Genomic DNA, 80,810 nt, shown 5'->3' on the forward strand with positions numbered 1-80,810 from the left:
CCACAACCCCCCCCCCCTTGTCTCTTGTTTTCCCGGGGGGGGGGCCGGGGCCCCCCCCCCCCCCCGCGCGGGGTGTGGGGGCTCCGCCCCCACAAATAATGACGAAACGAGAAAGGCCCATGCTCTGTATGAGCATGGGCCTCTGACGAGTGGAGTGGAGCTAAGGGGAATCGAACCCCTGACCTTCTCGATGCGAACGAGACGCGCTACCAACTGCGCTATAGCCCCGTGCGATTCCCGGGGGAACCGCGCTGGAACACTGTATCAGGCATGCACCCGAGAAACCGAATCGCACGGTTGAGCTGGGATTTATTCGCCTGCGGCGCGGCGGTAGTCGCCGGCGCCGTGGCGGTCGCGCAGGGCGCGGGCGGTGGCCGGATCGAAGGTCTCCAGGTGTTCGAACATGGGGTCTTCGTCGTCGGCTTCGAGCAGGGTGGAGCGGCGGCGGAGGGCGCGGGCGGTCTCGCGGTCGATCGTGCGGCGGCGGGCGCGGGCCTCGGCTTCGCGGGAGTCTTCTTCTTCGGCGGGCAGGTCGTCGCCGTGCTGCTGGGCGCGGGTGTGGCGGGCGGCGCGGCGGCGGCGGATGTCCTCTTCGATCCGGACCTGCTTGCGTAGGTAGCCGAGGTAGGTGCCGAGCACGACGGCGCACAGGCCCGACAGCCACCAGCAGACGGGGCTGAGCACCATGCCCATGGCGCCGGTGGCGATGGTGCCCAGCAGGAGGCCGAGGACGGCGCGCTGGCGGAAGGTGTAGCGAGCGGCGCGGGCGATGGCGTCGGCTTCCGGGTCGAATCCACCGCGGCCGCGCCGGTTCGGGACGAAATCCGGGTCTTCGGTGTCGTATTCGAAATCCTCGAGACGGGCGGGCACCCGGGCAGACGGCATGGCAGCCGTCTCCGGTTCGGCGTGCGCTTCTGCCACGTCGTCATCATCGGCCGAATCCGCGCTGTCCGCAGCGGTTCCGGCGGTTATGTCGGCCTCGGTGTCGAATTCTTCCGCGCTCTGGTCGAATTCGGCTTCCTCGTAGACCAATTCCGCGTCGTCGGCCTCGATCGGCTCGTCGCCGGATTCCATCGCGGTTTCGGCGGTTTCGGCGGTCGCGCTCGGACCTGCCTCGAGTTCTGGGGTGGCACCGGCCAAATCGTCCTCAGGGTCGGTGACTTGTTCGGCCGGGTTCATCCGGTGCTCCGCATCATCGCTGGGAAAGGACTTTCTGTGCGCACGGCTCGGTCGGTCGGGGTCGGCTTTCGCGCGCCGTTTGGCGCCGCCGCGATGCAGCACTCTGGTGGCCAGTTTCGAGCCGCCGCGGTGCAGCACTCTGGTGGCCAGGGCCGCGTCGGTGGTCTGCCGGATTCTGGGGTGCCGGTCGGCGAGAATCGGAAACAGCACGAAGACCCACAGCACCACCAACCCGATCCACAGAATCGAATTCGGCATCTTCCCTTTTCACACCTCCCGTCCCGGCTGGTTCCGTTGGCGCAGGGCGCACCACTGACGTCCGTAGGTTAATTCGGGGACGCATCAACATCCGGCAGGCGCGCCGTGCACATCCGCCACATCTGTCACAAGAATCGCCAGTTTCGCGCGTTTCTCACCGATATCGGCGCATCGCGGGGATATCTTGTGCGGTTACCGAGGCTGCGAGTTCTGTTTCAGGGCAGGAAGACCCGGCCGTCGCGCACCAGCCGATCGACCACCGTGCCCATGACTTCCTCGACCGTCATACCGACCAGCATGTGGTCGCGCCAGGCGCCGTCGACGTCGAGATATTTGCGCAGCAGACCCTCTTCCCGGAATCCGGCATTGCGCAATACGGCCTGGCTGGCCAGGTTCTCGGGCCGCACGGTGGCTTCCACCCGGTGCAGGCCGACCGGCCCGAAGCAGTGATCGAGCCCGAGCCCGAGTGCCGCCGTCGCCACGCCCTGGCCGCTGAGCTCCTTGGTGACCCAGTAGCCGATCCAGGCCGAGCGCAGGGCCCCGCGCACGATATTGCCGACCGTGAGCTGCCCGCTGAAGGTGCCGTCGACCTCGATCACCAGCGGGATCATCGCCCCGCGGCGCGCTTCGGCCTTCAGGCTGGACCACAGCGACGGCCAGTTCGACGCGTGATTGCGCGCCTCCCAGGCGCCTCGGCCGGTCGGCTCCCAGGGCTCGAGATGATCGCGGTCGCGCAACCGGATCCGGCTCCAGGCCGCCGCGTCCCGCAATCGCACCGGCCGCAGGGTCACCAGGCCGGCCGCGCACCGCACCGGGCCCAATCGCGCGGGCCACCCCGGATGCTGCGTGACCCGGAAAACGTTCATCGACTCCATCAGCTCCCCGACTTATCAGCCGCGCTGTGCGAGAAACGCGACCCGGACCTCGTCACCGGTCCTGATTTCGGTGTCGTCCGGGTCGATCATGATCAAACTGTTCGCCTCGGCCAGGGTGGCGAGCAGGTGCGAGGAGGACCCGGCCGCGCCGCCGAGCGGCTGCACGAGGTAATCGCCGGTGGTCTCGTCGCGCATCAGCTGCGCGCGCAGGTACCCCTTGCGTCCCGCCATCGAGGAGATGGGCGTGATCGTGCGAGCCCGGATGATGCGGCGCATGGGGTGCCTGCGCCCCAGCGCGATCCGGATCAGCGGTCGTACCATGACCTCGAAAACTACCAGCGCGCCAACCGGATTGGACGGTAGTAGGAAGGTCGGGACCTCGTCGCGGCCGAGCCGGCCGAAACCCTGCACGGAACCGGGGTGCATCGCCACCCGATCGATCTCCAGTTCGCCGAGGCCCTCGAGCGCCTCCCGGACCTGCTCGGAGGCCCAGCCGCCGACCGCGCCCGCGATCACCACGACCTCCGAGCGCACCAGCTGACCTTCGACCACGTCGCGCAGCTGACTCGGATCGGTGCTGACGATGCCGACCCGGTTGACATCGGCGCCCGCGTCGCGCGCGGCCGCGGCCAGCGCGTAGGAGTTCACGTCGTAGACCTGGCCCGGGCCGGGCGTGCGATCGATGTCGATGAGCTCGCCGCCCACCGAGATGACCGACAGCCGCGGCCGCGGATGCACCAGCACCTTGTCCTGACCGACCGCGGCGAGCAGACCCACCTGCGCGGGCCCGATGATGGTGCCCGCCCGCACCGCGACGTCGCCGGGCTGCACGTCGTCACCGATCCGGCGCACGTAGTCACCCGAGCGCACCGTCTCGTAGACCTTGATCCGGGCCCGGCCGCCGTCGGTGAAGTCCAGGGGCAGAACGGCATCCGCGAGGGTCGGCAGCGGGGCGCCGGTGTCCACGCGCACGGTCTGGCGTGGTTGCAGCCGGATCGGCTGGCGCGAACCCGCGACCACCTCGCCGACCACCGGCAGCGTCAGGTCGACGAGTTCGCCGTCCTCGCTGCGAATGTCGGTGCCGGCGGCCGCGACGTCGACGCTGCGCACCGCGTAGCCGTCGATCGCGGCCTGGTCGAAGCCGGGCAGCGGCCGCTCGGTGACCACGTCTTCGGCGCACAGCAGGCCTTGGGCCTCGGAGATCGCGACCCGGACCGGCCGGGGTGCGACCGCCGCCGCGGTCACCTTGATCTGCTGATCCTCAACCGAGCGCATCGAGCCCTTCCCTGATCTGGCGTCCCACTGGCGATTCCGCCGCGCACCACTGATGGTGTCACCGCCGTCCTCGGGAAAGCAGTGCGGCGCGCGGACAGGTGAACTCTCATTCGTACCCGACCCACGCGCCGACAGCGAAACCGACGAGCACTAGCGCGTCGTCCCGGCCAAATGCCAGGATCGGCTCCTAGTCGTAGGGCGTCAGCTGCGGATCCCAGTCCGCACTCAGCCTTTCCTCCAGCCACTCGCGCAGCGCGGGGCCGTATTCCTCACGTTCCAAAGCGAAATCGACCGCGGCGCGCAGGTAACCGCCCGGGTTGCCCAGATCGTGGCGCGACCCGCGGTGCACCACGACATGCACCGGATGCCCCTCGGCGATGAGCAGCGCGATGGCGTCGGTGAGTTGCAGTTCACCGCCGGCGCCCGGCTCGATCCGGCGCAGCGCGTCGAAGATGGCGCGGTCCAAGAGGTATCGGCCGGCGGCCGCGTAGGTGGAGGGCGCGTCCTCGAGGGCGGGCTTCTCCACCATTCCGTTGACGCGCAGCACGTTCGGATTCACCGCGTCCGGCACGGTCGCCACGTCGAAGACGCCGTAGGCGCTGACCTGATCCTTGGGTACATCGATCGCGCATAAGACGCTGCCGCCGCGTTTACGCCGCACCCGGCTCATGACGTCGAGCACACCGCAGGGCTGCACCAGGTCGTCGGGCAGCAGGACCGCGATGGCGTCCTCGTCGTCGTCGAGCACGCTCTCGGCCTGCGCGACCGCGTGCCCGAGGCCCAGCGGCTCCTCCTGGATCACCGAGACCACGTCCAGCAGGCCGGGCGCCTTGCGCACCTTCTCCAGCAGCTGGAACTTGCCCCGCTCGGCGAGCGTGCTCTCCAGCACGAGGTCCTCGACGAAGTGCGCGACCACGCCGTCCTTGCCGGGTGAGGTCACGATCACCAGGCGTTCGGCGCCGGAGTCGGCGGCTTCGACGGCGACCAGTTCGATGCCCGGGGTGTCCACCACCGGCAGCAATTCCTTGGGCACCGTCTTGGTGGCGGGCAGGAACCGCGTCCCCAGTCCGGCCGCGGGCACCACGGCCGTGCGGAAGCACGACACCACGCCGTCTGCGGATTGTGCCGTATTCGCTGTCATGGGCATACCCTATCCATCCATCACATCGCCCCAGCGCCGTTGGGCGGCGGTGGGGCATTCGCCGGTGAGCATATGGTGATCATCATGGAGATGCCCGATAAGGCAGATAAACATGCATGGCGCTCCGAAATTCTCAGGCACCGGAGTTCCCAATCCCCGGCGGACCATGCCGAGGAGGCTCGCCTACTCGCGGAAACCGCAGGCAAACTGGGGGTTTCCGGCTGGGTCTGCGCGTACGTACCGGTGGGTGGCGAGCCGGGCTCGCTGGAGCTGCTCGACGCTTTGTGCGTCGGCGGCGCACGCGTTCTGCTCCCGGTCACCGGGCCGCCCGGGCCGCTGGAATGGGCCGAGTACACCGGCCCGGACAGCTTGCGCCCCGCGCGTTTCGGTCTGCTGGAGCCGACGGGCGAGGTGCTGGGGCCCGAGGCCGTCGGCCTGGCCGAGCTGATCCTGGTGCCCGCGCTCGCGGTGGATCTGCGCGGTGTCCGGCTCGGGCGTGGCGCTGGATATTACGACCGGACGCTGGCCGCGGCCCGCCCCGAAGCTCGCCGGACGGCCGTGGTGCGCGACGACGAACTCGTCGCTTTTCTGCCCGAGGAGCCGCATGACCTGCGCATGGGCTGGGCGCTGACACCCCGGGGCGGGTTGCGGCGACTGGGTACCGTGGAATGAATCCAGGATTGGCGGTGTTGGCACTGTCGCCTGTAGAGTGCCAATTCGACGAGACCAGCGGAGGATCCTGTGCCAACTTATTCGTACGCGTGCACCCAGTGTGACAACCGCTTCGACATCGTTCAGTCCTTCAGCGACGACGCGCTGACCGTGTGCCCCGAGTGCTCGGGCAAGCTGCGCAAGCTGTTCAACTCGGTCGGCATCGTCTTCAAGGGCAGCGGTTTCTACCGCACCGACAGCCGCGGCGGCTCGGCCACCGCGAGCGAGCCCGCGAAGTCGGACAACGGGTCGAGCACCAAGAGCACGGAATCGGCACCGTCGAGCGGCACCAGCTCCGGCACCGGTTCCACCAGCACCTCGTCCACCAGCACCGCGGCCGCCGCCAGCTGAGTTATCCACAGCTCGCCGGTTCTCCACAGGCAGGGCTTTTCCCGGGCGTGGCGCGCTACCCGCGACCCTAGGCTCCGGCCATGACTTCGCGCACCGCTCTCGGCCGGGACAACCCGTTGCGCACGGTTCTCGACCACCGGCCGCCCTGGGCCGACCTGCTGCTGGTCCGCAGACTGCTCGCCGCCGCACTCACCGTGCTGGCGGCGGTGCTGTTTCTGCGCGGCGATCCGGACACCCACTCCGCGCCCGTGGTCGTGGCCGCACACGATCTACCGCCCGGCCGCCTCTTGGCCGCCGGTGATCTCCGCACCGTCACCCAGGCCGCCGGTTCCCTCCCCGCCGGCGCGGCCCGCGACACCGCGCCCTTGCTCGGCGCCACGCTGACCGGCGCGATGCGGGCCGGTGAGGTCTTCACCGATCTGCGCGTCCTCGGCCCGCGGCTGGCGGCCGCCGCCGCCGGCGCCCCGGATGCCCGCATCGTCCCGATCCGTCTCGCCGACAACGCCGTCGCCGAGATCCTGCACGCCGGTGATCGGGTGGACGTGGTGGGCGCCGAGGAGGGCGGCGACCGGCCGGCCCGCACGCTGGCCCGCGATGCCGCCGTGGTGCTCGTCTCCCGCCCGGCCGATCGGCGGGGGCAGGCGGAGCCGGTGGTGCTCGTCGCGCTGGGCGCCGAGCCCGCGCTGGCCGTCGCCGCGGCCTCCCTGCGCACCGCTCTCACTGTCGTTTTTCATTGAATCCGTTAGCATCGGCTCTTTGCTCGCGGCTCCGCGCAGCCGAACAGCTAAATCCGAACAGGAGAGACTCGGCCATGCTCAAGGGATTCAAAGACTTCATCTTCCGCGGCAACGTCCTCGATCTGGCTGTCGCGGTCGTCATCGGCACCGCCTTCACCGCGATTGTGAGCGCTTTCACCGACGGCATCGTCAAACCGCTGCTCGCGGTCTTCGGCGGCACCAATGAACTCGGCTGGGGTTTCGAGATCGTGTCCGGCAAGCCCGCCACCTTCATCCAGCTCGGCAGCATCGTGGGTGCGGTCATCGACTTCCTGCTGATCGCGGCGGTGCTCTACTTCGTCCTGGTGACTCCGGCGAACCGGATCATGGCGCGCTTCGGCTCCAAGCAGGCCGCCGCCACCGAGATCGCGCTGCTGACCGAGATCCGCGACCTGCTGGCCGCCGAGCGCGCCACCGACACCGGCACCGGCACCGGCACCGAAGCCGTGGTCCCCGCGACGTCCGCAAGCCCCAGCACCGGCACCACCACGATCCGCGAGGTCTGACCACACAAAAGAACGGGCCCGCCGCGAAAGCGACGGGCCCGTTCGGGTTTTGTGACTGGCGAACCAGATCAGCCGAGGCTGAAGGGCTGGCCCCAGAGCACCACGTACGACATCACGTTGTCGGTCTCGACCTTGACGCGCACGAAGGCACGAGCCTGCGCGTAGCCGCCACAGCCACTCAGGCCGATGGTCGAATCCGCCCAGGACACCGAGCCGTTGGTGCCCTTGAACCGGTTGTTGGTGGAGTGATCCTCGTTGCCGTAATCGTCGGCGACCTCACGGTCGAGGACGTAGAACGAGGTCGCCTGGCCGGGGCCGAGCGTCAGGCTGCCGCCACCGCCACCGCTGGGCGAGACGTCGACCTGGTCGCCGCTACCGGCGGCCTCGACGCTGGCGTCGGCCGAGACACCGCCACCGGCGATGTTGACCTGGCAACCCACGACGTAGCCCGGGTAGATCTTGCCGCCGACGGCGCCGGAGCCCGAGAGCTCGACGACCGCGGTGCCGGAGACCCACGAGTTACGGTGCAGCGGAGTGGAACCCAGGGACGGGTTGATGTTGGCCGATTCACCGACCAGCTTGACGGTCACCACGGTGCCGTCGGACAGGGTCTTGGTCATTTCGCCACCCGGCAGCGCCACGAAAGTATCAGCGTTGGCAGCTCCGGTGGAGAAGAGGCCCATGGCGATGGTGGCGGCGGCACCTACACCGGCAACCTTCGCCAGGTTCTTACGGTTGATCATGTTTTTTCCCTCAGGGGTTTGAAGTTTGTTCGGCGAGAAGAGATTTCGACGATTCGAAGACGGGCGATCAGCCGATGCTGAACGGCTGGCCGTACAGGGTGGTCTTCGAGTAGTGGTCGCCGATGATCTCGACCACGGTGTAGGAACGCGCCTGGGCGTAGCCGGCGCAGCCCTGGATCTGCATCTCGACGTCCTGGTATTCCACCGAGTAGACGCCCGCCTTCGGGATGTCCTTCAGCTCGACCATGACGAACTTGACCTCGCCGGGACCCAGGTCCAGGCTGAAGCCGCCGGACACGGAGCCGCTCTGCAGGCCGACACTGAAGCCGCCGTTGAGGCCGATCGCGTCGTCGCCGATGGAGACCTGGCAGCCGATGATGTAACCGGTGTTGATCTGCGACAGGCCGTGCGTCGAGGAGTTGTTGGTGCCCGGGTCGTTCTTCGGACCGTTCCACGGTCCGGCAGTGCCTTCCGGCGTAGCGGTGACGTCGGCGGTCGCGTTGCCCGAGACCCAGACGACACGGCCGGCGCCGTTGGCAGCCAGCGAAGGCGAAACGACGGCGTGCTCACCAGTTCGGGTAATGGTCACACCCGAGCCGACCTTCTGACCGTCCGGCAACGGTACGAAGACATCGGCATTGGCGGCACCGGTCGAAAACAGACCCATGGCAACGGCTGCGGCGGCGGTAACGGCGCCCGCGGCACCGGCACTGCGACGCAAACCGTTGGTGCGGTTCTCGCTCATACTTCCCCTCATCAGGTTCTAACAGTCAACCTCGACCATCGAGGCTGGATGGCACTCTCAGGCCCAGCTCAGTTTGTCGCCCCTTTGTTGCCGGTATGTAACCGGCCGTAATTTCGGCGCAACGGCCTCAGCTGGCAACGGAACCGAGCCCTGGTTCCGCCGGGTCGGCAACGTTCGTGACGTACCCGGGCCTGTGTGGTCCATTGTTGGGTGGCTCTCGGCGAAGATTAAACCGTAGGTAACTGTGTGGCAACGCGGGCTTTGGTAAAGAACAATGTGATGTAGATCACATAGTCAATCATAGCCATATCGCTTGACGTGCATAGATACAGCAGGGAAGGGTCCCCGAACGAATTGATAGACGGTACGCGGCGCACCAAGGCCATTCGCGGATACGAGTCAGATCCGTAACGAAATGCGTTGGATCACAGCCGAAAAACAAAAACGGTGAGGGTGACACGGCTATTTATTCGCCGGTAATACGGAGTGTGGCCGTAGATAAAGCTCAACCGTGGTGCGGAGGCACCTGGGAGCGCAGCCAATCATCGGCCGAAGCCGGACCGTCGGAATCGTCACCGCGTTCGTCGCGGGTGGTGTCGGGCAGGGCGTCGCCGAAGATCTCGGCCAGACGCGCGGCGTCTCTCGCCCGGCGGTGCGCCGGGCGAGAGTCGTCGGAAGAACCTGTGGCGCTGATTATTCGGCCAGTCCGGAGAGCTCGCCGATCGCCTTGCTGGCGAGCGGACCGAGGGTTGCCATGCCATCGCGGACCGCGGCGCGGGTGCCGGGCAGGTTCACCACCAGCGTGCTGCCGGAGATGCCGGCCAGACCGCGCGACAGACCCGCGTCCAGCGAGCCGGCCACCCGGCCCGAGGCGCGCAGCGCCTCGGTGATGCCGAGCAGTTCCCGGTCCAGCACCTGGGAGGTGGCCTCGGGGGTGACATCGCGCGGCGACATACCGGTGCCGCCGACCGAGATCACCAGGTCGACGCCGCCGATCACCGCGGTGTTCAACGCATTACGGATCTCCACCTCGTCGGCCTGGACCGACACCGATGCGTCGACTAGGAAACCCGCCTCGGTGAGCAGCTCGGTGACCAGCGGTCCGAGTGAATCCACACCTCCATGCGCCGTTCGATCGTCGACGACCACCACCAGTGCACGCCCCGCCACAGGAGCATCGATTTCCATGCTGCTAACCGTAGCGCCTGCCGCCCCCGGCTCGACGGCTGAGTTGGCAACAGCACTGAGGTGCGAACCAGACATCAACATTTCCTTCCGGCCCTACGCGGGCGCGCCGCTGAGCGTGACCTCGACGGTCTTCGAATTGTTGCCCTGCTCATCGGTATAGGTGACCTTCACCTTGTCCCCGGGCTGGTACGAGCGGACCGCGGCGATGAGCGAGTTGCCGGAGTCGATGGGCCGGTCGTCGATCTTGGTGATGACCGCGCCCGCGGGGATGCCGGCCTTGGCGGCCGGGCCGTCCGGGGTGGACTCCAGGACCAGCGCGCGGTCGCCCTCCGGGCGCAGCTTGATGCCGATCTGCGCGTAGGTGGCGTGCCCGGTCTTGACCAGCTGGTCGGCGACCCGGCGGGCCTGATCGACCGGGATGGCGAAGCCGAGGCCGATGGAACCGGTCTGCTGGCCGCTCGTCTCGCCGGCGCCGAGGCTGGCGATGGCGGTGTTGATGCCGATCAGCTTGCCGCTCGAATCCACCAGCGCGCCACCGGAGTTGCCGGGATTGATGGCGGCGTCGGTCTGGATCGCGTCGATCACCGGGTTCGGCGTGTTCGGGCTCTGCGCGCCTTCGCCGCTGGTGGACACCGGCCGGTTCAGCGCGGACACGATGCCCGTGGTGACGGTGCCGGCCAGGCCCAGCGGGGAACCGATGGCGATGGCCGGCTGCCCGACCTGCACGTCCCCGGAGTCGCCGAATTCGATCGGGGTCAGGCCGGTCTTCTCGGCCTTGATCACCGCGAGGTCCGAGACCGGGTCGGTGCCGACGATGGTGGCGGGCGCGGTGCTGCCGTCGTTGAAGACGACCTGCATCTTGGCGCTCGTCCCGGCGCCGGCGGCCACGTGGTTGTTGGTCAGGATCAGGCCGTCGGAGGAGAGGATCACGCCCGAGCCCTCACCCTCGGCGCGGTCGCTGGCGACCTTGATCATCACCACGCTGGGCAGCACCTTCTGCGCCACCGCCTGCGTGGAGCCGGCGGGCGCGTTGGCCACGTCCTTGGCCTTGTTCGGGCGCGGTGCGTCCAGCGCGTTGGTGACCGATGTGCCGGAGGCGTCGCGATCGGTGACGGCCGCCCCGACCACGCCGCCGATGCCGCCGCTCACCAGGGCCAGCGCCACCGCGCCCGCCAACAGGCCGGTCCGGATCGGCTTGCGCGCCGGCGGCTGCGGTGGCGCGCCGTACGGGGCGCCGGGGTGCGGCGGGTAGGACGGAGCCGCATATCCGGGCATCGCGTATTCCGGGCCGGATTCCGGGCCCGGGAATGGGTGGCCCTGGTAATGCGGCGTCGAATGCGGGCCGGTGGAATATGGCCCGGTAGAATACGGCCCGGCCTGCGAATAGGTCGGGGCGGGGTTGTCCCAGACGGCCTGACCCGAATTCTCAGGATGCGCGGCGGGCATCTGCTCGGTCGGATGCGGACCACCGGTGGCCGCCTGCGGGCCCGTCTTTTCCGGGCCACCTCGGCGTTCTTGGAATTCCTCGGTCATGGCTTCTCGTTTCTCCCTAGCGTCTGCGACCTACCTTGGCGGCGACGGATAAGAGCGGACTGAGATCCTGCTTTGACCCTGCTTTCAGTTTTCCGGGCGGGTGGCCGCGGCGTCGTCCATTTCGGGCAGCACGCCGGGCGCAACGCCCTCACCAGGTAACACAATACGGATCAGGGCGCCGCCCCGGTCGGAAGTGTCGATGGTGATGGTGCCGCCGTGTTTGGTCACCACCTGTTTGACGATGGCCAAACCGAGGCCGGACCCGGGCATGGAGCGCGCCGCGGTGGTCCGGTAGAAGCGCTCGAAAACCAGTTCGCGCTCACCCACCGGAATTCCGTGACCGGCGTCGTCGACGGACAGTTCGAGTAATCCGCGACCGGTCTCGCGCATCGCGACATGCACCTGCGCGCCGGCCGGACTCCATTTCGCGGCGTTGTCGAGGACATTGAGCACGGCCCGTTCCAGGCCCGCCTCGTAGCCGTAGATGAACCACGGGCGCAGCTCGGCCACGAACTCGATGGAGCCGCGGCGGCGCCGTGCGCGTTCCAGGGCGCGCTCGGTGACCTCGCCGAGGTCGATCCGGTCGTAGACGGTCTCGGGGGCGTCCTCGCGGGCCAGATCGACCAGGTCGCCGACGAGCTGGGACAGCTCCTCGATCTGGGCGACCACGTCGGCGCGCAGCTCGGCCATGTCCTCCTCGGGAATGCTCGGCGCACCCGGGCGGCTGGAGGCGATCAGCAACTCCATGTTGGTGCGCAGCGAGGTGAGCGGCGTCTTGAGTTCGTGCCCGGCGTCGGCGACCAGGCGGCGCTGCCGGTCCCGGGACTCCGCGAGGGCGCGCAGCATGGTGTTGAAACTCTCGGTGAGCCGGGCCAATTCGTCGTCGCCGGTGACCGGAATCGGGGTCAGGTCGTCGGTGCGGGCGATCCGCTCGGTGGCCGAGGTGAGCCGGCCGATCGGCCGTAAACCGGTGCGGCCCACCGCGGTGCCGGCCGCGGCGGCCAGCACGACCCCGCAGCCGCCGACCACGAACAGCAGCCAGGCCAGCCGGTCGAGCACCTCCCGGGTGGGCTCCAGACGCTGCGAAATGATCAGCGTCGCGCCGGAATTCGTCGGCATGGCCAGCACCCGCTGGTTGTGCACGGTGCGCAGCGAGGAGTGGATCTTGCCGTCGGCGACCGCGAGTTCCTGACTGCCGACCGGCGGAATCGTCTGCTGCGGCGGCATATACGGCTTGTGGTCGGCGAAAATCAGTGCCACGCCGACATCATTGGAGAACAGCCCGGCCAGCACGATGGACTGGAAGCCGAGATTCTCGAAGTTGTTGGTGATCATCGTCTCGGCGCGCGCCTTCAGCTGCGAGTCGACGTCGTTATAGAGCGAGCGCTCGACCATCGCGTACGCCGCGATGGAGGTGACCGCGACCGCGATCGCCACCACCGAGGCGGCGAGCAACGTCACCCGCCAGCGCAGCGACACCGATCGGGTCAGCGGCATCGGCGGCCGCATATCCGAGTCGTGCGGGCGCGGACCGAGCGTGGCGACCACCGGCCGCCGGGGAATACTTCGTGCCATGTCTCCCGGCCTACGGAGGGGTCTCGCGCAGCACGTAGCCGACGCCGCGCACGGTGTGGATCAGCCGCGGCTCCCCCTCGGCCTCGGTCTTGCGACGCAGGTAGCCGATGTAGACCTCGAGCGCGTTGCCCGAGGTCGGGAAGTCGTAGCCCCACACCTCCTCGAGGATGCGGCTGCGGGTCAGCACCCGGCGCGGGTTGGCCATCAGCATCTCGAGCAGGGAGAACTCGGTGCGGGTCAGGCTGATCGAGCGGTTCTCCCGCCACACCTCCCGGGTCACCGGGTCCAGCGACAGGTCGGCGAACCGCATCGCCTCGGAGGCTTCCTCGGTGTCGGTGGCGCGGCGGCGCAGCAGGGCGCGCAGGCGGGCCAGCAACTCTTCCAGCGCGAACGGCTTGGGCAGATAGTCGTCGGCGCCCGCGTCCAGGCCCGAGACCCGCTCGGAGACCGAATCGCGGGCTGTCAGAACCAGAATCGGCAGGTCGTCGCCGGTGCTGCGCAGACGGCGGCAAACCTCCAGGCCATCCATGCGCGGCATCATCACGTCGAGGACGAGGGCATCGGGCCGCTGCGCGGTGACCTTCTCCAAGGCGTCGACACCGTCCACCGCGAGGTCGACGGTATAGCCGTTGAAGGTCAGTGACCGGCGCAGCGATTCCCGGACGGCGCGATCGTCGTCGACTACCAGAATGCGCATGCGACCAGTTTGGCCCTAACGACTGAGAGTGCACTGAGAGGGGCGGTCGCGACACGCCGGAGCGCATTGGACATCATCCAGCAACATTCGAATTCGGAGCTGAACTGCGCCCCGTTCGAATTCCATGCGCGAGTCCGAACGCCCCGCTACCGGAGAGCGAAAAGCGCTCTCCCCGTGCGCGATTGCTGGAAGATGTGGGCTCTCGGTTTCAATTGCCGCTTGTCACCGGACACGGTATGTTTCACGTGCCATTTAGCAAGACCTCTGGTTGGTTATGGACAGGCACCGGTGCCGAGCGCAAGCCGGGGGACATATCGAGAGAGCTGAGGATAGAGGCGGGATGGAAGCTGCACCGCGATCCTGGCAGGCGATTTTCTCCAATTGGTCGGTAGCCCGCAAGGTCGCCATCGCGCTGCTCCCACCCGTGATCCTGGCCATGTCCTTCGCAGTGCTGCGGGTCGACAATCACCTCGACGGCATGGAACAGGTGCGCCTGGCCAGCGAATACAACGCGGCCGTGCATCAGATCATCGAATTCGCCGGTGCCGCGACCGAAGTCGCGGCCGCGGCGGTCAATACCATCGGCGGCGACGCCGGCGACCCCAGGATCGGCAAGGCCAACACCCGGTTCGACCGGGCGGTCGCCGACCTGGAACAGGTGATGCGCCTGCCCAAAACCAGCCCCGATCTGATTCGGGATATGAACCTGGCGATCACCGGGGCCAAGGCGCTGCGCGAGAAATCGCGCGCTACCCCGCCGCCCGAGCTGGCCGCGCAACTGGACACCGTGCTGGGCTATGTGGACAAGGCCATGGCCTCCTCCGACGGCGTCGCCTCGGCCTACAACGGCGTGCAGCGCTACATGCTGCAGGTCACCGCCATCATGGTCGCGCGCCGGGCCTTCGCCCAGCAGCAGATGATCATCGGGATGATGACCTCGGGCAAGAACACCGCCCAGCAGCAGGAACAGCTGGCCGCCAAGATGCTGACCACAGCCGGGATGGAGGTGGCGCTGATCCAGGTCTACGCGCAGGCCATGCCCACCGACGCACCGTTCAACGAGCCGCTGCTGGCCGGCGCGACGGCCCGGATGATCGCCGTCGCGGACCCGTCCCGGGCGGCGGACCTGGTCGAGTCGATGCGCACCAGCATCGCCACCTACGACCTGACCGCGACCGACCGGGCGCGGCAGGTCGAACGGGTGCTCGGCGCCGCGCTGACCGATGCGCGCAACAGTGCGATGCGCGACACCTCGATCATCATCGGCACCCTGCTGGCCGGCCTGGCGCTGGCGCTGTGGGTGGCGCAGGCGCTGGTCATGTCGATCCGGCGACTACGCCACGACGTGCTCGACACCGCGCACGTCCGGCTCCCCGAGGAGCTGGCCCTGGTCTACTCCGGCGGCACGCCCCCGCCGATCACCCCGGTCGGGGTCACCGGCCGCGACGAGATCGGCCAGCTGGCCCGCGCCGTCGACGAAATGCACGAGCAGGCCCTGAATCTCGCGGCCCTGCGGCTGCAGATCGGCAAGATGTTCGAGACGCTGTCGCGGCGCAGCCAGTCGCTGGTCGAGCAGCAGCTGACGCTGATCGAGGAACTCGAGCGCAACGAAGAGGACCCGGCCCGGCTGCAGAGCATGTTCCGGCTCGATCACCTCGCCACCCGGATGCGCCGCAACGGCGACAACCTGCTGGTGCTGGCCGGCACGCCGCTACGCCGCGGGCACCTGGAACCGGTCGGCCTGGCCGACATGCTGTGGAGCGCGATCTCGCAGGTCGAGGACTATCAGCGCGCCGAGATCGGTTCCGTGCCCACCGGCATCGTGCCGGGCGCGGCCGCGGTCGACATCGAGCACCTGCTCGCCGAGCTGCTCGACAACGCGCTGCGGTACTCCCCGCCGGACCGCCGGGTCGGGGTCGGGGTGGCCCGCACCGTGGACAGCGGCTACCTGATCGAGATCACCGACCGCGGGCTCGGCATGTCCGACGAGGACCTGGAGGCCGCCAACAACCGCCTGGCCTCGGGCGGCGCGGTCAACTTCGAAACTGCCCGCCGCATGGGCCTTTTCGTGGTCAGTAATCTCTCGGCCCGGCACGGCATCGCGGCCAGCCTGCGCCGGACCGCCTCCACGAACGACGGCACCGGCATCACCGCGGCGGTGCATCTGCCGGCCCGGCTGGTCTCGCTGCCCGAGTCCGATCATCCGACCGCGCCCGTGGTGCCGCTGCCGCAGGCCGGGTCGCTGCCGCACCTGCAACCGGTCCCCGATCCGGAACCCTTCGAGCCCCCGCCGCCCCAGCTGACCGCCTCCGGTCTGCCGCGCCGGCTGCCGATCGTGCCGGACCCCGAACCCGAGCCCACCCCGGAACCCGCGCCGGAGATCTCGACCGGTTACGAGAGCCGTTTCTCCCTCGACACCGTGCCGCGTCATATCGAACCGGTCGCCGATCCGGCCCCGACCGCGCAACTGCGCCCGGTCACCGACGACTCCGAGAGCACGTTCGGCCCACCGATTTTCGAGCCGGTGCCCACCGAACCGGACGACGGCGGCGGCGCGGCCCCGATCTACCAGCGCATGGTCTCGGAATGGCTGGTGGACTCCGCGGCCTCGGATTCCTCGGGCACGCAGTGGAGTTCGCCCGCCGACTCCGGCTGGCAGGCCGCGGCCGAGGCCAGCACGCCCGCCTCCTCCGGGCGGACCCGCGGCGGCCTGCCGATCCGGCGGCCGGGCGCCCAGCTGGTTCCCGGCAGCGTCGACCCGAGCATCGATTCCGGCATCCGGAACCCCGAAGAGATCCGCGAGAACCTGACCCGGCATCTGAACGGCGTCTTCAGCGGACGGCGCGCCGCCGATGCCAACAACGAACATGGGGAATTTGTATGAGTGAATCCAACAACGCCAATCTCAACTGGCTGGTCGCCCGGTTCGCTCGCGAAGTACCCGGTGTCTCGCACGCGGTGCTGGTCTCGGCGGACGGGTTACTCCAGGCGACCAGCGACAATCTCCCCGAGGAACGCGCCGAGCAGCTCGCCGCCATCACCGCCGGACTGGCCAGCCTGGCCGCCGGGGCGGTGCAGCTGTTCGACGGCGGCAAGGTGATGCAGTCGATCGTGGACATGCAGCGCGGCTACCTGCTGGTGATGAGCGTCGGCACCGCCTCGCACCTGGCGGTGCTGGCCACCAAGCAGCACGACATCGGCCGGATCGGCTATGAGATGGCCCTGCTCGTCGACCGGGTCGGCACGGTCATCCAGGCCACTGCTCGATCTACTGTGTGAGTGCGGCTGTGCCCAACCCTGTCGACCCGTACGCCACCGGCGAGTCGCCGCGCAGGCCCGGCCGGGTCCGGCCCTACGCCCTCACCGGCGGACGCACCGCGTCCGCCGTCGATCTGCCGTTGGAGGCCGTGATCGAGACGGTCTCGTTTCCGTCCTACCCGAACTGGCCGGTCGGCGACGTCCGGATGAAGATTCTGCACCTGGGCACCGAGCGACTGTCCGTGGCCGAGATCGCCGGCCGACTGGATCGTCCGCTCGGCCTGGTCCGGGTGATGATCGGTGACCTGGTGGTCTCCGGTTCCCTGCGCGTGCATTCGACCTTGACCGACGACGCGAGTTACGACGAGCGCCGTGCCCTGATGGAGAGGACCCTGCGTGGAATCCGCGCCCTTTAAGACTTTCGGGCTCGACGAAGCCCGCACCGCGTCGACCAAGATCGTCATCGCGGGCGGATTCGGCGCCGGCAAGACGACTTTCGTCGGCGCGGTCTCCGAGATCGTGCCGCTGCGCACCGAGGCCCTGGTGACCGACGCCTCCGACGGCGTGGACGATCTGGAGGCCACCCCGGACAAGACCACCACCACGGTGGCCATGGACTTCGGCCGGATCATCCTGCCCAACAACATGGTGCTCTACCTGTTCGGTACGCCGGGACAGCGCCGGTTCTGGTTCATGTGGGACGACCTGGTGCGCGGCGCGATCGGCGCGGTCGTGCTGGTGGACACCCGCCGGATCGAGGACAGTTTCGCCCCGGTCGACTACTTCGAGTCCCGCAAGCTGCCGTTCCTGGTGGCGATCAACCGGTTCCCCGGTGCGCCGCGGTTCCCGCTGAACGAGGTGCGCGAGGCGCTGTCCATCCGGGAGGGCGTGCCGATCATCGATATCGACGCCCGCAGCGCCGAGGAGGTACGCCGGACGCTGGCCGCGATCACCGAGTACGCGCTGATGCGGTTGACGGCCCAGGAATTCGAGCGGACCGGCCGGCATGTCTGAGATCGACTACTTCGCCATGGGCAGCTGGATGCTGGTCCTGGCCTTCGCGGTGTCGGCGCTCGGGACGCTGATCGGCCTGATCTGCATCCGGCACGCGGGAACACCGGAGAGCACCGGCCGGACCGGCCTGGCCTGGTTGACCGTGGGCGCGGCCTCGATCGGCGGGGTCGGCTTCTGGCTGGCGAGTCTGGTGCTGCTGCTCGGCTTCTCGGTGTCGGACAGCCCGGTGCGCTATCAGCTCGGCCCGATCGTCGCGGCGCTGGCGCCGGCCACGCTGGGCTGCCTGCTCGGCCTGGTGATCGCCGGCAACCGGTCGCATCTCACGCGGTCGCTGGCCGGTGGCGCGGTCGCGGCGCTGGGCCTGGTGACCACGGTGATGCTCGGTGTGAACGCGGTGCGGGTGCGCGGCCGGGTCACCGTCGAGTCGCTGCCGCTGTCCTTCGTCGGTGTGATCGCGGTGGTCGGGTTCGTCGGCGCGCTCTGGCTGACGCTGACCTACCGGGACTCGGTGCGGGCCCGGGTGGGCGCCGCGCTGATCGCCGGGGCGACGGTGACCGGTTCGCAGGTGCTGGCCATGTCCGCGATCGAGGTCGACATCGAGCCGGGTGTGCCGGTGCCCAACGGGATCGAGCTGTTCGACTTCGCCTACCCGGCGTTCGTGGGCGGCCTGCTGGTGCTGGCGATCCCGATCGCCGCGGTGCTGCTGGCGCCGCTGCGCCGGCCGTTCGAGTCCACCCTGGGCGAGGAGCCGGGCCTGGCCCAGCCGAGCTGATTCGACGCGAAGCGACGCGTCCGGATGTCGGCGCCACTTACAGTGGGAGACATGCGGTTCGGCTTGGACTACGCGGGCGGGCGGCCGGGCGGCGCCGCTATCCGGGCGGCCGGGTTCGATTTCGTGGTGCGCTATCTCAGCGCGGGCGGGCCTTCCCTGCCCGGCAAACTGCTCACCCCCGCCGAGGCGGACGACCTTCGGGCCCATGGCGTTTCGATCGCGGCGAACTGGGAGACCTGGGCCGACCGGATGCTCGACGGCTACGACGCGGGCGCGCGCGACGCCGAGGCCGGGCTGGCGCAGGTGCTGCGCTGCGGTGGGCGCGCGGACCGGCCCATCTACTTCTCCGTCGACTTCGATGCCACACCGCAGCAGCAGGTTCCGATCAACGCCTATCTCGACGGTGCGGCGACTGTGCTCGACCGCGCGAATATCGGTATCTACGGCGGGTATTGGCCGCTGAGCCGGGCGCTGGACAGCGGGCACGCGGTCTGGGCCTGGCAGACCGCCGCCTGGTCGGGCGGAAATGTGGAGTCGCGCCGCAATATTCACCAGACATTGCGCCAGCCCATGGTGGGTGGCGTGGTCTGCGATGTGAACGAGGCCGAGACCGCCGATTTCGGGCAGTGGGATTTCGTACAGGAGGAGCCGGACGTGACGCCGGAACAAGAGGCAGTGCTGCGAGACATCCAGGTGCAGTTACGCGGGCCCGGACTGGCGGGGTGGCCGCAGCTGGGCACCGACGCCGAGGGGCGGAACCGGACGCTGGTGGACGGGATGGCCGCGGCGCTGGACCGCATCGACGAATTGGAAAGCGATTCCGAGGCGCTGCGGGCCCAGGTCGCGGAATTGGTGGCGGAGGTGCGGCGCTTGGAGGGGCCGCGCTGGCCCTGGCCGCTATCGCTGATCGAGGGGCCGGCCACTGCCGTGGGGAGCCGACTGGGCCAAAATTGGCGATGAGCGGGTTCTCTCAGTTTCCCGAGAGAACCCGCCCTCCCGGATGAATGTACCGGTGAGACGACACGATTTCATCACTGCATTAGGACTTTTACGGTCACCAAAAACCAACTACCAGTACGCATTTCCCCCCATGGTTATCTGCCCGCTAGCTGGGCTTTCGGAAAAGCTCCAGGTTGCTTCCACGTCATTATTTGCTGACGGATAACCGTTTCGCGAGGTAGGTCTAGAGCCTGCTCGGATCGAGCAGGCCGAGCCGCACCGCCTTGACCACACGGCGCGGCACTCGGTACGTCGTTCCACCCACCGTGACCTCCACCAGGTCCGGTGCGGTGGCCTTCCACTGCGACCGGCGACTGCGTGTGTTCGAACGCGACATCCGCCGCTTCGGGACCGCCATCTCAGCTCTCCTTACCGGCGCGCGGCGTACGGCGGCCGTATTTGCGCTCGAACTTCTCCACCCGGCCCTGGGCGTCCAGCACGCGGCTGGTCCCGGTCCAGAACGGATGCGAATCCGAGGTCACGTCCACCACCAGCAGCGGGTAGGTGTTGCCGTCCTCCCACTGCACGGTGCGCGCGCTGGTGGCGGTCGACCGGGTCAGGAACCGCTTGCCGGTGCTCTGGTCCTCGAAGACGACGGGGTGGTAGTCGGGATGAATTCCGTGCCTCACTTGCTTTCTCCTCTCTGTGATTCGGCCTGCGCGGGATCCAATTCCGGATCCGCGCACGGGTCTTCGTGCCACGTGCCGAACGGGTCGGTCCACTGCGCCACCCGCTCGGGCGCGCGTTCCACCAGGCGCAACTCGTCGTCCTCGACCAGCGCCCAGTGCAGGGCGTGCCGGATGTCGGCGGGATCGGCGTCGTGCGCCAGGATCACCAGCGAGATGTCGCGGTCGCCGAAGGTCTCGTCCCAGCGCAGCGCCGCCAGCGCGCGCCGGGCCGGATCAGCCTGCGCCACTTCCTCGGCCGGCAACGCGGCCAGCCAGCGCCCGGCACCGCCGACCCGCAGGCCGCCGCCCGCGGACTCCAGCCACACCACCTCCTCGGGCTGGGTGGCCAGCCACATCCGCCCGCGTGCGGTGACCACGCCGTCGAACAGCACGTCCAGGGCCTCGTGCAGGCGTTCCGGATGGAACGGCCGGCGCGCCGCGAACTCGACGAGGGTGACGCCGTGCTCGGTGTGCAGCGGCGGCAGCCCGCGCAGCAGCGGGGCGTGCGCGTCGAAGATCCGGCCGCGCCGCGAACCGGCGGGGATCCGGCCCAGCAGTGTCTCGATCTCGGCCGCCCGCACGGTCGCGAGGTCCGCGCTCCAGCAGGTGGGGGCATCGGGCACCAGCCGGGTCAGCACCTCGGCGAGCCGGGCCTGCGCCATGGCGTCGACGGCGGGGCCGAGCGCCACCAGGGCGTCGGCGAAGTCGACCTGGCCCACGGCCACCTGCGCGACCGTGCGCTCGTCGTCGGCGGCGGCCAGGCCGCGCTCGGCGAGGGTCTCCTCGCCGGTGGCGTCGGCCAGCCAGGTCTGGGTGTCCAGGCAGGTCAGCACGGCTTCGACGCGCACGTCGCGGCCCGCGGGCCCGTCCACCCGGCCCACGATCCCGGCCACCACCACGTCCGCGATGGCCTGGCAGACCGCCTCGGCCTCGAACGCCGGATCCAGCGCGAGCACGATGCGGCGCACCGAATCCCGCGCGGCCAACCGGCACAGCAGCGGCAGCAGATCGGCGCGCAGCGTGCAGGACACGCAGCCGTGCGCCAGCTCCAGGACCTCGGTGCGCACCTGCCCGTCCTGCCGGACCGCGCGCCGCACGATGCCCTCACGCAGCGCACTCAGCTCGTGCCGGACCACGACCGTGCCCGGGCTCTCGCCCAGCTCCGCGGCGAGATGATCCACGCCCTCGGTGGCCCGGCCCGCGAAGCCCGCGATCAGCACGACCGGCGTGCGTTCGAGAACAGCCACCGGAACTCCTTTCGACAATGATTTCCATTAACCGAAGAGCAACGGTACAGTCTGGAACAGTCGTTGTCGAAAATGATTGTCATCATCACCTACCGGAGGGAGCCCGCATGTCGGCCCACTGCCAGGTCACCGGGCGCAAGCCCGGCTTCGGCAAGTCCGTGTCGCACTCACACAAGCGGACGAACCGGCGCTGGAACCCCAACATCCAGCGCAAGACCTACTACCTGCCCAGCGAAGACCGGCGCATCACGCTGACCGTCTCCACCAAGGGCATCAAGACCATCGACCGCGACGGCATCGAGGCGGTCGTCGCCCGCCTGCGCGCCGCCGGCGACAAGATCTGAGGAGCGCCCCATGGCAGCCAAATCGACCGAACTGCGGCCGATCGTCAAACTGAAGTCCACCGCCGACACCGGCTACACCTACGTCACCCGGAAGAACCGGCGCAACGACCCGGACCGGATGGTGCTGCGGAAATACGACCCCGTCGTGCGCAAACACGTCGACTTCCGCGAGGAACGCTGAGATGGCCAAGAAATCCAAGATCGCGCGCAACGAACAGCGCCGAGAAGTGGTGGCGCGCTACGCCGCTCGCCGCGCCGAGCTCAAAGAACTGATCCGGCGGCCGGGCACGCCCGAAGACCAGCGCGCCGCCGCCCAGGCCGCGTTACAACGCCTGCCGCGTGACGCCAGTCCGGTACGATTGCGCAATCGGGACGCCGCGGATGGGCGTCCGCGCGGTCACCTCCGCAAGTTCGGACTCTCCCGTGTGCGCGTGCGTGAGATGGCCCACCGCGGCGAGCTCCCCGGTGTGAGCAAGTCGAGCTGGTAACCCACCGATCCTGCGGAAGGAGCCCTGAAATGGCAGTCAAACGAGCACCGTCGAAGAAGGCGCGTGCCGACCAGGCCCGTCGTCCGAAGAAGAACCCGCTCATCGCCGCGGGCATCGAAACCGTCGACTACAAAGACGTGAACCTGTTGCGCACCTTCATCTCCGATCGCGGCAAGATCCGGAGCCGCCGCGTCACCGGGCTGACCCCGCAGCAGCAGCGGCAGGTCGCCGTGGCGGTGAAGAACGCGCGCGAGATGGCGCTGCTTCCGTTCACCAGCCGCTAGGCCGGACAACGACGAAGCGGGCCCGGATCGGCTCCGGGGCCCGCTTCGATAGTCCCGCGCCTACGGGATCTTCAGTTCCTGCCCCGGCTGGATCGAATCCGGGTTGTCGATGCCGCTGGCATCGGCGATCTCCTGATAGCGGTTGCCGTCGCCGAGGAAACGCTCGGAGATTGCCCACATGGTGTCGCCGGGCTCGACCGTGTAGGTCTGGCCGCCCTGCGGCGCCGGTGCCGGCGCGGCCGCCGGCTCCTCCGCCGCCAGCGGGGAGTCGGTGTGGGTCTCGGTGGACCAGACCGCGGCACCGTCGGCGCCGTAGAGCACCACGTTGCGATCCGCTTGCAGGGTCAGGCGATCCACGCTCTTGCCGTTGGTCTCGGTGGACCAGGCGGCCGACCCGTCACCCTTGTACACCACGAAATTGCCGTCCTGCTGCAGCACCGCCCGCTGCACGTCCTGACCGTGAGTCTGGGCTGCCCACACCACATTTCCGCCCGGCTCGGACAGCACCAGGTTGCCGTCCGGCTGCAAGGTGAGGGTGTACGCACCGTTGGTCAGGGACTGACCGAGTCCCAGTTCTTCGCCTACCCGCAGGGTGTCGCCCACGATGTTCCTTTCGCCGAGGTGAGAGCGCATCTCATAGCGACGCCCGCCCACTCGGGGCGCGCCGCGAGCCGAATCTACTGCGGATGCGCTGTGCAACCCGGGATTCGGGCACCGCGATTTGCTGTTGATTAACCGTTGCGTCGCCCCGGCGGCGGTTCCGCGCTCGATTAGGGTGGGTGCCATGCATCGGATGCCGGGCGCCCGCCCCCTCGTCGCCGTCGTCGCGCTGGCCCTCGGCCTCACCGGCTGCGGTAGCTCCGACAGCGCTGGCGGGCAAGCGGATTCCAGCGCCCCGAGCACGTCCGCGGCGAGCGCGCCCACCGAGACCGACCGGCCGAGCCAGGGCAAGACGTTCACCGCCGACCCCACCATCGTTGGCGCACATCCGATTCCGTTCACCGGCTGGACTCGCGTGGGCGCGGACAAGATCGCGGTGCACTTCCAGGCCGGCAACCCCGCCTGCTACGGCGTGGACGCGACCACCACCGAGACCGCGAAGACGGTGACCGTCGAGGTCCGCTCGGGCACCCTGGCCGACGCCGTCGGGCGGATGTGCACGATGGAGATCGTGTTCGGGACCTTGGAGATTCCCCTGACCTCGCCGCTGGGCGACCGGAAAGTGCTGAGCGCCGGCTAGATCGGCTCGGCGATCGCGTCGGACAACGCCGCGAATTCGGCATAGCTGCCCGGATGCGCTGGGCCCCACGTCTTCTGGGCCATCACGCGCAGCGGCATGGTGATCGACCCGGCGATCTGATCCGGTGTCTGCACGGTCGGGTCGTCACACCAGACATGCAGGCTCGCCCCGAGATTCGCGGCGTTCTGCGCGGGCGTGAGCCGCGTCCCGTCGACGAAGACCGCCGGATCCCACAGCTCGTAGCCGAGCACGGGCGGCTGGTTGGCGATCAGGCCCGCCGGGCCGCCCGCCACGTAGTAGGTCGGCAGGAACGCGGCGTTCTTCACCTGATGCCCGGCGGCGACGAGATCCTGTGGGGTGCGCGCGATTCCGAAGAACGGCAGCGGCAGCTGCGGGATGCCCGCGCGACTCCAGTAGTCGACGACGACATCGCTGTCGACGGTGAGCGTGCCCGCGCCGGTGTGCAGGCCGTCGTTCCAGATACGCGGCCGCTTGCCGTGCTCGCGCACGATCGCGGCACCCCAGTTGATCAAGCCGAGGAAGGCGTCGACCGGCTCGGCGTGCCCGCCGTAGGTCGCGCGGGCATACGCCCCCAGCTGCGGATAATCCTCGTAGCCTGCCACTTTCATGCCGTTGAGCAAGAACTCGTCCGCGCCCAGGTGCCAGTAGCGGCCGGAGAACAGCGGCAGGAACTCCTCGAGGATGTCGCGCATCAGGTCATAGCTGCGCGGATCGGAGATGTCGATCGCGGCGTCCGAGACCGCCCCGGCGGCGCTGCGCAGCTTCAGATCCGGGTGCGCGGCGAGAATGCCGTTCATGTGGCCCGGGAAATCGACCTCGGGCACGATCTCGACCTGATGCGCGGCGGCGTAGGCGATCAACTCCCGGATGTCCTGCTTCGAATAGTGCTCCGGGGCCGTGATTTCCGGGTGCCGGGTGCTCTCCAGCCGGAAGCCGAAGCTGTCCGAGAGATGCAGGTGCAGCAGATTCAGCTTGAGCATGCCCATCCGCCGGATCTGCGCCCGCAGCATCGGCACCGGCATGAACTCCCGGCCCACATCCAGCATCAGGCCGCGCTCGGCGTAATCCGGCCAATCCGTCACCGTGCCACCGGGGACGGCCGCGGCCCGGCGCAGCAATTGCAGCGCGGAGCGGGTCGCGTAGAACGCGCCCGCCGGGCCCGCTCCCGACAGCTCCAGGGCCGCCGAGACCTCGATTCGATAGGCCTCGGGTGTATCCGGCGCCGCCGGGACCGGGCCGGTGCGCAGCACGATATCGCCGGGCGCACCGGCTGAACCCGGTTGCGCGACAACGGCCTGGCCGGTGGCCGCGCCCAGTTCCGCCGCGAAGCCGGTCGCGATGTCGCGCAGCGAGTTCTCGGCGTAGTGCACCCGGGCCTGCGCGCCCAGCGTGAACCCCGGCCCGCCCGGCGCCCAGCTCCGCAGCGCCGGTACCGCCTGCGGCGCAACAGGCTCCGCGCCGGACGGCCCGGTGCCGCCCACGGTGAGCACCGACAGCAGCAACGCGCCTGCCACCGCGAACCGGGCGGCTGGGTTCTTGATCATCGGGCCAGCCTACGAAATTCGCTGGTCCCTGAATAGCGAACGCCACGCCGGACCCCGGTCCGGCGTGGCGTTTCGACAGGTGCGCTCAGTGCGCGAAGTGGCGGGACCCCGTGAGGTAGAGCGTGATGCCCTGCTCCCGGCACAGCTCGATGGTGTCCTTGTCGCGGATGGAGCCGCCCGGGTGCACGATCGCCCGCACGCCGGCCGCGACCAGGATCTGCGGTCCGTCCGAGAACGGGAAGAAGGCATCCGAGGCCGCGACCGAGCCCTTGGCCCGGTCCCCCGCGCGCTCCACGGCCAGCTTGCAGGAGTCGACGCGGTTGACCTGCCCCATGCCCACGCCGACGGCCGCGCCGTCGTTGGCGAGCAGAATGGCGTTGGACTTCACCGCGCGGCAAGCGCGCCAAGCGAATTCGAGATCGCGCAGGGTCGCCTCGTCGGCGGGCGCACCGGCGGCCAGGGTCCAGTTGGCCGCGCTGTCACCCTCGGCGTCCAGGATGTCGCGCTGCTGCAGCAGCGCGCCGCCGCTGATCGGGCGCAGCTCCGCACCGCGACGCTGGGCCGGCTGGGCGATGAGCACCCGCACGTTCTTCTTGCGCTGCAACACCTCCACCGCGCCGTTGGCGTAGCCCGGGGCCACGATCACCTCGGTGAAGATCTCGGCGACCTGCTCGGCCATCTCCACCGACACCTCGCGGTTGGCCGCGATCACGCCGCCGTACGCGGAGACCGGGTCGGTGGCGTGCGCCTTGCGATGCGCCTCGGCGATATCCGCGCCGATCGCGACGCCACACGGGTTGGCGTGCTTGATGACCGCCACGGCGGGCGCGTCGAAGTCGTAGGCGGCGCGCCAGGCGGCGTCGGCATCGGTGTAGTTGTTGTACGACATCTCCTTGCCGTGCAACTGTTCGGCCTGCGCCAGGCCCGCGGCCCCGCCCTCGCTGCGGTAGAGCGCGGCGGCCTGGTGCGGGTTCTCGCCGTAGCGCAGCACGTCCTCGCGGGTCCAGGTGCCGCCGACCCAGGCCGGGAACTGCTGTGCCGCTTCGGGTTCCGGCGTCGCGGCCGGGACGGCAACGTTGGTCATCCAGCTGGCAACGGCCACGTCGTAACTCGCGGTGTGCTGGAAAGCCTTGGCCGCCAAGGCGGTCCGCTCCGGCAGGGTGAAACCACCGGCGCCGACGGCGGCCAGCACCTGGTCGTAATCGGCGCTGGCGACGACCACCGCGACCGACGGATGATTCTTGGCGGCGGCACGCACCATGGACGGGCCGCCGATGTCGATCTGCTCGACGCACTCGTCGATGGACGCGCCGCTCGCGACGGTCTCGGTGAACGGATACAGGTTCACCACCACCAGCTCGAACGCCGGAACGCCCAGCTCCACGAGCTGCTCGAGATGATCCGGCTTGCGGGTGTCGGCGAGGATGCCCGCGTGCACCCGCGGATGCAGGGTCTTGACCCGGCCCTCCAGGGTCTCGGGGAACCCGGTCAGCTCTTCCACCTTCGTCACCGGAATGCCGGCCGCGGCGATCTTGCCCGCCGTCGAACCGGTCGACACCAGCTCGATCCCGGCGGCGTGCAGACCGGTCGCGAGCTCGACGAGCCCGGCCTTGTCGTAGACGCTGACCAGCGCCCGCTTGATCGGGCGGCGGTCACCCACCTCGTTGGCCGCGTCTCCTACCGTCCCCGTGGGATCACTCATGAGGAATAACTGCCTTTCGTCCGTCGGAGACAATGCCTCGCGTGGCGACGGCGGCGACAACCTCCGCCAGCAACCGTCGCTCGACAACCTTGATGCGCTCGTGCAGGCTCGCCTCGTCGTCCCCGGGCAGCACCGCGACCGCCTCCTGGGCCAGGATCGGGCCGGTGTCCACCCCCGAATCGACCAGGTGCACCGTCGAACCGGTGACCCGCACCCCGTAGGCGAGCGCGTCGCGCACGCCGTGCGCGCCCGGGAACGCGGGCAGCAGCGCGGGATGGGTATTGAGGATCCGGCCGCCGTACCGGGCCAGGAAGACGGGGCCGAGGATCTTCATGAAGCCGGCCGAGACCACCAGGTCGGGCTGGAACTCGGCGACCGCCTCGGTCAGCGCGACATCCCAGGCGGACCGGTCGGGAAAGTCTTTCAGGGCCACCCGGAAGTGCGGGACGCCCGCGGCGTCGGCGTGCTCGGTGGCGGCGCACGGCCGGTCCACCCCGACCGCGACGATCTTCGCGGGGAACCCGGCGACGCTCGCCGCGTCGAGCAGTGCGCGCAGCAGCGACCCGGTGCCCGAGGCGAGCACGACGACGGTGGCCGGTGCCGCGGTGGGCATCCACGGGGCAGTCGAGGACGTCAGGGTTCTGCTCCTGCGATCGGGCACCAGCCACCGGCGAATCAGCGCCGGGGCGGTGTAGCTCGTGCGAATCGGTGCGACGGCGAAGGATCGGCCCGCCGCCGACATAGAGCCTAGTGGGGTGGGTCAGCTCACTGTCGACCGGTTGCCGGGTGTGCGCGACGAGAGCGTCCGGGCCTCACCGGCTCCGGAAGTACGGCCGCGGATCCGGGTCCGGGTCGGACTCGTGGGTGTCGACCACTTCCGCGTCGACGATGTCGGGCGGCGGTGCGGTGGTCGCGGATTCGCCGGTCGCCGTGACCGCGGGCACGTCGTCCTCCTCGACGAGTTCGCCCTCGACCTCGACCTCCAGCTCGGGGCCGTCGTAGTCGGTGTAGTCCTCGTCGTAGTCGTCGTCCTCGTGGTACTCGGCGTCGGGATCGTCGTCGTAGTAGCCGTCGGGGTCATCGTCGTCGTAGGCGTGCTCGTCGTACTCGCCGTGTTCTTCGAAATAGCTGTGGTCGTCGTCCTCCGGTGCGGCGGCCGCCTCGGTGAACGCGGGCGCCGTACCGACCGGCACCACGAACCAGCGCGCGAACATCAGGCCGACATACCCGGCGATCGCCAGCCAGCCGAAGCTCAGCAGTCCGAACAGCGGCAGGTCCAGCCCGATCGCACCGAAACTGCCGAGCACGCCGCCGCCGATCGCGCCGAGCAGGGTCAGCGCCATGCTGACCAGCGCGGCCGAGACCAGTGTCGCCCACGGCGAGGTGGCTTGATCGGGCGAGGTGCGGCCGCAGTCCAGGCCGTTGAGCACGCCGAGGGCAGCCGGAACCAGCAGGAATACCAGCCACCAGGCCGCGGCCGGGCCCTCGGGCAGCGCCGCGAGCACCGGCACCGCCGGGATCGGGCCGCCGGTCACCGTGAACAGGCCGATCGACGCCTCACCGAAATGCGCGCTCGCGCCGAACAGCACGCCGAGCGCACCGATGACCACGTTCGGCAGGTAGGCCAGCGACAGCACGGTCAGGCCGAGCACGCCCGCGAAGTTGCCGGCCGCCTGGTAGGTGTCGCCGATGCGGGACCAGTGCAGCAGGAACGAGAGCAGGGTCACCACGGTGCCCGCGGCCAGCAGCCGCAGCACGGTGCGGCGCGCGGCGTAGCCGGCGGCCACCGTCCACTCCGGCAGCTCCAGGCGCGAAACCAGCTGGTGGCCGGTCCGAGTGGCGATGCCGCCCGCCGCGGCGAGCAGTTGCAGGCCGATCACCCAGGCGAACGCGGCGAGCGTGTTCGGCGGTTGCAGCGCGACCACGCCGGAGGCGTCCTCGGCGACGGCCGAGCAGACCGCGGTCACCAGCAGCGGGCCCGCCACCGCGGCGCCCGCCAGCCAGGCCAGATCGGCGCGGGAACTGTCCGGTTCGACCGCGCGGGCGCACTCGCGCCAGGTCAGCCACAGGACCAGCCCGGTCGGCAGCAGCGGCAGCAGGCCGAGGGAAGTGGTGCCGATCACCAGCGGAACCTGATGCGCCGCAAGCCAGGTCGCGGCGATGGCGCCGGCGGTGCCGGTCAGGTCGCTGCGCGCGGTCAGCAGCGTGAGCAGCACGAGCACGGTGATCACGGTCAGCGCCAGCGCCGCGGGGCGGGCGGCCACCAGCAGCAGGGCCCGGCCGCGCTCCGGGGTCAGGGCGAGAAAGGCGACGTCGTCACCGGTGTCGGCCGGCGCACGGCCCTTCTTGGTCGAACGGGTACTGCCGCTCTCCTGGGCATCACGGGAGCCGCCGGTCCACCGCTCGAGGCTATTTCTGGAAGAACTCATGACAATTCAGCGTCTCAGCTTTCCGTCGCGGACGGGGCCAGGCGCGCCGCGAGCACCCACCCTGGTTCGGGGTGGGTGCTCGCGTAGCACTACTCGCGTCGGGGAGCCCGTGCGCCCCAACGCCACTCATCGTTTACTGCTGCTGGTCGTCCGTGGGACGGAAGGCGCGGGTGGCCTTGTTGGCCGGATCCTCGCCCTGCTCGCCGCCGAACGGCTGGCCGGCCTGACCCGGCTGCTGGCCGTAGCTCGGCGTGCCGCCGTACTGGCCCGCCTGCGGGGCGCTGAAGTGCTGCGTCGCGCTGTCGTCGGGACGCGGCTGGCCGGCCTGGCCGTAGGGCGAACCCTGCTGCGGCGCACCGTATCCGGGCTGCTGGCCGTAGGACTGCTGCTGCTGACCGTAACCGGCCTGCTGCTGGCCCGGCTGGCTCTGCTGGCCGTAGGACTGCTGCTGGCCGTAGCCGGCCTGCTGCTGGTACTGGCCGCCGGTGTTGCTGCCGTAGCCGGACTGGCCGAAGGACTGACCGCCCTGCTGACCGCCGAAGGACTGCTGACCGTACGGCTGCCCCGGCTGGCCCTGGCCGCCGAAGGACTGCTGGCCGTAACCGCCCTGGCCGGCGGGGTATCCGCCCTGGCCCGGCGCGGACGCCGGCTTGGGCGCCGGCAGCTTCACCAGGCCCAGGCCGAAGAGCACCACGGCGGCGGCGAGGCCGGCCTGCACCAGACCCAGGAACAGCAGCACCCAGGCGCCGATGCCGGTGTCCAGCCCCTCGGGGAGGCTGAAGGCCTGCACCGCGACGCCGAGGAAACCGGCCACCGCGGCAGCGCCGGAGATGGCCTTCCAGTTCTGCTCGGGCAGCAGCGAGAGCCCGGCGAGCAGGCCGCTGAACAGCAGCAGGCCGAGCGGGCCCGCGAGGCCGATCTGGAAGCCGCTCACGCTCTCGTCGGCGACGGAGGCGTAGGGCAGGAAGCCGAGCAGGAAGTTCACAGCACCGAGCGCGGCGACACCGACGAGCAGGAAGAACGGAAGTCCCTTGCCCTCGGACCCGGACGCACTCGCACCTGAACCGCCACTGCTGGCCGGCTGGCCGAGATTGCTTGGTGCGGAAGGCGTTGCGGGTGTGTTGTACCCGGAGCCCCCGGTCGGGTATGACATGTCGTCGTCTCCTACGTCGATCGTTTCGTGCGTTTCGTGCTTAACACGTCTGGAACCTCTCTTGACGCTACTGCACTCGTCCGCCGAGGTCACCCTCAACCAACCGGACGCCTTGCTGAAACGCCAAATACAAAGGCCGCCCTCAGGTTCTGTGGGCGGCCTTCGTACTATTCGGGCGAATCAGGCGGTGATGCTCGCCTTTTCCAGAATTTCGCGGGCCAGAGCGGCGGTCGCGGACGGGGTCTTGCCGACCTTCACGCCCGCGGCCTCCAGCGCCTCCTGCTTGGCCTGGGCGGTGCCGCCGCCGGAGGAGACGATGGCGCCGGCGTGGCCCATGGTCTTGCCCTCGGGCGCGGTGAAGCCCGCCACGTAGCCGACGACCGGCTTGGTGACATTGGCCTTGATGTAGGCCGCGGCCCGCTCCTCGGCGTCGCCGCCGATCTCGCCGATCATGACGATGAGCTTGGTCTCGGGGTCCTTCTCGAACGCCTCGATGGCGTCGATGTGGGTGGTGCCGATGACCGGGTCGCCGCCGATGCCGATGGCGGTCGAGAAGCCGAAATCGCGCAGCTCGTACATCATCTGGTAGGTCAGGGTGCCGGACTTGGAGACCAGGCCGATCGGGCCCTTGCCGGTGATGTTGGCCGGGGTGATGCCGACCAGCGCCTCACCCGGGGTGATGATGCCGGGGCAGTTCGGGCCGATGATGCGGGTCTTGTTGCCCTTCTCCACGTTGTAGGCCCACGCGTACGCGGTGTCCTGCACCGGGATGCCCTCGGTGATGACCACGAGCAGCGGGATCTCCGCGTCGATGGCCTCCAGGATGGCGTCCTTGGAGAACTTCGGCGGCACGAAGGCGATCGACACGTCGGCGCCGGTCTCCTTGATCGCCTCGGCGACGGTCGCGAACACCGGCAGCTCGACGGCGTTGCCGTCCTTGTCGGTGTGCGAGACCGTGGTGCCGGCCTTGCGGGCGTTCACGCCGCCGACGACCTGGGTGCCCGCCTTCAGCATCAGCGCGGTGTGCTTGGTGCCCTCGCCGCCGGTGATGCCCTGGACGATGACCTTGGAGTCCTTGTTCAGGAAAATAGACATATCTGTTTTGTCCTTACTCGGCCGTCGTTAGCGGGCGGCAGCCAGTTCGGCGGCCTTGTCGGCGCCTTCGTCCATTGTCTGCGCAAGCGTGATGAGCGGGTGTGCTGCCTCGGCGAGAATCTGACGACCCTCGTCCACCTTGTTGCCGTCGAGACGGACGACCAGCGGCTTGTTCGCCTCCGCGCCGAGGATCTCCAGCGCCTTCACGATGCCGTTGGCGACCGCGTCACAGGCGGTGATGCCACCGAAAACGTTCACGAACACGCTCTTGACCTGCTCGTCACCCAGGATGACGTCCAGTCCCGCGGCCATCACCTCGGCCGAGGCGCCGCCGCCGATGTCGAGGAAGTTGGCGGGCTTGACGCCGCCGTGGTTCTCGCCGGCGTAGGCGACGACGTCCAGGGTCGACATGACCAGACCGGCGCCGTTGCCGATGATGCCGACCTCACCGTCGAGCTTGACGTAGTTGAGGTCGTTCTCCTTGGCCTTGAGCTCGAGCGGTTCGGTCGCGTCCAGATCGGCGAACTCCGCGTGGCCCGGCTGCCGGAAGTCGGCGTTCTCGTCCAGGGTGACCTTGCCGTCCAGGGCCAGGATCTCGCCCTCGGGGGTGCGCACCAGCGGGTTGACCTCGACCAGGGTCGCGTCTTCGCCGATGAAGACCTCCCACAGCTTCTGGATGGTCACGGCCGCGGCGTCGAGCACCTCGGCGGGCAGGTGGCCCTGCTCGGCGATGGAACGCGCGAACGCGAGATCGACGCCCTTGACGGCGTCGACAGGAATCTTGGCGAGGCGCTCGGGGGTCTTCTCGGCGACCTCTTCGATCTCCATGCCGCCTTCCACCGAGCACATGGCCAGGTAGGTGCGGTTGGAACGATCCAGCAGGAAGGAGATGTAGTACTCCTCCGCGATGTCCTTGGCCTCGGCGACCAGGACCTTCTTGGTGATGTGGCCCTTGATATCCAGACCGAGGATGTTCGACGCGTGTTCGAACGCATCCGCCGGGGTGGCGGCGTACTTCACGCCACCGGCCTTACCGCGGCCGCCGACCTTCACCTGGGACTTGATCATCACCGGCTTGCCGATTTCCTCGGCGATGGCGCGGGCGTCCTCGGCAGTATCCGTGACGCGGCCCTCGGACGAAGGCACTCCGTGCTTAACGAAGAGCTCCTTCGCCTGATATTCGAAGAGATCCATGTACTCACCGTCTCGTCTGCGTTGCTATGACAACGTCTTTGTTGGCGGCCCGAACGTCGGAAGCGGGTCGGGTCGGACTCTAACCAGTCACATGGAGGGCCAATCGGCCACGTTCATCGTAAGTGGCGCAGGTCACGGGCAGATACGCGGCGCGGAAAAACCGCTGGCCAACACTACTGACGAGTAGCTTGTTGACGCCGCGCCAGGTAAACCGGGACATCCCGCCCATCACGGGCAAAGTACTACGCAGCGTCGTCGGGTAGCCTCACCAGAGTGCCCCGCACGGCGTGAGAAATTCCGCACCGTTACCGTGATCAATCTCACATGTTTGGCTCGATCGCGCGCAACGCTTGCGGACCCTGCAATCGTTTCGTTACCGTCAATGCGGTCGATGTCACAACTCGGTCACAACCAGGAGGACGGCAAGCTTGACGCACAGCAGCACTCCACAGGTTCACCGTTCCCTGTGGGCGCCAGTTTCTCCTCGTAGCACCCGCTTTTCGCGCTTCATGATGTGGCATCTCCGATGAATCATCGCTCCACCCTCAATTCCGATAATCGCGCTCGCTCGGGTCATCGTTATCGCGACGACAACGAACCCGCCGCCACCGCCGATCAGGGCAGACGAGCCTTCCCGTCGTCCAACAGCCGGTACGCCGCAGCGGCACCCGCCGCCGCGCCCGCGCCCCAGCAGTACGACGACTACGCCGCCTACGACAACGGCGGCTACGACAACAACGGCTGGGCCACCAACAACGAGTGGGCGCAGGCGGATTCGTGGTCCGACGGCGGCGCCTGGGCGGCCAACGACAACTGGTCGGCCGAAGAGGGCACCTGGTCCCCCGACGTCGACAACAACTGGGCTCCCGAAGCCGAGCAGCCCTGGGCACCCGCCGCCGACGAGTGGACCCCGGATTCCAGCGGCGCCTGGGCGCCCGAGTCCACCGAGATCCCCGCGCTGCCCAAGGCGCGGCGCGGTGGCGCGCACCGGATGCCCGCACCGCCGGCCGCCCTCAAGGGCCGCGCCGCGGTCGTCGCCGTGGCCGCGGGTGCGGTCGTCGCCGCCGGCCAGTGCGCCATGGCCTCCCCCAAAGAGGCTTCGCAGACCATCGATTACGAAGCGTCGGGCCAGATCCACGAGATCGCCGCGCAGTCGGTCAGCCTGGAGGAGCCCGGCGCCTCGGCCGTCGCACCGCAGGTCTTGAACGTCTCCTCCCCCGCGAACTTCGGTCAGTTCTCCGACATCCTGGAGAAGGGCCGCAAGTACGCCGAGGATCTCGCCGCGGCCGAGGCCGCCAAGCTGCGGCCGCTGTTCGTGAAGTTCACCTCGGGTAACTACACCTCCGGCTACGGCGCCCGCTGGGGTGTGCAGCATCTCGGCATCGACGTCGCCGGGCCGATCGGCACGCCGATCTACGCGGTCGCCGACGGCACCGTGCTCGAGGCGGGCCCCGCCGCCGGCTTCGGCATGTGGGTGCGCCTGCTGCACGACGACGGCACCGTCACCATCTACGGCCACATCGACACCGCCACGGTGTCGCAGGGGACCCGCGTGATGGCCGGCGACCAGATCGCCACCATGGGCAACCGCGGCTTCTCCACCGGCCCGCACTGCCACTTCGAGGTCTGGCTGAACGGCGTCGACAAGGTCGACCCGGTGCCGTGGCTCGCCACCCGGGGCATCGGCCTCGGTGTCCAGCGCGATTGACGCCGCCGCCCTGAATCGCCGTCGCTCCAACTGATTTCGCGGCGGCGCGGGTAGCGTTGCCGGGATGACGGCGATGTCGTGGGGCCACCTTGCCGAGCGGGTACTGGCAGTCGCCGGCTCCGGCCGCTATCTCCTCGGCGTCGCGGGCCCGCCCGGAGCCGGGAAATCGACATTCGCGACAGGTTTGCGGGACGCCCTCAATGTCCGCGAGGGGTACCCGGTCGCGGAGATCGCGCCGATGGACGGTTACCACCTGCGCAATGCCGAACTGCGGGCGGCGGGCAAGCTGGCGCGCAAGGGCGAGCCGGACACCTTCGACGCGGCGGGCTTCGTGGAAAACCTGCGCCGCCTGCGTGATACCCCGCTCGGCACGGCGGTCCCGTGGCCGACCTTCGATCGCAGATCCGACGAACCCACCCCGGGCGGCCTCGTTTTCACCGAGCAGCGCATCGTCGTCACCGAGGGCAACTATCTGCTGTTCGACGACGACGAAGGCCAGGAATGGTCGGCGGTGCGCAAGTTGCTCGACGAGTGCTGGTACCTCGACGCCGACCGGAGACTGCTGGAGAAGCGGCTGCTGCGCCGCCATATCCGCGGCGGCCGGACGGTGGGCGCCGCGCGACTGAAGGTGCACGAGAGCGATTTCCGCAACGCCGACCGCATCACCGCCACCCGGGACCGCGCGGATCTGGTGCTGCGCGGCCATCAGGGGCGGTACTACCTGGAATAGCGCCTAGCGGTGCGCGCGGTACCAGCCGATCAGCGCGTCGGTGGAGGAATCACCCTGGGAGGCCGGTTCTTCCGGCGCGGTGAGCAGGGGTGCCAGCTCGAGGGCCTGCTGCTTGCCCAGCTCCACGCCCCACTGGTCGAAGCTGTCGATACCCCAGATGGTGCCCTCGACGAAGACCTGGTGCTCGTAGAGGGCGATCAGCTGACCCACCACCGACGGGGTGAGCTGCGGCGCCAGGATGGTGCTGCTGGGCCGGTTGCCCGGCATCACCTTGTGCGGCACCACCTTCGGGTCGGTGCCCTCGGCGGCGATCTCCTCGGCGGTCTTGCCGAAGGCGAGCACCTTGGTCTGGGCGAACAGGTTGCTCATCAGGATGTCGTGCATGCTGCCGGTGCCGTCGCGGGTCGGCAGATCGTCGGTGGGCCGGGCGAATCCGAGGAAATCGGCCGGGATCAGCCGGGTGCCCTGATGCAGCAGCTGATAGAAGGCATGCTGGCCGTTGGTGCCCGGCTCGCCCCAGAAGATCTCCCCGGTGGAGGTGGTCACCGGGGTGCCGTCGGCGCGCACCGATTTGCCGTTGGACTCCATGGTGAGCTGCTGGAGATAGGCCGGGAACCGCGCCAGGTCGTTCGAATACGGCAGCACCGCACGCGATTCCGCGCCGAAGAAGTTCGAGTACCAGACGCCGAGCAGCCCGAGCAGGACCGGCGCGTTGCGCTCCAGCGGCGCGGTCGCGAAATGCGTGTCCACCGCGTGCATTCCGGCCAGGAACTCGCCGAAGCGCGCGCGGCCGATGGTCGCCATGACCGACAGGCCGATCGCGGAATCGACCGAGTAGCGACCGCCCACCCAGTCCCAGAAGCCGAACATGTTGGCGGTATCGATGCCGAACTCCGCCACCCGTTCGGCGTTGGTGGAGACCGCGACGAAGTGCTTGGCGACCGCGTCCTCGCCCAGGGCGGCGACCAGCCAGCGCCGGGCCGCGGTGGCGTTGGTGAGCGTCTCCAGCGTCGAAAACGTCTTGGAGGCAACGATGAACAGCGTGCGCGCCGGATCCAGGCCGGTCAGTTTCGCGACCAGATCGGCCGGATCGACGTTGGAGACGAACCGGGCGTCGATCCCGGCGTCGGCGTAGTGCCGCAGCGCCCGGTGCACCATGTCGGGCCCGAGATCCGAGCCGCCGATGCCGATGTTCACCACGGTGCCGATGCGTTCGCCGGTCGCGCCGCGCCACTCGCCCGAGCGCAGCGCGTCGGTGAATTCGCCCATGCGGCGCAGCACTTCGTGCACCTCGGCCCCGGCCTCGGCGCCGTCCAGGACGACCTGCTCGCCCTCGGGCAGGCGCAATGCGACATGCCCGACGGCACGATCCTCGGAGGTGTTGATGTGCGCGCCGCGCAGCATCGCGTCGCGGCGTTCCTCGACGCCGGCCTCCTGCGCCAATTGCACCAGCAGGTGCAGGGTTTCGCGGGTGACGCGGTGCTTGCTGTAGTCGATGTGCAGGTCACCGACCGCGACTGTCAGCTCACGGCCGCGCGCGGGATCGTCGGCGAAGAGCTCTCTGAGGTGCCGCTGCGCCACCGCGTCGTAGTGCTCGTGCAGTTTCCGCCAGGCCGCCGTTGCGGTGATGTCGCTGCTCACGAGTGCCGAGGTTACTGGCCGCGGGTCCGTCGCGCACGAGAACCACCCACCGAGCGGGGCCCGAAGGCGCCGCCGGGTAATCCACGCCGGGTTTGCCCGGCTTCCCGGACCGCCCGCGGCCTAGGCTGGGCCCCATGGTGTCGAAGAGCGAATTACTGCAATCCGTACCTACGCAGCTGTGGATCGGCGGTCCCGTCGACGCCGCCGGCGGCGGCACCTTCGAGGTGCACGATCCGGCCACCGGGGACGTGCTCACCCGGGTCGCCGACGCGACCCCCGAGGACGCGGTGCGCGCCCTGGACGCGGCGGTCGCGGCGCAGGCCGACTGGGCGGCCACCCCGGCCCGGGAGCGCGGCGAGATCCTGCGCGCGGTCTTCGAGCGGCTGACCGCCCGGGCCGAGGAATTCGCCCTGCTGATGACCCTGGAAATGGGCAAGGCGCTGCCGGAGAGCCGCAACGAGGTGCGCTACGGCGCCGAGTTCTTCCGCTGGTTCGCCGAGGAGGCGGTGCGGGTGCACGGCCGCTACCTGCGGGCGCCGTCGGGCAACGGCCGGATCATGGTGCACAAGCAGCCGGTCGGGCCGTGCCTGGCCATCACACCGTGGAACTTTCCGCTGGCCATGGGCACCCGCAAGATCGGCCCCGCGCTGGCCGCCGGCTGCACCATGATCGTCAAGCCGGCCTCGGCGACGCCGCTGACCATGCTGGCGCTGGCACAGCTGTGCAGCGACGCCGGGCTGCCCGACGGCGTGCTGTCGGTGATCACGACCAGCCGTTCCAGTGCCGTCACGCAGCCGCTGCTCGACGATTCCCGGCTGCGCAAGCTCACCTTCACCGGATCCACCGGAGTCGGTAAGAAGCTCGTCCAGCAGGCCGCGAACGGCCTGCTGCGCACCTCGATGGAGCTCGGCGGCAACGCGCCCTTCGTGGTCTTCGACGACGCCGACGTGGACGCGGCCGTGCAGGGCGCGATGCTGGCCAAGCTGCGCAACGGCGGCGAGGCGTGCACCGCGGCCAATCGCTTCCACGTGCAGAACGGCGTGCTGGAGGAGTTCACCACCAAGCTGGTCGAGGCGATGTCGAGCCAGGTGCGCCTGGGCCCCGGCGCGGACCCGGAGACCACGCTCGGCCCGCTGATCAACGCCGACCAGCTGGAGACCGTCACCGAGCTCGTCGACGACGCCGTGGCGGCGGGCGCGCGGGTCCGCCTCGGCGGCAAGGCGCCCGGCGGTCCCGGCTGGTTCTACCCCGCCACCATCCTCAGCGAGGTCCCCGCGCACGCCCGCATCCTGCGCGAGGAGGTGTTCGGGCCGGTCGCGCCGATCGTCGGATTCGAGACCGAGAGCGAAGGGCTCGCGGCCGCCAACGACACCGAATTCGGCCTGGTCGCTTACGTTTACACGCGCGATCTGGATCGCGCCCTGCGCATCGCGGAGGGCCTGGAATCCGGCATGGTCGGGGTCAACCGGGGTGTCATCTCCGATCCCGCCGCGCCCTTCGGCGGCGTCAAGGAGTCCGGCTTCGGCCGCGAGGGCGGCACCGAGGGCATCGAGGAGTATCTCTACACCAAGTACATCGCCCTGACCTGAGAAAACAAACGACCGCCCCGGGGTGCGTAGACACCCGGGGCGGCCTTGGGAAACGGTGGGGTCGTGCTAACACCGCAAAGTTTCGGGGCCTAGCGGCCCGAGGGGTTCGAGATCTCAGTGACCGAGGCGGCCGCGGCCGAGGCGCAGCAGCAGCATGGCCAGGGTGTGACCTTCCTGGCCCAGCTCGCTGAAGCGTTCCAGTACCTTCATTTCGCGGCTGTGCACCAGCCGCGGGCCGCCCGACGCCATCCGAGTGCGACCGATGATGCGCGAGATTTCGGTGCGGCGCTTGATGGCGGCCAGGATCTCGGCGTCGAGCTGATCGATCTCCTTGCGGAGCTTGTCGATCTCAGCCTCGCTCTGCGGCAGCGCCGCATCGGAGCCGTGCGTCGTGGCAGGGGTGCTCATCATTCATCTCCTCGTGTCAGAACATGGATCGGCTGGCGCGCGCGGGCTGTTACCGTCCGGTCCGGTTCTTTCACCCGTGATTTAGACCTGGTGGTCTTCCATCGTCCCCCCAGAAAGTACGCTCAGCTACTCGAATCGCGTCCGGCGGCGGTGTCCGGCGGGTTTCCGGAAGGGCGCAGACGCGGCAACGCAGAGCATGTGGCCAGTCTGCCACGGGTCCGAAGCAATGCAAAACACTTCTATTTGCAAATCTGCGAGGCCGGCCGGGTGCGGGACGCCACCGGGGGCTTCTGCCTTGTCGGTGCCCGCCGGTAGCGTGGATGGGCAATGGACATCACGGTGGCTCCTCAGACTCAGGCCGGTCGGAACCGGCATCCCGACGCTTCCCCGAACGCGCAGGTCGAACCCGGTCCCACGGGCTCCGCGGCCGCGCCGGGCTCGCTCGCCGAACAGGCACAGCGCCGGGCCGACGAGCAGGAGCGGCGGCGTGCCGAGCGCAATCAGCACCGCACCGAGGAGTCCGACCGGCTGCTGGAGGGGCTGAATCCGCAGCAGCGGGCGGCGGTCGTGCACACCGGCGCCCCCCTGCTGATCGTCGCGGGCGCCGGTTCCGGCAAGACGGCCGTGCTGACCCGCCGCATCGCGTATCTGCTCGCCGCGCGCGGCGCCACCCCGGGCCAGATCCTGGCCATCACCTTCACCAACAAGGCCGCCGCGGAGATGCGTGAGCGGGTCACCGGCCTGGTCGGCCCGCGCGCCAACAACATGTGGGTGTCGACCTTCCACTCCAGTTGCGTGCGCATTCTGCGCATGCAGGCGGCCCTGCTGCCCGGCCTGAATTCGAATTTCTCGATCTACGACGCCGACGATTCCCGGCGCCTGCTCACCATGATCAGTCGCGATTTCGATATCGACACGAAGAAATACTCCGCGCGGCTGCTGTCCACCGCCATTTCCAATCTGAAGAACGAATTGATCGATCCGGCGCAGGCCACCGCCGACGCGGCCACCGACGCCAGCGGTGAATTGCCGGTTCTGGTGGCGCGGGTCTACACCGAATACCAGCGCCGGCTGCGCGCGGCGAACGCCCTGGATTTCGACGATCTGATCGGCGAGACGGTCGGGCTGCTGCAGCACCATCCCCAGATCGCCGAGTACTACCGCCGCCGCTTCCGCCACGTCTTGGTCGACGAATACCAGGACACCAACCACGCGCAGTACGTGCTGGTCCGCGAGCTCGTCGGCCATCACGGCCGTCCGGAGCTCGACGACGCCGACGCGGGCGCCGCCGCCGTCGACCCGGATTTCGAGCCGGTGCACCGCGCCGAGACGGTCCCGCCGAGCGAGCTCTGCGTCGTCGGCGACGCCGACCAGTCGATCTACGCCTTCCGCGGCGCCACCATCCGCAATATCGAGGAATTCGAGCGCGACTTCCCGGATGCGGAAACCATTCTGCTGGAACAGAACTACCGCTCCACCCAGCACATCCTCTCGGCCGCCAACGCGGTCATCTCGCGCAACGAGAACCGGCGCGAGAAGAAGCTGTGGACCGATTCCGGCGAGGGCGATCTGATCGTCGGTTACGTCGCCGACAACGAGCACGACGAGGCCTCGTTCGTGGCCCGCGAGATCGATCGCCTGGTGGATCAGGGCGACGCGAACTACAGCGACGTGGCGGTGTTCTACCGCACCAACAACAATTCGCGGGCGCTGGAAGAGATCTTCATCCGGATGGGCCTGCCCTACAAGGTGGTCGGCGGCGTCCGGTTCTACGAGCGCAAGGAGGTCCGCGACATCGTCGCCTACCTGCGCGTGCTGGAGAACCCGGACGACGCGGTGAGCCTGCGCCGCATCCTCAACACCCCGCGCCGCGGCATCGGCGATCGCGCCGAGGCCTGCGTGGCGGTGCACGCCGAGCAGCGCGACATCGGTTTCGCCGCGGCCCTGCGCGACGCCGCCGACGGCAAGGTGGCCCTGCTCAACACCCGCGCGCAGCGGGCGATCGCCGGTTTCCTGGAATTGCTGACCGAGATCCGCGCGGCCGGAGTGCGGGCGGACGCGGATTACCCCGATGTCGGCAATGTGGTCGAGGCCGTGCTGGATCGCACCGGATACCGCGGCGAACTGGAAGCCTCCGACGATCCGCAGGACGGCGCGCGCCTGGACAACCTGAACGAGTTGGTGTCCGTCGCCCGGGAATTCAGTTCCGAGGCGCACAACAACGCGGAAGCGGCGCGCGCCGAGGGCATGCTGCCCGAGGCGGGCGAGGGTGAGCCGGAGCCGGGCTCGCTCGCCGCGTTCCTGGAACGCGTCTCGCTGGTCGCCGACACCGATCAGATCCCGGACGAGGGCACCGGCGTGGTCACCATGATGACGCTGCACACCGCGAAGGGCCTGGAGTTCCCGGTGGTCTTCGTGACCGGCTGGGAGGACGGCCAGTTCCCGCATATGCGCGCCCTCGGCGATCCGGCCGAGCTGGCCGAGGAACGCCGCCTCGCCTACGTGGGCATCACCCGGGCCCGGCGCCGGCTCTACCTGAGCCGCGCGATCATCCGCTCGGCCTGGGGGCAGCCGTCGCAGAACCCGGAATCCCGCTTCCTGCAGGAGATCCCGGGCCACCTGATGGACTGGCAGCGGCTGGAACCGGCGTCCTCGCAGATCAATCGCGGTTTCCGGCGGCGTGGCGAAGACGACGGCATGGAACGCGATTGGACGCGTGGCGACGGCTGGTCGGAGAGCCGCACGGGCGTGCAGAACCGGGGCCCGCGGCGTCCGGCTCCCGGTGCCGCGTCGCCCCGGGGCAACAAGAATCTCGTGCTCGCCGTGGGCGATCGGGTCACCCACGACAAGTACGGTCTGGGCCGCGTGGTCTCCGCCGACGGCGCCGGCCCGCTGGCGACCGTGCTCATCGACTTCGGCGAGGCCGGCAAGGTGCGGCTCATTCCGCAGCACAGCCCGATCGAGAAGCTGTGAGGCGTTTGTCAGTGCGGCAATAGGTCGGCGAGTGCCTCGTCCAGGGTCGGGTACCGGAAGGTGTAGCCCGCCGCGCGCAGCACGGCGGAGGTGGCGTGCCGGCCCGTGAGACCGAGCGCCGCGTCGGTGCGCAGGAACACGGCACCGACGGCGAGCACCGCGGCCGGGGTCGGCGGCGCGGGCGGCCGGTGCAGGTGCCGGCGCAGGGCGGCCATCAGGTCGCGGTTGCGGACGGGGAAGTCGGTGGCGGCCACCAGGATTCCGCTGGGCAGGGTCAGGTCCGGGTCCAGCCCGAGGGCCGCGCGGACGATGGCCAGCCAGTCTTCGACGTGGATCCAGCTGAACCACTGCTCGCCGCTGCCGACGCGCCCACCCAGGCCCGCCTTGGTGAGCTGGGACAGCCGTTTCAAGGCGGGGGCCTGCGGGTCGAGCACGATGGAGGTGCGCAGGATGGTCCACCGCTCGGCGTTGGCGCCGTCGAAGGCGCGCTCCCACGGTTCGGCCACACCGGTCATCTGCGGTAGGCCCACCGGGAGCGGAGTCGTTTCGGTACAGCGGATTTCGCCCGCGTCGGACCAGATGGCGGTCGTGCTGGCCTGCACCCAGTAGTCGATCGGCGCGGGCAGCGTGGCGGCCGCCGCGACCAGCGCCGCGGTGGAATCCACCCGGCTGTCGCGGAGTTCGGCGATATTGCGCGGGGTGGGCCGGACGTCGACCAGCTTGCCCGCCAGGTTGATCAGCGCGGTCGGCCCCGGATTGCGCAGCGCGCCAACCCAAGCGCCGACCGAGCGGCCATCCCACTCGACCTGTTCGAAGGGCAGGGCGGGGTCACGCCGCCGGGTGAGTACGACCGCGCGGTGGCCGCGGCAGGTCAGATCGGCGGCGATGTGCTTGCCCAAAGCGCCGGTGCCACCGGCGATTACGGTCGTCAGGCCGGATTCGGCGGGCGCGATTCCGGCCAACTGCGCCAACCTGGCGAAGCACACGCGCGCATCGTGTTCGAGCAGCGGGCCCACGATGGCGCGGACGATCGGCGCGGACGGGCCGGTGCAGGCCAGCTCCTGCGCGATCAGCGTGCCGCCGTCGGTCGGGGTGAGGGTCCAGGAAATCCGCATCGTCCCAGCGGGTTCCGGCTGTGTCAGGGTCAGCGCGCGGCCCGGTGTCACCGCGGTGATCGTGAACGGTTTCGCGAAGCGCCCGTGGATCAGTTCGTTGGCCCGGCCCCGGGGCAGGTAGTCGCCGGTGGTTCCGGCCGCGACCGGGCCGTCCAGCCGCACCGAGACGACACCCGGATTCCAGTCCGGCCACCGTTGCGGATCCCCCACCACATCCCACACCGCCGCGGCCGGCAGGGCGATGAACTGCGTGTACGTCGTTGTACCTACCATGTTTCCGACGGTAGACCGCGGTGGTGGCACCGGCGGGGAAACCGTGCGCCGGATCACGGCGTGCGCTCGGTCACGGCGGGCTAGTCGCGTTCGGGGCCCAAGCCGATGCCGCGGGTGGCCAGCCACGGCAGCGGATCGATGCGGTCGGTGCCGTTCAGCCAGACCTCGAAATGGCAATGCGGACCGGTGGATTCGCCGCGATTGCCGACGGTCGCGATCTCGTCGCCCGCGAGCACGTGCTGACCGACCGAGACCAGGGCGGTGTTGATGTGGCCGTAGACGGTGACGGTCCCGTCGTCGCCGAGCACCCGGACCCACATGCCGAAGCCCTCCGCCGGGCCCGCGCTGATCACGGTGCCGTCCTCGACCGCGAAGATCGGCGTGCCGATGGGCGCGGCGATGTCGACGCCGGCGTGCAGCACGCCCCAGCGCTGCCCGAATCCGGACGTGAAGGTGCCGGTGGCGAACTTGGTGAACAGCGGGCGCAAGGCGGCATCGGCCTGAGCTTGCAGGTCCTCGGCGAACTTCTCGCCGTTGTGCAGGACGTCGCTGAACTGGCCGAGGTCGGTCGGCGCGGTGTCCTCGAGCAGCTCCGGTTCCGCCGTCACGGATTCGACCGCCTTGGCCTGCCCCACCGCCTGATACGGCACGGTGTCCACCGGCGTTTGACGTTCCAGCCACAGGTGCCCGGCCGAGACGACGGCGCCCGCCGCCATCGCGAGCGCTACGGCTCGTCCGCGCAGCCCGTGCGGTGGCGGTGGCATCCGATGTGCGCCGCGCCGCCGAGTACCCGACTCGGATTGATAGCCAGAAGATCGCTCTTGCACGTACGACCATTCGTGATCAGTGTCCGGCACATAGCCCCGCCCCGGTTTCGCGTGGCGGCTCACCCTGGCAGTCCGACTCGGTCGACGACATGTCCGAAATGCGAATAATCGCTAGCTATCTCACCAATACCCGCATGCATCGAGCTCTGTCGTCCTCCGGTCGCAATGGTCTGTCCAGTCCCAGACCATCGACGGTAACGAACCAGTAGCTACCCCGCAAACCCACCGGTTCCGCGAGCCGCGAAGACGCTCGAGCCATACAGTCACGCTGTGCCTGCCGACTATTCGTCACTGGAGCCCGGGCGCACCGAGCTCCGCGACCGTTTGATCGCCTCGGAACGCGAGTACCTCGGGCTCGAATTCCACGACGCGCCACCGGAACACCCGTGGCACTCACACCTGGGTGGCACGCCCTATCTCCTCGATGGCGTGAGCTACCCGCACGATGCCACCGGGCGGCCGATGACATTCGTGATCCAGCTGAACTTCGCCGAACTGCCGCCGCTGGCCGGGTATCCCGACGCAGGCCTGCTGCAATTCTTCGTAGGCGACGACGACACGTTCGGCTGCGAATACGGTCATGCGCCCGATCGATTCCACGTCGCCTACCACCCGCACATCGATACTTCCTGGGAGCCGCGGACGCCGCTGCCGCCAATCGATGCGTATTGCAGCCCGTTCGATGACGCCGACACCGCTGCGCGCCAGATCACCGCCACCCTGGACCGAATGCCGGTCTCCAGTAGAGATCGCAGATTCAGCGGCTTGGTCGGCGAATCAGACTTCGACACCGGCGAATTGGATGACGACAACGATCACCGCATCGGCGGCTACCCGCGCTTCACGCAATACGACGAGTTACGGGAGCCGGACAAGGACCTGCTGCTCCTGCAACTCGGCGAGTACGCGATCGACGACGGGCGGTGGGTCAGCACAGTCCTGTCCTGGGGCGACGGCGGCGTCGCCCACTTCTCCATCACCGCAGCCGATCTCGCCGCGCGCGACTTCTCCCGGGTGCAGTACTACTGGGAAGGCGGCTGACGCGATTCGCTAGGCGACGTAGGCCCGCTCCAGGATGGACGCGGTGTCGACGCCCGTCGGGAGCGTGCCGTACGCGATACCCCAGTCGCCGCCGAGGCGAGTGGCGCAGAACGCGTCGGCGACGGCGGAGTGCCCGTGGCGCACGAGTTGTGCGCCCTGCAACACCAGGGCCATGAGTTCGATGACGCGGCGCGCCCGATATTCGATGTCGGACAGGTCGGACAGTTCCTTGCCGAGGCGGGCGATCGCGTCGTCCAGGTGCGGGTTCGCGCCGCTGGCGAGGGCGACCTCGTTGAAGTATGCCTCGACGGATTCGGGCTGACGGCCCATGGCGCGCAAGGCATCCAGGGCCGCGACATTGCCGGAGCCCTCCCAGATCGACATGAGCGGGGCCTCCCGGTACAGCCGCGGCATACCCGATTCCTCGGCATAACCGTTGCCGCCGAAGCATTCCAGCGCCTCGGCCGCGTGCGCCGGTGCCCGCTTACAGACCCAGTATTTGGTGACCGCCAGGGCGATGCGGCGCAGGGCGGCCTCGGCCGGGTCGCTGCCGGCCCGATCGGTGGCGCCGGCCAGGCGCATCATGACCGTGGTGGCGGCGTCGGATTCGATCACCAGGTCGGCCAGCACATTGCGCATGGCGGGCTGGTCGATCAGCTTGGCGCCGAAGACTTCCCGGTGCCGGGCATGGTGCACGGCGAGCACCGCGCCGGTGCGCATGCCGGTGGCGGAGCCGATCACGCAGTCCAGGCGGGTCATGTTCACCATCTCGATGATGGTCTTCACGCCCGCGCCCTCGGGGCCGACCAGCCAGCCCGTGGCGTTCTCGTACTCGATCTCCGAGGAGGCGTTGGACTTGTTGCCCAGCTTGTCCTTGAGCCGTTGGATGCGAATCGGATTGCGCGTGCCGTCCGGCAGCACCCGGGGCAGCAGGAAGCAGGACAGGCCGCCCGGCGCCTGGGCCAGGGTGAGGAACATGTCCGACATCGGGGCCGAGGTGAACCACTTGTGGCCGACGATGCGGTAGCTGCCGTCGGGCCGCGGGGTCGCGGCGGTGGTGTTGGCGCGGACGTCGGAGCCGCCCTGCTTCTCCGTCATCGACATGCCCGCGATGAGACCGGCCTTGGTCGAGGGTTCACGCAGGCCGAAATCGTAAGCGCGCGAGGTGAGCAGCGGCTCGAACCGCGCGGCCAGCTCCGGGTTGTGCCGCAACGCCGGGACGATGGCGTAGGTCATCGAGATCGGGCACATGTGCCCGGCCTCGGCCGCACCCCAGGTGTAGAACTTGGCGGCGCGGGCGGCGTGCGCGCCGGCCCGGTCCTCGGCCCACGGCGAGCCGTGCAAGCCCTGGGAGACAGCGACATTCATCAGGTCGTGCCAGTGCGGATGGAACTCGACCTCGTCGATCCGGTGGCCGTAGCGATCGTGGGTGCGCAGCACCGGCGGATGCTCGTTGGCCAGCCGGCCCCACTCCTGGACCTCGAAAGAGCCCGCGCGCACGCCGAGTTCGCGCAGTTCCGGTTCGGACCAGCCCGCACCCTCGCGGTGCAGGCCCTCCAGCAGCGCCGGATTGCGCGACACGTCGAAGGGCGTGATGTCGGGAACTTGGTTGAAGACTTCGTGTGTCGGCATCGACAGGCTCCTACTGGGTAGCGCCGAGGGCGCGCATCGCGAACGAGACGAGTTCGGGGACAACGGTTTCGCCGTGCGGGGCATCGGCCAGCGGGCCGACCAGCACCTCACCGATCGCGCCGACCAGGGCGGCGGCGCTGGTCCGGGCATCCTGCGGCGGCAGTTCACCGCGCGCGACACCCTCGGCCACCGCGAATTCGAAGGCCGCGGCGAAGGCGCGGCGGAAGTGCAGGCGTTCGATGTCGACCACGGCGTCGACCGGCTCGACCAGCAGCACGTAGGCCAGCTTCGGGTTCTTCAGCGCGCGCCCGGCGAAGGTCTCCACGGCCGCGGCGACCCGCTCGGTCGCGCTGCCCAGGGTCGCCGCCGCGCGCACCGCCTCGACCTCCCGGGCGACCACGCGGCGGAAGACCGCGGTCACCAGATCGGTCTTGCCCTCGTAGTGCTTGTAGACGGTGCCGGTCGCCACGCCGGCCTCGTTCGCGACCGCCGCCATGGACAGCCCCGCGAACCCGTCCCGCGACAGCACCCGGCTCGCGGCCTGCACGATCAGCGCTGCCTGCGCGTCGAGTCTGGCCTGCATGGCCGGGGTTCTGCGGTATACCACCCAAGAAGTGAAACATGGATTCACTTCTTCACACAAGGCTGCCCAGGTCGTAGGGTCGAAGGGCAACGACGCGAAAGGTGCAGCTATGAGTGTGCGAGTCGAACACGCCGGGCCGGTGACGACGGTGATCATGAATCGCCCGGAGGCGCGCAACGCGGTGGACGGGCCGACCGCGGCGGAGCTGGCGGACGCGTTCCGCGCCTTCGACGCCGATCCGGATGCGGCGGTCGCGGTGCTGTGGGGCGACAACGGCACCTTCTGCGCGGGCGCCGATCTGAAAGCGCTCGGCACCGAACGTTCCAATCACGCCGCCGAAACCGGCGACGGCCCGATGGGCCCGACCCGGATGCAGCTGTCCAAGCCGGTGATCGCCGCCGTTTCCGGATTCGCGGTGGCGGGCGGGCTGGAACTCGCGCTGTGGTGCGATCTGCGTGTCGCCGAGCAGGACAGCACCTTCGGCGTGTTCTGCCGCCGCTGGGGCGTGCCGTTGATCGACGGCGGCACCATCCGCCTGCCGCGCATCATCGGCCACGGGCGCGCCATGGACTTGGTGCTGACCGGCCGCGCGGTGAGCGCGGCCGAGGCGCTGGAGATCGGATTGGTCAACCGGGTAGTACCGCCGGGCGAAGCCCGCCAGGCCGCCGAGCAACTCGCCGCCGAACTCGCCCAGCTCCCGCAGACCTGCCTGCGCTCGGACCGGATGTCGATGCTCGAACAGGACGGGCTCGACGAGCAGGCCGCGCTGCGCAACGAATTCCAGCACGGAATGAAAGCGCTGATGGACGGCGCGCTGGACGGCGCCGCCCGGTTCGCGGCGGGCGAGGGACGACACGGCGCCCGCTCCTGATGGACCGCCTCAGCGTCGTCGACGAGATCTTCCTCCGCACCCACCGTGGACTCGGCACTCCCATTGCGCTGCAAGGGTTGTGGCGGACGGCCGATCTCGTCGACCCGGCGCTGCTGGCGCGGCTACATGCCCTGCTCAGCGCGGGACCTCTGGGGCGCAGGGTGATTCGACCGCGGGTGCCGGGCGCGCGCCGGGCCTGGCAGCCGACCGTCCGCGCCCATCCCCTCGACTACCCGAACTCGCCGATACCCGTTGCCGCGCTGCTGGATTGGGCCGATGCCCAAGGCAGCTCGCTGGACCCGGAGTTCGACCCCGGCTGGCGCCTGTCGGCGGTCCCGCTCGACGACGGCGGAACCGTAGTGGCACTGACCTGCTCGCACGCCCTCGCCGACGGGCGCGGCCTGGTGCACGCGGCGGATGCGGCGCTCACCGCGATCGCGTCGGCCGACTCCGCCGTTCCGGCAGCGCGTTTCAGTCCGGCGTCGGACTGGAGCGATGCGTGGCGGCAATGGTCGATCGTGCTGCGGGGGACGGCCCGGGCGTTGCGCAAGGGCGTTCCGGAGCGGCCCCGGCCGGGTATCGCGGCACCCTTGGGTAAGGCCCATCCGGATAGCGCGATCCTGCAATTCTCGGCGCGCGAATGGGATCGGCTGGCGGCGGAACATGGTGGGACAGCGAACAGCCTCTTCATCTGGTCGACCGCGCAGTTGCTGTGGGCCGATGGGTTTCCGCGTGAGGTGATCGAGGCGAGTCTGCCGGTCGACACCCGCGACGAGCCGCGCACCGACAACGATCTCGCGATGACCTCGATCGCGGTGACGCGTTCGGACGATCCGGCGACACTGCGCGAAAAAGCAAAGGCGGCCTATGAATATCGCATGTCCAGTCCGGGCGGCATGCCTGAGGAACTGCTCCAGGTAATTCCCGATCGCTGGGCACACGCGCTCGCCGCGGGGGCGGGAGAACGAGACATCCTGTGCTCCAACATAGGAACTCTGCCCGGCTCCGTGCGCACTCTCGGACCGAACCGGTGCACCGGTGTCGCCGCCCGCGCCATCCACCCCGGGCTGCAACACCTTCCCCGGACCAGGCTGTCCGGCTACCTGTGCCGAATCGGTGACGACTACCTCCTGTCCCTGGTGTCTCCGGACCCGGCGACTCCGCTGGCCGAGCTCATCGACGCTCTCCCCCTGCGTATCCCGATGTCACGCTGGTCTTGACCTCAACAATCATTCAGCTTCTAGCGTGGACGGCATGAAACCACGCCCCGCCCTGCACGATCCGGCCCGCCAACCCCGTGCCGACACCGAGGCGACTGCCCTGGCCGAACAACTCCAGCACGGACTCGACGCGAGCGATGCCGATGCCTACGACAGCTGGTTCACCGGCGACATCATGTGGGGCAGCCACCTCGGCACCACAGTCACCGGCTACGACGAACTGAACGCCATCCATCACCGGCTCATGCAAGCCGGTGCCGCACCGGATTCCCGCTTCGAAGTCGTCGCCGCCCGATCCCCCGCACCCAACGTGGTCCTCGCGCACATCCGCCGTTCGGCCCGTGCCGACGGCGGATTCTCCGAGATGGCGCTCTATGTTCTCGTCGAGCGCGACGGCGAGTGGTGGCTGGCCGCCGCCCAGAACACTCCGATCACCGCCTGACCGCGCGGAACCGTCAGATCGCGTATCCGTATCCGGTTCGAGCGGGAACGCGGTAGCCAGGACGCGCCGGGCGTTCGAGTCCGCGCAGGACACGAAAACGGTTGCGCAGCTTTGCCAGAAGCGCGGCCACAGATCGTCGACGGCGTGCTCCGGAACCTCCGTGCGCCGGCGAAGATAGTCCCGAATTCCTTCGGGCGTGCGGATACCGGCGTCCTCGATGTCGCCGCGAAACGCACCGGCGGCAGGCCAGCTGCGCACCCAGTAGGCCGCTTGCGCCGCCTGTGCGCGAGCATTCCAGGGCAACCGGTTGTCGTCGAGCGCCGCGATCAGCCGCAGCAGCAGCGTGCGACGGCCGACGGCGGCGATCAACGGGTGCACGAGCTGGGCGGTGTGCCCGGCGTCCAGCAGGACCGCGGCGAAGATCTCGTCGAAGTTCTCCGCCGTCCAGTCCGGCCGTTCGCCGAGCACCCGGCCGAGGTGAAACCGCGTCGTCTCCAACAAACTCGTAGCGTCGCTGCGCCGCGTCCGGATGCGGCCGCCAGTCCGGGTTCGCCGCCGGCAGCAGCCGATCGATGCGAGCCTGTAGCTCCGAATCAGCGGTCATGCCACAGTCTTACGCCGAGGCGGACACGCTCGAAACTCGGTTCAACACCTCGACGGGTGTGCCGACCCCGGATTCGAGGTCTGCGGACGGGATCGGATCACCCCAAACCTGCTGTAGCGGAAGAACTCCCGCCCAGACGCCGCCGGTGTCGATGTCCTCCTGATCGTCACGAGGCCCGCCCTCGCGCACCTTCACCGAGGCTTCGGTGAGGTCGAGGGCCAGGACGATGGTGGCCGCCATCTCCTTCTTCGACGGCGGGCGGACCCGGTCCCACGACCCGGGGGCCGCGTGCTCCACGATCACCTGGAGGGCGCGCATTCTCGCGTCCGGGTCGGTGACTTCGACCGCGCGGCCGCGGACCACGGCGGAGCGGTAGTTCATCGAGAAGTGCATGGCCGAACGGGCGTAGACCAGCCCGTCGACATGGGTGACAGCCACCGAGATATCGCCTTGCAGGGCGGCGCGCATGTTGCCCGCACCGGTGGAGCCGTGCAGGTACACGGTGTCGCCGTCGCGGCCGTAGACGGTCGGCAGCACGACCGGAGCGCCGCCGAGCAGCACGCCGATGTGGCAGACCAGGCCCGCGTCGAGGACCGCGTCCAACTCGGCCCGATCGGTGCGGCCACGTTCCTTGCTGCGCGTCAGCGTGGTGCGCGGGGTCGGCGAGAGGGGCGTCCGGGTGCTGGCTGTCGGGCTCATAGGACAAGCCTGCCTCGCGAAGTGGCATTATTGAATAGCCAATTCATGGCAATTCGAGCAGTCCAATTGAGAGGTGTCCGATGCTGGAGGAGTTACCCCTCGTCCTCGATCGGGCGGCCGCGGAACCGCTGTCGGTCCAGGTCGCCGACGGTTTACGCGCGGCCGCGACCAGCGGTGCGCTGCGCGCCGCCGATCGGCTGCCGTCCTCGCGGGCGCTGGCCCGGCAACTCGGCGTGAGCCGCACGGTGGTGGCCGCCGCCTACGACCAATTGCACGCCGAGGGGTGGCTGGACGGCAGACAAGGCTCGGGCACCTATCTGACCACCGCGCCCGTCGCGAAACTCCCGCCGCTCACGCCGGTAGCCGGGCCGGACGACAGCGCCCGTCTGCTCGACCTGTTCCCCGGCGCTCCGTGTATCGAAGCCCTGGATCCGGCCGCGTGGCGCCGAGCCTGGCGCGCGGCCGCGGACAACTCCGCGGTGGTGCGCAAGGACCGGGCGGGCGAACCCGATTTCCGCGCTGCCGTCGTCGAACATCTCCTGCGCCACCGGGGATTACAGGCGGGAAGCGACGCGGTCGTCCTGTCCACGGCCGGAACCAGTTCAGCGGTCGGCGAATTCGCGAACGCGGTGCTGCGCCCGGGCGACACCGTCGCGATCGAGGATCCCGGATATCAACGTGCCATGGGCGCCTTTCTCGCCGCGGGCATTCACGTGCATCCGGTGCCCTGCGACGGTGACGGGCTGCGGATCGACCTGATACCCGAGGGTGTGCAAGCGGTGTACTGCACTCCGGCGCACCAATTCCCGCTCGGCGCGCGCATGCCCGCCGCCCGGCGGGTGGAACTCGTCGAGTTCGCCCGCCGCGCCGGCATTCCCGTCCTCGAAGACGACTACGACGGTGAATTGCGTTACGACACCGCACCTTTACCGCTGCTGGCCGCGATGGCCCCCGACGTGGTGATCCATCTGGGCACCACCAGCAAAATCCTCTCCCCCGCCCTGGGCGTCGGCTGGCTCGTCGCACCGCCGGACATCGCCGCCGCGATCCGCACCTACCGCGAACGCACCGGCTCCGGCCCGAGCCCCGCCGGCCAGCACGTCTTCACCGAACTGGCCCGCAACGGTGACCTCGCCCGCCATCTGCGCCGCCTGCGCCGCACTCTCCCACCACGCCGCGAACTCCTGGTCAGCGCCCTGCGGCGGCGCGGCCTGGAAGTCCTCGGCGACGACGCGGGCTCGCATGTGGTGGTCCCCCTGCCCTCCGCGGCCGTCGAAGACCTGGCCATCGCCCTCGGCCGCGCCCGCGGCGTCGCCCTGGACGGGCTGGGCCGCCACCATCTGGCCGCCCAGCCCGACCTCGATCCCCGTCTGCCGCAGACCCTTCCCGCGACCACCCACGCCCTCGGCCGCCATACCTTCGGCATCACCCTCGGCTATGCCGCGCTCTCCTTGACCGACCTGCGCACCGCTGTCCCCCTCGCCGCGGACGGCCTCGCCGCCGCGCTCGCACCGGAGTGATCGAGCGGGTGGCGCGCGAAGAGGCCTGTGGTCCGAGCCGGGCGGGCGGCGGGAGGCATAGCATGGTCGGCATGACCGAACAGGACATCCTGGCTCGTATCAAGCAACTGGTCGACGCGGAGCACGAGCTGCGCGCCAAGGCCGAGGCCCACGAGGTCGACCCGGTCGCCGAGCGCAAGCAGTTGGGCGAACTCGAGGTGCTGCTCGACCAGTGCTGGGATCTGCTCCGCCAGCGCCGGGCGCGGATCGACGCGGGCGGCGCCCCGGAGGACGCGCAGGTCAACACGGCCGGCCAGGTCGAGGGCTACCTCCAGTAGCGCTGTTTCATGATCGACGAGCGGGGTAGTTCGCCGGAATGAGCAATCCAGAGCCGAAGACCACCGATTCCGAGCACGGCCCCACCGAGGCCGATGCCGACGTGCAGAGCGACCCGGCCAAGGGTGGCGACGACCGCACCGATTGGTCCGACGAGGGTGGCGCTACCCCGGAAGGCCCCGCCGACGAGTGACGCCCCCGCCCGCCCCGGACAGTGACCGGACGGCCGTTCCCGATGCCCCGGCCAGTGACCGGTCGGGCGTTTCCGATCCCACGGCCGGCGACCGGTTCGGGGTACCCGACGCTCCAGCCAGTGATCGGTCCGGCGCATCCGACGCCCCGGCCAGTGATCGGTCCGGCATACCCGATCCCCCGGGCGGCGATCGGTCCGATGCTCTGGGCAGTGGCCGGTCCGACCTATCCGGCGCCCGGGAAGATCGGCATTCAAGCGTGCCCCCGGCCGCCGGCGAGCCCGCGTGTCTGCTCGGCGAGGTCTGTCCTGACTGTGGGCGGGTGTTCTCCGACGTCTACGCGGTGGGGTGTGCGCAGTGCCGCCCGTCCTGACCAGACCTATCGGTTCGCGCCGATGGCTTGACCGACGATGGCTTGGACCGCGGTCGGCAGGAGTTCGTTCAGCCCCTGGGTGAACTCCGGGTCGGTGGCGGCGGTGGTGGGGCTGGTGATCGTGCAGCCCGGCTGGGCCGGGATGCCGTTGAGGCGGTCGCGCAGCCAGTGGAACGCGGCGGGGAGGTGGGTGAGGACACCGGAGATGTGCTCTGCCAGGAATTCCCGCACGTAGGTGACGCTGGGCGCGCCCTCGGCGCAGTACTCGTCCACCAGCCGGTCGACGGGGGCGGCGGGCAGGATCTCGTCGTTCTGGGCGTGGTAGATGTACACGGGCACGGACGGGGTGCGCTGGCCGAGGGAGTTGTCCGCGATGACCCGCTGCACCGCGGGGTGGGCCAGCGGGTCACCGCCGCGGAACGAGGAGAAGTAGTCGTAGAAGGGCACGACACCGGTGCCCATCGGATGGCAGAGCACGAGTTTGCTGCCGAGCAGGAGCTGGCCCAGCGGGTCCATGTTCTCGCGCAGCGCCTGCCGCAGTTCCGGATACTCGTTGGCCAGGCCGACGAAGGCGCCGAGCACCAGTCCGGTGTAGAGGCCACGGTTGTTGTGGCGCACCACCCCCGCCCAGTCCGCGGCCGCGACACCGCCCGCCGCGATCCCCACGATGTCGAGCTCCGGCGCATAGTCCTGCGCGATTTCCGCGGCGAACGAACTCGGCACGGTCCCGCCCGAATACCCCCACAGCGCAGTCGGCGTGTCCACACCCGAGAGCTGCGCGGGCTCGAAACTCTGCACCGCGCGAATACCGTCGAGCGTGGCCTGCGCGCCGATTCGGGAGGCGGCGTAGGCGGAATTCGGCCCCTCGTAGTCCGGTAGCGAAACCGTCCAGCCCTGGCCGATCCCGGCCGCGATCGGAATGAGCACCTCCGCGGCGTTCACGTAATCGGCCGGAATGGCACCGGCCTGGATGACATAGGACGGCGCGCAATACTGCGCCGCGCTGTCCTCCGCGATCTGGTATGACAGCAATTTCCGGCCGCCGTCGGGCCGCGCGCCACGCGGTTTCAGCACGGTCGTCACCGTGGCGATGGCCTCGCCGAAACTATTGGTGGTGCGGTAGAGCAGTTGCCACGCATCCACATTCAGGTGTGCGATTCCGAAGAACGCCGGCGCGATGGCCCGCACGCGCAGCACCTGCCCCGGCGCCGCCGCGGCGACGATGCCGGCGGGCGGCGCGTAGAACTCGTCGAGCTCGGGCGGCAGGGTGAGCCCGGGCACCGGCTCGATCCGCAGATCGGAGGTGTCCGCGGCGGCGGTGAGCTGAGCCGACATCGACACCAGGATGCCTACGGCGGTCACGGCCGCGGCGAGGCGGGTCGCTCGAAAGGGTCGCATTCGAATTCTCATTTCCCGGTGCGCGGCGCTGGATTGCTACACCGTCCCAGACGGAGGTGTCGCAGGTCACCGTTCGTTCGACAAGGATTCGGGCGCCGAGTTTGTGCATTCGACGGGATTCGAGTTTGGGCGCGTGCACCAAAGAAGCAGTTCCGGTCCGGCTATTGCGCACGGATGTTTGTCTGTGCGAACAATGTCGGATGACCTCGCCACCGAACTCCGCCATCGGCGCCGAGTTCATCGATTTTCTGCAAGCCCTGCTGCCCGGCATGATCCGGGACACGCTGTCCGGCGTCTTCCGCGAGGTGCCCGACTATCAGGAGCTGCCCGCGGAGCTGCTCGGCATCGAATTGCCCCAGGCGGCCGAGGCGAATCTGCGGCTGTTCCTGAATTCGGTGATCGAGGGGCGGGTGCCGCGCGAAGACGACGTCACCGAATTGGTGGAGATCGCGGTGCACCGGGCCCGGGAGGGCGTGCCGCTGGACACGGTGCTGTCGGTCTATCACCACGGCGCCGCCGCGGCGTGGAATTCGGTGGCCGCGCTGGCGGATACCCCGGAGCGCCGCGATCAGCTGCTGGCCCTCGTGCCGTACGTGCTCGGGTATCTGGGCGCGGTGACACCCGGCGTCGCGGGCGCCTACCTGCGCGAACGCCAGGACCTGCACTGGGAGCAGCGCGAGGCCAAACGCGCTGTGGCACAGGCGCTCGTGCACGGCAAACCGGCCGACCTGCTGGCCGAGCGGTTCGGCATCTTCCTCGACGGCGGCTTCCAGGTGCTGGTGTTCCGGCTCGCTGAACCGGAAGGCAGACCCGCGGTGACCGGCCGCCCGGTGCTGCGCCTCGCGCACACCGAGATCGAGGCGCTGTCCCCGCGCGCCCTGAGCACCATGGAGCGCTCCGGCGGCGTGGTCCTCGTCCCGTCCGCGGACGCCGAATCACCGGGCAAGCTCGAGGCTTTCGTCGCCCGGATGGCGGCCGGGACCGGCCTGCGCACAGTCGCCGGGCACGCAGTCGCGGCGAGCCCGGGGCAGGTCGCCACCGCCGCGGAGGAGGCGGGCGAGATCGTCCGGCTGGCCGACCGCCTGCACCGGCCTACGGGTGTGTACCGGATGGCCGACCTGGCCCTGCAATACCAGCTGGCCCGCCCCGGCCCCGCCCGCGCCTGGCTGCTGTCGCTGCTCACGCCACTGGCCGCGCACCGCCATCTGCTCGACACCCTGCGCGCCCTGATCCAGCACGGATACAACCGCCAGGAGGCGGCGGATGCGCTTGTGGTGCATCGCAATACGCTCAACTACCGGCTCAACCGGATCGCCACCCTCACCGGCTACGATCCGGGCCGCCCCGATCACGCGCAGCTGTTCGCCGCGGCGCTGACCGCCAGCGATATCGATTCCTCGGAATAGGTGCGTGGAACACGATCTGGTCACTTCTGTCTGGGCCAGCTTGCGCCGCTCGATACCATCGAGTGATGGTGGCAACGACCGATATCGAGACCGCTGACGGAATGGTGCGGGGTCGGCGCGGCCGCCGCGTGCACCGCTGGCGGGCCCTGCCCTACGCCGCGGCGCCGCTGGGCGAGTGGCGGTTTCGCGCACCGCGACCGGCCGAGCCGTGGGCCGGTGTGCGCGACGCCACCGAATACGGTTTCGCCGCGATGCAGCATCGGGCGGGTGCGCGCATCGGCCCGCGCCAATATCAGCCCACCAGTGAGGATTCCCTGACGCTGAACGTCACCGCGCCGGTGACGCCGGCGTCGACGCCGCGCCCGGTCATGGTGTTCATCCACGGCGGCGGCTACCTGATGGGCACCTCCGCGCTCGGGTTGTACTCCGGCGCGCGGCTGGCGGTGCGCGGCGAGGTGGTCGTGGTGTCGATCAACTATCGACTAGGCGCCTTCGGGTATGTCGACTTCGGCGAATTCTCCACCCCCGCGCGGCCTTTCGACTCGAACCTCGGGCTCCGCGACCAGGTCGCCGCGCTGGAGTGGGTGCGGCGCAATATCGCGGCCTTCGGCGGCGACCCCGAAAACGTCACCGTCTTCGGCGAATCCGCGGGCGCGCACGCCGTGCTCGCGCTGTTCGCCACGCCGGCCGCGAAAGGCCTGTTCCACCGCGGTATCGCGCAGAGCCCGCCCGCCGACTGGGCGATGTCGGCCGAGGACGGCCGGACCTTCGCCCGCCGCTGCCTCGCGGCCCTCGGCGGCGCACCCGCCGACGCGGCCCGCACGCTGACCGAGTCCTCCGCCAACGACATTCGCAAGGCGGTCGCCCGCGTCATCGGCGAGGTGCTGCGCGAGCGGCCGGGCCTGTTCCCCGCCTGCCCCGTGGTCGACGGCGACTTCCTCCCGCGCTCCCCGATCGACGCGTTCACCGACGGCACCGCGCACCGGCTGCCCCTCATCATCGGCACCTGCCGGGACGAGGGCGCCCTGTTCGACAAGTTCGCCGACGGCCTGCCCACCAATCCGCAGCGGCTGCGCACCGTGTTCGAGCACGCGGGCAAGGGCGCCGAATCCCGCGTAACCGCCGCCTATCCCGGCTATCCACGCGGCAAGGTGGCGGTGCGCATGGGCGGCGACTATGTCTTCTGGCGGCCGTCGGTGACCGTGATGGAGGGCCACAGCCGGCACGCGCCCACCTACGCCTACCGCTACGACTTCGCCCCGCGCGCACTGCATCTCAGCGGCGTCGGCGCCACCCACGCCACCGATCTGATCCCGGTGTTCGGCGCGACCGACGGGCCGATCGGCCGGGCGTTCACCGCCGCGGGCGGCCGCGGCGGGCTGCGCGTGGTGACCCGCCAGTTCCAGGACAACTGGCTGGAATTCGCCCGCGCGGGCGCACCGCTGCCGTCTTGGCCCGCCTACACCGAAGAGCGCCGCACCACGCTGATCATCGACAATCCCACCCGCCTGGAGCACGACCCGGACAGCGCCAAACGTGTTGCCTGGCAGGGTGTCCCGGTCGCGACGCTGACCTAGACGAGAAACTCCTACTTCAGCAACCGGGACATGCGCCGATCGGCCAGGATCTTGCCGCCGGTCTGACAGGTCGGGCAGTACTGGAAGGAACGCTCCGCGTAGGAGACCTCGCGGACGGTGTCACCGCAGACCGGGCAGGGCAGCCCGGCGCGGGCGTGCACGCGCATCCCGGAGCGCTTCTCACCCTTCAGGCGCGCGGCATCCTGGCCGGCCGAGCGCTGCACCGCGTCGGTGAGCACCTCCCGCATGGCGCCGTAGAGCTCCGAAACCTTCTGCGCGGGCATGGTTTTGGTATTGGCGAACGGCGAAACCTTGGCGGTGTGCAGGATCTCGTCGGAGTAGGCGTTGCCGATCCCGGCGAGCAGTGTCTGATCGACGATGGCCGTCTTGATGCGCTGCGAGGCGCCGCGCAGGATCTCGGTGAACTGCTCCTCGGTGACTTCGAGCGCGTCCGGCCCCAGCCGGGCGATGCCGGGCACCGATTTCGGATCCTCGACGATGTAGACCGCCAGCCGCTTCTTGGTGCCCGCCTCGGTCAGGTCGAACGCCGGGGTGGCGCCCTCGGGATCGAAGAAATGCACCCGCAGCGCCAGCGGGCTCTTGCCGCCGGGCTTCGGCGGGGTCTGGCTCGGTTCGTCGATCCAGCGCAGCCAGCCGCCCCGGGACAGATGGGTGATCAGCCAGAGGCCGTCGCACTGCATCCCCAGGAACTTGCCCCAGCGCCCCGCGCCGGTGACATCGCGCCCGGACAGCGCCGTGACCGGCGGGTCGAACGTTTTCACCGCGCTGAAGGCCGCGACATCGACACGCCCCACCACCGCGCCGACCGCATGCTCCCGCAGGAACTGCGCCAACGCCTCTACTTCCGGCAGCTCAGGCACGCGGTCCAGATTACCCGCGGGTACCGACAAACAGCGGTGATCAGGCGCGGCGCAGCCGGTAGACGTCCATGATCCAGCCCTTCTCGGCGCGCAATCGGCTCCGGACGTCGACGATCCGCTGTTCCACCTCGCGCAGCGGGCCGGCGATCAGCACCTCGTCCGGCATCCCCAGGTACGCGCCCCACCAGATCTCGATGTCGTCGCCGGGGACCTCGGTGAACGAGCAGTCGCCGTCCAGCATGACCACCGCGGAACTGCCGAGCCCCTCCTCGCGCAGCCGGCGGCCGGTGGTGATGTGCACCGGCTCGCCGATGCGGTGCAGCACCATGCGATGCCGGGCGGCGAGGGCCTGCACGCTGGTCACGCCGGGGATCACCTCGTAGTCGAAGGACACCCCGCGCGCCAGCACCCGCTCGACCATGCGCAAGGTGCTGTCGTAGAGCGCGGGGTCGCCCCAGACCAGGATGCCGCCGTCCCCCTCGGTCTGCTCGAAGGCCTGCGCGAGCAGGGCGGCGCGGCGCTCGTGCCAGTCCTCGACCACGCCCTGGTAGTCCTCCGGTGCGCGGTCGCGCGGCGGATCGGGGATCTCCACGATCCGGTACGGGCGGTCCATGTGCTCGGACAGGATCGCGGTGCGCACGTCCACCAGCTCCTGCTTCTCGGCGCCCTTGCCGATGACGAAGAACACCTCGACCCGGCGCATGGCCTTGATGGCCTGCACGGTGACCTGATCGGGGTCACCCGCGCCGATACCGATCACAGAGAGCTTGCGCATGTGCCGAGAGCTTTCCATGCCGGCCGCGGACTAAGCTCGTCACCCGTGGCGACCACCGATACGCAGTACGAGGATCTGCTCCGGCTGGTGCTGGAGTCCGGCACCGCGAAGGCGGACCGCACCGGGACCGGCACCCGCAGCGTGTTCGGGCATCAGCTGCGTTATGACCTCGCGCAAGGCTTTCCGCTGGTCACCACGAAGAAGGTGCACCTGAAGTCGATCGTCTACGAGCTGCTGTGGTTCCTGCGCGGCGACTCGAACGTGAGCTGGCTGCGCGAGCACGGCGTCTCGATCTGGGACGAATGGGCGGGCCCGGACGGCGAACTCGGCCCGGTGTACGGCGTGCAGTGGCGCTCCTGGCCGACGCCGGACGGCGGCCACATCGATCAGATCAGCCAGGTGCTGGAAACCCTGCGCACGAACCCGGATTCGCGCCGCATCCTGGTCTCGGCCTGGAACGTGGCCGAGCTGGACAAGATGGCGCTGGCGCCGTGCCACGCGTTCTTCCAGTTCTACGTGGCCGACGGGAAGCTGTCCTGCCAGCTGTATCAGCGCAGCGCGGACCTGTTCCTCGGCGTGCCCTTCAACATCGCCAGCTACGCGCTGCTGACCCACATGGTGGCCAAGCAGGCCGGGCTCGAACCCGGCGACTTCATCTGGACCGGCGGCGACTGCCACATCTACGACAACCACCTCGAGCAGGTCACCGAGCAGCTGACCCGGCCGCAGTACCCGTTCCCGGAGCTGCGCCTGAAGCAAGCGCCCTCGCTGTTCGAGTACCGCTACGAGGACGTGGAAGTCGTGGGCTACCAGCATCATCCGGCGATCAAGGCGCCGGTGGCGGTGTGAGCTCCCGCAAGATCAGCCTGATCTGGGCGCAGACCCCCGACGGCGTCATCGGCGCCGACAACGCCATCCCGTGGCGACTACCGGAGGACATGGCCAACTTCAAGGCCACGACCTGGGGTCATCCGGTGATCATGGGCCGGCGCACCTGGGATTCGCTGCCCGCCAAGTTCCGCCCGCTGGAAGGCCGCCGCAATATCGTGGTCACCCGGCAGGCCGACTGGGCGGCCACGGGCGCGGAGCGCGCCGGATCCGTCGAGGAAGCGCTGGCCCGGATCGACGGCGATGTCTGGGTGATGGGCGGCGGCGAAATCTACCGCGCGACGCTGCCCTCGGCCACCGACCTGCTGGTCACCGAGGTGGACACCCGCGTCGACGGCGACGCCTACGCCCCCGAGATCGGCCCGGAATGGCAGGCCGTGCCGGAAGCCTGGCGCGAATCGTCGAGCGGTCTGCGTTTCCGGATCGTGCGCTACACCCGCTGACTCGCCCGGCGCAAACCCGGCCCGCGTGCTGGGCCGGTCGGGCATACTCCTGACATACGCGAAAGGCAGTCTCCATGGATAAGAAGTCGCTGACCGCGGTTGCCCGCCAACAGCTCAAGCTGGCCGCGACGGCTACCAGCGGGCGCAGTTCGCAAACCATCTTCGGCGGTCACGCCGCCTCGCTGCGGCAGACCGTCGTCGGTCTGTCGGCGGGCCAGAGCCTGGCCGAACACGACAATGCGGGCGACGCCACACTGCTGGTGCTCAGCGGGACGCTGACCCTGATCAGTGGTAGCAACGAGTGGAAGGGTTCGACCGGTGACCTGCTGGTCGTGCCCAAGGCCAGGCACAGTGTGAAGGCCAACGAGGACGTCGCGTTCCTGCTGACGGTGGCCAAGTAAGGCCACGCTGACGAGCGGAGCCGGGCCCGGCAGCTACTAGGCTGTTGCCCATGGGTGAGCCGCAGCCGATCCTCGATCCACTCTCACCGAGTGCGACCTTTCTGGTCGTAACCATCGACGAGGGTGGCGAGGCGGCCGTCCGCGAGTTGCTGGAGGAACTGGCCGGGGTCCGGCGTTCCATCGGTTTCCGCGTCCCGGGCTCGGATCTGACGGTGGTCACCTCGATCGGCTCCGCCGCGTGGGACCGGTTGTTCACCGGCCCGCGCCCCGCGGCGCTGAAGCCGTTCCCCGGTTACTTCGGGCCCAAGCATCAGGCTCCGGTCACCCCGGGCGATCTGCTCTTCCACATCAAGTCCCAAACCCCCGATGCCGCTTTCGAATTGGCGATGGCGATCGGGCAGCGCCTGGACGGCGCGGCCACCGTGGTCGACGAGACCGCCGGCTTCCGCTACTTCGAACAGCGCGACCTGCTCGGCTTCGTCGACGGCACCGAGAACCCGGAGGGCCACCTCGCCGTGTCGGCCGCGCTGATCGGCGACGAGGATCCCGAATTCGCGGGCGGCAGTTACGTGGTCGTGCAGAAATACCTGCACGACCTGGTCTCGTGGCGGGCGCTGCCGGTCCCCGAGCAGGAACGCGTGATCGGGCGCACCAAGCTGGAGGACTACGAGTTCTCCGACGCCGACAAGCCCGCCGATTCGCATGTCGCGGTGAACACCGTCAACGACCCCGAGACCGGCGCGCAACGCCAGATCCTGCGCGCCAACATGCCTTTCGGCAGCGTCAAGGAGGGCGAGTTCGGCACGTACTACATCGCGTACGCGGCCTCGCCGGATGTCGCCGACGCGATGCTCGTGCGGATGTTCCTCGGCACCGACGACGCCACGCACGACCGCATCCTGGATTTCTCCACAGCTGTGACGGGCACCCAGTTCTTCACACCGTCCGCCGATTTCTTCGACGAGCTGCCGGACCCGCCCGCGGCTCCGGCGGAATCTTCGGTTCCGGCAGGCGTTCGAAGTCAAAACGTGGGTAGTCAGAACAATGGCAGCGGATCACTCGGCATCGGCACCTTGAAAAGGAGTAGGTAATGAACAACCTCCATCGCGATCTGGCGCCGATCACTTCCGAAGCGTGGAAGGCGATCGAAGAAGAGGCGGGCCGCACCTTCAAGCGTCACATCGCGGGCCGCCGGGTCGTGGACCTGTCCGGTCCGCACGGTGAGGATTACTCCGCGGTCGGCCTGGGCCGCACCCGGGCCATCAGCCCGCCCGACGAGGGTGTGCGGGCCCGGCAGCGCGTGGTCGCCCCGCTGGTCGAACTGCGGGTCCCGTTCACGCTCTCGCGCGACGAGCTCGACGACGTCGACCGCGGCGCGCAGGACGCCGATCTGGATCCGGTGAAGGACGCCGCCCGCAAGATCGCCTTCGCCGAGGACCGCGCCATCTTCGAGGGCTACGCGGCGGCCGGGATCGAGGGTGTGCGCGCGAGCGCGTCCAACGCCCCGATCAAGCTGCCGACCGACCCGGAACAGGTCCCCGAGGCCGTCACCCAGGCCCTGAGCGCGCTGCGCCTGGCCGGTGTCGACGGCCCGTACTCGGTGCTGCTCAGCGCCGACCTCTACACCGCGGTCAGCGAGACCTCCGACCACGGCCACCCCATCCGCACCCACATCGAGCGCCTGATCCCCGAGGGCAAGATCGTCTGGGCCCCGGCCATCGCGGGCGCCTTCGTCCTCACCACCCGCGGCGGCGATTTCGACCTCAGCATCGGCCAGGACATCTCCATCGGCTACCTCTCCCACGACGCCGAGAGCGTGCAGCTCTACTTCCAGGAAAGCCTGCAGTTCCAGGTCTACACCGCCGAAGCCGCGGTGGCGCTGGAAGCCTGATCGACCAGGATTGACCTCCTGCCGGTAGGCGGTAGCGTGAAGCCGCCGAAGCAGGAGGTTGATTATGGTGCGCGCGGGTGTGGTGCCGGGGCGGCGGATCACGCTGTACTCCGGGCTCGGTCTGTTGGTGACCGCGGTGCTGTGCGTGGGTGTGGTCGGCGTGTTCGGGGTGCATCGGGTGTTCACCGGGGCGCTGGCGGGCGCGGTGGCCGGGGTCGCGGTGCTGGTGGCGTTGTTCGCGCGGGACGCGATCGTGCTGACCGAGGGGGCGATCTACCGCCGCACGCCCTGGCACGAGGAGAGCATCGCGTGGGATCGGGTGGTGGCGGCGCGGTTTTCCCTCGACGAGCAGGAGCGCTGGGCGCTGGCGCTGGATCTGGCCGGCGGTGACGAACCGCACGGGGAATTGGTGCTGCTGTCGATCCCGCCGGTGACCAAACCGGTGTCCGGCGCGTACGACCTGCGCAAACAGGAGCAGGTGACCGAGATCCGGGAAATGCTGCGGCGCAAACGAATTCCGGTGACGGTGCTCCCGGAGATCGCCGGCGCGCTGAGCACGCACTGGCGGATCGCGCCGCCGACGCGATGAGCCGCCCGCCGTGGATAGGGTGACGAGCGCGGCCGGGGTCCAGTAGTTTGAGTGCTGTGTCGATGATGAAGGGCGCCAACGTTCCGGTGCCGATGCCCGTGGTCCGCATCGAACTGGGGTGGCAGTCGGGTCCCGGGGTGGACGCGGATGCCTCCGCGCTACTGCTGGTCGGCGGAAAAGTCCGCTCCGACAGCGATTTCGTGTTCTACAACCAGCCACAGCACGCCTCCGGCGCGGTGCGCCACGAAGGCAAGCAGCAGGGGCCAACGGTGCTGGACCAGCTCTGGGCCGACCTGGGCCGGGTGGAACCGCAGATCGAGACCATCGTCATCGCGGCCTCCGCCGACGGCGGCACCTTCGGTCAGTTCCAGGGCCTGTACGTGCGGGTGCTGGACGCCAACAACGGCGCCGAGGTGGCGCGGTTCGACAGCACCGGGGCCACCAGCGAGACGGCGTTCGTGCTCGGTGAGCTGTACCGCCGGCAGGGCGCGTGGAAGTTCCGCGCGGTCGGCCAGGGCTACGACTCCGGCCTGGCCGGATTGGCCACCGACTACGGGATTTCGGTAGACGACGCCCCCGCTCCCCCGCCGGTACCGCAGCATGCGCCGCCGCCCGCGCCGCCGCAGCCGCAGTTCACGCCGCCGCCCGCGCAGCAGTACGCCCCGCCGCCACCGCAATTCGCACCGCCCGCGCAGCCGTACGCGCCGCCTCCGCCTCCGCCGCAGTACCAGCAGCCGGCCGCGCAGCAGTACCAGCAGCCCCCACAGGGCCAGTACCAGCAGCCGCAGTATCAGCAACCGCCGCAGCAGTTCGCCCCGCCGCCGCCCCCGGGTGGCGCGCCGGTCAATCTCAGCAAGATCTCGCTGACCAAGGAATCCCCCTCGGTCTCGCTGACCAAGTCGGGCGCGACCGGCGGCACCATGCGGGTCAACCTGAACTGGACCACCACCCAGCCCGCCCGCGGCGGCGGCCTGTTCGGCCGGCGCTCTCGCGGCGGCAACGGCGGGCTCGACCTGGACCTGTGCTGCTTCTTCGAATTGGCCGACGGCCGTATCGGTTCGGTGCGCGCGCTGGACCGCTCCTTCGGCGATCTCACCAATCCGCCCTACATCCGGCTGGATCAGGACGACCGCACCGGCGCCAGCACCACCGGCGAGAACCTGGACATCAACCTGGATTTCACCGGCCAGTTCCGGCGCATCCTCGTGTTCAGCTCGATCTACGAGGGCGCCAAGGATTTCCGCGGCGTGCAGGCCACGGTCACGCTGTACCCGATGAACTCCACCCCGATCGAGATGACCCTGGACGGCTGCCAGGACGATTCGCGGGACGCGGTGCTCGCGCATATCGAGAACATCAACGGTGAGCTGGTGGTGCGCCGCGAGGGCACCTTCATCCGGCCGCCCGCGGGACAGCCGGGTGCGGGCGTCATGGAGATCGCACGCATCTATCAGTGGGACTTCGGCTTCAAGGCGGGCCGCGGCAAGGGCTGATCCGCCCTGGCACGATGGGTCGATGACCGATTTCGCCACGCCTCGGGAACTCGCACGCCGGACCTCGGCCGCCGTGGACGCGGCGGTCGGGGCGGCCCGCGATCGGGGATTGATCGTGGCCGATGCCACGGTGCTGCACGACGTGTTCTCCGTCGTCGTCCACCTCGCACCCGCCCCGGTGGTGGCCCGGATTCCGACGGTGCTGCCGCCCACCGAGACCCCGGACACGCTCGCGCTGCGGCAGCGCGCGGAACTGGACGTGGCCGGATGGCTCGCCGCCCGGGGCACCCCGGTGATCCCGCCCAGCCCGCTGCTGCCGCGCGAACCCGTGCGGCGCGGCTCGTTCTCGATGACGTTCTGGGAGTACCTCGCGGAAGACCGGGACCGCGCCCCGGACTATGTGGCGAACTCCGAAAGCGTCGCCGACCTGCATGCGGCGCTGCGCGAATACTCGGGGCAGCTGACGTTCCTGTCGGCCGCCGATCCCCAGTTCGTCGGAGCGGCGCTGGCCCAGCTCGAGCAGCGGCCCGACCTTGTCGAGGCGGCCGATCTGGCTCGCGCGCAGCGTGAGTGGCGCGTCCTGGAACCGCTGGTGCGCTCGCGCGCCGCGTTCGAGGCGGCGTTCCCGGGCATCGATCTCCAGCCCATTCACGGCGACTCCCCGCCCGCCAACATCTTCGCCGGTGTCGACGGCGACCGCTACTCCGACTTCGAGCTGATCACGCTGGGCCCCGTGGAGTGGGACCTCGCGGCGCTGGGGCCGGAGCACGAAGCCGCATACGACCGTGGAGCGCTGCGCAACGGCATGCGGCCGCTGCGCGAGGATATGCTGCGGTTCGTCAACGCCGTGGGAATGCTGCGGATCATCGCCACGCTCACGCTCACGCCGCAACTCCCCGAGCTGGTGGAATGGCTGCGCCCGGGTATCGAACAGTGGCACGCCATGCCGTTCGCCGGCGGGCTGGGCGACTAGACCGCGGTGAGCAGTTCGGTTGCCGCGCGGCGGATTTCGTCGAGGTCGCCCAGCCAGCCGAGCATCCGCAGCGTCGCGTCGGGAATGGTGCGCTCGGCGTAGTCCGGTGCGGCGTTCTCGTCGGAGCGAATGCTGATCACGGTTTCCACCAGCCGGAAGGGCAGGACCTCGGCGCCGGGGATACCCGCCGCCCCGGCCGCGGCCAGCACGTCGCGCGCGAAAGCCTCGTAGTGCCCGCGTAATTCGTCGCGCCGCAGCCGGAATGCCTCGAAGCGTTCGGTGCGCAGATCCGGAAGCAGGTACAGCGCACCGAGATTCCAGCGGGCCGCGCAGAGCTGGCGCACGTCGAACAGCGCCAGGGCGTAGAGCCGGACCGGCGCGGGTTCGGCGGCTTTGCCCAGTCGCTGGGCCAGGTCCAGTGGTGCGGTGATGGTTTCGCCCAGCAGGGCGTCGAGGATGTCGTCCTTGGCGCCGAAGTGGTGGTAGAGCGAAGCCTGCCGGATGCCGACGGCGTCGGCCACCGCCCGGGTCGAGGTGTTCGCGTAGCCCTTGGTGGTGAACAGCTCGCCGGCCGCGTCGAGGATCTCCGCGCGCGGGGTCTGCCCGCGCCGGGTGCGCTGTTCGAGCCGGGGACGACCGGGGCCGGGGTTTGTCACCAGCCCATTCTGTCATCGCGGCGGCAAGCTCCCCGCCGCCCGCCGTCCACCCGTGAGGTTTCTGTCATTCGACAGAAATCGGGGCAACACAGAAGTTACCGGCGTTCCCGTAAGCGATACACGCGCGACACCGAAACCGCGATCGCGAACGCAAAACTGTCACCTGATAGATATTGGCCACACGCCGGAGGAACCCCATGGCCACCACCCTGAACTCACCCGATTCCGACAGCGCCGACCTGGCGGGCTTCGGCTATCAGCCGGTGCTGCACCGCAAGCTGGGCCGCTATGCCTCGTTCGCGGCCGGGTTTTCGTTCGTCTCCATTCTCACCACGATCTTCCAGTTCTTCGGACTCGGCTACTCCTTCGGCGGCGCCGCCTTCTTCTGGACCTGGCCCCTGGTGTTCGCCGGCCAGTTCCTGGTCGCGCTGAACTTCGCCGAACTCGCCGCGCACTACCCGATTTCGGGTTCCATCTACCAGTGGTCGCGCCGCCTGGCCGGTGATCTGGTCGGCTGGTTCGCGGGCTGGTCGATGATCATCGCCCAGGTCGTCACCGCTGCGGCGGCCGCGATCGCGCTGCAGGTCGTCCTGCCCTCGGTGTGGAGCGGATTCCAGCTGATCGGCGACGATCCGGCGCTCACCTCGACCTCCGGCGCGGCGAACGCGGTGCTGCTCGGCAGCGTGCTGATGGTGCTGACCACGCTCATCAACGTGGTCGGGGTCGATGTCATGGCCCGGATCAACGCCATCGGCGTCACCATCGAGATCGTCGGCGTGGCCGCGGTGATCGGCGTGTTCTTCACCAAGGCCGAGCGCGGACCCGAGGTGGTGCTGAACACCGAGGCGGCCGCCCCCGGCGGGTACATGGCCGCGTTCCTGGTCTCCGGATTGATGGCCGCCTACGTGATGCTCGGATTCTCCTCCGCGGGCGAGCTGGCCGAGGAGACCAAGAATCCGCGCAAGGTCGCGCCGCGCACGATTCTGTCCGCGCTCGCGGTGTCCGGCCTGGGCGGCGGGCTCATGCTGCTCGGCGCGCTGATGGCGGCCCCGAGCCTGACCGACGGCAACCTCGGCACCGGCGGCCTGTCCTATGTGATCAGCGCCAAGCTGTTTAGCCCGGCGGGCACGGTGCTGCTGTGCGCGGTGGCGGTCGCGGTGTTCGTGTGCACCCTGGCGATCCAGACCGCCGGGTCGCGCCTGATGTTCTCCATGGCGCGGGACGGGAAACTGCCCTTCGCGCAGGCCCTGTCGAAGGTGCACCCGCGCTTCGGCACCCCGATCCTGCCCGCGGTGGTGTTCGGCGCGGCCGGTATCGCGCTGCTGGTGATCAACCTGGGCAACGCCGCGATCTTCGCCACGCTGGCCAGCGTCTGCGTCGTCATGTTCTACATCGCCTACCTGCTGGTCACCGGTCCGATGCTGCGTCGGCGCTTCCAGGGCTGGCCGGGCGAGAGCACCGAGGAGGGCCTGTTCTCGCTGGGCCGCTTCGGCATCGCGGTGAACATCGGCGCGGTCGTGTGGGGCATCGCCATGGCGATCAACCTGGCCTGGCCGCGGCCGGAGATCTATACGCCGCAGGGCGGCGGCTGGTGGATGCTCTGGTCCGCGCCACTGTTCGTGGTCCTCAGTGCCGCAGTCGGATTCGCCATCTACCGCGCGGTGACAGGCAAACCGGAGCCGGTGGCCGCCGGCCCGGCCGAGGAGCCCGCCGTTCAGCCCGCCTAGTACCCGCCCGGCAACCGACCGTCCCAACGCAGGGAGCGAATCATGACCGACCAGAGCACATCGTCGACAGTGGGCGCCCGCGCTCATGCCCGCGCCCAAGCGGCGGCCGCGAACTTCGTCACCCCGGCGGCCGACGGTGTCGATCCCGCGAAAGTAACCTGGGCACAGCGTATTCCGTCCGGCGGCTATGCCAACGTCGTGCTCGGCCGGGGGACCCGGATCCGGCTGAGCGACCCGGACGGCGCGGCCTGCGCTCATCTGCTGCTGCTGCGCGCGGAGGCGCGCTGGGAGCGGCTCAATGTCGCCGACACCGTGAAAGTGCCGTGGCAGGCCTATCTTTCGACCGGCCACCCGCTGCTCTCGGATCAGGGCCGGGTGCTCGCCACCCTCGTCGCCGACACCTCGGGGCAGCACGACACGCTCTGCGGACCGACCGCCGCCGGGCGGGATCAGCTGCGCCTGGCCGGGGTGAAACAGGGCCTGGAGCCCCGGGATATCGCGCCGACGGTGTCGTTCTTCCGGGGTGTTCGAGTCGGCTCCGACGGCTCGCTCGGCGTGACCGGCGGCAGCGGACCGGGCGGCTCGGTGGATCTGCTGGTGCACCTGCCGGTGGTCCTGCTGCTGGCCAACGCACCGCATCCGCTCGATGAGCGGCCCACCACCGACCTCGACGTGGTCGCCTGGGCCGCGCCCGAGGAACTGAGCGGGCCGGCCGCGGGCGATCCCGAGTACCAGCGGGCCGTCGAGAACACCGAATCCGCTTGGACCGCACTGACGTTGGAGGCACGCGCATGAGCACGACACTGGCCCGCACGATCGTCCTCGACGAAACCGTTCCCGCCTGCGCACCCTGGTCAACGGTGGTCCGTGCGGGCGAAATCCTCGACATCATCGACCTGCACGGCAATCAGGCCGTCGACTGCCTGCTCTACAACGCGGCCGACCACACCGACCGCTACAGCGCCCAGGCCACCGTCACCGCGCAGCGCAACATCTTCCTCACCACCGGCAGTGTGCTGCTGACGGATTCGGGCACCGCCCTGCTGACGGTGCTCGCGGACGAGGTCGGCAACCACGACACCATCGCCGGCGCCTGCTCGCAGGAATCCAACACCCTGCGCTACGGGCACCACACCCGTCATCAGCACGCGTGCGTGGAGAACTTCCTGACCGAGGCGATGAAACACGGTCTGGGCAAACGGGATCTCGTGTCCAACATCAACTGGTTCATGAATGTGCCGGTGGAGGCGGACGGCACCCTGGGCATCGTCGACGGCTTGTCCGCGCCCGGCAAGAAGGTCACGCTGCGCGCGGAGACCGACACCCTGGTGCTGGTCTCGAACTGCCCGCAGATCAACAACCCCTGCAACGGATTCGATCCGACGCCGGTGCGCATGGTGGTGTCGCGATGACGATCACCGAACTGGTCACGCCGGTCGAAGCACCGGCCGAAGCGACCGCACCGCACCGGATCGCCGAGGTGGTCCGCCCGGGTCTGCTCACCACCGTGCAGGACTGGCCGGGCCGGGTCGGCTACTGGCACATCGGCGTTCCGCCGTCGGGCCCGATGGACGACCTGTCGTTCCGGCTCGGCAACCGGGTCCTCGGAAACCCCGAGGGCGCGGGCGGTTTGGAGTGCACGCTGGGCGGACCGGCGCTGCGGTTCGCCGAGCCGACGTGGGTCTGCGTCACCGGCGCGCCGGCGGACGTCACGATCGACGGCGCACCCGTCGAGCTGTGGCGCACAGTGCGGGTGCCCGCGGGCGGAGTACTCGACGTCGGGGCGATCCGAGGTCCGGGCATGCGGACCTACGTGCTGATCGCGGGCGGCATCGAGCTACCCGAATACCTGGGCAGCATCGCGACGTTCACGCTGGGCAAGTTCGGCGGCAGCACGGGCAACGCACTGCGGGCCGGCGAACCGCTCCCCCTCGGCGCACCCCGCGCCCGGATCGCCGCGGGCGTCCCGATGGACGACCAGCCGGTGCTGACCAACCGCTGGGAACTCGCGGTCACCGAGGGCCCGCACGGCGCACCGGAGTTCTTCACACGCAGGGACTTCGAGACGATCACCGGCACCGACTACGAAGTGCATTTCAACTCCGATCGCACCGGTGTGCGGCTGATCGGGCCCAAGCCGGAGTGGGCGCGGACCGACGGCGGCGAGGCAGGTCTGCATCCGTCCAACATCCACGACAACGCGTATTCGATCGGCGCGCTGGACTTCACCGGCGACACCCCGATCCTGCTCGGTCCCGACGGTCCGAGTCTGGGCGGCTTCGTCTGCCCGATCACCGTGGTCGCCGCCGACAAGTGGAAACTGGGCCAGCTCGCACCCGGCGACCGGGTGCGCTTCGTCCCGATCCGCAGCGAAAACGCGGCTTCCCCCAGGCAATTGGGTGCGGCGCGACGGGCCAACCTGCCGCTGGTGTTATCGACCGGTGGCGACGGCGACGACGGAGTGCTGCGCCGAGCGGACGTCGACGACGAGATCGGCGTCACCTATCGACGCCAAGGCGACGACGGTGTCCTCGTCGAATACGGCCAGCTGACACTGGATCTCACGCTGCGCGCCCGCGTCCACGCGCTGCACCAGCACCTGCTCGCGGCCAGGGTGTCCGGCATCATCGAGATGGTGCCCGGTATCCGCTCGTTCCAGGTCCGCGTGGATCCGCATGTGCTGCCGATCGCCCGGCTGCTGGCGCTGCTGGCGGAGACCGAGCGGCATCTGCCCGCCGCCGATGAGCTCGTGGTCCCGAGCCGCACCGTCCACCTGCCGCTGTCCTGGGACGATCCCGCCACCCGGGAGGCGATCACCCGCTACATGCACGGTGTCCGCGCGGACGCGCCATGGTGCCCGTGGAACATCGAATTCATCCGTCGCATGAACGGTTTGGCCGCCGTCGAGGACGTCTACCGGACCGTCTTCGACGCCGAATACCTGGTGCTCGGTCTCGGTGACGTGTATCTCGGCGCGCCGGTCGCGACGCCCACCGACCCGCGTCATCGCCTGGTCACGACCAAATACAACCCGGCCCGCACCTGGACCCCGGAGAACGCGGTCGGCATCGGCGGCGCGTACCTGTGCATCTACGGCATGGAGGGTCCTGGCGGCTACCAGTTCGTCGGCCGCACCACCCAGGTGTGGAATCACGCCTGGCGGCCGGATGTCAGCCCGGAGGAAAACCCGTGGCTGCTGCGCTATTTCGACCGCATCCGCTGGTATCCCGTCGAGGCGGACGAACTGCTGGACAAGCGCGCCGATTTCGCGGCGGGCAAGGTCGAGGTGCAGGCCGAGGACGGCGAGTTCCGCCTGGCGGACTACCGAAAGTTCTTGGCCGCCAATGCCACGTCCATCGAGGAGTTCCGGGCGGTCCAAGCCGAGGCCTTCACCGCGGAACGCGCGTCGTGGCAGGCCGCGGGCGAACTCGCCTGAGGGCGGGTCACCAGCCGAAAAGCTCGGCCAGATCGATGGCTTGGTCGTCCCAGCGGCGCTCGATCTCGCGCCGCTGCTCGGCGGGGAGATCGGGCGCCCAGCCACAGCGGCGCCAGAATTCCTCGCGGTGTTCATCGCTCATGCGCATCGGCTCGGTCATGGCGCTCACCCCTGCTCGGCCACCGTCCTGCCCCTGCGAGTGTGCGCCGCTTCCGGCGGCGACATGCCGGAAGCGGCGCACAGCGGTCGAATCCGCCTGGATCAGCGCAGGTCTCGGAAGAACTCGCGCACATCGGCGAGCAGGATCTCCGGCTCCTCCAGGGCCGCGAAGTGCCCGCCGCGGTCGATGTCGGTCCAGCGGGTGATGGTGTTCTCGCGCTCGTCGTAGCGGCGGATGCCGATGTCGTGCGCGAGGGAGAGCACGGCGGTGGGCACTCCCGAATTCTGTTTCGCTTCACCCCATGGCGCGTCTTGGGCGTAGCCGACGTAGGCCGCCGAGCCCGCGGTGCCGGTGAGCCAATACATCATCGTGTTGGTCAGCAGCCGGTCCCGGTCGATGATCTTGTCCGGGTTCATATTTCGCGGGAATGTCCACTCGCGGAACTTGTCCATGATCCAGGCGAGCTGGCCGGCCGGGGAGTCGACCAGACCGTAGGCCAGGGCCTGCGGACGCGTGGATTGGATCGCGATGTAGCCGAACTCCTCGTTCATGAAGGCCTCGATCCGGCGCAGCCGATCGCGCTCCAGCTCGGTGAAGGTCGCCAATTCCGCTTCGGGAACCGGCATGTCGGGGAACGAGAGGGTGCCGTTGACGTGCACGCCGAGCACCCGATCCGGGGCGTGCCGGGCGACCTCCGGGCTCACCGCCGCACCGATGTCACCGCCCTGCACGCCGTAGCGCTGGTAGCCGAGCCGGTTCATCAGCTCGGCCCAGGCCGCGGCGATACGCTGCACGGTCCAGCCCTTGTCGCCCACCGGGCCGGAGAAACCGAAGCCGGGCAGCGCCGGAATCACCACGTGGAAAGCATCGGCCGGATCGCCGCCGTGCGCCGCCGGATCCGTCAAAGGCCCGATCAGATCGAGGAATTCGACCACAGAACCCGGCCAGCCGTGCGTCAGCAGCAGCGGGACGGCGTTCGGCACACTCGACCGGACATGCAGGAAATAGATGTTCTGCCCGTCGATTTCGGTAGTGAACTGCGGATGCGCGTTGAGCTTCGCCTCCTCGGCCCGCCAGTCGTAGCCGCCGCGCCAGTAGTCCACCATCTCGCGCAGCCATACAGTCGGGACGCCGGTGTCCCAGTCATCTCCCGGCAGCGGTGCCGGAATGCGCGTGCTGTCGAGCCGATGACGCAGATCATCGAGCTGCTCCTGGGCGATGTCGATGCGAAACGGCCTGATCTCGTTGCTCATGACTACAACTCTAGGAACGGCTTAGGACGGAATCGTTCCTAATGAAACGGGCCTTTACCGGGCATTGCCGCGGTCGCCGCTCAGTCCGTCCGGGACGTCGCTTCCGGGTTGACCTTGTCGCGGATGATGCGCAGGGCGGAGGTCAGGCCGTCCAGTTGGGCCGGGGTGAGCAGGCCGGTGAACCACTGCTCGATCGCGGCGATGTAGGCGGGGAGCACATCTTCGAGGCGGCGCTGCCCCGCGTCCGTCAGTACCGCGTAGGAGCTGCGGCGATCGGACGGATCCAGTTCGCGCCGAACCAGACCCGCGGTCGAGAGCCGGTCGACCAGGCGGGTGACGCCGCTGGTGGACAGGGAGGTCTGGGTGGCCAGATCGGTCATGCGCAGGCGCTGCTGTGGCGAGCGGCTCAGGCGCAGCAGCGCGTTCAGGTCCAGCCCGGACATGCCGTGCGGCTTCCAGGTCGCCTCCAGCTTGCCGGTCAGGCCTTCCTGCGCCTCGAAGAGCAGGCCCATGACGGTCAGGCGGGGATCGTCGAACAGGTCCATGCCGCCAACCTACCGCACTGATTGCCATGCGGATAGTTGACATGGGGAACATCCCCCGGTAGAAACTTGCTTAAGCAATATTCCTCACATCAAATATCTTGGAGGTTCCGATGTCTCGCTGGGTTGCCGGGTTCCGGTCCGCTGTGATCAGCCCCGACGAACAGATCAAGCTCGCCGAGTCGCGCGCCTTCGCCGAGCAGACGGTGCGCCAGCTGCTGCATCTGGCCGGCGGCGGTGACCAGCTCCGGGTGCGCCTGACCAATCGGTACGGGGATCGCCCGCTCGTCGTCGGCGCGGCGCGGGTGGCACTGCACAAACACGCCGAGGAGATCGTCGCCGAGACCGATACGCGGCTGCTGTTCGATGGCAGCGCACAGGTCGTCATCCCGGCCGGTGGCGAGGTGGTCTCCGACGCGGTCGATCTGGCCGTGCACCCGGGTTCGGACCTGATGCTCAGCCTCTACCTGCCGGAACCGACCGGCCTGGCGACGTTTTCGCACCAGCCCGGCGAAATCGCGCACGTAGCGGCGGGAGACGTGACCGCCGCACCGTCGCTGCCGATGAGCGAGCAGGTTCCGGCCCGCTTCTTCGTCACCGGCGTCGACGTGCGCACCGAGTCCGACGCCCCGGTGATCGTCGCGTTCGGCGATTCCTGGTTCGAGGGCACCGGCACGACCATGAGCGCGAACCACCGCTCGGTCGACTACCTGAACCAGCGCCTCACCGCCGGCTGGGCTGTCAACCAGGGCATCAGCGGAAACCGCCTGCTGACCGACGAGATCGGCGCGGCCGGGCTGCACCGCTTCGACCGTGACGTGCTGGCCGTCCCGGGCGTCACGCGAGTGCTGGTCAACTTCGGCATCAACGACCTGATCCTGGGCGGCATGGCCGGTCAGCCGCCCGCCACCGCGGCCGAACTCATCGCGGGCTTCACCGCGCTGGCCGCGCGGGCGCACGCCGCCGGGCTCACCGTGCACGCCGCCACCATCGGGCCCTACGCCGGCTGCGTCTACCCGGGGATGCCGATCGAGGAAACCCTGGCGACCCGCCGGGCGGTCAACGAATGGCTGCGCGGCACCGACGTTTTCGACGGCGTCTTCGATGTGGCCGCCGCCGTCGCGGATCCCGCCCGGCCCGACTTCATCCGCCCGGACTTCGATTCCGGCGACGGCATGCACCTCAACGACGCTGGCGCGCAGGCCATGGCCGCGACCATCCCGGTCTAATCCGGCGCGGCGAGACCGCGCAGCACGGCGTCGAGCCCGCCGTGGAACTCCGCGTCGGGCGTGAGCGTGGTTGCCGCCGCTGCGGTTTCGGATAGATACGGGTAGTCGGCGGGATCGAGCTCGGCCATGGCGGCCGTGCCCGGTCCCGCCAGCGCCGCGAAATGCTCGTTCTGCAGGAAGCCCAGCAGATAGGCGATCAGGGCGCGCTGGGCGATGACGCGATCCCGGCCGGTGAAGCCCGCGGCCGCCAGAATGACGAGCATGGCCTCGATGAGGCGCAGGGTGCCCTGCGCGGATTGCCGGTGGCGCATGAGCAGCGGAACCACGGCGGGGTGCGCGCAGACCGCGAGCCGCATCCGGTCCAGCAGCGTCCGCATCCGATCGCGCCACTCCCCCGCGGGCACCGTCAGGTCGACCGTGCCGAGTACCTGGTCCACGACCAGCACCTCGAGCGCATCCCGGTCGGGGACATAGCGATACAGCGCCATGGTGGCGACGCGTAGTTCCTTGGCGACCGCGCGCATGGTCGAACCCGGCAGGCCGTCGCGGTCGATGACCGTGAGGGCTGCGGTGGCCAGGTCGGCCGTGGTCAGGGAGCGAGGACGAGGCACGGTTTGACAGCGTACAAGGTACGCGCATACTGGTTGTAAGCGTACTGCGTACACCTAACTCTGGAGAGGCCGCGCCATGCCACTTCCCACCACCGTGTCCGACCGCGTGCTGAGCACCGTCACCGGTGCGTCGGTACCCATCCCCGACCCGAATCGCCTTGTGCACCTGCAATTCCGGCGCTTCGCCGGGTGCCCCGTCAGCAACCTGCACCTGCGCTCGATCGTGCACCGGCATGCCGAGATCACCGCCGCGAACATCCGGGAGGTGGTCGTGTTCCATTCCAGCGCAGCCGAATTGCGCAAGTACACCGCCGATTTCCCGCTCGACTTCATCGCCGACCCGCAGCGCACCCTCTACCGCGAATTCGGCGTCGAGTCCGGCCGCCGCGCCCTGCTCGACCCCCGCGCCTGGCCCACCATCCTGCGCGGCGTCGCGCACACGGTGTACGCGGTCCTGCGCAAACGCGAAGTCGCACCACCCGATCGGCCCGAAGGCGGTCGCCTCGGCCTACCGGCGGACTTCCTCATCGCCCCCGATGGCCGCGTGCTGGCCGCCGAACACGGTGCGCACGCGGACGATCAATGGTCGGTGGACGAACTGCTCGCCTTGGTCCCGGCTACTCGAAACTCCTGACCGTCGACGAAAAAACGGCCGCCGCCCGATTTCGGGCGGCGGCCGCTTCCGTCTATTCCGCGACGATGACGGCGATCTCCGGGCCGGCGGCGCCGATGTCCTCGCCGGGCCCGGCGAACCAGTGGCTGACCTCACCGTCGGCGAGGTCGCCCGCGACGTCCTCCCCGCTCGGCAGGACCGAGAGGGCGCCGGCGGTGGCGGCCGCGAGGAACTCCCACAGGGCCGCGCGGCCGGATTCGGCGGTGGTGAACGTCGTCGACTCGTAGTCGATGCCGTTGTCGTCGCGCAGGCCGACGCCCAGGTCCAGGGCCTCGGTCTGGGTCAGCACCACGGCGCCCGGGAGGACGAACGCGGGACTGTCCTCGGTGAGCGCGCGAACCCGGTCGGCGTAGGAGACCGGATGGCTCGCGGCGGCGGCCAGGGCCGTCTGCACCTTCGGGTCACTCGGCACCAGCCAGTGCACCGGTCCGGGGACCGGCTCCAGGGTGATGCCGAATCCGGCGCCGCTGCCGACGATCTCGTCGATCCGCAGGCCGTGCGCGAACAATGTTGCCGCACCGGCCTTCTGGATCGCCCAGACCGCGACGACCGCGTCCACCGACCGGGGCAGCGCCAGCGCGACGATATCGCCGGGTCCGGCGCCGTGCTCGATCAGCACGCGTGCCAGCTGCGAGGAGCGCCGATCCAGTGCGTGGTAGGCGATCTCGTTGCCGTCCTCGAGCAGCGCCGGGGCCTCCGGGTCCGCCTCGACGACCTCGGCGAGCACCTTGGCCAGCGTCCGGTTGCCGACGCGCGCCGGGTCCGGCGCCACCGCCGTGGCCGCGACACCGGAGTCGGCGAGCAGCTGCGCGCGTTCGGTGTCGTCGAGGATGTCGATGTCGCCGATCGTGCCGGACGGGTCGCCGAGCAGCGATTCCAGCACCCGGATCAGCCGCACCGAGAGGGTCCGCACCTCGTCGGCACTGAACCGGCTGGTCAGGTACTCGAAGGTGAATTCCATCGTGGACTCGGCGGCCACCTGCAGGGTGAGCGGGTAGTGCGTCGAGCTGTCCACCTCCACGCCGGTCACCGACATGCCGTCGATGGAGCTGGCGGCGGCGATGGCCTCGCGGTCGATCGGGTAGGACTCGAAGACCAGCAGCGTGTCGAACTGGGAACCGGCGCCGGCCATCCGCTGGATGTCGGCCAGGCCGACGTAGTGGTGGTCGAGCAGGTCGGCCTGATCGTGTTGCAGCAGGCGCAGCTGCTCCTCGATGGTGCCGCGATCATCGATGCGCACCCGGACCGGGAGCGTATTGATGAACAGGCCGACCATCGATTCCACGCCGGGCAGTTCCGCGGGCCGGCCCGACACGGTCGCGCCGAACACCACGTCCGATCGGCCGGTGAGCCGCCCGAGGGTGATGCCCCACGCGGCCTGCACCAGGGTGTTCACCGTGATGCCGAGTTCGGCGCAGTGCTTGGTGAGCCTGCGGGTGCGGTCGGCGTCGTAGTCCAGGACCAGCTTGCCAGTCTCGTACTGCTCGATCGACCGCGGTTGCGGCGCGAGTTCGGTCGGCTCGGTGAGCCCGTCGAACGCCGCCGCCCAGGTGCGCAGCGACGCGTCGGCGTCGCGGGTGCTCAGCCATTCCAGGAAGGAACGGTAGGACGCCACCGGCGGCAGCGCGGCCGAGTCGCCGCGCACCGCGTACAGCACCAGCAGGTCCTGCATGAGCAGCGGCATCGACCAGCCGTCGAGCAGCACGTGGTGCGTGGTGATGGCCAGGTGCCACTGCTGTTCGCCGGAGCGCAGCAGCGTGAACCGGACCAGCGGCGGCACCGCCATGTCGAAGCGGTTCGCCCGGTCCTCCGCGAGCAGGCGATCCAGTTCGGTGTCCCGCTCGGCCGCCGGCACGTCGGTGAGATCGATTTCCCGCCAGGGCAGTTCGACGCCGTCGACGGCGATCTGCACGGCCTGGCCCGCGGCGTCGGTGACGAACGCGGTGCGCAGATTCGGGTAGCGATCCAGCAGCGCCTGCGCGGCGGTGTGCAGGCGGTCCACCTCCAGCGCGCCGCCCAGGTCGACGACGGCCTGGATGGTGTAGATGTCGACCGTCGCGGTGCTCATCAGCGCGTGGAACAGCAGACCGGACTGCAGCGGGGTCACCGGCCACACCTCGGTCAGCTGCGGGTAGGTGTGCTCCCACAGGTCGATATCGGTCTGGCCGACCCGGACCAGCGGCATGTCCGAGGGGGTGCGCCCGCCGGAGTCGGGACGATCGGCGTGCTCGGCCAGGGCGCCGAGCGCCCGCAGCCACAGCTCGCCCAGCTCCCGCACCCGCTCCTGAGTCAGCAGACTCGCCGGGTAGGCCAGGGTCGCGCGGAGTTCACCGTCGACGACCATCGCCTCGATCTCGAGGCTGTGCGCCGCGGGCATCGCCGGATCCAGCTGGGTGCCGATCTCGGCGAGCGGCGTGCCCAGGTACTGGAAGCCGATCTGTCCCACGACATCCACGGGCCCGGCCAGCAGCTGTTCCTTGACCGCCTTGACCGCGTCGCCGGTGGCGCGGCCACCGGTGAAGGCCGCGTCGACCTCGCCCGGTTCCAGCCGGAACGTCGCGGGCCGGCCGAACCAGCCCACGGTGCGCGAAAGATCCGCGCCCGCGACGGCTTCGCGGCCGTCCCGGTCCAGGTCGATCAGCACGTCCCCGGCGCCCCAGCGGACCAGCGCCAAGGCCAGGGCGGCGAGCAGCGCGTCGGTTTCGGTGCCGCGGTAGCGGGCCGGGATGTCGGTCAGCGCCTTGCCGGTGGCCTCGGCGGGCAGGACCACCCGGACCTGCTCGACGGTCGCGGCGGTGTCGAGCGCCGGATCCAGCGCCCGGCTGCCGATCGGCGCCGAGGACTGGCGCGCCACGGCGGTGTCGCCGGCCTCGGCGAGACTGGTCGCCCAGCGGCGCAGCGAGGTTCCCGTGCCGGGCAGTGCCAGCGGCGCGTCCACCCCGAGCTGTGCGGCGGCCAGGGTCAGGTCCGCGCCCAGCACCTGCCAGGACGGGCCGTCGACCACGAAACGGTGTGCCACGACGAGCAATTCGTCGTCCCGGTTGTCGGCGAAGGTGAACAGGACGAACTGCACCATGACGCCGGCGGCGGGATCCAGGCGCGCGGCGGCCGCCGCGCGCTCGGCGGCGACCAGCTCGGCGAGGTTCGCGCCCTTCTCGACGCGGGCCTCGTGCACCAGCGGCTCGACATCCACCGAGCCCGGCGCCAGCGCCTCGAACAGCCAGCCCGCGCCGTCGGGGCGCAGCCGGGTCCGCAGCGCGTCGTGCAGGTCGACGATCGCGGTGAGCGCCTCCAGCAGCGTGTCCCAGTCCAGCGCGGCGGGCAGCGGCAGCAGCGCCGACTGCGCGAAGTGCTGGGCAGCGCCCTCGGTCAGTACCGCGGCAAGGGCAGGCGGCAGCGGGATCTCGCCGACGCCGCCGCCGGGCAGTTCCAGCAGGCGCGACAGGTCGGGGTCGTCCACCAGGGTGGCGACGGTGGCCAGCGCGGCGACACTGCGCTGCGAGAACACATCCCGGACACTGAACGCGACACCGAGTGCCTTGGCACGTGACACCAGCTGGATGGACAGGATGCTGTTACCGCCGAGCGCGAAGAAGTCGTCGTCGGCGCCGATGTGCTCGACCTCGAGCACGTCACCGAAGACACCGGCCACGAGCTGCTCGACCGGGGTGACCGGCGCGCGGAACTCGGCCTTCTCGAAGGTCGGCTGCGGCAGCGCGTTCCGGTCGAGCTTGCCGTTCGCGTTGAGCGGCAACGCGTCCAGCACCAGGAAGGCGCTGGGCACCATGTAGGACGGCAGCTCCGCCGCCAGCGCCGTCTGCAGTGCCCGCTTGTCGAACTCCGCGGAATCGGACTGGGCGGCAACCACATACGCGACGAGGCGATCGCCCAGGCCCGGATCGTTGTGCGCGAGCACGGCGGCCGAGGTGATCGATTCCTGACGCAGGAGCGCGGCCTCGATCTCGCCGAGTTCGATACGGAAACCACGAATCTTGACCTGGAAATCCGTACGACCCCGATACTCCAACTCACCAGCAGCGTTCCACGC

General features: G+C 69.5%; 78 protein-coding genes, 1 tRNA gene and 1 pseudogene. 41 read left to right on the forward strand and 39 right to left on the reverse strand.

Features of this window, described 5'->3' with window-relative positions; genetic code table 11:
* Positions 1 to 155 precede the first annotated feature (155 nt).
* The 5 genes from AB0H76_RS38415 to AB0H76_RS38435 all read right to left on the reverse strand — a co-directional run bounded on the left by AB0H76_RS38415 (position 156) and on the right by AB0H76_RS38435 (position 4,728).
* Positions 156 to 228: transfer RNA gene (locus AB0H76_RS38415), tRNA-Ala, on the reverse strand.
* Between the two features lie 81 nt (positions 229 to 309).
* Entirely contained in the window at positions 310 to 1,437 is a 1,128-nt protein-coding gene (gene glpR / locus AB0H76_RS38420; RefSeq protein WP_357332551.1) for a gephyrin-like molybdotransferase receptor GlpR, read from the reverse strand.
* A gap of 215 nt (positions 1,438 to 1,652) precedes the next feature.
* Positions 1,653 to 2,303 (reverse strand): GNAT family protein, encoded by a 651-nt coding sequence (locus AB0H76_RS38425; protein WP_357332553.1) that lies wholly within the window; start codon positions 2,301 to 2,303, stop codon positions 1,653 to 1,655.
* Positions 2,304 to 2,327: 24 nt separating this feature from the next.
* Positions 2,328 to 3,587: a gephyrin-like molybdotransferase Glp gene (gene glp / locus AB0H76_RS38430; RefSeq protein WP_357332555.1), complete on the reverse strand. Its 1,260-nt coding sequence runs from the start codon at positions 3,585 to 3,587 to the stop codon at positions 2,328 to 2,330.
* A 187-nt stretch (positions 3,588 to 3,774) separates the two neighbouring features.
* On the reverse strand, positions 3,775 to 4,728 hold the full coding sequence (locus AB0H76_RS38435) for a UTP--glucose-1-phosphate uridylyltransferase (protein ID WP_357332558.1): 954 nt from the start codon (positions 4,726 to 4,728) through the stop codon (positions 3,775 to 3,777).
* A 72-nt stretch (positions 4,729 to 4,800) separates the two neighbouring features.
* On the opposite strand from AB0H76_RS38435, the gene AB0H76_RS38440 reads away from it, so the two are divergent.
* The 4 genes from AB0H76_RS38440 to mscL all read left to right on the forward strand — a co-directional run bounded on the left by AB0H76_RS38440 (position 4,801) and on the right by mscL (position 7,072).
* Positions 4,801 to 5,400, forward strand: coding sequence for a 5-formyltetrahydrofolate cyclo-ligase (locus AB0H76_RS38440; RefSeq protein ID WP_357332560.1), 600 nt, complete (start codon positions 4,801 to 4,803; stop codon positions 5,398 to 5,400).
* Between the two features lie 69 nt (positions 5,401 to 5,469).
* Entirely contained in the window at positions 5,470 to 5,790 is a 321-nt protein-coding gene (locus tag AB0H76_RS38445) for an FmdB family zinc ribbon protein (RefSeq protein ID WP_357332562.1), read from the forward strand.
* 80 nt (positions 5,791 to 5,870) lie between these two features.
* Positions 5,871 to 6,527, forward strand: a complete 657-nt coding sequence (locus tag AB0H76_RS38450) for an SAF domain-containing protein (RefSeq protein ID WP_357332564.1) — start codon at positions 5,871 to 5,873, stop codon at positions 6,525 to 6,527.
* 74 nt (positions 6,528 to 6,601) lie between these two features.
* Positions 6,602 to 7,072, forward strand: coding sequence for a large conductance mechanosensitive channel protein MscL (mscL, locus tag AB0H76_RS38455; protein ID WP_357332566.1), 471 nt, complete (start codon positions 6,602 to 6,604; stop codon positions 7,070 to 7,072).
* Between the two features lie 68 nt (positions 7,073 to 7,140).
* On the opposite strand, the gene AB0H76_RS38460 is transcribed toward mscL, so the two are convergent.
* The 6 genes from AB0H76_RS38460 to AB0H76_RS38485 form a co-directional block, all read right to left on the reverse strand.
* Positions 7,141 to 7,815: an MspA family porin gene (locus AB0H76_RS38460; RefSeq protein WP_357332568.1), complete on the reverse strand. Its 675-nt coding sequence runs from the start codon at positions 7,813 to 7,815 to the stop codon at positions 7,141 to 7,143.
* Positions 7,816 to 7,882: 67 nt separating this feature from the next.
* Complete coding sequence (locus tag AB0H76_RS38465) at positions 7,883 to 8,560, reverse strand: MspA family porin (RefSeq protein ID WP_357332569.1); 678 nt, start codon at positions 8,558 to 8,560, stop codon at positions 7,883 to 7,885.
* A gap of 693 nt (positions 8,561 to 9,253) precedes the next feature.
* The gene (locus AB0H76_RS38470; RefSeq protein ID WP_357332571.1) at positions 9,254 to 9,823 is read right to left on the reverse strand and encodes a MogA/MoaB family molybdenum cofactor biosynthesis protein; all 570 of its coding nucleotides are present in this window, start codon (positions 9,821 to 9,823) and stop codon (positions 9,254 to 9,256) included.
* A gap of 18 nt (positions 9,824 to 9,841) precedes the next feature.
* A complete protein-coding gene (locus tag AB0H76_RS38475; protein ID WP_357332696.1) occupies positions 9,842 to 11,023 on the reverse strand; it encodes a trypsin-like peptidase domain-containing protein in 1,182 nt (393 codons plus the stop codon).
* A 342-nt stretch (positions 11,024 to 11,365) separates the two neighbouring features.
* Positions 11,366 to 12,790, reverse strand: coding sequence for a HAMP domain-containing sensor histidine kinase (locus AB0H76_RS38480; protein WP_357332698.1), 1,425 nt, complete (start codon positions 12,788 to 12,790; stop codon positions 11,366 to 11,368).
* 76 nt (positions 12,791 to 12,866) lie between these two features.
* Positions 12,867 to 13,553 (reverse strand): response regulator transcription factor, encoded by a 687-nt coding sequence (locus AB0H76_RS38485; RefSeq protein ID WP_357332573.1) that lies wholly within the window; start codon positions 13,551 to 13,553, stop codon positions 12,867 to 12,869.
* A 340-nt stretch (positions 13,554 to 13,893) separates the two neighbouring features.
* Here AB0H76_RS38485 and AB0H76_RS38490 point away from each other — a divergent pair, with 340 nt between their 5' ends.
* The 6 genes from AB0H76_RS38490 to AB0H76_RS38515 are packed head-to-tail and all read left to right on the forward strand — an operon-like array spanning position 13,894 to position 19,557.
* Positions 13,894 to 16,437, forward strand: a complete 2,544-nt coding sequence (locus AB0H76_RS38490) for an ATP-binding protein (RefSeq protein ID WP_357332575.1) — start codon at positions 13,894 to 13,896, stop codon at positions 16,435 to 16,437.
* On the forward strand, positions 16,434 to 16,832 hold the full coding sequence (locus tag AB0H76_RS38495) for a roadblock/LC7 domain-containing protein (RefSeq protein ID WP_357332577.1): 399 nt from the start codon (positions 16,434 to 16,436) through the stop codon (positions 16,830 to 16,832). Before AB0H76_RS38490 ends, AB0H76_RS38495 begins: the two co-directional genes overlap by 4 nt.
* Positions 16,833 to 16,840: 8 nt before the next feature.
* Complete coding sequence (locus AB0H76_RS38500) at positions 16,841 to 17,227, forward strand: DUF742 domain-containing protein (protein WP_357332579.1); 387 nt, start codon at positions 16,841 to 16,843, stop codon at positions 17,225 to 17,227.
* Positions 17,208 to 17,825 carry an ATP/GTP-binding protein gene (locus tag AB0H76_RS38505; protein ID WP_357332581.1) on the forward strand — a complete coding sequence of 206 codons (618 nt, stop codon included), beginning with the start codon at positions 17,208 to 17,210 and terminating at the stop codon, positions 17,823 to 17,825. Before AB0H76_RS38500 ends, AB0H76_RS38505 begins: the two co-directional genes overlap by 20 nt.
* The gene (locus tag AB0H76_RS38510) at positions 17,818 to 18,597 is read left to right on the forward strand and encodes a hypothetical protein (protein WP_357332583.1); all 780 of its coding nucleotides are present in this window, start codon (positions 17,818 to 17,820) and stop codon (positions 18,595 to 18,597) included. The genes AB0H76_RS38505 and AB0H76_RS38510 overlap by 8 nt, the downstream gene beginning before the upstream one ends.
* A 51-nt stretch (positions 18,598 to 18,648) precedes the next feature.
* On the forward strand, positions 18,649 to 19,557 hold the full coding sequence (locus tag AB0H76_RS38515) for a DUF1906 domain-containing protein (protein WP_357332585.1): 909 nt from the start codon (positions 18,649 to 18,651) through the stop codon (positions 19,555 to 19,557).
* A gap of 223 nt (positions 19,558 to 19,780) precedes the next feature.
* Here AB0H76_RS38515 and rpmF read toward each other — a convergent pair whose 3' ends face one another.
* Genes rpmF through AB0H76_RS38530 form a run of 3 tightly spaced genes read right to left on the reverse strand, consistent with a single transcriptional unit; the run spans position 19,781 to position 21,511 of the window.
* Positions 19,781 to 19,954, reverse strand: a complete 174-nt coding sequence (gene rpmF, locus AB0H76_RS38520) for a 50S ribosomal protein L32 (RefSeq protein WP_357332587.1) — start codon at positions 19,952 to 19,954, stop codon at positions 19,781 to 19,783.
* A 1-nt stretch (position 19,955) separates the two neighbouring features.
* Entirely contained in the window at positions 19,956 to 20,225 is a 270-nt protein-coding gene (locus tag AB0H76_RS38525) for a type B 50S ribosomal protein L31 (protein WP_357332589.1), read from the reverse strand.
* On the reverse strand, positions 20,222 to 21,511 hold the full coding sequence (locus AB0H76_RS38530; RefSeq protein ID WP_357332591.1) for a GTP-binding protein: 1,290 nt from the start codon (positions 21,509 to 21,511) through the stop codon (positions 20,222 to 20,224). The genes AB0H76_RS38525 and AB0H76_RS38530 overlap by 4 nt, the downstream gene beginning before the upstream one ends.
* A gap of 107 nt (positions 21,512 to 21,618) precedes the next feature.
* Here AB0H76_RS38530 and rpmB point away from each other — a divergent pair, with 107 nt between their 5' ends.
* Genes rpmB through rpsR form a run of 4 tightly spaced genes read left to right on the forward strand, consistent with a single transcriptional unit; the run spans position 21,619 to position 22,627 of the window.
* The gene (gene rpmB / locus AB0H76_RS38535; protein WP_357332592.1) at positions 21,619 to 21,855 is read left to right on the forward strand and encodes a 50S ribosomal protein L28; all 237 of its coding nucleotides are present in this window, start codon (positions 21,619 to 21,621) and stop codon (positions 21,853 to 21,855) included.
* Positions 21,856 to 21,865: 10 nt separating this feature from the next.
* Positions 21,866 to 22,036: a 50S ribosomal protein L33 gene (gene rpmG, locus AB0H76_RS38540; protein ID WP_357332594.1), complete on the forward strand. Its 171-nt coding sequence runs from the start codon at positions 21,866 to 21,868 to the stop codon at positions 22,034 to 22,036.
* 1 nt (position 22,037) lies between these two features.
* Positions 22,038 to 22,343: a 30S ribosomal protein S14 gene (gene rpsN / locus AB0H76_RS38545; protein ID WP_357332596.1), complete on the forward strand. Its 306-nt coding sequence runs from the start codon at positions 22,038 to 22,040 to the stop codon at positions 22,341 to 22,343.
* Between the two features lie 29 nt (positions 22,344 to 22,372).
* The gene (gene rpsR / locus AB0H76_RS38550) at positions 22,373 to 22,627 is read left to right on the forward strand and encodes a 30S ribosomal protein S18 (protein WP_357332598.1); all 255 of its coding nucleotides are present in this window, start codon (positions 22,373 to 22,375) and stop codon (positions 22,625 to 22,627) included.
* Positions 22,628 to 22,687: 60 nt separating this feature from the next.
* Here rpsR and AB0H76_RS38555 read toward each other — a convergent pair whose 3' ends face one another.
* On the reverse strand, positions 22,688 to 23,230 hold the full coding sequence (locus AB0H76_RS38555) for a LysM peptidoglycan-binding domain-containing protein (RefSeq protein ID WP_357332600.1): 543 nt from the start codon (positions 23,228 to 23,230) through the stop codon (positions 22,688 to 22,690).
* Between the two features lie 181 nt (positions 23,231 to 23,411).
* Here AB0H76_RS38555 and AB0H76_RS38560 point away from each other — a divergent pair, with 181 nt between their 5' ends.
* On the forward strand, positions 23,412 to 23,867 hold the full coding sequence (locus tag AB0H76_RS38560; RefSeq protein WP_357332602.1) for a hypothetical protein: 456 nt from the start codon (positions 23,412 to 23,414) through the stop codon (positions 23,865 to 23,867).
* On the opposite strand, the gene AB0H76_RS38565 is transcribed toward AB0H76_RS38560, so the two are convergent.
* The 7 genes from AB0H76_RS38565 to sucC all read right to left on the reverse strand — a co-directional run bounded on the left by AB0H76_RS38565 (position 23,864) and on the right by sucC (position 33,005).
* The gene (locus AB0H76_RS38565) at positions 23,864 to 25,432 is read right to left on the reverse strand and encodes a family 20 glycosylhydrolase (RefSeq protein WP_357332604.1); all 1,569 of its coding nucleotides are present in this window, start codon (positions 25,430 to 25,432) and stop codon (positions 23,864 to 23,866) included. The two genes, AB0H76_RS38560 and AB0H76_RS38565, sit on opposite strands and share 4 nt — an antisense overlap.
* An 85-nt stretch (positions 25,433 to 25,517) precedes the next feature.
* Positions 25,518 to 27,092 carry a bifunctional phosphoribosylaminoimidazolecarboxamide formyltransferase/IMP cyclohydrolase gene (gene purH, locus AB0H76_RS38570; RefSeq protein WP_357332700.1) on the reverse strand — a complete coding sequence of 525 codons (1,575 nt, stop codon included), beginning with the start codon at positions 27,090 to 27,092 and terminating at the stop codon, positions 25,518 to 25,520.
* A gap of 34 nt (positions 27,093 to 27,126) precedes the next feature.
* On the reverse strand, positions 27,127 to 27,747 hold the full coding sequence (purN, locus tag AB0H76_RS38575; RefSeq protein ID WP_357332606.1) for a phosphoribosylglycinamide formyltransferase: 621 nt from the start codon (positions 27,745 to 27,747) through the stop codon (positions 27,127 to 27,129).
* A 199-nt stretch (positions 27,748 to 27,946) separates the two neighbouring features.
* Positions 27,947 to 29,563 carry a DUF6350 family protein gene (locus AB0H76_RS38580; protein ID WP_357332608.1) on the reverse strand — a complete coding sequence of 539 codons (1,617 nt, stop codon included), beginning with the start codon at positions 29,561 to 29,563 and terminating at the stop codon, positions 27,947 to 27,949.
* Between the two features lie 133 nt (positions 29,564 to 29,696).
* Complete coding sequence (locus AB0H76_RS38585; protein ID WP_357332610.1) at positions 29,697 to 30,716, reverse strand: DUF5336 domain-containing protein; 1,020 nt, start codon at positions 30,714 to 30,716, stop codon at positions 29,697 to 29,699.
* 180 nt (positions 30,717 to 30,896) lie between these two features.
* Positions 30,897 to 31,811, reverse strand: coding sequence for a succinate--CoA ligase subunit alpha (sucD, locus tag AB0H76_RS38590; RefSeq protein WP_357332612.1), 915 nt, complete (start codon positions 31,809 to 31,811; stop codon positions 30,897 to 30,899).
* Positions 31,812 to 31,838: 27 nt separating this feature from the next.
* Complete coding sequence (gene sucC, locus AB0H76_RS38595) at positions 31,839 to 33,005, reverse strand: ADP-forming succinate--CoA ligase subunit beta (RefSeq protein ID WP_357332614.1); 1,167 nt, start codon at positions 33,003 to 33,005, stop codon at positions 31,839 to 31,841.
* Between the two features lie 526 nt (positions 33,006 to 33,531).
* Here sucC and AB0H76_RS38600 point away from each other — a divergent pair.
* Together AB0H76_RS38600 and AB0H76_RS38605 are read left to right on the forward strand one after the other, a co-directional pair.
* The gene (locus tag AB0H76_RS38600; protein WP_357332616.1) at positions 33,532 to 34,713 is read left to right on the forward strand and encodes a M23 family metallopeptidase; all 1,182 of its coding nucleotides are present in this window, start codon (positions 33,532 to 33,534) and stop codon (positions 34,711 to 34,713) included.
* A 64-nt stretch (positions 34,714 to 34,777) separates the two neighbouring features.
* Positions 34,778 to 35,443 carry a nucleoside/nucleotide kinase family protein gene (locus tag AB0H76_RS38605; protein ID WP_357332618.1) on the forward strand — a complete coding sequence of 222 codons (666 nt, stop codon included), beginning with the start codon at positions 34,778 to 34,780 and terminating at the stop codon, positions 35,441 to 35,443.
* Positions 35,444 to 35,446: 3 nt separating this feature from the next.
* Here AB0H76_RS38605 and pgi read toward each other — a convergent pair whose 3' ends face one another.
* Positions 35,447 to 37,084, reverse strand: coding sequence for a glucose-6-phosphate isomerase (pgi, locus tag AB0H76_RS38610; RefSeq protein WP_357332620.1), 1,638 nt, complete (start codon positions 37,082 to 37,084; stop codon positions 35,447 to 35,449).
* 134 nt (positions 37,085 to 37,218) lie between these two features.
* On the opposite strand from pgi, the gene AB0H76_RS38615 reads away from it, so the two are divergent.
* Positions 37,219 to 38,673, forward strand: a complete 1,455-nt coding sequence (locus tag AB0H76_RS38615; protein ID WP_357332622.1) for an NAD-dependent succinate-semialdehyde dehydrogenase — start codon at positions 37,219 to 37,221, stop codon at positions 38,671 to 38,673.
* Between the two features lie 114 nt (positions 38,674 to 38,787).
* Here AB0H76_RS38615 and AB0H76_RS38620 read toward each other — a convergent pair whose 3' ends face one another.
* Entirely contained in the window at positions 38,788 to 39,081 is a 294-nt protein-coding gene (locus tag AB0H76_RS38620) for a chorismate mutase (RefSeq protein ID WP_357332624.1), read from the reverse strand.
* 327 nt (positions 39,082 to 39,408) lie between these two features.
* Between AB0H76_RS38620 and pcrA the strand changes: the two genes are divergently transcribed.
* Positions 39,409 to 42,054, forward strand: coding sequence for a DNA helicase PcrA (gene pcrA, locus AB0H76_RS38625; protein WP_357332626.1), 2,646 nt, complete (start codon positions 39,409 to 39,411; stop codon positions 42,052 to 42,054).
* Between the two features lie 8 nt (positions 42,055 to 42,062).
* On the opposite strand, the gene AB0H76_RS38630 is transcribed toward pcrA, so the two are convergent.
* Together AB0H76_RS38630 and AB0H76_RS38635 are read right to left on the reverse strand one after the other, a co-directional pair.
* Positions 42,063 to 43,442 carry a DUF1731 domain-containing protein gene (locus AB0H76_RS38630; RefSeq protein WP_357332628.1) on the reverse strand — a complete coding sequence of 460 codons (1,380 nt, stop codon included), beginning with the start codon at positions 43,440 to 43,442 and terminating at the stop codon, positions 42,063 to 42,065.
* Positions 43,443 to 43,522: 80 nt separating this feature from the next.
* Positions 43,523 to 44,224: pseudogene (locus AB0H76_RS38635) on the reverse strand (M23 family metallopeptidase); the annotation flags it as partial.
* 315 nt (positions 44,225 to 44,539) lie between these two features.
* Here AB0H76_RS38635 and AB0H76_RS38640 point away from each other — a divergent pair.
* Positions 44,540 to 45,310: a YwqG family protein gene (locus AB0H76_RS38640; protein ID WP_357332630.1), complete on the forward strand. Its 771-nt coding sequence runs from the start codon at positions 44,540 to 44,542 to the stop codon at positions 45,308 to 45,310.
* Positions 45,311 to 45,319: 9 nt separating this feature from the next.
* Here AB0H76_RS38640 and AB0H76_RS38645 read toward each other — a convergent pair whose 3' ends face one another.
* Both AB0H76_RS38645 and AB0H76_RS38650 read right to left on the reverse strand, forming a co-directional pair.
* Complete coding sequence (locus AB0H76_RS38645; protein ID WP_357332632.1) at positions 45,320 to 46,942, reverse strand: acyl-CoA dehydrogenase family protein; 1,623 nt, start codon at positions 46,940 to 46,942, stop codon at positions 45,320 to 45,322.
* A gap of 10 nt (positions 46,943 to 46,952) precedes the next feature.
* Complete coding sequence (locus tag AB0H76_RS38650; RefSeq protein ID WP_357332634.1) at positions 46,953 to 47,549, reverse strand: TetR/AcrR family transcriptional regulator; 597 nt, start codon at positions 47,547 to 47,549, stop codon at positions 46,953 to 46,955.
* Between the two features lie 85 nt (positions 47,550 to 47,634).
* On the opposite strand from AB0H76_RS38650, the gene AB0H76_RS38655 reads away from it, so the two are divergent.
* Positions 47,635 to 48,396 carry a crotonase/enoyl-CoA hydratase family protein gene (locus AB0H76_RS38655; RefSeq protein ID WP_357332636.1) on the forward strand — a complete coding sequence of 254 codons (762 nt, stop codon included), beginning with the start codon at positions 47,635 to 47,637 and terminating at the stop codon, positions 48,394 to 48,396.
* Positions 48,396 to 49,616 (forward strand): hypothetical protein, encoded by a 1,221-nt coding sequence (locus tag AB0H76_RS38660; RefSeq protein ID WP_357332638.1) that lies wholly within the window; start codon positions 48,396 to 48,398, stop codon positions 49,614 to 49,616. The genes AB0H76_RS38655 and AB0H76_RS38660 overlap by 1 nt, the downstream gene beginning before the upstream one ends.
* A gap of 13 nt (positions 49,617 to 49,629) precedes the next feature.
* Here AB0H76_RS38660 and AB0H76_RS38665 read toward each other — a convergent pair whose 3' ends face one another.
* Together AB0H76_RS38665 and AB0H76_RS38670 are read right to left on the reverse strand one after the other, a co-directional pair.
* Positions 49,630 to 50,559: a hypothetical protein gene (locus AB0H76_RS38665; RefSeq protein ID WP_357332639.1), complete on the reverse strand. Its 930-nt coding sequence runs from the start codon at positions 50,557 to 50,559 to the stop codon at positions 49,630 to 49,632.
* 112 nt (positions 50,560 to 50,671) lie between these two features.
* Positions 50,672 to 51,361, reverse strand: a complete 690-nt coding sequence (locus tag AB0H76_RS38670) for a pyridoxamine 5'-phosphate oxidase family protein (protein WP_357332641.1) — start codon at positions 51,359 to 51,361, stop codon at positions 50,672 to 50,674.
* Between the two features lie 80 nt (positions 51,362 to 51,441).
* Between AB0H76_RS38670 and AB0H76_RS38675 the strand changes: the two genes are divergently transcribed.
* The 3 genes from AB0H76_RS38675 (at position 51,442) to AB0H76_RS38685 (ending at position 53,389) form a co-directional block, all read left to right on the forward strand.
* Positions 51,442 to 52,881: a PLP-dependent aminotransferase family protein gene (locus AB0H76_RS38675; RefSeq protein WP_357332643.1), complete on the forward strand. Its 1,440-nt coding sequence runs from the start codon at positions 51,442 to 51,444 to the stop codon at positions 52,879 to 52,881.
* Between the two features lie 71 nt (positions 52,882 to 52,952).
* A complete protein-coding gene (locus tag AB0H76_RS38680; RefSeq protein WP_357332645.1) occupies positions 52,953 to 53,198 on the forward strand; it encodes a DUF2630 family protein in 246 nt (81 codons plus the stop codon).
* Positions 53,199 to 53,236: 38 nt separating this feature from the next.
* Positions 53,237 to 53,389: a hypothetical protein gene (locus tag AB0H76_RS38685; RefSeq protein ID WP_357332647.1), complete on the forward strand. Its 153-nt coding sequence runs from the start codon at positions 53,237 to 53,239 to the stop codon at positions 53,387 to 53,389.
* 377 nt (positions 53,390 to 53,766) lie between these two features.
* Here AB0H76_RS38685 and AB0H76_RS38690 read toward each other — a convergent pair whose 3' ends face one another.
* Positions 53,767 to 55,158: a lipase family protein gene (locus AB0H76_RS38690; RefSeq protein ID WP_357332649.1), complete on the reverse strand. Its 1,392-nt coding sequence runs from the start codon at positions 55,156 to 55,158 to the stop codon at positions 53,767 to 53,769.
* A 200-nt stretch (positions 55,159 to 55,358) separates the two neighbouring features.
* On the opposite strand from AB0H76_RS38690, the gene AB0H76_RS38695 reads away from it, so the two are divergent.
* Positions 55,359 to 56,564 (forward strand): helix-turn-helix domain-containing protein, encoded by a 1,206-nt coding sequence (locus AB0H76_RS38695; protein ID WP_357332651.1) that lies wholly within the window; start codon positions 55,359 to 55,361, stop codon positions 56,562 to 56,564.
* Positions 56,565 to 56,629: 65 nt separating this feature from the next.
* Positions 56,630 to 58,141, forward strand: coding sequence for a carboxylesterase/lipase family protein (locus tag AB0H76_RS38700; protein WP_357332653.1), 1,512 nt, complete (start codon positions 56,630 to 56,632; stop codon positions 58,139 to 58,141).
* A gap of 11 nt (positions 58,142 to 58,152) precedes the next feature.
* Here the strand turns inward: AB0H76_RS38700 and AB0H76_RS38705 are convergent, their stop codons facing one another.
* Together AB0H76_RS38705 and cobF are read right to left on the reverse strand one after the other, a co-directional pair.
* The gene (locus tag AB0H76_RS38705) at positions 58,153 to 59,022 is read right to left on the reverse strand and encodes a DNA-formamidopyrimidine glycosylase family protein (RefSeq protein WP_357332655.1); all 870 of its coding nucleotides are present in this window, start codon (positions 59,020 to 59,022) and stop codon (positions 58,153 to 58,155) included.
* A gap of 40 nt (positions 59,023 to 59,062) precedes the next feature.
* Positions 59,063 to 59,797 carry a precorrin-6A synthase (deacetylating) gene (cobF, locus tag AB0H76_RS38710; protein ID WP_357332657.1) on the reverse strand — a complete coding sequence of 245 codons (735 nt, stop codon included), beginning with the start codon at positions 59,795 to 59,797 and terminating at the stop codon, positions 59,063 to 59,065.
* Positions 59,798 to 59,842: 45 nt separating this feature from the next.
* On the opposite strand from cobF, the gene AB0H76_RS38715 reads away from it, so the two are divergent.
* From AB0H76_RS38715 to AB0H76_RS38750, 8 genes are all read left to right on the forward strand, one after another.
* Positions 59,843 to 60,646 (forward strand): thymidylate synthase, encoded by an 804-nt coding sequence (locus tag AB0H76_RS38715; RefSeq protein WP_357332659.1) that lies wholly within the window; start codon positions 59,843 to 59,845, stop codon positions 60,644 to 60,646.
* On the forward strand, positions 60,643 to 61,128 hold the full coding sequence (locus AB0H76_RS38720) for a dihydrofolate reductase (RefSeq protein WP_357332661.1): 486 nt from the start codon (positions 60,643 to 60,645) through the stop codon (positions 61,126 to 61,128). The genes AB0H76_RS38715 and AB0H76_RS38720 overlap by 4 nt, the downstream gene beginning before the upstream one ends.
* A gap of 74 nt (positions 61,129 to 61,202) precedes the next feature.
* Positions 61,203 to 61,529 carry a cupin domain-containing protein gene (locus tag AB0H76_RS38725; protein ID WP_357332663.1) on the forward strand — a complete coding sequence of 109 codons (327 nt, stop codon included), beginning with the start codon at positions 61,203 to 61,205 and terminating at the stop codon, positions 61,527 to 61,529.
* Between the two features lie 50 nt (positions 61,530 to 61,579).
* Positions 61,580 to 62,620 carry a Dyp-type peroxidase gene (locus AB0H76_RS38730; protein WP_357332665.1) on the forward strand — a complete coding sequence of 347 codons (1,041 nt, stop codon included), beginning with the start codon at positions 61,580 to 61,582 and terminating at the stop codon, positions 62,618 to 62,620.
* Positions 62,620 to 63,420, forward strand: coding sequence for a family 1 encapsulin nanocompartment shell protein (locus tag AB0H76_RS38735; protein ID WP_357332667.1), 801 nt, complete (start codon positions 62,620 to 62,622; stop codon positions 63,418 to 63,420). Before AB0H76_RS38730 ends, AB0H76_RS38735 begins: the two co-directional genes overlap by 1 nt.
* 64 nt (positions 63,421 to 63,484) lie before the next feature.
* Entirely contained in the window at positions 63,485 to 64,009 is a 525-nt protein-coding gene (locus tag AB0H76_RS38740; RefSeq protein WP_357332669.1) for a hypothetical protein, read from the forward strand.
* 62 nt (positions 64,010 to 64,071) lie between these two features.
* Positions 64,072 to 65,502 carry a TerD family protein gene (locus AB0H76_RS38745; RefSeq protein WP_357332702.1) on the forward strand — a complete coding sequence of 477 codons (1,431 nt, stop codon included), beginning with the start codon at positions 64,072 to 64,074 and terminating at the stop codon, positions 65,500 to 65,502.
* Between the two features lie 22 nt (positions 65,503 to 65,524).
* Positions 65,525 to 66,475 carry an aminoglycoside phosphotransferase family protein gene (locus AB0H76_RS38750; RefSeq protein ID WP_357332671.1) on the forward strand — a complete coding sequence of 317 codons (951 nt, stop codon included), beginning with the start codon at positions 65,525 to 65,527 and terminating at the stop codon, positions 66,473 to 66,475.
* Here the strand turns inward: AB0H76_RS38750 and AB0H76_RS38755 are convergent.
* The gene (locus tag AB0H76_RS38755) at positions 66,472 to 67,131 is read right to left on the reverse strand and encodes a helix-turn-helix domain-containing protein (RefSeq protein WP_357332673.1); all 660 of its coding nucleotides are present in this window, start codon (positions 67,129 to 67,131) and stop codon (positions 66,472 to 66,474) included. The genes AB0H76_RS38750 and AB0H76_RS38755 overlap by 4 nt on opposite strands.
* 197 nt (positions 67,132 to 67,328) lie before the next feature.
* Between AB0H76_RS38755 and AB0H76_RS38760 the strand changes: the two genes are divergently transcribed.
* Genes AB0H76_RS38760 through AB0H76_RS38775 form a run of 4 tightly spaced genes read left to right on the forward strand, consistent with a single transcriptional unit; the run spans position 67,329 to position 72,294 of the window.
* A complete protein-coding gene (locus AB0H76_RS38760) occupies positions 67,329 to 68,858 on the forward strand; it encodes an amino acid permease (protein WP_357332675.1) in 1,530 nt (509 codons plus the stop codon).
* A 42-nt stretch (positions 68,859 to 68,900) separates the two neighbouring features.
* The gene (locus AB0H76_RS38765; protein ID WP_357332676.1) at positions 68,901 to 69,653 is read left to right on the forward strand and encodes a DUF1989 domain-containing protein; all 753 of its coding nucleotides are present in this window, start codon (positions 68,901 to 68,903) and stop codon (positions 69,651 to 69,653) included.
* Positions 69,650 to 70,270, forward strand: coding sequence for an urea amidolyase associated protein UAAP2 (locus AB0H76_RS38770; RefSeq protein WP_357332678.1), 621 nt, complete (start codon positions 69,650 to 69,652; stop codon positions 70,268 to 70,270). The genes AB0H76_RS38765 and AB0H76_RS38770 overlap by 4 nt, the downstream gene beginning before the upstream one ends.
* Positions 70,267 to 72,294 carry a 5-oxoprolinase/urea amidolyase family protein gene (locus tag AB0H76_RS38775; RefSeq protein WP_357332680.1) on the forward strand — a complete coding sequence of 676 codons (2,028 nt, stop codon included), beginning with the start codon at positions 70,267 to 70,269 and terminating at the stop codon, positions 72,292 to 72,294. The genes AB0H76_RS38770 and AB0H76_RS38775 overlap by 4 nt, the downstream gene beginning before the upstream one ends.
* 7 nt (positions 72,295 to 72,301) lie before the next feature.
* On the opposite strand, the gene AB0H76_RS38780 is transcribed toward AB0H76_RS38775, so the two are convergent.
* The 3 genes from AB0H76_RS38780 to AB0H76_RS38790 form a co-directional block, all read right to left on the reverse strand.
* Positions 72,302 to 72,454: a hypothetical protein gene (locus tag AB0H76_RS38780; RefSeq protein ID WP_357332682.1), complete on the reverse strand. Its 153-nt coding sequence runs from the start codon at positions 72,452 to 72,454 to the stop codon at positions 72,302 to 72,304.
* Positions 72,455 to 72,555: 101 nt separating this feature from the next.
* Complete coding sequence (locus tag AB0H76_RS38785) at positions 72,556 to 73,707, reverse strand: epoxide hydrolase family protein (RefSeq protein ID WP_357332684.1); 1,152 nt, start codon at positions 73,705 to 73,707, stop codon at positions 72,556 to 72,558.
* 80 nt (positions 73,708 to 73,787) lie between these two features.
* The gene (locus tag AB0H76_RS38790) at positions 73,788 to 74,252 is read right to left on the reverse strand and encodes a MarR family transcriptional regulator (RefSeq protein ID WP_357332686.1); all 465 of its coding nucleotides are present in this window, start codon (positions 74,250 to 74,252) and stop codon (positions 73,788 to 73,790) included.
* A gap of 110 nt (positions 74,253 to 74,362) precedes the next feature.
* Here AB0H76_RS38790 and AB0H76_RS38795 point away from each other — a divergent pair, with 110 nt between their 5' ends.
* Entirely contained in the window at positions 74,363 to 75,478 is a 1,116-nt protein-coding gene (locus tag AB0H76_RS38795) for a GDSL-type esterase/lipase family protein (protein WP_357332688.1), read from the forward strand.
* On the opposite strand, the gene AB0H76_RS38800 is transcribed toward AB0H76_RS38795, so the two are convergent.
* The gene (locus AB0H76_RS38800; RefSeq protein ID WP_357332690.1) at positions 75,475 to 76,089 is read right to left on the reverse strand and encodes a TetR/AcrR family transcriptional regulator C-terminal domain-containing protein; all 615 of its coding nucleotides are present in this window, start codon (positions 76,087 to 76,089) and stop codon (positions 75,475 to 75,477) included. The two genes, AB0H76_RS38795 and AB0H76_RS38800, sit on opposite strands and share 4 nt — an antisense overlap.
* A 76-nt stretch (positions 76,090 to 76,165) precedes the next feature.
* Between AB0H76_RS38800 and AB0H76_RS38805 the strand changes: the two genes are divergently transcribed.
* Positions 76,166 to 76,723 (forward strand): peroxiredoxin-like family protein, encoded by a 558-nt coding sequence (locus AB0H76_RS38805; RefSeq protein ID WP_357332692.1) that lies wholly within the window; start codon positions 76,166 to 76,168, stop codon positions 76,721 to 76,723.
* 52 nt (positions 76,724 to 76,775) lie between these two features.
* On the opposite strand, the gene AB0H76_RS38810 is transcribed toward AB0H76_RS38805, so the two are convergent.
* Positions 76,776 to 80,810 (reverse strand): condensation domain-containing protein (locus AB0H76_RS38810; protein WP_357332694.1); only part of this gene is annotated, 4,035 nt, incomplete at its 5' end.

Source organism: Nocardia sp. NPDC050712 (genome assembly GCF_040654295.1).
Classification (GTDB): Bacteria; Actinomycetota; Actinomycetes; order Mycobacteriales; family Mycobacteriaceae; genus Nocardia.

Coding starts and splice junctions, on each gene's coding strand:
- AB0H76_RS38435 (WP_357332558.1), bottom strand. CDS start 4,728: ATGACAGCGAATACGGCACAATCCGCAGACGGCGTGGTGTCGTGCTTC.
- rpmF (WP_357332587.1), bottom strand. CDS start 19,954: ATGGCGGTCCCGAAGCGGCGGATGTCGCGTTCGAACACACGCAGTCGC.
- AB0H76_RS38780 (WP_357332682.1), bottom strand. CDS start 72,454: ATGACCGAGCCGATGCGCATGAGCGATGAACACCGCGAGGAATTCTGG.
- AB0H76_RS38795 (WP_357332688.1), top strand. CDS start 74,363: ATGTCTCGCTGGGTTGCCGGGTTCCGGTCCGCTGTGATCAGCCCCGAC.
- AB0H76_RS38460 (WP_357332568.1), bottom strand. CDS start 7,815: ATGATCAACCGTAAGAACCTGGCGAAGGTTGCCGGTGTAGGTGCCGCC.
- cobF (WP_357332657.1), bottom strand. CDS start 59,797: ATGCGCAAGCTCTCTGTGATCGGTATCGGCGCGGGTGACCCCGATCAG.
- AB0H76_RS38450 (WP_357332564.1), top strand. CDS start 5,871: ATGACTTCGCGCACCGCTCTCGGCCGGGACAACCCGTTGCGCACGGTT.
- AB0H76_RS38605 (WP_357332618.1), top strand. CDS start 34,778: ATGACGGCGATGTCGTGGGGCCACCTTGCCGAGCGGGTACTGGCAGTC.
- mscL (WP_357332566.1), top strand. CDS start 6,602: ATGCTCAAGGGATTCAAAGACTTCATCTTCCGCGGCAACGTCCTCGAT.
- sucD (WP_357332612.1), bottom strand. CDS start 31,811: ATGTCTATTTTCCTGAACAAGGACTCCAAGGTCATCGTCCAGGGCATC.
- AB0H76_RS38515 (WP_357332585.1), top strand. CDS start 18,649: ATGCGGTTCGGCTTGGACTACGCGGGCGGGCGGCCGGGCGGCGCCGCT.
- AB0H76_RS38660 (WP_357332638.1), top strand. CDS start 48,396: ATGGACCGCCTCAGCGTCGTCGACGAGATCTTCCTCCGCACCCACCGT.
- AB0H76_RS38565 (WP_357332604.1), bottom strand. CDS start 25,432: ATGATCAAGAACCCAGCCGCCCGGTTCGCGGTGGCAGGCGCGTTGCTG.
- AB0H76_RS38690 (WP_357332649.1), bottom strand. CDS start 55,158: ATGCGACCCTTTCGAGCGACCCGCCTCGCCGCGGCCGTGACCGCCGTA.
- AB0H76_RS38425 (WP_357332553.1), bottom strand. CDS start 2,303: ATGAACGTTTTCCGGGTCACGCAGCATCCGGGGTGGCCCGCGCGATTG.
- AB0H76_RS38465 (WP_357332569.1), bottom strand. CDS start 8,560: ATGAGCGAGAACCGCACCAACGGTTTGCGTCGCAGTGCCGGTGCCGCG.
- AB0H76_RS38760 (WP_357332675.1), top strand. CDS start 67,329: ATGGCCACCACCCTGAACTCACCCGATTCCGACAGCGCCGACCTGGCG.
- AB0H76_RS38770 (WP_357332678.1), top strand. CDS start 69,650: ATGAGCACGACACTGGCCCGCACGATCGTCCTCGACGAAACCGTTCCC.
- AB0H76_RS38785 (WP_357332684.1), bottom strand. CDS start 73,707: ATGAGCAACGAGATCAGGCCGTTTCGCATCGACATCGCCCAGGAGCAG.
- AB0H76_RS38805 (WP_357332692.1), top strand. CDS start 76,166: ATGCCACTTCCCACCACCGTGTCCGACCGCGTGCTGAGCACCGTCACC.
- rpmG (WP_357332594.1), top strand. CDS start 21,866: ATGGCAGCCAAATCGACCGAACTGCGGCCGATCGTCAAACTGAAGTCC.
- AB0H76_RS38750 (WP_357332671.1), top strand. CDS start 65,525: ATGACCGATTTCGCCACGCCTCGGGAACTCGCACGCCGGACCTCGGCC.
- AB0H76_RS38470 (WP_357332571.1), bottom strand. CDS start 9,823: ATGTCTGGTTCGCACCTCAGTGCTGTTGCCAACTCAGCCGTCGAGCCG.
- glp (WP_357332555.1), bottom strand. CDS start 3,587: ATGCGCTCGGTTGAGGATCAGCAGATCAAGGTGACCGCGGCGGCGGTC.
- AB0H76_RS38740 (WP_357332669.1), top strand. CDS start 63,485: ATGGTGCGCGCGGGTGTGGTGCCGGGGCGGCGGATCACGCTGTACTCC.
- rpsN (WP_357332596.1), top strand. CDS start 22,038: ATGGCCAAGAAATCCAAGATCGCGCGCAACGAACAGCGCCGAGAAGTG.
- AB0H76_RS38480 (WP_357332698.1), bottom strand. CDS start 12,790: ATGCGGCCGCCGATGCCGCTGACCCGATCGGTGTCGCTGCGCTGGCGG.
- AB0H76_RS38695 (WP_357332651.1), top strand. CDS start 55,359: ATGACCTCGCCACCGAACTCCGCCATCGGCGCCGAGTTCATCGATTTT.
- AB0H76_RS38730 (WP_357332665.1), top strand. CDS start 61,580: ATGGGTGAGCCGCAGCCGATCCTCGATCCACTCTCACCGAGTGCGACC.
- AB0H76_RS38600 (WP_357332616.1), top strand. CDS start 33,532: ATGAATCATCGCTCCACCCTCAATTCCGATAATCGCGCTCGCTCGGGT.
- rpsR (WP_357332598.1), top strand. CDS start 22,373: ATGGCAGTCAAACGAGCACCGTCGAAGAAGGCGCGTGCCGACCAGGCC.
- AB0H76_RS38745 (WP_357332702.1), top strand. CDS start 64,072: ATGATGAAGGGCGCCAACGTTCCGGTGCCGATGCCCGTGGTCCGCATC.
- rpmB (WP_357332592.1), top strand. CDS start 21,619: ATGTCGGCCCACTGCCAGGTCACCGGGCGCAAGCCCGGCTTCGGCAAG.
- AB0H76_RS38630 (WP_357332628.1), bottom strand. CDS start 43,442: ATGGTAGGTACAACGACGTACACGCAGTTCATCGCCCTGCCGGCCGCG.
- AB0H76_RS38580 (WP_357332608.1), bottom strand. CDS start 29,563: ATGAGTTCTTCCAGAAATAGCCTCGAGCGGTGGACCGGCGGCTCCCGT.
- pcrA (WP_357332626.1), top strand. CDS start 39,409: ATGGACATCACGGTGGCTCCTCAGACTCAGGCCGGTCGGAACCGGCAT.
- AB0H76_RS38675 (WP_357332643.1), top strand. CDS start 51,442: ATGCTGGAGGAGTTACCCCTCGTCCTCGATCGGGCGGCCGCGGAACCG.
- AB0H76_RS38685 (WP_357332647.1), top strand. CDS start 53,237: ATGAGCAATCCAGAGCCGAAGACCACCGATTCCGAGCACGGCCCCACC.
- glpR (WP_357332551.1), bottom strand. CDS start 1,437: ATGCCGAATTCGATTCTGTGGATCGGGTTGGTGGTGCTGTGGGTCTTC.
- AB0H76_RS38725 (WP_357332663.1), top strand. CDS start 61,203: ATGGATAAGAAGTCGCTGACCGCGGTTGCCCGCCAACAGCTCAAGCTG.
- AB0H76_RS38615 (WP_357332622.1), top strand. CDS start 37,219: ATGGTGTCGAAGAGCGAATTACTGCAATCCGTACCTACGCAGCTGTGG.
- AB0H76_RS38475 (WP_357332696.1), bottom strand. CDS start 11,023: ATGCCCGGATATGCGGCTCCGTCCTACCCGCCGCACCCCGGCGCCCCG.
- AB0H76_RS38700 (WP_357332653.1), top strand. CDS start 56,630: ATGGTGGCAACGACCGATATCGAGACCGCTGACGGAATGGTGCGGGGT.
- purN (WP_357332606.1), bottom strand. CDS start 27,747: ATGCCCACCGCGGCACCGGCCACCGTCGTCGTGCTCGCCTCGGGCACC.
- AB0H76_RS38775 (WP_357332680.1), top strand. CDS start 70,267: ATGACGATCACCGAACTGGTCACGCCGGTCGAAGCACCGGCCGAAGCG.
- AB0H76_RS38645 (WP_357332632.1), bottom strand. CDS start 46,942: ATGCCGACACACGAAGTCTTCAACCAAGTTCCCGACATCACGCCCTTC.
- AB0H76_RS38655 (WP_357332636.1), top strand. CDS start 47,635: ATGAGTGTGCGAGTCGAACACGCCGGGCCGGTGACGACGGTGATCATG.
- AB0H76_RS38510 (WP_357332583.1), top strand. CDS start 17,818: ATGTCTGAGATCGACTACTTCGCCATGGGCAGCTGGATGCTGGTCCTG.
- sucC (WP_357332614.1), bottom strand. CDS start 33,005: ATGGATCTCTTCGAATATCAGGCGAAGGAGCTCTTCGTTAAGCACGGA.
- AB0H76_RS38490 (WP_357332575.1), top strand. CDS start 13,894: ATGGAAGCTGCACCGCGATCCTGGCAGGCGATTTTCTCCAATTGGTCG.
- AB0H76_RS38790 (WP_357332686.1), bottom strand. CDS start 74,252: ATGGACCTGTTCGACGATCCCCGCCTGACCGTCATGGGCCTGCTCTTC.
- AB0H76_RS38560 (WP_357332602.1), top strand. CDS start 23,412: ATGCATCGGATGCCGGGCGCCCGCCCCCTCGTCGCCGTCGTCGCGCTG.
- AB0H76_RS38620 (WP_357332624.1), bottom strand. CDS start 39,081: ATGAGCACCCCTGCCACGACGCACGGCTCCGATGCGGCGCTGCCGCAG.
- AB0H76_RS38735 (WP_357332667.1), top strand. CDS start 62,620: ATGAACAACCTCCATCGCGATCTGGCGCCGATCACTTCCGAAGCGTGG.
- AB0H76_RS38585 (WP_357332610.1), bottom strand. CDS start 30,716: ATGTCATACCCGACCGGGGGCTCCGGGTACAACACACCCGCAACGCCT.
- AB0H76_RS38670 (WP_357332641.1), bottom strand. CDS start 51,361: ATGAGCCCGACAGCCAGCACCCGGACGCCCCTCTCGCCGACCCCGCGC.
- AB0H76_RS38765 (WP_357332676.1), top strand. CDS start 68,901: ATGACCGACCAGAGCACATCGTCGACAGTGGGCGCCCGCGCTCATGCC.
- AB0H76_RS38440 (WP_357332560.1), top strand. CDS start 4,801: ATGGTGATCATCATGGAGATGCCCGATAAGGCAGATAAACATGCATGG.
- AB0H76_RS38680 (WP_357332645.1), top strand. CDS start 52,953: ATGACCGAACAGGACATCCTGGCTCGTATCAAGCAACTGGTCGACGCG.
- AB0H76_RS38485 (WP_357332573.1), bottom strand. CDS start 13,553: ATGCGCATTCTGGTAGTCGACGACGATCGCGCCGTCCGGGAATCGCTG.
- AB0H76_RS38495 (WP_357332577.1), top strand. CDS start 16,434: ATGAGTGAATCCAACAACGCCAATCTCAACTGGCTGGTCGCCCGGTTC.